This is a genomic window from Photobacterium sp. 270122K (assembly GCF_059941365.1).
In genome coordinates this window covers 1-115,343 of sequence record NZ_JBPOEN010000011.1, presented here as the reverse complement: position 1 = coordinate 115,343, position 115,343 = coordinate 1, and the positions used below count along the sequence as shown (strand labels likewise).

The 115,343-nt window shown below is 51.6% G+C and carries 89 protein-coding genes and 1 other annotated feature (1 of these 90 running past the window's edge); of the genes, 42 read left to right on the top strand and 47 right to left on the bottom strand.

Annotated features, from left to right (window positions below; all coding sequences use genetic code 11):
• Together ftsH and rlmE are read right to left on the bottom strand one after the other, a co-directional pair.
• Positions 1-329, bottom strand: the beginning of a protein-coding gene (ftsH, locus tag ACSF8W_RS18830; protein WP_500848700.1) for an ATP-dependent zinc metalloprotease FtsH. It extends 1,630 nt beyond the left edge of the window; 329 of the gene's 1,959 nt are visible here — the first part of the coding sequence; its start codon is at positions 327-329; its stop codon lies off the left edge, out of view.
• 49 nt (positions 330-378) lie between these two features.
• Positions 379-1,008 carry a 23S rRNA (uridine(2552)-2'-O)-methyltransferase RlmE gene (gene rlmE, locus ACSF8W_RS18825; protein WP_500848699.1) on the bottom strand — a complete coding sequence of 210 codons (630 nt, stop codon included), beginning with the start codon at positions 1,006-1,008 and terminating at the stop codon, positions 379-381.
• 138 nt (positions 1,009-1,146) lie between these two features.
• Here rlmE and yhbY point away from each other — a divergent pair, with 138 nt between their 5' ends.
• Complete coding sequence (gene yhbY, locus ACSF8W_RS18820) at positions 1,147-1,443, top strand: ribosome assembly RNA-binding protein YhbY (protein WP_500848698.1); 297 nt, start codon at positions 1,147-1,149, stop codon at positions 1,441-1,443.
• An 83-nt stretch (positions 1,444-1,526) separates the two neighbouring features.
• On the opposite strand, the gene greA is transcribed toward yhbY, so the two are convergent.
• Positions 1,527-2,000 carry a transcription elongation factor GreA gene (gene greA / locus ACSF8W_RS18815; RefSeq protein ID WP_500848697.1) on the bottom strand — a complete coding sequence of 158 codons (474 nt, stop codon included), beginning with the start codon at positions 1,998-2,000 and terminating at the stop codon, positions 1,527-1,529.
• A gap of 508 nt (positions 2,001-2,508) precedes the next feature.
• Between greA and ACSF8W_RS18810 the strand changes: the two genes are divergently transcribed.
• The gene (locus ACSF8W_RS18810) at positions 2,509-3,510 is read left to right on the top strand and encodes a porin (protein WP_500848696.1); all 1,002 of its coding nucleotides are present in this window, start codon (positions 2,509-2,511) and stop codon (positions 3,508-3,510) included.
• Positions 3,511-3,614: 104 nt separating this feature from the next.
• Positions 3,615-5,114 carry a serine-type D-Ala-D-Ala carboxypeptidase gene (dacB, locus tag ACSF8W_RS18805; protein WP_500848695.1) on the top strand — a complete coding sequence of 500 codons (1,500 nt, stop codon included), beginning with the start codon at positions 3,615-3,617 and terminating at the stop codon, positions 5,112-5,114.
• Positions 5,115-5,197: 83 nt separating this feature from the next.
• On the opposite strand, the gene ACSF8W_RS18800 is transcribed toward dacB, so the two are convergent.
• From ACSF8W_RS18800 to murJ, 10 genes are all read right to left on the bottom strand, one after another.
• A complete protein-coding gene (locus ACSF8W_RS18800; protein WP_500848694.1) occupies positions 5,198-6,076 on the bottom strand; it encodes a magnesium transporter in 879 nt (292 codons plus the stop codon).
• Positions 6,077-6,621: 545 nt separating this feature from the next.
• On the bottom strand, positions 6,622-9,849 hold the full coding sequence (gene carB / locus ACSF8W_RS18795) for a carbamoyl-phosphate synthase large subunit (RefSeq protein WP_500848693.1): 3,228 nt from the start codon (positions 9,847-9,849) through the stop codon (positions 6,622-6,624).
• A 16-nt stretch (positions 9,850-9,865) separates the two neighbouring features.
• Positions 9,866-11,005, bottom strand: a complete 1,140-nt coding sequence (carA, locus tag ACSF8W_RS18790; RefSeq protein ID WP_500848692.1) for a glutamine-hydrolyzing carbamoyl-phosphate synthase small subunit — start codon at positions 11,003-11,005, stop codon at positions 9,866-9,868.
• Positions 11,006-11,565: 560 nt separating this feature from the next.
• Entirely contained in the window at positions 11,566-12,375 is an 810-nt protein-coding gene (gene dapB, locus ACSF8W_RS18785; protein WP_500848691.1) for a 4-hydroxy-tetrahydrodipicolinate reductase, read from the bottom strand.
• A 193-nt stretch (positions 12,376-12,568) separates the two neighbouring features.
• Positions 12,569-13,510: a 4-hydroxy-3-methylbut-2-enyl diphosphate reductase gene (ispH, locus tag ACSF8W_RS18780; RefSeq protein WP_500848690.1), complete on the bottom strand. Its 942-nt coding sequence runs from the start codon at positions 13,508-13,510 to the stop codon at positions 12,569-12,571.
• Between the two features lie 3 nt (positions 13,511-13,513).
• Complete coding sequence (gene fkpB, locus ACSF8W_RS18775; RefSeq protein WP_500848689.1) at positions 13,514-13,957, bottom strand: FKBP-type peptidyl-prolyl cis-trans isomerase; 444 nt, start codon at positions 13,955-13,957, stop codon at positions 13,514-13,516.
• Between the two features lie 110 nt (positions 13,958-14,067).
• Positions 14,068-14,598, bottom strand: coding sequence for a signal peptidase II (lspA, locus tag ACSF8W_RS18770; protein ID WP_500848688.1), 531 nt, complete (start codon positions 14,596-14,598; stop codon positions 14,068-14,070).
• Positions 14,598-17,444, bottom strand: a complete 2,847-nt coding sequence (ileS, locus tag ACSF8W_RS18765; RefSeq protein ID WP_500848687.1) for an isoleucine--tRNA ligase — start codon at positions 17,442-17,444, stop codon at positions 14,598-14,600. The genes lspA and ileS overlap by 1 nt, the downstream gene beginning before the upstream one ends.
• Complete coding sequence (ribF, locus tag ACSF8W_RS18760; RefSeq protein WP_500848686.1) at positions 17,441-18,412, bottom strand: bifunctional riboflavin kinase/FAD synthetase; 972 nt, start codon at positions 18,410-18,412, stop codon at positions 17,441-17,443. The genes ileS and ribF overlap by 4 nt, the downstream gene beginning before the upstream one ends.
• A 169-nt stretch (positions 18,413-18,581) precedes the next feature.
• Positions 18,582-20,141: a murein biosynthesis integral membrane protein MurJ gene (murJ, locus tag ACSF8W_RS18755; RefSeq protein ID WP_500848685.1), complete on the bottom strand. Its 1,560-nt coding sequence runs from the start codon at positions 20,139-20,141 to the stop codon at positions 18,582-18,584.
• A gap of 207 nt (positions 20,142-20,348) precedes the next feature.
• On the opposite strand from murJ, the gene rpsT reads away from it, so the two are divergent.
• On the top strand, positions 20,349-20,609 hold the full coding sequence (gene rpsT, locus ACSF8W_RS18750; protein ID WP_500848684.1) for a 30S ribosomal protein S20: 261 nt from the start codon (positions 20,349-20,351) through the stop codon (positions 20,607-20,609).
• 98 nt (positions 20,610-20,707) lie between these two features.
• On the opposite strand, the gene ACSF8W_RS18745 is transcribed toward rpsT, so the two are convergent.
• From ACSF8W_RS18745 to nhaA, 4 genes are all read right to left on the bottom strand, one after another.
• Positions 20,708-21,013 (bottom strand): ArsR/SmtB family transcription factor, encoded by a 306-nt coding sequence (locus ACSF8W_RS18745; RefSeq protein ID WP_500848683.1) that lies wholly within the window; start codon positions 21,011-21,013, stop codon positions 20,708-20,710.
• 105 nt (positions 21,014-21,118) lie between these two features.
• Positions 21,119-22,006 carry a transcriptional activator NhaR gene (gene nhaR / locus ACSF8W_RS18740; protein WP_500848682.1) on the bottom strand — a complete coding sequence of 296 codons (888 nt, stop codon included), beginning with the start codon at positions 22,004-22,006 and terminating at the stop codon, positions 21,119-21,121.
• A gap of 121 nt (positions 22,007-22,127) precedes the next feature.
• On the bottom strand, positions 22,128-22,391 hold the full coding sequence (locus ACSF8W_RS18735) for a hypothetical protein (RefSeq protein WP_500848681.1): 264 nt from the start codon (positions 22,389-22,391) through the stop codon (positions 22,128-22,130).
• A gap of 1 nt (position 22,392) precedes the next feature.
• Positions 22,393-23,553, bottom strand: coding sequence for a Na+/H+ antiporter NhaA (gene nhaA, locus ACSF8W_RS18730; RefSeq protein ID WP_500848680.1), 1,161 nt, complete (start codon positions 23,551-23,553; stop codon positions 22,393-22,395).
• A gap of 480 nt (positions 23,554-24,033) precedes the next feature.
• Between nhaA and ACSF8W_RS18725 the strand changes: the two genes are divergently transcribed.
• Entirely contained in the window at positions 24,034-25,182 is a 1,149-nt protein-coding gene (locus ACSF8W_RS18725; protein WP_500848679.1) for a Na/Pi symporter, read from the top strand.
• 160 nt (positions 25,183-25,342) lie between these two features.
• On the opposite strand, the gene ACSF8W_RS18720 is transcribed toward ACSF8W_RS18725, so the two are convergent.
• From ACSF8W_RS18720 to rppH, 5 genes are all read right to left on the bottom strand, one after another.
• The gene (locus tag ACSF8W_RS18720; protein ID WP_500848678.1) at positions 25,343-26,194 is read right to left on the bottom strand and encodes a thymidylate synthase; all 852 of its coding nucleotides are present in this window, start codon (positions 26,192-26,194) and stop codon (positions 25,343-25,345) included.
• A gap of 146 nt (positions 26,195-26,340) precedes the next feature.
• Entirely contained in the window at positions 26,341-27,147 is an 807-nt protein-coding gene (lgt, locus tag ACSF8W_RS18715) for a prolipoprotein diacylglyceryl transferase (protein WP_500848677.1), read from the bottom strand.
• 46 nt (positions 27,148-27,193) lie between these two features.
• Positions 27,194-28,027, bottom strand: coding sequence for a sulfite exporter TauE/SafE family protein (locus ACSF8W_RS18710; RefSeq protein ID WP_500848760.1), 834 nt, complete (start codon positions 28,025-28,027; stop codon positions 27,194-27,196).
• Positions 28,028-28,042: 15 nt separating this feature from the next.
• The gene (ptsP, locus tag ACSF8W_RS18705) at positions 28,043-30,298 is read right to left on the bottom strand and encodes a phosphoenolpyruvate--protein phosphotransferase (protein ID WP_500848676.1); all 2,256 of its coding nucleotides are present in this window, start codon (positions 30,296-30,298) and stop codon (positions 28,043-28,045) included.
• Between the two features lie 28 nt (positions 30,299-30,326).
• Entirely contained in the window at positions 30,327-30,845 is a 519-nt protein-coding gene (rppH, locus tag ACSF8W_RS18700) for an RNA pyrophosphohydrolase (RefSeq protein WP_500848675.1), read from the bottom strand.
• A 778-nt stretch (positions 30,846-31,623) separates the two neighbouring features.
• On the opposite strand from rppH, the gene mutH reads away from it, so the two are divergent.
• Entirely contained in the window at positions 31,624-32,316 is a 693-nt protein-coding gene (mutH, locus tag ACSF8W_RS18695) for a DNA mismatch repair endonuclease MutH (protein ID WP_500848674.1), read from the top strand.
• A 34-nt stretch (positions 32,317-32,350) separates the two neighbouring features.
• Here the strand turns inward: mutH and ACSF8W_RS18690 are convergent, their stop codons facing one another.
• The gene (locus ACSF8W_RS18690; RefSeq protein ID WP_500848673.1) at positions 32,351-32,653 is read right to left on the bottom strand and encodes a DUF6482 family protein; all 303 of its coding nucleotides are present in this window, start codon (positions 32,651-32,653) and stop codon (positions 32,351-32,353) included.
• Positions 32,654-32,835: 182 nt separating this feature from the next.
• Between ACSF8W_RS18690 and ACSF8W_RS18685 the strand changes: the two genes are divergently transcribed.
• Complete coding sequence (locus ACSF8W_RS18685; protein WP_500848672.1) at positions 32,836-33,870, top strand: NADP(H)-dependent aldo-keto reductase; 1,035 nt, start codon at positions 32,836-32,838, stop codon at positions 33,868-33,870.
• Positions 33,871-33,967: 97 nt separating this feature from the next.
• Here the strand turns inward: ACSF8W_RS18685 and ACSF8W_RS18680 are convergent, their stop codons facing one another.
• The 5 genes from ACSF8W_RS18680 to recJ all read right to left on the bottom strand — a co-directional run bounded on the left by ACSF8W_RS18680 (position 33,968) and on the right by recJ (position 40,912).
• Positions 33,968-34,213, bottom strand: coding sequence for a hypothetical protein (locus ACSF8W_RS18680; RefSeq protein ID WP_500848671.1), 246 nt, complete (start codon positions 34,211-34,213; stop codon positions 33,968-33,970).
• Positions 34,214-34,648: 435 nt separating this feature from the next.
• Positions 34,649-35,983 carry a sigma-54-dependent transcriptional regulator gene (locus tag ACSF8W_RS18675; RefSeq protein WP_500848670.1) on the bottom strand — a complete coding sequence of 445 codons (1,335 nt, stop codon included), beginning with the start codon at positions 35,981-35,983 and terminating at the stop codon, positions 34,649-34,651.
• A 365-nt stretch (positions 35,984-36,348) separates the two neighbouring features.
• On the bottom strand, positions 36,349-37,857 hold the full coding sequence (gene lysS / locus ACSF8W_RS18670) for a lysine--tRNA ligase (RefSeq protein WP_500848669.1): 1,509 nt from the start codon (positions 37,855-37,857) through the stop codon (positions 36,349-36,351).
• 33 nt (positions 37,858-37,890) lie between these two features.
• Positions 37,891-38,989 (bottom strand): peptide chain release factor 2 gene (prfB, locus tag ACSF8W_RS18665; RefSeq protein WP_500848668.1). Its coding sequence is split into 2 segments (ribosomal slippage): positions 37,891-38,913 and positions 38,915-38,989, totalling 1,098 coding nucleotides; the frame shifts between segments, so codons are not numbered across the junction.
• A gap of 198 nt (positions 38,990-39,187) precedes the next feature.
• Positions 39,188-40,912, bottom strand: a complete 1,725-nt coding sequence (gene recJ / locus ACSF8W_RS18660; protein WP_500848667.1) for a single-stranded-DNA-specific exonuclease RecJ — start codon at positions 40,910-40,912, stop codon at positions 39,188-39,190.
• Between the two features lie 157 nt (positions 40,913-41,069).
• Between recJ and ACSF8W_RS18655 the strand changes: the two genes are divergently transcribed.
• Positions 41,070-41,213 (top strand): hypothetical protein, encoded by a 144-nt coding sequence (locus ACSF8W_RS18655; protein ID WP_500848666.1) that lies wholly within the window; start codon positions 41,070-41,072, stop codon positions 41,211-41,213.
• Here ACSF8W_RS18655 and dsbC read toward each other — a convergent pair.
• Positions 41,210-41,932: a bifunctional protein-disulfide isomerase/oxidoreductase DsbC gene (gene dsbC, locus ACSF8W_RS18650; protein WP_500848665.1), complete on the bottom strand. Its 723-nt coding sequence runs from the start codon at positions 41,930-41,932 to the stop codon at positions 41,210-41,212. The genes ACSF8W_RS18655 and dsbC overlap by 4 nt on opposite strands.
• Positions 41,933-42,146: 214 nt before the next feature.
• Positions 42,147-43,043 carry a site-specific tyrosine recombinase XerD gene (gene xerD / locus ACSF8W_RS18645; protein WP_500848759.1) on the bottom strand — a complete coding sequence of 299 codons (897 nt, stop codon included), beginning with the start codon at positions 43,041-43,043 and terminating at the stop codon, positions 42,147-42,149.
• 241 nt (positions 43,044-43,284) lie between these two features.
• Here xerD and fldB point away from each other — a divergent pair, with 241 nt between their 5' ends.
• A complete protein-coding gene (gene fldB / locus ACSF8W_RS18640) occupies positions 43,285-43,803 on the top strand; it encodes a flavodoxin FldB (protein ID WP_500848664.1) in 519 nt (172 codons plus the stop codon).
• 98 nt (positions 43,804-43,901) lie between these two features.
• Here the strand turns inward: fldB and brnQ are convergent, their stop codons facing one another.
• Complete coding sequence (gene brnQ, locus ACSF8W_RS18635; RefSeq protein WP_500848663.1) at positions 43,902-45,218, bottom strand: branched-chain amino acid transport system II carrier protein; 1,317 nt, start codon at positions 45,216-45,218, stop codon at positions 43,902-43,904.
• Between the two features lie 447 nt (positions 45,219-45,665).
• Here brnQ and ACSF8W_RS18630 point away from each other — a divergent pair, with 447 nt between their 5' ends.
• Positions 45,666-46,385: a tRNA1(Val) (adenine(37)-N6)-methyltransferase gene (locus ACSF8W_RS18630; protein WP_500848662.1), complete on the top strand. Its 720-nt coding sequence runs from the start codon at positions 45,666-45,668 to the stop codon at positions 46,383-46,385.
• A gap of 172 nt (positions 46,386-46,557) precedes the next feature.
• Positions 46,558-47,778 carry an ATP-dependent RNA helicase SrmB gene (gene srmB / locus ACSF8W_RS18625; RefSeq protein ID WP_500848661.1) on the top strand — a complete coding sequence of 407 codons (1,221 nt, stop codon included), beginning with the start codon at positions 46,558-46,560 and terminating at the stop codon, positions 47,776-47,778.
• Positions 47,779-47,900: 122 nt separating this feature from the next.
• Here the strand turns inward: srmB and yaaA are convergent, their stop codons facing one another.
• Together yaaA and ACSF8W_RS18615 are read right to left on the bottom strand one after the other, a co-directional pair.
• The gene (gene yaaA / locus ACSF8W_RS18620) at positions 47,901-48,677 is read right to left on the bottom strand and encodes a peroxide stress protein YaaA (protein WP_500848660.1); all 777 of its coding nucleotides are present in this window, start codon (positions 48,675-48,677) and stop codon (positions 47,901-47,903) included.
• Between the two features lie 108 nt (positions 48,678-48,785).
• Complete coding sequence (locus ACSF8W_RS18615) at positions 48,786-50,222, bottom strand: alanine/glycine:cation symporter family protein (protein ID WP_500848659.1); 1,437 nt, start codon at positions 50,220-50,222, stop codon at positions 48,786-48,788.
• A gap of 572 nt (positions 50,223-50,794) precedes the next feature.
• Here ACSF8W_RS18615 and ACSF8W_RS18610 point away from each other — a divergent pair.
• Complete coding sequence (locus ACSF8W_RS18610; protein ID WP_500848658.1) at positions 50,795-50,977, top strand: DUF3545 family protein; 183 nt, start codon at positions 50,795-50,797, stop codon at positions 50,975-50,977.
• A gap of 87 nt (positions 50,978-51,064) precedes the next feature.
• On the opposite strand, the gene ACSF8W_RS18605 is transcribed toward ACSF8W_RS18610, so the two are convergent.
• The 3 genes from ACSF8W_RS18605 to nfo form a co-directional block, all read right to left on the bottom strand.
• Entirely contained in the window at positions 51,065-51,658 is a 594-nt protein-coding gene (locus tag ACSF8W_RS18605; RefSeq protein ID WP_500848657.1) for a hemerythrin domain-containing protein, read from the bottom strand.
• A 79-nt stretch (positions 51,659-51,737) separates the two neighbouring features.
• A complete protein-coding gene (gene ung, locus ACSF8W_RS18600; protein ID WP_500848656.1) occupies positions 51,738-52,418 on the bottom strand; it encodes a uracil-DNA glycosylase in 681 nt (226 codons plus the stop codon).
• A gap of 20 nt (positions 52,419-52,438) precedes the next feature.
• Entirely contained in the window at positions 52,439-53,287 is an 849-nt protein-coding gene (gene nfo, locus ACSF8W_RS18595) for a deoxyribonuclease IV (protein WP_500848655.1), read from the bottom strand.
• A 359-nt stretch (positions 53,288-53,646) separates the two neighbouring features.
• Between nfo and grcA the strand changes: the two genes are divergently transcribed.
• Entirely contained in the window at positions 53,647-54,024 is a 378-nt protein-coding gene (gene grcA, locus ACSF8W_RS18590) for an autonomous glycyl radical cofactor GrcA (RefSeq protein ID WP_500848654.1), read from the top strand.
• Between the two features lie 234 nt (positions 54,025-54,258).
• A complete protein-coding gene (locus tag ACSF8W_RS18585) occupies positions 54,259-55,461 on the top strand; it encodes a dicarboxylate/amino acid:cation symporter (protein WP_500848653.1) in 1,203 nt (400 codons plus the stop codon).
• A gap of 133 nt (positions 55,462-55,594) precedes the next feature.
• Here ACSF8W_RS18585 and thrC read toward each other — a convergent pair whose 3' ends face one another.
• Genes thrC through thrA form a run of 3 tightly spaced genes read right to left on the bottom strand, consistent with a single transcriptional unit; the run spans position 55,595 to position 60,306 of the window.
• The gene (gene thrC, locus ACSF8W_RS18580) at positions 55,595-56,887 is read right to left on the bottom strand and encodes a threonine synthase (protein WP_500848652.1); all 1,293 of its coding nucleotides are present in this window, start codon (positions 56,885-56,887) and stop codon (positions 55,595-55,597) included.
• Position 56,888: 1 nt separating this feature from the next.
• Entirely contained in the window at positions 56,889-57,845 is a 957-nt protein-coding gene (gene thrB / locus ACSF8W_RS18575; protein WP_500848651.1) for a homoserine kinase, read from the bottom strand.
• Between the two features lies 1 nt (position 57,846).
• Positions 57,847-60,306, bottom strand: coding sequence for a bifunctional aspartate kinase/homoserine dehydrogenase I (gene thrA / locus ACSF8W_RS18570; RefSeq protein ID WP_500848650.1), 2,460 nt, complete (start codon positions 60,304-60,306; stop codon positions 57,847-57,849).
• Between the two features lie 66 nt (positions 60,307-60,372).
• Positions 60,373-60,489, bottom strand: a sequence feature (Thr leader region).
• Between the two features lie 242 nt (positions 60,490-60,731).
• On the opposite strand from thrA, the gene aceK reads away from it, so the two are divergent.
• Entirely contained in the window at positions 60,732-62,444 is a 1,713-nt protein-coding gene (gene aceK / locus ACSF8W_RS18565; protein ID WP_500848649.1) for a bifunctional isocitrate dehydrogenase kinase/phosphatase, read from the top strand.
• 193 nt (positions 62,445-62,637) lie between these two features.
• Complete coding sequence (locus tag ACSF8W_RS18560) at positions 62,638-63,096, top strand: hypothetical protein (protein WP_500848648.1); 459 nt, start codon at positions 62,638-62,640, stop codon at positions 63,094-63,096.
• A 12-nt stretch (positions 63,097-63,108) separates the two neighbouring features.
• On the opposite strand, the gene ACSF8W_RS18555 is transcribed toward ACSF8W_RS18560, so the two are convergent.
• A complete protein-coding gene (locus tag ACSF8W_RS18555; protein ID WP_500848758.1) occupies positions 63,109-63,600 on the bottom strand; it encodes a putative 4-hydroxy-4-methyl-2-oxoglutarate aldolase in 492 nt (163 codons plus the stop codon).
• 138 nt (positions 63,601-63,738) lie between these two features.
• On the opposite strand from ACSF8W_RS18555, the gene ACSF8W_RS18550 reads away from it, so the two are divergent.
• Together ACSF8W_RS18550 and arcA are read left to right on the top strand one after the other, a co-directional pair.
• On the top strand, positions 63,739-63,864 hold the full coding sequence (locus ACSF8W_RS18550) for a hypothetical protein (RefSeq protein ID WP_500848647.1): 126 nt from the start codon (positions 63,739-63,741) through the stop codon (positions 63,862-63,864).
• 479 nt (positions 63,865-64,343) lie between these two features.
• Complete coding sequence (arcA, locus tag ACSF8W_RS18545) at positions 64,344-65,063, top strand: two-component system response regulator ArcA (RefSeq protein ID WP_047874498.1); 720 nt, start codon at positions 64,344-64,346, stop codon at positions 65,061-65,063.
• A 120-nt stretch (positions 65,064-65,183) separates the two neighbouring features.
• On the opposite strand, the gene ACSF8W_RS18540 is transcribed toward arcA, so the two are convergent.
• The 4 genes from ACSF8W_RS18540 to mnmL all read right to left on the bottom strand — a co-directional run bounded on the left by ACSF8W_RS18540 (position 65,184) and on the right by mnmL (position 71,273).
• Complete coding sequence (locus ACSF8W_RS18540) at positions 65,184-65,768, bottom strand: hypothetical protein (protein WP_500848646.1); 585 nt, start codon at positions 65,766-65,768, stop codon at positions 65,184-65,186.
• Positions 65,768-68,137 carry an aerobic respiration two-component sensor histidine kinase ArcB gene (arcB, locus tag ACSF8W_RS18535; RefSeq protein ID WP_500848645.1) on the bottom strand — a complete coding sequence of 790 codons (2,370 nt, stop codon included), beginning with the start codon at positions 68,135-68,137 and terminating at the stop codon, positions 65,768-65,770. Before arcB ends, ACSF8W_RS18540 begins: the two co-directional genes overlap by 1 nt.
• A 154-nt stretch (positions 68,138-68,291) precedes the next feature.
• Complete coding sequence (locus ACSF8W_RS18530) at positions 68,292-70,226, bottom strand: diguanylate cyclase domain-containing protein (protein WP_500848644.1); 1,935 nt, start codon at positions 70,224-70,226, stop codon at positions 68,292-68,294.
• A 99-nt stretch (positions 70,227-70,325) separates the two neighbouring features.
• On the bottom strand, positions 70,326-71,273 hold the full coding sequence (gene mnmL / locus ACSF8W_RS18525; protein WP_500848643.1) for a tRNA modification radical SAM protein MnmL/YtqA: 948 nt from the start codon (positions 71,271-71,273) through the stop codon (positions 70,326-70,328).
• Between the two features lie 86 nt (positions 71,274-71,359).
• Here mnmL and ACSF8W_RS18520 point away from each other — a divergent pair, with 86 nt between their 5' ends.
• The 9 genes from ACSF8W_RS18520 (at position 71,360) to ACSF8W_RS18480 (ending at position 87,606) form a co-directional block, all read left to right on the top strand.
• The gene (locus tag ACSF8W_RS18520; protein ID WP_500848642.1) at positions 71,360-71,539 is read left to right on the top strand and encodes a hypothetical protein; all 180 of its coding nucleotides are present in this window, start codon (positions 71,360-71,362) and stop codon (positions 71,537-71,539) included.
• A gap of 377 nt (positions 71,540-71,916) precedes the next feature.
• Entirely contained in the window at positions 71,917-76,464 is a 4,548-nt protein-coding gene (gene gltB, locus ACSF8W_RS18515; RefSeq protein WP_500848641.1) for a glutamate synthase large subunit, read from the top strand.
• Positions 76,457-77,929, top strand: coding sequence for a glutamate synthase subunit beta (locus ACSF8W_RS18510; protein WP_500848640.1), 1,473 nt, complete (start codon positions 76,457-76,459; stop codon positions 77,927-77,929). Before gltB (ACSF8W_RS18515) ends, ACSF8W_RS18510 begins: the two co-directional genes overlap by 8 nt.
• A gap of 448 nt (positions 77,930-78,377) precedes the next feature.
• Entirely contained in the window at positions 78,378-82,841 is a 4,464-nt protein-coding gene (gltB, locus tag ACSF8W_RS18505) for a glutamate synthase large subunit (protein WP_500848639.1), read from the top strand.
• A gap of 12 nt (positions 82,842-82,853) precedes the next feature.
• The gene (locus ACSF8W_RS18500; protein WP_500848638.1) at positions 82,854-84,266 is read left to right on the top strand and encodes an FAD-dependent oxidoreductase; all 1,413 of its coding nucleotides are present in this window, start codon (positions 82,854-82,856) and stop codon (positions 84,264-84,266) included.
• Positions 84,267-84,374: 108 nt separating this feature from the next.
• Positions 84,375-85,073: a 5'-methylthioadenosine/S-adenosylhomocysteine nucleosidase gene (gene mtnN / locus ACSF8W_RS18495; RefSeq protein WP_500848637.1), complete on the top strand. Its 699-nt coding sequence runs from the start codon at positions 84,375-84,377 to the stop codon at positions 85,071-85,073.
• Positions 85,073-86,029: a cobalamin biosynthesis family protein gene (locus ACSF8W_RS18490; protein ID WP_500848636.1), complete on the top strand. Its 957-nt coding sequence runs from the start codon at positions 85,073-85,075 to the stop codon at positions 86,027-86,029. The genes mtnN and ACSF8W_RS18490 overlap by 1 nt, the downstream gene beginning before the upstream one ends.
• Positions 86,030-86,067: 38 nt before the next feature.
• Positions 86,068-86,874: a vitamin B12 ABC transporter substrate-binding protein BtuF gene (btuF, locus tag ACSF8W_RS18485; RefSeq protein ID WP_500848757.1), complete on the top strand. Its 807-nt coding sequence runs from the start codon at positions 86,068-86,070 to the stop codon at positions 86,872-86,874.
• 117 nt (positions 86,875-86,991) lie between these two features.
• Positions 86,992-87,606, top strand: a complete 615-nt coding sequence (locus ACSF8W_RS18480; protein WP_500848635.1) for a TRIC cation channel family protein — start codon at positions 86,992-86,994, stop codon at positions 87,604-87,606.
• 115 nt (positions 87,607-87,721) lie between these two features.
• Here ACSF8W_RS18480 and tyrS read toward each other — a convergent pair whose 3' ends face one another.
• On the bottom strand, positions 87,722-88,909 hold the full coding sequence (gene tyrS, locus ACSF8W_RS18475; RefSeq protein ID WP_500848634.1) for a tyrosine--tRNA ligase: 1,188 nt from the start codon (positions 88,907-88,909) through the stop codon (positions 87,722-87,724).
• Positions 88,910-89,036: 127 nt separating this feature from the next.
• On the opposite strand from tyrS, the gene shyC reads away from it, so the two are divergent.
• Complete coding sequence (shyC, locus tag ACSF8W_RS18470) at positions 89,037-90,371, top strand: peptidoglycan DD-endopeptidase ShyC (protein WP_500848633.1); 1,335 nt, start codon at positions 89,037-89,039, stop codon at positions 90,369-90,371.
• Positions 90,372-90,469: 98 nt separating this feature from the next.
• On the opposite strand, the gene erpA is transcribed toward shyC, so the two are convergent.
• Positions 90,470-90,811 carry an iron-sulfur cluster insertion protein ErpA gene (erpA, locus tag ACSF8W_RS18465; protein ID WP_500848632.1) on the bottom strand — a complete coding sequence of 114 codons (342 nt, stop codon included), beginning with the start codon at positions 90,809-90,811 and terminating at the stop codon, positions 90,470-90,472.
• Positions 90,812-90,869: 58 nt separating this feature from the next.
• Complete coding sequence (gene clcA, locus ACSF8W_RS18460; protein WP_500848631.1) at positions 90,870-92,273, bottom strand: H(+)/Cl(-) exchange transporter ClcA; 1,404 nt, start codon at positions 92,271-92,273, stop codon at positions 90,870-90,872.
• A 280-nt stretch (positions 92,274-92,553) separates the two neighbouring features.
• On the opposite strand from clcA, the gene hemL reads away from it, so the two are divergent.
• The 14 genes from hemL (at position 92,554) to ACSF8W_RS18390 (ending at position 115,187) form a co-directional block, all read left to right on the top strand.
• Positions 92,554-93,852 carry a glutamate-1-semialdehyde 2,1-aminomutase gene (gene hemL, locus ACSF8W_RS18455; RefSeq protein WP_500848630.1) on the top strand — a complete coding sequence of 433 codons (1,299 nt, stop codon included), beginning with the start codon at positions 92,554-92,556 and terminating at the stop codon, positions 93,850-93,852.
• Between the two features lie 360 nt (positions 93,853-94,212).
• Positions 94,213-95,298, top strand: a complete 1,086-nt coding sequence (locus tag ACSF8W_RS18450; RefSeq protein ID WP_500848629.1) for an AI-2E family transporter — start codon at positions 94,213-94,215, stop codon at positions 95,296-95,298.
• A gap of 196 nt (positions 95,299-95,494) precedes the next feature.
• Complete coding sequence (gene rsmC / locus ACSF8W_RS18445; RefSeq protein ID WP_500848628.1) at positions 95,495-96,514, top strand: 16S rRNA (guanine(1207)-N(2))-methyltransferase RsmC; 1,020 nt, start codon at positions 95,495-95,497, stop codon at positions 96,512-96,514.
• 355 nt (positions 96,515-96,869) lie between these two features.
• Positions 96,870-100,259 (top strand): response regulator, encoded by a 3,390-nt coding sequence (locus ACSF8W_RS18440; RefSeq protein WP_500848627.1) that lies wholly within the window; start codon positions 96,870-96,872, stop codon positions 100,257-100,259.
• 615 nt (positions 100,260-100,874) lie between these two features.
• On the top strand, positions 100,875-102,554 hold the full coding sequence (locus ACSF8W_RS18435; protein ID WP_500848626.1) for an ABC transporter substrate-binding protein: 1,680 nt from the start codon (positions 100,875-100,877) through the stop codon (positions 102,552-102,554).
• A gap of 139 nt (positions 102,555-102,693) precedes the next feature.
• Positions 102,694-103,680: an ABC transporter permease gene (locus ACSF8W_RS18430; RefSeq protein ID WP_500848625.1), complete on the top strand. Its 987-nt coding sequence runs from the start codon at positions 102,694-102,696 to the stop codon at positions 103,678-103,680.
• A gap of 2 nt (positions 103,681-103,682) precedes the next feature.
• Positions 103,683-104,711, top strand: a complete 1,029-nt coding sequence (locus ACSF8W_RS18425) for an ABC transporter permease (RefSeq protein ID WP_500848624.1) — start codon at positions 103,683-103,685, stop codon at positions 104,709-104,711.
• Positions 104,711-105,682, top strand: a complete 972-nt coding sequence (locus ACSF8W_RS18420; protein WP_500848623.1) for an ABC transporter ATP-binding protein — start codon at positions 104,711-104,713, stop codon at positions 105,680-105,682. The genes ACSF8W_RS18425 and ACSF8W_RS18420 overlap by 1 nt, the downstream gene beginning before the upstream one ends.
• 21 nt (positions 105,683-105,703) lie before the next feature.
• The gene (locus tag ACSF8W_RS18415) at positions 105,704-106,699 is read left to right on the top strand and encodes an ABC transporter ATP-binding protein (protein ID WP_500848622.1); all 996 of its coding nucleotides are present in this window, start codon (positions 105,704-105,706) and stop codon (positions 106,697-106,699) included.
• A gap of 11 nt (positions 106,700-106,710) precedes the next feature.
• Positions 106,711-108,444 carry a glycoside hydrolase family 9 protein gene (locus ACSF8W_RS18410; RefSeq protein ID WP_500848621.1) on the top strand — a complete coding sequence of 578 codons (1,734 nt, stop codon included), beginning with the start codon at positions 106,711-106,713 and terminating at the stop codon, positions 108,442-108,444.
• Positions 108,445-108,448: 4 nt separating this feature from the next.
• Positions 108,449-109,324, top strand: coding sequence for a glucosamine kinase nucleotide-binding domain-containing protein (locus tag ACSF8W_RS18405; RefSeq protein ID WP_500848756.1), 876 nt, complete (start codon positions 108,449-108,451; stop codon positions 109,322-109,324).
• Positions 109,325-109,332: 8 nt separating this feature from the next.
• The gene (locus tag ACSF8W_RS18400; RefSeq protein ID WP_500848620.1) at positions 109,333-111,264 is read left to right on the top strand and encodes a beta-N-acetylhexosaminidase; all 1,932 of its coding nucleotides are present in this window, start codon (positions 109,333-109,335) and stop codon (positions 111,262-111,264) included.
• A 38-nt stretch (positions 111,265-111,302) separates the two neighbouring features.
• Entirely contained in the window at positions 111,303-113,708 is a 2,406-nt protein-coding gene (locus ACSF8W_RS18395) for a glycoside hydrolase family 94 protein (protein ID WP_500848619.1), read from the top strand.
• 66 nt (positions 113,709-113,774) lie between these two features.
• Positions 113,775-115,187 carry a phosphoglucomutase/phosphomannomutase family protein gene (locus ACSF8W_RS18390; RefSeq protein WP_500848618.1) on the top strand — a complete coding sequence of 471 codons (1,413 nt, stop codon included), beginning with the start codon at positions 113,775-113,777 and terminating at the stop codon, positions 115,185-115,187.
• Positions 115,188-115,343 lie beyond the last annotated feature (156 nt).

The window sequence follows — 115,343 nt, the reverse complement described above, 5'->3', positions numbered from 1 at the left end:
ATCGGGAACCAAGAAATAAAGATAGAAGCAAGTAGGCTCTGTTCCTCAGGAGGCGTGCCCATTACTTTTACGTTAGCGTTAATCAGGTCGTCTAGCAGCTTTGGATCGTTATAGACGGGCAGATAAGTGACATAACGTGAGCCGTTGTCTTTAGTGACAGTCAGTTCACGATCATTAAATCGAACTTCCTTTACCTCGCCTGTTCCGATTTCACGGATGAATGCTGTGTAGTCGACTTGACGGCCAGCACTGTCACCGGGTCCGAAACTCTGGAATACAGACATCAGAACCACAGCGATAACCAGCCACAGAATCAAGTTTTTTGCCATGTCACTCAAGGTGTTAACCTCGCGATAACTAATAGATGAATTTAGGGTACTACAGTTTATAACCTGTAGCTACAATATAAACCTCACGAGAGCGATCTCGTGACGAATCAGGCTTACGAATTTTGACCACTTTGAACATACTACGCACGTCTGCCAGATATTGGTCAAAGCCTTCACCTTGGAAAACTTTTACCGCAAAGCTGCCATTCGGCGCAAGCACTTGTCGACACATATCTAATGCTAGTTCAACAAGATACATTGCTCTAGGTTGGTCAGATGCTAGATTACCACTCATATTGGGTGCCATGTCTGACAACACAACATCCACCATGTCAGGTTGAATACGCTCTAATAGCGCGTTCAACACTGCTTCTTCACGAAAGTCCCCTTGCAAAAAGCTTACGCCCGGCAAGGAATCCATCGGTAGAATATCACACGCGATGACTTGTCCATCATCACCTACAACCTCTGCCGCATACTGTGACCAACCGCCCGGTGCAGCACCGAGATCGACCACTGTCATACCCGACTTCAGCAGTTTGTCTTTCTGTTGAATTTCTTCAATTTTAAAAATAGCGCGAGAGCGGTAGCCCTTTTTTTGCGCTTCTAAAACGTATTTATCGTCAAAATGTTCTTTCAACCAACGGCCAGAACTGCCCGAATGCTTTTTTTTACTCATGATTTACCTAATGAGTTTGGGTACTTATCAAGTATACTCAGCAACACCACAAATGGCGTATACTAAACAAATTAGTCATCTAGACTATATGGCGTTAGAATACGCGGTTTTCAACCCTAAAGTTAATATAGAGTCGACATGAATCTAAGCACCAAGCAGAAGCAATTCCTAAAAGGTCTTGCCCACAACCTAAAACCTGTAGTTCTTATGGGTGCCAATGGCCTAACAGAAGCCGTACTTGCCGAGATTGAGCTGGCGCTTAATCACCATGAGCTTATCAAGGTTAAAGTGGCTGCTGAAGAGCGCGAGACCAAAGTTTTGATCGTTGACGCTATTGTCCGCGAAACTAAGGCTGAAAAAGTTCAGGTTATCGGTAAGACCCTAGTGCTATTCCGCCAAAGCGAAGATCGCAAGATCGAGCTACCGCGCAAATAAAAAAGGCCGCCGCTGCGGCCTTTTTTACTTTTCTTCATGGCACGGAACGCCATGAACGACTTTCTTTACCGCACAAAACGCGGTTAGATGTACGCAACTTCTGCGATTTCAAACTCACGCTTACCGCCCGGTGTAACGATCGTGACTTCGTCATCTTTCATTTTACCGATCAGGCCACGTGCGATTGGCGAGTTCACCGAAATACGGCCCGCTCGAATTTCTGCTTCGTCATCACCCACAATCTGATACGTCACTTCTTCTTCAGTATCGATATCAATCAGTGTAACGGTCGTACCGAAAATCACCTTGCCAGTATTCGTGATTTTTGTGACATCAATCACCTGTGAAACCGATAGCTTATATTCGATATCACGGATCTGCGCTTCACAAATACCCTGCTCTTCACGTGCTGCATGGTATTCCGCGTTTTCTTTCAAATCACCCAATTCACGCGCTTCGCCAATTGCTTGAGAAATAAGCGGACGACGCTTTGTTAGGACTTCCAGTTCTTCGCGTAGCAGCTTCTCGCCGCGTAACGTCATTGGAATCTTTTCCATAAATGTCTTACCTCAACGCCCTTATAGCGCTCGCTATAAAAGGCAAAAAAAAGCCAGTCCGGCATCATAACCGAACCAATAGATTAAATAAGGGATCTCTTCATTCTAAACAAAGATGCCCCAGAGATCATCCTTGTTGCGTGATCTAAGCCCCCAAGCGAATAAAACGAAATCAGTCATTAGGACGTTCATTTTCTCCCTTAGCGGATGTTGTTCTTTTTTTATGCGCCCCTGATCACAAATATACAGAATAGCTCATTTTTTTGCGCCTAAATGGACGACATGAAAAGTCTAAAAACAACTAAATCACACCTTCGCAATGAACTTTTCAATTTATTCGCAACCATCTGAATAAATTAGAAAATAAAAACAAAAAGCCGATCCCATTCATACCTTTACAGTATTTTTCAGTTTTTTTTACTAACAGTTTCGTCAGCACACCAGTAAAAAGAACGCCATGCATTTAGCACGGTTATGCATCCGACATAATTTCCAAAAGGATTCGACAATGAACAAAAAAATGATTGCTCTTGCTGTAGCAGCGGCCTCTATCTCTTCTCTAGCGAATGCAGCTGAAGTGTACTCTGACGAAACTTCTAGCCTAGCGGTTGGCGGTCGTTTTGAAGCACGTGGCGTTCTAGCGGACAATGATGCAGGTAACGGTAAAGTTACTGATGCAACACGTGTACGTATTAACGTAGCAGGTAAAACAGATATTTCTGAAGGCCTATACGGTGTCGGCTTCTTCGAAAAAGAATTCCAAAGTGCTGACAGCAGCGATGATGAAACCCGTTACGCTTACGCGGGTCTAGGTGGCACTTACGGCCAAGTGGTTTATGGTAAAGCAGACGGCTCACTGGGCATGCTGACTGACTTCACTGATATCATGGCTTACAACGGTAACGAAGCGGGTAACAAAATTGCAGCCGGCGACCGTACCAGCAACAACCTGTCTTACGTAGGTTCATTCGACCTTTCTGGCAACAACCTAACTGTTAAAGCGAACTACGTATTTGACGACGGTCAGAACACTGACGGTTACTCTGCAGCTGCAATGTACGCAATGGACATGGGTCTAGCGTTCGGTGCCGGTTACGGTGAACAAGACGGTCAGAGCACTCAAAACCTACACCAAGACAAGACGGCTAAACAGGCTTTCGGTGCGGTTTCTTACACCTTCGGTGACTTCTACGTAGCAGGTCTATTCCAAGACGCAGAAAACACTATCGTTAACGATGAAATCATCGATAACTCTCGCGGCTACGAACTAGCAGCAGCGTACTCTTGGAACCAGACAGTGTTCACATCTACGTACAACTACCTAGAAGACACTGATGCATCAGGCAAAGCGAAAGATCTACGTGACTCTCTAGCATTTGATGCAACTTACTACTTCAACAAGAACTTCCGCACTTACGCATCTTACAAGTTCAACTTGCTAGACAACGACTTCGTTGGCAAAGCAGCAGCATCTGACGAATTCGTACTGGGTGCACGTTACGACTTCTAATCCATTTGGGATTGATGTCAAAACGAATTCACGGCGCTGACCTTCGGGTTGGCGCCGTTTTGTTTTATGATGGCCCACCTTGGTGCACAAATGAAAGGTGATGCATGCTGCGTATTCTTATCGCTTCTTTGAGCCTCGCGCTCACGCTACCCGCCACTGCGGCAGAGACTGACCAACCAATTTCCCAACCGGCTGCCGCCACAAAAACGGTATCCGCCAAACACGCGGGCACATCGAGCACGGCCCATGCCCAGCGCTGGACACCGCCTTATCATTTACTGCCTGCCGGTCATGACAGCGCCCTGCTGATGGTCGATATGGCCAGTGGAAAAACGCTGTATCAGCACCGCTCCCATAAACTGCAGCCTCCCGCCAGTATTCAGAAGATGCTGACCGCTCTGGCAGCCAAGCTGTACTTACCGTCTGACTTCCGTTTCGAGACCACCTTGGCCCAGCACGGTAATGATCTGGTGATCCAATTCAGTGGCGATCCGACCTTGTCACGTAAACAATTAGCCGCCTTGCTCAAACAAGCTAAGCAAAAAGGGATCCGTACCATCAAAGGGGATATTTTGCTTAATGGCAGCGTCTTTAGCGGTCACGAGCATGCCACTGGATTACCGTGGGATATTCTGGGGGTCTGCTACAGCGCCCCCGCCAGCAGCCTGAGCTTAGAGCACAACTGTGTGCAGGGCGCGCTATACAGCAACCGCGCCCCAGGGCAACCAACACGGGTACACATTCCGAGCCACCAGCCTATTACCGCCACCAGCACCGCAACCGTTGGGCCAGAAAAGCCGAAAGACTCTGATTTTTGTGAATTACAGCTCAACGTCGCGCCTGATAATCACTACCAGCTAAGTGGTTGCTTACCGCAACGTAAGAACCCGCTGCCATTGAACTTTGCCGTGCAGGACACCGCCGCATACATTGGTGCGACCATCGAGCAGGAACTGAAACGTTTGGGTATGCGTTTTGAGGGTACGGTTCGCCGAGATGACAGCGCGACAGGTAAGATCATTGCCCGTCATCACTCAGCCTCTCTCAATGACTTGCTGACCACCATGGTGCAAGACTCAGATAATCTCATTGCCGATAACCTGGCAAAAACGCTGGGTGGTCGCTACTTCCAGCAAACAGGAAACTTCAGCAATGGCACCGCTGCCATCAAAGCCATTTTGCAGGAAAAAGCGCAGATTGATTTGGGCAATGCGGTATTGGCGGATGGCTCGGGCTTATCCCGCAATAACCGTCTCACGGCTGAGCAGATGCAGCAGATACTGACCTATATTTATCAGCACGATGAAACACTCGGCCTCATGAAGACCCTGCCAACCAGTGGCAAAACGGGCACCTTGCGCTATCGACAGAGCCTGCGTCAGGCACCGTTGGCCGGTCATATTAAGGCAAAGAGCGGCTCGCTGTATGGCACACATAACTTAGCGGGTTTTGTGCAGACGCAATCAGGTAAAAACATCTTAGTGGTACAGATGGTCACGGATTATCTGCCTGAACCTGCCGCGCCGGATGCACCGCGTGTAACCGCGCCAATCCAAGCGTTTGAAACCACGCTGTATGAAGATGTGTACTACGGCCGCTACTGAGCCAGTCACACGCTTTTGCATAAAAAAACGGCGAGTCTGCGGCATGCATGACTCGCCGTTTTTTCTCCCTATTATTCAGGCGTTCAGGCTAACCCCAGCACAGCATTCACGGTGTTGAAGTAAATAATCATCCCAGTAATATCCACCACCGAAGCCAGCACGGGGCTAACCAACACCGCGGGATCCAGTTTCAACGCACGGGCAATCATCGGCAGTACGCCGCCCACCGTGGTCGACAACACCACCTGCAACGCGATCGCCACACCAATCGCCAGCGCAATATCACTGAGCTGCATGCCAAACGGCAACAAGGTGCTGTCACTGAAGAGTAACACTCGGCCCATGATCACGGTGGCTAACACCGCCGCAAGTACTAAGGCGACGCGAAACTCTTTCCACATCACCCGCACCCAATCTCGACAATGGATCTCTTCCATTGCCAATGCCCTTACCACCAATGTCGCTGCCTGTGAGCCCGTATTACCGCCAGCAGCCGCGATCACAGGCATGTAGATCGCCAACAACACCAGCTGACTCAAGGTATCTTCATAGTGTGAGATGATCAAACCGGACACAATCCCCAGCAGTGCCAGGCCAACAATCCAGCCGATACGCTCACGCACATGGCTGAACACGCTGTTTTGCAAATAATGGCCAGCAGGCTCCGCTTCCGAGCAAATCAGCCCCAGCGCGTTTGCCAAGTGGCGCATGCACACTTCTTCCCCGCATTCATCCAGTCTGTCGAGCAGGCTTTGCACGTGACGCAACGGGATCTCATGCAGCATCGCAATGGCTTCGGCCAGTGGCATTTTCACTAACAACGCCGCCTGCTCATCCAAGCTGTATTTCAAAAACGCATTGCGCACCGCCAAAATATCGCGCTGAGCAAACGCCGTTTTATGTTGTGTATTACGTTCTGTTTTTTCTGCTGCAGCACTGGCTGCATAGTGCATTACCGCCATGGCGAATCTCCCGATTGGCTAACAGTAACGACCACCGGAGCACCGTGCGATACAAGCTGTAGGCACACCCCTGCCTTGCCACGACAGCACGCGAATACACATTCACGGCGCAGGCACACAAGGACACGACCACAGACACGTAACGTCAGTGGACACTCACTAATGAGAATAAGGCAAGAAAATCGAGGAAAGGTGTTTTAAAGGGGTATCAAACAATAATAAAAACAAACCATTCCGAACCTGTGGGGGCGGTTCGGACACAAGGAGACCGACGACGCCGTTAGCAGGGGTGATTTTCCAGCTTCATACTCGGGGGATGGTCGGTATCGTTCATGATGTCTCCAAAGAAAATATGTCGCTTATGCGACGGCGATTATTTTACGCTCTTTTGGCATACATACCAGCCTCTGGACAGAAAAAGACAGACAAAAACGTCACAGCATGTGTCATGCCAAACTGGAGACAGATAAAAACAAGAGGCAAAAAACAGGCAAAAAAAATCCCTCGCTGAGCGAGGGATTTTCCGTCATGTGCCTTAAGGGCAATTACGCGTTGTTGTTAATACGCGCGTGCAGCTCTTGTACTGATGTCACGGTATTACGGTCATCTGCCGTCCATGCCATGCAGGTCGCGAAAGCAGCGTTTAGCGTTGTGGTGTAGTTCACCTTCTCCGCCAACGCGCCACGGCGTAGCAACTTAGAATCTTCAATCGCCTGACGACCTTCCGCCGTATTCACAATGTAGGTGTACTCATTGTTTTTAATACGGTCAAGAATGTGCGGACGACCTTCGTGTACCTTGTTCACCAAGCGAGGGTTAATGCCGGCTTCACCCAGTACCACTGCAGTGCCGTGTGTCGCGTCCAGCTCGTAACCTTGTTTCACCAGCTTAGAGGCCAGGTCAACCACACGCTGCTTGTCGTTACCACGTACAGACAGTAGCGCACGGCCTTTCGCTTGCTTCACTTTGCCACAACCTAGCTCGGCCTTCGCAAACGCTTCAGCAAACGTATTGCCCACGCCCATTACCTCACCGGTTGAGCGCATTTCTGGACCAAGCAATGGGTCAACACCCGGGAACTTGTTGAATGGCAACACCACTTCTTTCACCGAGTAGTACGGTGGAATAATTTCTTTGGTGAAACCTTGCGATGCCAACGACTGACCTGCCATCACGCGTGCGGCGATTTTCGCTAGCGGCGCACCGGTGGCTTTTGACACGAACGGTACCGTACGTGCTGCGCGTGGGTTCACTTCAATCAAGTAAACTTCGTTGTCTTTCACGGCAAACTGCGTGTTCATCAAGCCACGTACACCCAGCTCAAACGCAAGGTTCTTCACTTGCTCACGCATCACATCCTGAATGTCGTTGCTCAGCGTGTACGCTGGCAGAGAACAGGCTGAGTCACCCGAGTGAACACCCGCTTGTTCGATATGCTCCATGATGCCGCCGATAACCACTTGCTCACCATCGCAAATCGCATCCACATCCACTTCAATCGCGTCATCCAAGAAGCGGTCAAGCAACACTGGCGATTCGTTTGATACGCTCACGGCTTCGTTAAAGTAACGGCGCAAGTCAGCTTCGTCATACACGATTTCCATCGCACGACCACCCAGTACGTAAGACGGGCGAACCACCAATGGGAAGCCGATGTCTTTCGACTTTTCAATCGCTTGCTCCATGGTCGTCACGGTCGCATTTTCTGGCTGTAGCAGGCCTAGACGGTCAACCGCTTGCTGGAAACGCTCACGGTCTTCCGCACGGTCAATTGCATCCGGGCTGGTACCGATGATAGGCACACCCGCCGCTTCCAGTGCACGCGCCAGTTTCAGTGGTGTTTGGCCACCGTACTGAACAATCACACCTTTTGGCTTTTCAACACGCACGATAGCCAGTACATCTTCCAGCGTAACGGGTTCGAAGTACAAACGATCTGATGTGTCGTAGTCCGTTGAAACCGTTTCAGGGTTACAGTTCACCATGATGGTTTCGTAACCGTCTTCACGCAGCGCTAGCGAGGCGTGTACACAGCAGTAATCGAATTCGATACCTTGGCCGATACGGTTTGGACCGCCGCCCAAGATCATGATCTTGTCTTTGTCGGTAGGCTGCGCTTCACACTCTTCATCGTAAGATGAGTACATGTACGCAGTGTCAGACGAGAATTCTGCCGCACAGGTATCCACACGCTTGTACACCGGGTGAATATCATATTGATCACGCAGCTTGCGAATTTCAGACTCAGCGATACCCAGCAATTTCGCCAGACGTGCATCGGCAAAACCTTTACGCTTCAACTTGCGCAGCATATCCGCGTTAAGGCCGGCGAAACCGCCCTCTTTCACGGCGTTTTCTAGTTTCACCAACTCTTCAATCTGAACCAGGAACCAACGGTCTACGTTAGTCAGGTTAAAGACGCCATCCACCGACATACCGGCACGGAACGCATCCGCGATGTACCAAATACGCTCAGCACCCGCATCTTTCAGCTCGTGACGAATTTTTGTTAGGGCATCCGGTGCATCCAGATCCACCATTTCGTCAAAGCCGCTCGCGCCAACTTCTAGGCCACGCAAGGCTTTCTGTAATGATTCCTGCTGGTTACGGCCAATCGCCATCACTTCGCCCACTGACTTCATCTGTGTAGTCAGACGGTCGTTTGCACCGGCAAATTTTTCGAAGTTAAAGCGAGGGATCTTGGTCACAACGTAGTCGATGGTTGGCTCAAACGATGCCGGTGTTGCACCACCGGTGATGTCATTCATCAACTCATCCAGGGTGTAACCAATCGCCAGTTTCGCCGCTACTTTTGCAATCGGGAAGCCCGTTGCTTTTGATGCCAACGCAGAAGAGCGCGATACACGTGGGTTCATTTCGATGATAACCATGCGGCCATCTTTCGGGTTGATACCAAACTGGACGTTTGAACCACCGGTTTCTACGCCGATTTCACGCAGTACCGCCAATGATGCGTTACGCATCAACTGGTATTCTTTATCCGTTAGCGTTTGTGCTGGTGCAACGGTGATGGAGTCACCCGTGTGGATACCCATCGCATCGAAGTTTTCAATCGCACAAACAATAATGCAGTTGTCGTTCTTATCGCGAACCACTTCCATCTCGTACTCTTTCCAGCCGATCAGGGATTCATCGATAAGCAGTTCGTTGGTCGGTGACAAATCTAGGCCACGACGACAGATTTCTTCGAACTCTTCTTTGTTATACGCGATACCGCCGCCAGTGCCACCCATGGTGAATGACGGACGGATGATACAAGGGAAACCCACCATATCGAGGACTTTATACGCCTCTTCCATACTTTGGGCAGTATCGGCACGCGGACACGCCAAACCGATAGATTTCATCGCCTTATCAAAGCGTGAACGGTTTTCTGCTTTATCAATCGCGTCAGCCGTTGCACCGATCATTTCGACACCGAACTCAGCCAGCACACCGTGCTTTTCAAGGTCTAGCGCACAGTTCAGTGCTGTCTGGCCACCCATGGTTGGCAGTACCGCATCTGGACGTTCTTTTTCAATGATCTTGCGTACCACTTCCCAGTGAATCGGCTCGATGTAGGTTGCGTCCGCCATGTCCGGATCGGTCATGATGGTTGCCGGGTTCGAGTTCACCAGAATAACGCGGTAGCCTTCTTCACGCAGAGCTTTACACGCTTGCGCACCAGAATAGTCAAACTCACAAGCCTGACCGATAACAATTGGGCCAGCACCCAGGATTAGAACACTTTTAATGTCAGTACGTTTTGGCATTGCTTACTACTCCGGCTTAGGCGCTGTGCTGCTTAATGAGGTCGATAAAATGGTCAAACAGTGGGGCTGCATCGTGCGGACCCGGGCTTGCTTCTGGGTGCCCTTGGAAACTAAATGCAGGCTTATCGGTACGGTGAATACCTTGTAGCGAACCATCAAACAATGACTTGTGCGTTGCACGCAGATTCTCAGGCAGGGTCGCTTCATCAGCAGCAAAACCGTGGTTCTGGCTGGTGATCATCACGACATTGCGCTCAAGATCTTTCACTGGGTGGTTTGCACCGTGGTGACCGAACTTCATTTTTACGGTTTCAGCACCACTGGCGAGTGCCAAAATTTGGTGACCCAGACAGATACCGAAAATCGGCAGGCCTTTTTCCAGGAACACTTTGGTCGCTTCAATGGCGTACGTACATGGCGCAGGGTCACCCGGGCCATTCGAAAGGAAGACACCGTTCGGGTTCAGTGCAAGCACCTCTTCCGCTGACGCTTGTGCCGGTACGACCGTCAGGCGACAACCACGGTCAACCAGCATGCGCAGGATATTGCGTTTCGCGCCAAAGTCATACGCGACAACGTGGTATGGCAACTCGCTGTCATCTTTCGCTTCTGGCAAACCACCTTCCAGTGTCCATGAGCCTTGTTTCCACGTGTACGTTTCCGCCGTGGTCACTTCTTTGGCCAAATCCATACCCTTCAAACCTGGGAAGGCTTGCGCTTGTGCCAGTGCCCATGCTTCATCCAGATTGTTACCTGCAATGATACAGCCGTTCTGTGCCCCTTTTTCGCGTAATAGACGGGTCAGTTTACGGGTATCGATGTCAGCGATGCCGACAATGTTTTGAGATTTAAGGTAATCAGAAAGGGACTGTTCACTGCGGAAATTAGAAGCAATGAGCGGGAGATCGCGGATAACCAAGCCTTGCGCATGGATAGAGGAGGATTCTTCGTCTTCGGCATTGGTGCCGGTGTTGCCAATATGGGGATAAGTAAGTGTCACAATCTGTTGAGAATAAGAGGGATCAGTGAGAATTTCCTGATACCCCGTCATAGAGGTATTAAAAACAACTTCACCAACGGCCGAACCATCTGCCCCAATGGACACGCCGCGGAACACTGTCCCATCTTCCAGGACTAACAGCGCTGATTTGCTCAAGACAACCTCCAAAATAAATAAAAATGCAACAGAAACAGATAAACTTGCAATTACCCATTCAATACCATGTCAAACATCACAACAAGAAGATTTTTGACAAATTGCGCGCATTTTAGAGGCGACCGTTTGCGCTGTCAATAATTCGGCTAAAAATAAATTTATTTATAAGCCGTTAGCCACCAAAACACCACTAAGTCCCAAAAACCACAAGAAAACCCAGCATTATAGTGCCGCAATTTTCACCATTCAAAATTTTATCGTTTGCGCAAAACACGCAAAAACAAAAAGCAATCAACACACATAAAAACACAAAATAAAAGCAAGTTAAGTGATTATTTTAATCGCTAAAGGCTAGATCGAAAACAAACAAGACAAAAACAAGGGTTTTTCGCGTGTTTTTCTCGCGCAGAAACACAGGTAAACACACGCTGCAGCACGGCAGTTATATTCACTGTTTATTCATGGAAGATTTGAGAGGGGAATAACAAGAAAAAAGGATACCCCTTGGCGATATTCGAGAAAGGGGTATCGATAATGCGGCGTTTTTGACCGGTTATGCGTTAGAGTTGATCTAAACTCAGCACATCTTGCATGGTATAGAAGCCGGCTGGCTTGTCATTGAGCCAAATGGCGGCGCGAACGGCTCCATTGGCAAAGGTCATACGATCAGTGGCTTTATGGGTAATTTCAACACGCTCACCAATATCGGCAAACATGGCGGTGTGTTCACCGACAATGTCACCCGCACGGATCGTGGCAAAGCCGATTTCATCACGGCTACGCTCACCGGTGATCCCTTCACGGGCATACACCGCGACATCACTGAGCTTATTTCCCATCGCGCCAGCAATGGCTTCACCCATCCCGATCGCGGTACCCGAAGGGGCATCCACTTTGTGGCGGTGGTGGGCTTCGATGATCTCGATATCGCAGTAATCCCCCATCACTTTGGCCGCTTTTTCTAACAGCTTAAAGACCAAATTCACGCCTACGCTGTAGTTAGGGGCCATTACCACGGGCATCACAGCAGCAGCAGCATCAATCTGCGCACGCTCTTCTTCCGAGAATCCGGTGGTACCAATCACGATTTTCTTACCGTGCTGCTGGCAAAACGCAATATTGGCTAATGTCGCCACGGGTGCGGTGAAGTCGATCAAGACATCAAAGTCATCTGCGGCTTTCGCCAGATCATCCACAATCGCTACCGATACGGCACCAATCCCAGCCAGTTCACCCGCATCCGCTCCCACCAACGTCGACTCTGAACGCTCTGTGGCTGCTCCTAATGCCGCGTGCTCTGACAAATGGGTGGCTTTGAGTAGCTGGCGACCCATGCGTCCCGCTGCACCAGCAATCGCAATTCTTACCATGGGGTAAGTTCTCCCTTAGTTGAGTATGTGTTTCACTTTGCCCCAATGTAGCTTGTTGACGGCAATAAAAAAAGCCCTGGCAAGGCCAGGGCTTTCAATGAGGCATAATTAACCGGTTGCACAATCACGTACAGGGTGCTGTTCTGCCCGCTGTGAGGGGCGTGCTTTACGGTTCGAGATGCTAGGCTCGATATTAGAGATTCTTCACCTGCAGCTCACGCGGCACTTCGAAGAACATATTTTCTTCACGACCACTAAGCTCTTCCACTGAAGCGCCAGTCAGAGTTTGAATACGTGCAATGATCTGGTTAACCAGCGCTTCCGGCGCAGACGCGCCAGCGGTGATACCAATGCGGGCTTTGCCAGTAAACCACTGCGCATCCACATCTTCCGGACAGTCCGTCAGATACCCAGGTGTACCGAGCTTTTCAGCCAGTTCACGCAAGCGGTTCGAGTTGGACGAGTTTTTCGACCCCACCACAATCATCACATCCACGCTTTCTGCCATTTCACGCACCGCATCTTGACGGTTTTGGGTCGCGTAACAGATATCGTCTTTGCGTGGCCCCTGGATCTCAGGGAATGTCTGGCGCAGTGCATCAATCACATCCGCCGTTTCATCCACCGATAAGGTGGTTTGGCTCACGTAATGCAGGTTGCTTGGATCGTTCACGGTCAGCGTGGCGACGTCTTCTGGTTTTTCAACCAAATACATGCCGCCGATATCACTGGCGTACTGCCCCATGGTGCCTTCCACCTCAGGATGACCCGCGTGGCCAATCAACACCACTTCCATATGACGACGACTGGCGCGCGCCACTTCCATATGCACTTTGGTTACCAGCGGACAAGTCGCATCAAACACCGTTAGCTGGCGGGCTTTGGCTTCATTGCGTACCGCTTGCGATACACCGTGTGCAGAGAAGATCACGATATTGTCATCGGGCACTTCATGCAGTTCTTCAACAAAAATCGCGCCGCGCTGTTTCAGCCCTTCCACGACAAAGCGGTTATGCACTACTTCATGACGGACATAAATCGGCGGCTGATACAGTTCCAGCGCACGCTCTACAATACTGATCGCTCGGTCAACACCGGCACAGAAACCCCGCGGGTTTGCGAGTAAGATTTTCATGACTTACAGCTCTTCATTTTCAATTGCGACAACTTCAACGTCGAACGTTACACGCTGTCCAGCGAGAGGATGATTAAAATCGACGGTCACCGACTCTCCCGTTACATCGGTGATGATCCCTGGAATGTCCTGCCCATCCGGGCCCGCGAACGCAATGATGTTACCCACTTCTGCCGGCGCTTCAGCCCCAAACTTCGCCCGATCCAGGTGATGAATATTGTCGGGATTAGACAGGCCAAATGCATCTTCCGGCGCCAACTCAAATTGGCTTTTTTGCCCGCTGGCAAGCCCTAACAAGCACTTCTCAAAGTTGACGGTCAAACTGCCATCACCCATCCGAAATTTTGCCGGCCGCCCGCTCGCTTGCGTCGAGTCGGCCACCGAGCCGTCGGCAAGTTTGATGGCAAAATGCATAAGTACTTCACTGCGTTCCGTAATGACTGACATGTGGGATCCCTTCATGATGGTGAGTCGAAAGACGGTTTTGTTACGTCCATTTAACAACAAAGCGCCGCCCGTATCAACGGACGGCGCTTTGGGTTTTCACGCGGTGTGGATCAGTGCTTCACGGTTTGCTTCTTTCTGTCAGACAAAAAGCCTTCCAGAATGATCAAGCCAGCGCCGATACAAATTGCCATGTCGGCAATATTGAAGGCGGGCCAGTGGTAATTCCCAACATAAAAGTCCAGAAAATCCACCACAAAACCGTGGTACATACGGTCAAACAAGTTGCCCAGTGCACCACCGATAATCAACGCATAAGAGACATTGGCCAGTTTGTGGGTCGCAGGCAGTTTACGCATCCAGTACGTCAACATGCCACATACCCCCAAGGCTATCGCCGTAAACAGCCAACGTTGCCAGCCACCCGCATCACTCAAAAAGCTAAATGCAGCACCGTAATTGTGCACATACAGCAAGTTGAAGAACGGCAACAGTTCAATACGGTTTGGCCAACCGTATTCCATGTTGTGCATGACAAGAAACTTACTGGCGATATCAATGATGAACACCAGCGCGGCTAGCCAAAGCCAGCGCACGCCAGAGCGTTTCAGCGGTATCCCGTTTTCAGGCGATAACTTGGTCATTAGGCAAACTTACGCTCTTCGCCGTCACCGTCTACGTTGCTCACGCAGCGGCCACACACTTCTTCATGACCGGCAATGGTGCCGACATCCGCAACGTGGTGCCAACAACGGTCACACTTCGCCGCTTCAGAGGCTTTAACGGTCACGAACAAACCTTCAACGTCAGTCGCTTGCGCGCCTTCAGGTTGGCTTTCAACCACAACCACATCGGCTTTCGAGGTCAGCAATACAAAGCGTAGCTCGTCTTCCAATAGGCGCAGTTTTTCTGCCAATGCTGGTGTCGCTGACAAGGTCAACTCTGCCTGCAATGCACCGCCGATCACTTTCTCGCTACGCGCTGCTTCTAGCAGTTTGTTCACTGAACCACGTACTTTCTGGATTTCAGCCCAGAATTCGTTGTTCAGTGCTTCGTCATCAGACAGTTCAAACAGACCTTCATACCACTCGCCAGTGAACACGAACTTGTCGCGCTGACCCGGCATATCGTTCCAGATTTCATCTGCAGTGAACGACATGATTGGTGCCATCCAGCGTACCAACGCTTCTACGATGTAGTATAGCGCGGTCTGACAGCTGCGCTGCGCGTGGCCACCACGTTTCGCGGTGTACTGACGGTCTTTGATCACATCGAGGTAGAATGAACCCATCTCAACAGAACAGAACTGCATCAAACGCTGTGTCACTGTGTGTAGGTTGTAATCACCGTACGCGGCAACGATAGCCTCTTGTGCGGCTTTCGCTTGGCCAACAGCCCAACGGTCCAGCGCTACCATCTCTTCTACTGGTACGATATCGGTTTCAGGGTTGAAGCCGTTTAGGTTTGCCAGCAAGAAACGTGCGGTGTTACGGATACGACGGTACGCATCAGCGCTGCGGTTTAGGATCTGATCAGATACAGCCACTTCGCCTGTTGAGTCCGTTGATGCCACCCATAGACGCAGGATGTCAGCACCCAGCTTGTTGGTTACATCTTTTGGTGCCACAACGTTACCGATAGATTTTGACATCTTACGGCCTTGGCCATCTACCACGAAACCGTGTGTCAGTACTTGCTTGTACGGTGCCACACCTTTCATCGCTACCGATGAAATTAGCGATGACTGGAACCAACCACGGTGCTGATCCGAACCTTCTAGGTACAGATCCGCGCTCGCGCCGTTGAATTCTTCACGGCTATCAACCACAGAGAAGTGTGTCACACCTGAGTCGAACCATACGTCTAGGGTGTCGAGTACTTTCTCGTAGTTCGCTGCATCGGCTTCGCCCATTAGCTCAGCAGGATCAAGATCCCACCATGCCTGAATGCCTTTCTGTTCAACCAGTTTCGCGACTTTTTCAATCAGCTCTGGTGAGTTCGGGTGCAGCTCTTGTGTTTCTTTGTGAACGAACAGTGCGATTGGCACGCCCCACGTACGCTGACGTGAGATACACCATTCTGGACGGCCTTCTACCATGCTTTCGATGCGGCTCTGGCCCCATTCAGGCATCCACTGTACGCCTTTGATCTCTTCCAATGCTTTCGCACGCAAGCCCGCTTGATCCATTGAGATGAACCACTGTGGTGTTGCACGGAAGATGATTGGCGTTTTGTGGCGCCAGCAGTGTGGGTAGCTGTGCTCATAAGCATGGTGGTGCATCAATGCGCCATGTTCTTTTAGCGTTTCAACCACCGCGTCGTTCGCTTTGAACACGTGCTGACCGGCAAACAACGGTGTATCAGACAAGTAAACACCGTTAGAACCCACTGGGTTTGCTACTTCTAGGTTGTACTTCTGACCCACCGCGAAGTCTTCCTGACCGTGGCCAGGTGCAGTGTGTACCACGCCCGTACCCGAATCAGTGGTCACGTGATCGCCAAGGATCGCAGGGACTGTGAAATCGTAGAATGGGTGGTTGAACTGAACCAATTCAAGATCGGCACCTTTGGTGAAGCCCAGATTGTGGAAGTGCTCGATACCGGCACGATCCATCAGGTCTTTCGCCAATTCAGCGGCAACGATGATACGCTCAGGCTGTTGTCCGTTTTCAGGAGACGCTTCAACTTGGATCAGAACATATTCCAGATCATCACGCAGACAGACCGCGCGGTTTGCAGGCAGTGTCCAAGGCGTCGTTGTCCAGATCACGATAGAGATATCACCATGACCTTCGTGGCCTTCCGTCAACGCGAATTTAGCCAGTACGGCTGCTTCGTCTGCCGCTTTAAAGCGTACATCGATAGACGGAGAGACTTTGTCTTTGTATTCCACTTCCGCTTCAGCCAGTGCAGAACCACAGTCTGTACACCAGTGAACCGGCTTAAAGCCTTTTAGTAGGTGGCCTTGATCGGCAATTTTGCCCAGAGAGCGAATGATGTTCGCTTCCGTACCAAAGTCCATCGTGCGGTAAGGTTTGTCCCACTCACCCAGTACACCCAGGCGCATGAAACTTTCTTTTTGACCTTCGACCTGACCGGCTGCATAAGCACGGCACTTTTCACGGAATTCAGCCGCGGTTACTTTCTGGCCTGGCTTGCCCACTTTCTTTTCTACCATCAATTCGATCGGTAGACCGTGGCAATCCCAACCCGGTACATACGGTGCATCAAAGCCAGACAGAGTCTTTGACTTAATAATAATGTCTTTAAGAATCTTGTTTAGCGCGTGACCAATATGAATATCACCGTTGGCATAGGGAGGGCCATCGTGTAGTACGAAGGATTTTTTACCCTTCTTGGCTTTACGAATTTCACCGTAAAGATCTTCATCATACCAACGCTTAAGCATTGCAGGCTCACGCTGAGCTAGGTTGCCTCGCATCGGAAACCCTGTTTCAGGCAGGTTCAGGGTATCTTTATAGTCACTCATTGATTCTCGATTCCGTTACTTGGGCGAAGTTGGACATTATTACGCTCAGTCAGCCACACCCGTGCTGACTGGGCATCACGTTCGATTTGTGCTTGTAGTGCACTAAATGATTCAAACTTTATTTCGTCGCGCAACTTATGACGTAGCACGACCTCAATCTGCATCCCGTAAAGATCAGATTGGAAATCAAACAGGTGTACCTCCAACTGGCGGCGGACACCGTTGACGGTTGGTCGACGACCAACATTAGCAACACCGGGTAGCGGGGTTGCTGCTACGCCATATACATCAACAGCATAGACGCCGGACACCGGAGATACCCGGCGCTTGAGCGGAACATTTGCGGTCGGAAAGCCGATCGTTCGCCCAAGTTTCCGCCCATGAGAGACGCGCCCACTGATTGCAAATGGACGCCCTAGCATGGACTCAGCCAGTGCCAATTCATCACCGGCTAATGCCTGACGAATCGCGGTACTGCTGACACGTTGCTGTGAGACACAAAAACTTTGTGTACTGACGACAGTAAAGCCATAGCGCTTACCGGCCGCTTCTAGCATGGCGAAATCCCCCTTGCGGCCTTGACCGAAGCGGAAATCATCACCAACTACCAGAAACTTAACACCCAATTGCTCAACCAACAAGCGGTGGACAAAATCTTCTGCCGTTTGGCGTGCAAAATGGTGATTAAAATTCACACACAGAAAACGATCGAGGCCGATCTGCTTAAGCTGTAAATATTTGTCACGAAAGCGGGTTAACCGTGCGGGGGCGTTATCACCTGCGAACAGCTCCTGAGGCTGGGGCTCAAAGCTCATGACTGTCGCGGGACAGCCTAATGCGTCCGCCTTTGCCATTACCTGACGTAAAACCGCCTGGTGGCCCAGGTGCACACCATCAAAATTACCAATCGTCAGCACGCAACCGCGATGCTGGGGTTGGATATTATGTATTCCTCGGATCAATTCCATGCGTCATGTTCATTATCGCAGAGTGAAAAACTGACGGATTATATACTACTCTCAACCCATCATACCAATCTGAATCACCTCACGGCGGCTTGCTGGCTTTTTCTTAGGCAGGCTTTTACTCAAAACCAACCTGAAAACTCACCGGCCACCGTGAAGTGATTACCGTGTCTTACACAGCAGCACGCAGATGTCGCGGACGAATGCCCAGAATCAACACTGCAAACAAGTATGCGCCAGCACCGATGCCGATCAGCCCGGCTAACCACGCTGCTCGATGCAACAATGACCATTCCAGCCATTGGCTCATCGCCGGCAAGGCTTGCAACAAGGTCACGACCATCACTACGCCCGCGACCACTAAACGCCCCACAAAGGCCAAGGTCGCTTTACTGATCTTGTAAACGCCAGCGATATGCAAACCACGGTAAAGCAGGCCAGCATTCACCAACGCCGACAGGGAAGTGGCCATCGCAAGGCCCACATAACCGTAGAAGTACGCGAAAATCGCGTTAAACACCATGTTGGTGCTCATGGCAATGATGCCGTACTTCACAGGCGTCTTGGTATCTTGGCGGGCGTAATAACCCGGCGCCAGCACTTTAATCAACATGAAGTTCAGCAAGCCGGAGGCGTAAGCCAATAACGACAACGAGGCATTTTCCACATCCATTGGCGTAAACTCACCGCGCATGAACAACACCATCAGCATCGGCTTGGCCAATACCATCAAGCCAAGCATCGCCGGTAAGCCCAGCAATAGCACCATGCGCACGCCCCAGTCCATGGTCTGAGCGAAATGCGCCGGATTTTGATCCACATGCTTGCGCGATAACGCCGGCAAAATCACAGTCGCGATGGCAATACCAAACAGGCCAAGCGGAAACTCCAACAAACGGTCAGAGTAGTACAACCAACTAATCGACCCCGTAGCCAGGAAACTGGCAATGAAGGTGTCCAATAACAGGTTGATTTGACTCACTGATACCCCAAACAGTGCCGGGATCATCAGGGTGCGAATTTTTACCACACCAGGATCACGCCAACCCCATTTCGGTTTTACCAGCATTCCCTCCTTATATAGGAAAGGGATCTGGAATAAAAACTGGATTAGGCCGCCGAGGAACACACCGATCGCCAAACCGATTTCGGGTTGCGGCAATTGCGGTGCTAAGAACCATGCACAGCCAATGATGGCGACGTTCAAAAACACAGGCGTAAAAGAAGAAACGGCAAATTTGCCTAACGTGTTCAGGATCGCGCCTGACAGTGCCACGAAGGTAATGAACCACAAATACGGGAAGGTGATTTTGAGCAATAAGCTCGCCAATTCAAATTTTGGCGCGGCTGGACCATCATTGAGCCAGTCAATAAACCACCCGGCGCCAAACAATGCGGTCACCACACCCGAACCAAGAATCCCCAATAACGTCACGATGGTGACAATCACACCCAATGTGCCCGATGCACGAGCAATCAGTTGGCGGGTACGATCCATGTCGCCAGCGGCATGGTATTCCGTTAAGACCGGAACAAAGGCTTGCGAGAACGCGCCTTCAGCAAATAACCGCCGCAAAAAGTTCGGGATCTTGTTTGCAAAGAAGAAAACATCGGCCGCAGCCCCCGCTCCCATGAGGTTCGCTACCACCACATCGCGTACCAAACCGAGCACTCGAGAGACCAATGTCATGGTGCTGACAATCAGCCCTGAACGCAAAAGACGCTTGCTCACAAAAAAAACCTCATAAAGATGGCCCCAAAAGGTGACTTCCGAGGCTAAATGCTGGTAAAATCTGTCGCCATATTAACCGTGTTATTCCGCAAGTGCCAATTCAATTGGTTAGGCGGTTATTTGCACAAATCATTTGACAATGATCGGTTTTAGAGGCATAGTCCTCGGCCTTAAATTGTCACCGCACCAAGTTTTGGAGTTATACCCTTGGCAAATATCAAATCTGCTAAGAAACGTGCGCTTACTTCAGAAAAACGTCGCCAGCACAATGCTAGCCGTCGTTCTATGATGCGTACTTTCTTCAAGAAAGTAGTTTCAGCTATTGAAGCTGGCAACAAAGAAGCTGCTACACAAGCTTTCGCTGATATGCAACCTGTTATGGATCGCATGGCTACTAAAGGCCTGATCCACGCTAACAAAGCTGCACGTCACAAAGCTCGTCTAGCTGCTAAAATCAAAGCTCTTTAATTAGAACTCTGATTTAGATAAAAAAACCGGCCTAGGCCGGTTTTTTTATGTCTGCTGTTTCTGTCTCTCGACTCAGCGTATTGTCGCTCCCTGCCGGCCTACGCCTCAGGCGCTCCACAGTACATACTGTGTAGCAATTGAATCATCGCTCTCACTTCATCGCTTTTCAGCCGATAGTAAACGGTCTGCGCCTCTTTACGGGTAGTAACCAGCCCATCACGCCGTAGCCACGCTAAATGCTGTGACAACGCCGACTGGCTCAACTGCAGCTTCTCGCTCATCATCCCGACCGACATTTCTTCTTCCAGCAAATAGCACAGAATGAATAAACGCCGCTCATTGGCCATGGCTTTGAGCAGGGCGACGGCCTTTGGGGCATTTTTCGCCATGCGTTCGAGTTCCATCCGGCGACCCTCTCTCAATTAAGTTAATGCTAATGTACTTAATTTACGCAGGGTTTTCTAGCCGAATGGTGGGATCTTTGAGGTAAACACGCAGATCACGCAACGTTATTTAAACATTTTCCTAAAGTCTGCCTCACAGATCCGTTTCACGGCAGGGTGCATGATCATTCGCTCAGCAAAAATCACGTAATATTCTTCGCGAATTTCACGGATGCGCTTCACTTCACGGATGTTACTCCCTTCTTCAAGCTCGGCGGCATAAATCGACGGTGCAACGAACATCGACTTCTGGTACAAGCCAAACGCTTTCATCAGCGCGGCATCATCAAACTCGCCCAAAATGTTCGGGGTGATCCCCATTTGATCGAACCAATGGTGCAATTTACGGCCCATCGCGGTACGACGGCCTGGGATCAGCAACTTATACTCTTCCAAGCAGGCTGGGAAATTAAACACTTTGTCCGGCTCGGTGCAGAAGAAGCTCATGGTCGATTCCCCCAACTTCTTGCTATACAACCCCGGGCTCTGGCTGGAGTCCACCGGGCAGTCGGATAAAATCATGTCCAACTTATGCTGGGACAACTGTTCAAGCAGCATCTCGTGCGTCGACTCGTAGCAACGTAGATGAATACGTTCATCTTCAGGTAAGGCTTCCATCAACACTTTGCTGACAAGGCGCTTAGACAACGCATCCGCCACGCCAACTTCCAACAGCACATTTTCACGCTGGGTGTAGTTGACGATATCGAGCATCTCGTAGCTCAAATCAAACATCTTGTCGGCGTACTTAAACACCAACTGGCCCAACTCCGTTGGCTCAATATTCCGCCCCACCCGCTTGGTCAGTTTGCCTTTGAGGCGCTCTTCCAGCGCGCGGATTTGCCCCGTCACGGTTTGAGGCGCAAGAAACAGAGCGTCCGCGGCCTTCGTGACCGAGCCCTGCTTGCAGACCATCCAGAAGTAATAAAGGTGGTTATAGTTTAGATGAGACATCGCCTTGCCATTTTACGCGCGACAGTAACCTGTCGCCCAAAAAGAAAAAACCCAGAAGTCAGCTTACGCTGAGCTTCTGGGTGCTTCAACTGTCTTCCCCGATTAATACGGGAAAAAACGATTACTTCGTCGATGAAACGGATTTTTGGTCAATCAGTTCCATCTTACGGGTACGCTCTCCCATTCGCTGTTCCAGTGCACGAGAACGGAAGGTGTCATTTTTTTTCATGGCGGCGGTTTCCAGTGCCGGCTTAGTCTGATTCAATCCGGCAAAATACGCCAAGCAAACTTCGCTGTTGCTGTCTTGTCCGCAGTTTTCGTAATTCGGTGCTGCCACAGCCAGCGACGACATCATCATGGACAGGATAAGAAGAGAGCGTTTCATGTTACACCTCCGTTTTTGGTAACGTACGGCTCAGCAACACATAACCGAGAACGGCTGAGACCGTTGACCCCAATAGGATCCCAAGACGAGAATACGTACTGAAGTCTTCTGGTGCGCCGACAAACGCCAGCGACGAGATAAAGATAGACATCGTAAAGCCGATACCACACAGCACCGATACTGCAAAGACGTGCTTGAAGTTAATACCTTCTGGCATTTTGGCGACACCGGCTTTCACCGCCACGTAACTGAATGTGAAAATACCCAGTGGCTTACCGATCAGCAGACCCAATGCAATACCCAGTGGCAACATCGCAGTCAGGCCTTCCATGGACACGCCGTCCAATGAAATACCGGCGTTGGCAAACGCGAAGACCGGCACAATAAAGAAGGCGACATACGGGTGCAGCACATGCTCCAAGTGCTTCAATGGGGACTCATCATCTGAGTGACCACCGTCTTTGCCCGATAGTGGAATAGCAAAGCCCAATACCACACCGGCCAAGGTCGCGTGAACGCCTGATTTCAATACACTCACCCACAAGATGGCGCCGACAATCAGATACCAAGACAGCTTGGTCACGTTTTTCGCATTCATAATAAAGAGGGCTGTCGTTGCCGCGAACGCCACAGCCAGAGCCCATGTGGACAAATCGCTGCTGTAGAACAAGGCAATAATGACAATCACACCCAAGTCATCAATGATAGCCAGTGCCAACAGGAACACTTTCAGTGTCACCGGTACACGGCTGCCTAATAGCGCCATGATCCCCAAGGCAAACGCGATATCCGTCGCCGCTGGGATCGCCCAGCCTTTAATAGCCATCGGGTCGGCAAAGTTAAAGGCCACATAGACGAGCGCGGGTGCCAGCATACCGCCTACGGCTGCAATGGCAGGGAAAATGGCTTTCTCTTTGGTATTCAATGCCCCTTCAATCAGCTCACGCTTTACTTCAAGGCCGATCAAGAGGAAGAACACCGCCATCAGACCATCGTTGATCCAATGAGACACTGACAAGCCTGCAACGTACGTATGCAGGGTCGTGTTGTACAAATCCGCCATTGGCGAGTTGGCAATAATCATTGCAATCAAAGCCGCGAAGATAAGGATAATCCCACCAGCAGACTCTAATTTCAGAAACTTACGAATAGCATCGGTCATCGACCGGAACTCCTTTGCGTGAAACAAATAGCACAAATAAAATGTAAAATTAGTTTAGCTGTCACAGCACCAAACTGTTAAATCGTTTGTTTAGAAGATAAAGATCGGAAAAACCGAAGTATTACCCCTAATCACAAGCTATAACCGCACCGTCTGTTTTTCACTGTCATATTTGAGGGATTTCACTGTCATATTGCGCCCTCCCTGCTAAATAAAACTAAATAACCCTCAAAAAGCAGCAAAAAATATCTACTAATTTCGCTTTTTATCACCCTTCTCTAAATCTATAAATATCATGCACTTATATTTATCGCAAACAAAACCATACGCACCAAAGTGCCGCAATAGCTCACAAAATAATCACAAAATGACTTTGTGACAGTCAGTGTCATATTTCTGAAATATTCGATCTCTACCATCGCCACCAGATTTCAAACAAATGAAACCCTAATGACATATTCCTGTCACGGAGAAATGATTATGACTACCCAAGCCACTACTGCTGAACAGCCTATGAGCAGCTCTATGCGTTGGGTCCGCTGGGCAAACCTAGCGTTCATGCTTTACCTTCTACTTGTTGCTGTTTCTGTTGTGAGCGGCGGCTTTAAACTTTCTGTTGGTGAACAAGCTAAAACGTTATTTGAGTTTGCTTCTCATCCTATTGCTGGTTTGATGATCGGTCTGGTAGCGACGTCGCTTATTCAGTCATCAAGCACAGTAACGTCTATCATTGTTGGTCTTGTTGCTGGTGGTCTGCCTGTTGAAACGGCAATCCCAATGGTAATGGGTGCTAACATCGGTACTACGCTAACCAATACATTGGTAAGCTTGGGCCATGCGCGTTGTAAAGAAGAGTTCCGTCGTGCGTTTGCAAGTGCAACCGTGCATGACTTCTTCAACCTATTGGCAGTATCGATTTTCCTACCGCTAGAAATGATGTTTGGCCTATTGGACAAACTATCAAGCTGGTTAGTATCACCACTAATGAAGACGGGTGATCTGAGCATGAACGGTATGGATTTCATGAAAGCGCTAACATCACCGGGTGTTGACCTTATCAAGATGCCACTGGGCGGCTTGAGCGACACAACAGCGGGTATTATCATGATCGCTGTGGGTATTGGTCTTATCTTCCTTGCTATCACGGCAATGGGTAAACTGATGCGTACGCTAATGGTTGGCCGTGCACGTGACATGCTACAGAACGCAATTGGTCGTGGTCCACTACACGGTATTGCTTCAGGTACTATCGTAACTATCTTGGTGCAGTCTTCTTCGACGACAACAAGCTTGATGGTTCCACTGGTTGGTACTGGCGTACTGAAAGTCCGTGACGTTTACCCGTTCACCCTTGGTGCTAACATCGGTACCTGTATCACAGCACTACTTGCAGCAACCGCAGTAACCGGTCCATACGCTGTGTTCGCACTACAGATTGCACTGGTTCACCTATGCTTCAACTTGCTGGCAACGATTTTAATCTTCGGTGTACCGTTCCTACGTGAACTTCCACTGAAGGGCGCTTTCTTCCTAGGTGACCTAGGTACAAAGAGCAAAGCAGCCGTCGCAGGTTACATTGGTATGGTATTCGTTTTCATCCCAAGTGCTATCCTTGCACTGACCGCTTAATCGCTGTCACACAGAGAATAAAAAGCCCCGCTTTATGCGGGGCTTTTTGCGTTTAGGGCTTAAGGCATCGACAGCTAAAGCCTGAACTTGGGACAAAAAAACGGGAGAGAACATCTGTTCTCTCCCGTTTTTTTCATTGCGAATCGCTGATACCTAACGCTTACACAGAAAACGGGTAAGCGATCGGGTCGTGATGCTGGTAGCCCACCACCTCGAAATCATCCATAGTCACCCACGTTTCCAAGTCTTCCAGCGACTTGATCTTCGGGTTGATGATCAGCTGTGGCGAGGCAAACGGCTCACGCGTGAGCTGTACATCACGCATCAGTTCAAGCTGATCTTCGTAGATGTGGGCGTTGATGATCTTGTGGTATGCCTGTCCCGGCTTCTTACCGGTGATTTGCGCCATCAGTGCCAACAAGGTGTACACTTGAATTTGGTTGAAATTCAGGCCTAGCGGGACATCACACGAACGCTGGTAGCTGGTCAGGTACAAAGTATCACCTAATAGCGAAAACGTGTGTGTGTGCATACAAGGGCGTAAACAGCCCATGTCGAACTCACCCGGGTTGTAGAACGTCAGGATTTCACCACGGTCATCGATACCTTGGCTCAGGTTATCGACAATCTTACGGAGCTGATCGATGGTTGACCCATCCGCTTTCTGCCAGCTGCGCCCCTGTACCCCGTACACACGGCCCATGTCGTCATGGCCTTTACGGTGTGGGTTGTTCAGCCATGCGGTGTTGTCGTTGGCGTTCATGTCCCAGGTTTTGGTGCCTAGCGCACGGAAATCTGCCGCGTTATCGTAGCCGCGGATATAGCCCAGTAGCTCAGCAATGGCCGATTTCCAATAACTTTTACGCGTGGTGATCAGCGGAAACTGATTGTTCGCCACATCATAGTTTAAATCGGCATTTACCACGGTCAGGCAACGTTTACCGGTGCGCTGGTTCTCAATCCATACGCCGTCATCAACAATGCGCTGACAAAGGGCTAAATACTGTTTCATGTCCTGCTGGCCTTCATTACTGCTTAAATATAATTGTGGTCGATTCTACCGAAAGAACCCCTTATAACCCACCGTCTACTCCAAAAATAAAAAAAGGCAGCCTAAATAGGCTGCCTTCATCAAACACATTAATGCGTTAGTTAAACTTACGCCGCTTTACTCTTTGGCTGGCACTTATACGCCCACAGCAGCATCAAGGCACCAGCGATCACCATCGGTAGCGACAGGATTTGGCCCATGCTGATCCAACCGCCAAACAAGCCCAACTGCGCATCCGGCTCACGGAAGTATTCCACGATAAAGCGGAAGCTGCCATAACCGAGCAAGAACAAGCCCGATACCGCCCCAGCAGGACGCGGCTTACGGATAAACACGTTCAGGATGATCAGCAGCACCACGCCTTCGAGGAAGAATTCATACAGCTGCGAAGGATGACGCGGCAGCGGCCCACCGGTTGGGAATACCATCGCCCACGGCACATCCGTGGTACGACCCCACAATTCGCCATTAATGAAGTTGCCCAAACGGCCAACGCCCAAACCAAACGGTACCAACGGGGCGATGAAATCGGCCACATTAAAGAAGGTACGGTTATGCTTATGCGCATACCAGAACATCGCGGTGATCACACCCAGCAGGCCACCGTGGAATGACATGCCGCCCGTCCACACTTTGAACAGGTACAATGGGTTATCAAGGAACATGTCGAAGTTATAGAACAGGACATAACCAATACGGCCACCCAAGACCACACCCAAGAAACCAGCAAACAACAGATCGCTGACCTGATCGCGAGTCCAACCACTGCCCGGCTTATCCGCGCGACGGTTTGCCAACCACATGGCAAACACAAACCCCAATAAATACATCATGCCATACCAGCGTATGGCCAACGGCCCGATCTCAATCAATACAGGATCAATCGTCGGGAACGTTAAAAAACCTTGGCTCATTCTACTTATCTCAATCTGTCACACAGAGGGGAGTCTCTGTGATGCATTATCCCATAAACATTTTCGCACTAATAAACAGCAGGAAAACCGCGAATATTTTTTTCAGCATCGGGGTCGGTAATCGACTCACCCACGCCGCACCAAACCGAGTGGTGGTGGTCGACGTCAATACAATCCCTAGCAAAGCAGGCACGTACACATACCCGATGCTCAGTGGAGGCAGCGCTTCATCCCCCACCCCAGCGGCAATAAAGCCAATCATACCAGCGACCGCAATCATGGCACCGGCAAACGATGCACAACCAATCGCACGACGCATTTCCACGCCGTGCCAATTAAGGAAAGGCACGGTTAACGAGCCGCCACCGATCCCCGCAAGGCTAGACAACATGCCAATGATGCCACCGGCACAAAACGTTTTACCGACCCCCGGCAACGGGCGATTGCTGCTAAAGCGCATAGACAGCAGCATTTGCACCGCCAGCAGTAACACAATTATGGCAAAAATTTGTGGCAAACTGTCACTGGGTACCAACTCAGCCACCACACTGCCGCCTAAGCCGCCCAAAATCACCCCGGGTGCGAGACTTTTCACCACCGCAAAATCGATGTTGCCCAACCGATAGTGATTACGTGCCGAAGAACCGGAGGTCATCACAATACTGGCCAACGATGTCGCTAACGCCATGTGCATCACCTGTTGGCTTTCAATCCCCGCTAAAGGTAACAACCAAACCAACGCCGGCACCACCAGCAAGCCGCCACCGATCCCCAATAGACCGGCTAACACACCGACCACGGCGCCGAGCCCCAAACAAAACGCAAACGCCCACAGCGCATTGCTGTACACAGCCTCACCGGCCATGACGCTGTTCCACATGTCTACCATGATGTTCTATTTACCCGCACGGATTAAGCCACCCAATCCATGGCTATCGACGAAGGCCGTTGTTTGGGTCCGAATTTCATCAGCAAACGTGGCTGACAGTGCATACTGCGCCAGTTCTTCCATCTCTGCCAGTGAAATATGGCGAAGGATGTATTTGATTTTGGCGACATTACGGGTGTTCATACTGAGCGAGCGATAGCCCATTCCGACCAAAAGCAATGCCCCGATCGGATCACCGGCCAACTCACCACACACACTGACGGGGATCTGCAATTGCTGACTCACCGTGATAATGTGCTTAAGCGCATGGATCACCGCAGGGTGCAGTGCATCATAGACACCGGCAACCCGTGCATTGTTCCGATCAACCGCCAGTAAATATTGGGTTAAGTCGTTGCTGCCAACAGAAATAAAGTCAACCCGTCCTTTCAGAACCGGTAACTGATACAAAATGGACGGGACTTCAATCATGATCCCAATCCGTGGCCGACGCAGAGTGTGGCCTTTCGCTTCAGCCACGTTGGCCACTTCCGCATAAGCCCGTTCAATGAGCAACATCGACTCATCAAGCTCAGCAATACCGGAGATCATCGGCAGCAAAATGTCCATGTTGTCATGCCCAATACTGGCTCGCAGCATGGCACGCACTTGGATCAGAAAAATTTCGGGGTGGTCGAGGGTGAAGCGGATCCCACGCCAACCAAGGAACGGGTTATCCTCTTCAATCGCCAGATACGGCAATGGTTTATCCCCCCCAATGTCCAGCGTACGCATCACCACCGGTTTATTGGGGTACGTCGATAAAATGGCTTGGTATTGCTGGGTTTGATCTTCTTCTGAGGGAAAACTGCGCTGCAGCAAAAAAGGCACTTCAGTACGGTAGAGCCCCACACCATCCACACCGCGGTTCACCGCAATACTGGTGTCGGCACTGAGGCCGGCATTGAGAAACACGTTGATGCGCTGTTGATCGCGGGTTGCAGCCGGCTTATCCAAGCCCACTTCCACCACTTTCGCCAACTCATTTTCTTCGCGTAATAAACGGGTGTATTCCGCCAGCACATGGCGATTCGGGTTAACCAGCAAATCACCACGATAGCCATCCACAATGACTTGGCAGGCATGAATTTTCTCTGGCACAAAATCCACCCCCATGATGGCGGGGATCCCCAACGCACGAGAAAGGATCGCCGCATGCGAGTTCGCGGCCCCTTCTTGCGATACCACCGCTGCGAGCTTATCGCGCGGCACGCTGGCCAGCATGGCGGCGGTCAATTCACGGGTCAGCAACACCACAGGTTCATCCCACTGGTGCTCAGTCGCGTCTTCGTTGTAGAGGAAATACAGCAGACGTTGCCCCAACTCGCGAATGTCTTGCGCGCGCTCTTTGAGGTATTCGTCTTTCATGTTGGTAAAGCGGGCTGAATACGTCTCCACCACTTGGCGGATCGCCCACTCGGCCAAATCGCCGCGTGCCACCTTGCCAAACAGATCTTTGCGGAGCATGGGATCATTCAACAAATGGCTGAACAGGTCGAAAATGGCGAGGGTGTCTTTTTGCAGTTCGCTATCAAAGCGTTTACGCAGACGGCGAAACTCGGCACTGGCCAGTTCAATGGCAATGCTCAAACGTTCTTGTTCCGCCTCTCGATCTAAACAGGAGGCAGGTGCAACCAACTCCAATCGCGGTTGGTTATCGTCCCACCATGCACGGGCAACCGCCACGCCTGTCGACGCCGCTGAGCCTTGCAAGTGTAAACCGTTGTGTTGATCTGGCCACATCCCCTGTGCTTTGGCATGGGCCAGCAGCACCGCGAGCTGAGCGGCCAAGGTCACCATAAAGGATTCTTCGCCCTCATTAAACTCACGCTGCTCACGCTGTTGGATCACCAAGACCCCCAGCACCTGACGCTGGTGGATGATCGGTGTACCAAAAAACGAGTGAAACGCGTTCTCTCCCGTGCCCGGGAGACGCTTAAAATTGGGATGATGACGCGCATCGGCGACATTGATCGGCTCTGCCCTGTCGGCCACGAGCCCAACCAGCCCTTCGCCGAACGCAAGGCCCGTGTAACGGGACGGCTTTTTTAAGCCTTTGGTTGCCATTAAGGTGTAGCGTCGACGCTTGTGATCGGCGATATACACAGAGCAACACTCTGTTTTCATCGCCTGACACGTACTCACCACTAACTGGTCAAGCGCATCAAGAAGGCTTGGGGCACTGGCCACCTTTTCAACAATTTCTCTCAGTTGCGTCAGCATACTTTGCCCTATTCCCTCTTTACCGCGTTTATCCTCGCTTAATCCGGCGCTTTTTGCGGTCTTTGCGCTCTTTAAACGGCATTGCCATTGCGGCAAATTCTTTTAGTGCACGCCGGTAAACGTCGCGCTTGAAGGACACAACTTGTCTCACCGGATACCAATAGCTGACCCAACGCCAACCATCAAACTCCGGTGTCGTGCCACGCTGCATGTTCACCTTGGACTCATCACATTCTAGACTGAGCAGAAACCATTTCTGCTTTTGGCCGATACAAACAGGCTTAGAATCCCAGCGAACTAACCGTTTAGGAAGTTTGTAACGAAGCCAATGGCGACTTGACGCCAAAATTCGCACATCTTTCTTGGTTAGCCCCACTTCCTCGTAGAGTTCCCGGTACATGGCTTGCTCAGGGGTCTCCCCCTCATCAATCCCGCCCTGCGGAAACTGCCAGGAATGTTGTCCATATCGTCGAGCCCAGAATACTTCGCCATGGCTATTACAGATCACAATACCCACATTCGGGCGGTATCCATCGCCATCAATCACTGGACGACCTCAATATAAATCTCTATTAATTGTGATTTTTTCATAGTCAGTGCAACGGGTAAACAAACATTCTAATTTATCACGTCTTTTTCCTACCAAAGCCGCATATTCTGGATAACTTCACCCAGGTGCTTTTTTTATAAACAATCAAATGAGACCTAGGCCACATTTATACACGTTTTCTGTGGATAGATTTGTGAAGAAGCCAGAAAACGGGGGAATCACATAGGATCCTCACGCCGCTAAATTGTTGAAATTATCCACGACCGCAAAAAACAAAACACATTAAAACAATAAGATAAAATCAAAACCAGACAAAAACAAATCGATCACACATTGGATCCATACTCAACACAATGCGATCGGTTAAAGATCGAACAATCACTTCCTTATCCACACCACAGAGCGTAAAACGCACAAAAATCACGCACTAATACGTTTAAAATACCGCCAAACCCCTGTGTATTTATCCATATTATTGATTATAAAGAAATTTGCCCGCTTCCCTTGTGGATAACTAAACGGCAACGATCATCCCCGCCTCGCCCACCGCAAACCTTACGTTTTGCGAAGATCGTACAGAACACTCAATAAAATAACGTATTTTCATGGTGATACGTAAAAAAACCCGTTGCTATTCTCTGTCACGCCTCGCAACAAACGCAGTGATCATGCTGCCTTGACGTACTGCCACACCGTTTTTTCCCCCACCCACTGTGTCTTTCGCTATGATAAAATCCTACGCGATGGCCACAGCCCCCAACGATACGATGAGCTTATGAAACCTGTAGATAAACTGCCCCCCAAGCCCACCCCCACCACTGAACAAGCGTTGCTTGAGCGGGCACACGCACTTGCAGGCATGACATTGGGTGAATTAGCGGCAGAAGCCGGGATCATTCCCCCTCCCGATCTCAAGCGCGATAAAGGCTGGGTCGGCCAGTTGCTGGAATGGCACTTAGGGGCCAGTGCTGGCAGCAAGCCAATCCCTGACTTTGCTGAGCTCGGGATTGAACTTAAAACCATCCCGATCGGTTATAACGGCAAGCCCCTTGAAACCACCTTTGTCTGTGTCGCCCCGCTGATCGGGCTACAGGGCCTGAACTGGGAAAACAGCCACATTCGCCATAAGCTCGCCCACGTGCTTTGGATCCCCGTCGAAGGCGAACGTGAAATCCCACTGGCTGAACGCCATGTCGGCTCGCCTTTGCTCTGGCGTCCATCCGCCGATGAAGAGCAACAACTGCGCCAAGACTGGGAGGAGTTGATGGACATGATCGTACTGGGTCGCGTCGAGCAGATCACCGCCCGTCATGGGGATGTCTTGCAGCTTCGCCCTAAAGCAGCCAACAGCCGAGCCTTAACTGAAGCCTATGGCGCGAATGGCCAGCCGATCAAAACCTTGCCGCGCGGCTTTTACCTCAAAACCACGTTCACTGCAGGCTTGCTTGAACGCTACTTTATTCTCTGATTCTTCCGACTTTCATCATCGGCCTCCCCCTCGACTACAAAGCGATCGTCATGTCTTCCCGACACGGCGAGAGCTGGCCATCAGGGGAAAACTCGTCATACGGATCGGTGACGCGCAACGTTACCGACGTGATCCCCAGCGGTCGCAATAATTCACCGACCTGATCTAACGTTTGAAACCGTACCATCTCCCCGGCGTCATTTTTCAATGGCTCAAGATGATGCTTGTATTCCACTTCCATCAAATAGTCAGCACACCCCGCATAACTGGTGACAATACAGCGCGGCAACACACCGGTGTCGGCCTGCGTCCAATGTTTTAACTGTGACAATTTCATAGCGAGCCCTAACGTGAGGGTGACGAACCGTTACCCTGATGAACAATAACTGATTTTAACTATTGGTCAGTTCCTCTCAGTCGGCAAGTTCCCCCAACGAAAACCCAGCTTCTCAGTAAGGCGGCATCACGTTATAGTCAAATCATGGCTTATCGGTTACGCACGCCGTCCAAGGAGGACTCATGCACTATCACACGATCCCGAATACCCATCTGGAAGTCAGCAAAATTTGTCTTGGCACCATGACGTTTGGTGAGCAAAACACCGAGAAAGACGCCCACAGCCAACTCGATTTGGCCCTTGAACGCGGCGTTAACTTCATTGATACCGCAGAAATGTACCCCGTACCGCCCAAGGCGGACACGCAAGGCCTCACCGAGCGCTATATTGGCAATTGGCTGAAAAAAACCGGCCGTCGTGACAAAGTCATTCTCGCTACCAAAGTCGCGGGACCACGCAGCTTGCCGTATATTCGGCCTGATATGGCGCTTGATCGCCGCAACATTCATGATGCGGTCGAAACCAGCCTTGAGCGCTTACAAACCGACTACATCGACCTGTATCAATTGCATTGGCCACAGCGGGAAACCAATTGCTTTGGTCAACTCAACTACACCGCAAAAGACGATCAGTCCGGCGTCACACTCAATGATTCCCTCGATGCTCTGGCAGAACTCGTGCGGGCGGGCAAAGTGCGCTATATCGGCCTGTCTAATGAAACCCCTTGGGGGGTAATGTCGTTTTTGAAATTGGCGGAAAAGCATGATTTACCGCGAGTCGTGACCATTCAGAATCCGTATAACTTGCTAAACCGCAGTTTTGAAGTGGGCCTGTCTGAGATCAGCCATCAGGAAGGGGTCGAGCTGTTGGCCTATTCACCGCTGGCGTTTGGTGCTCTCAGTGGCAAATACCTGCAAGGGGCACGTCCCGCCGGAGCGCGCTGTACCTTGTTTGAACGTTTCTCTCGCTACTTCAACCCGCAAGGTATCGCGGCGACACAAGCGTACGTCGATGTGGCGCATAAACACGGCCTCGATCCCGCGCAAATGGCGCTGGCGTTTGTTAACCAACGGCCGTTTGTTGCCAGCAACATTATTGGGGCGACCACCCTGGATCAACTGGAGGCCAATATTGCCAGTATCGATCTCCACCTGAGCGAAGAGGTAATGACCGATTTGCACGCGGTGGGCGTGCAATACTCCAATCCCTGCCCATAAGCCGTTACGGATCGAGTAAGACAAAAAAGCCCCCGTCACAGAACGGGGGCTTTTGATTTTCTCGCTACCCCCTGCCGTCATACAACAGGGGGACCGATTACGTCAGTAATCGTGGCCGGTGTAAGCGTCTAAGGTGACGTACCTTGCGGCTGGCCGGGGTAGACAATCGATCGCTGGCAATGCGTGAGTCTCGGTCAATACCAATATCATTCAGCAAGTGGGCTGAAAGATGCGGTAAATTAACCTGAACTCGGCGATACTGCTGACGCCAGTGGGTATCTTCACGCTGAAGATCCAGTTGAACAAAAAAAACGGCAAGTCGTAAATAGACTGATTGGCGCATGGTCATGCTCTCCTAATAAATTTAACTAAATTCAGGACGCAGGACTGCCGTATCAGGCTGACAACATAAGTAAGACTTAACTAGCCGCGACAGTACTCCGCGGCCTATTTACACAGCAATTAACGCATACGTTAATGGTGTGAATACGTTACCGTATCATCGGAAAAACAGGTCAATGTCAGGCGTTTATCTAGCATGATGTGTTCCTCCAATAACAGGGGGTTGATATGAGAATGAAGGTTCATTTTAATAGTCCGCAGTGAAAAAACAACCGCCTAACACATTGAAAATGAGGAAAACCATATTGTGCTGATGACAAAGAGAGCAAGCGGGAGACGATGACATAATTCTCTCCCTATCGCTAAATTTCAGTGTAAGTGCTGACTTCACGAAAAGAAAAGCCAGCGGCGGTGACCGTTGCCATCAGGCATGCCGCTAGCTTTGTCGAAAATGACGCGGCGGCGGTACCAAATCATGTTTATTGAGTAAGCGGTACATGGTCGCGCGCGATACCCCCAGCTCTCTGGCGGCCGCTGAGATCTGCCCTTTGTTATTTTCCAACACCGCCAATAATGCCCCCCGCTCTGATTCTTCACGGATGGTTTTCAAGCTCTGGCGATCATCGTTAATACGCGGCAAATCAAAATGCTCTACATCCAGCACTTTACTGTCAGCCAACAAAATAGCCCGTTTGATCTGACCCACCAATTCCCGCACATTGCCTGGCCATGAATACCCCATCAACAGCTGACTGGCTTTCGCGGACAACTGCTTGACCGGACTGTTGTACTGACGGGCAAATTTGAGCAAGAGATATTCCGCCAACAATTGAATGTCTCCGCCGCGCTCACGCAGTGCAGGCACGGTTAAATGGAACGTATTCAAGCGGTAATAAAGATCATCACGTAAGGTGCCCGCTTCCAGCAGATCATCCAGTGAATAGCGGGTGGAGACGATTAAACGTACGTTAGGGCGAATAGCGCGGCCACACGTGGTGGTGAAGGCGTCACTTTCAAGAAGGCGTAAAATATCTTGCTGGCAGGTATCGTCTAACAAGGCGATTTCATCTAAGAACAATACCCCGTTTTCTGCCGCCGAAAAACAACACTGCGCTTGGTTATCGGGTAACACCGGCACGCACCAATCGGACTCAACGTCGTCACAATTAACAGTGATAAAGGCGGACTTCGCACGAGTAGAAGCCTGATGGATCGCTTGCGCGACCAGCTCTTTTCCGGTGCCAATTTCCCCCAGCACCAACACAGGCATATCGGTCATGGCAAGCCGCTTCACCTGGTGCTGCAGCTTTTGCATCGCCGGTTGTTCACCCTGTAAACCATGCTGGCCAAACTGTCCCAACTCGGGCCACACCCGCCGTTCTAATTGCAGCATCCCCAGCTGATGACCGATGGTTTTCAGTAACTGAGACTCAGGCACCGGAATCGTAAAGTAGTCGACGCAAAAATTCACAATGAATTGGCAGATCGCATCATTACAGAGCTGATCTTCACGCACTAAGGCGAGCCAACGGGCCTGCTTATTACGATTCACCACGCCGGCGATCCCTTGCAGGCTGAAGTTATCCCGGGTGACATCCACCACCCCAATACATGGGCCGGTTTCCAACAACAAGCGATCGGCAGCACGTAGATCCAGACTGCGATGGCACTGCCACCCCGCTTTTTCTAAGGCAGGCAGCCACGTACACGCACCGTCACCTAACACCACCAGTGTTCCCAGTACTGGGCTATTTGTTTTCACCATATTCATCCAACTACTATCTCTTGCCAATACCCCTTGCAAGATTGGCAACGGGCCATAGCAACCAACTACGGTAAGGATTCCATATTCATGCCTTTGATCATATGTTGCATGATCATTTAAATGCAACTTGTTTACTATCAAAATTATAGCGAGTCATGCTATGTCAAAAAAAACATGCGACAGAGGTGAAAACAACACATTCTCATACTACGCTTGCCTTTTTGGTTGCGACCCATCGCACGAATACGTGTAACGCGCATTGCCTCGCTTCATGCGCGTTTATCCTCATGCCATGAGACACAGACAACAAACCGTGAACAACAGGCAAAAAAAAACCACTCCGAAGAGTGGTTTTTTCATCACAAAAGCCGTTAGCCGTTGTTCTGTGGGCGCATTGCCGGGAACAGAATGACGTCACGGATAGTGTGCGTATTGGTAAATAGCATCGCCAAACGGTCGATACCGATACCTTGACCCGCTGTTGGCGGTAGGCCGTGCTCAAGTGCCGTGATGTAGTCGCCGTCGTAGTACATGGCTTCATCATCACCCGCATCTTTCGCGTTCATCTGTGCTTTGAAACGCTGATCTTGATCTTGCGAGTCATTCAGCTCAGAGAAGCCGTTTGCCACTTCACGGCCGCCAATGAAGAACTCAAAGCGGTCTGTGATGAAGGCATTGTTGTCATTACGACGTGCCAATGGCGAGATATCGGCTGGGTATTCAGTGATGAACGTTGGCTGCATCAATTTCGGCTCAGCGGTTTCACCAAAGATTTCTTCCAGAAGCTGACCACAGGTCCAGAACTTCTCAACGTAGATGTCCAAGCTGCGTGCGATGTTCGCCATGTGCTCACGATCAGCAACAAGGTCGTACGTTAGCGCTTGAATGTCAGCGTGCTCAGGGTTGTAGTGTTTGATCGCATCTAGCATGCTCATACGCGCGTACTGACCGCCGAATTCAACGGTGTGCTCGCCGTAAGGCATTGAAGAGCTACCCAATACTTCAACGGCAACAGTGCGTAGCATGTCTTCCGTCAGATCCATCAGATCGTTGTAATCCGCGTACGCCATGTAGAATTCAATCATGGTGAATTCAGGGTTGTGACGCGGAGACAGGCCTTCGTTACGGAAGTTACGGTTGATTTCGAACACACGCTCAAAACCACCCACAACCAAACGCTTCAGGTATAGCTCAGGCGCGATACGCAGGAACATTTCCTGATCCAACGCGTTGTGATGCGTGATGAATGGACGTGCAGACGCACCACCCGGGATCACTTGCATCATTGGCGTTTCCACTTCCATGAAGTCTTTTGACTCCATGTAACGGCGGATCGCTGAAATCAGCTTTGAACGGATCTTAAAGGCATTACGTGAATCTTCATTCACGATCAAATCAACGTAACGCTGACGGTAACGCATTTCCTGATCGGTCAAACCGTGGAATTTTTCAGGTAGCGGACGCAATGCTTTGGTCAGTAGCTCGTACTGTTCCATGTTCACGTACAGGTCGCCTTTGCCTGATTTGTGCAACGCACCTTTAATACCGATGATGTCACCGATATCCAGACCTGAGTATTTTTCTTTCAGTTCGCCCTGAACCGCTTTGTCAGCGTAAGCCTGAATGCGACCAGACACGTCTTGGATAGCAAGGAATGGACCACGTTTAGCCATGATACGGCCCGCGATAGCCACTACGTGACCCGCTTCTTCCAGTTCTTCTTTGCTCAATTCACCGAATTTAGCCTGAAGATCGCCCGCTAAGCTGTCGCGACGGAAATCATTCGGATGGCCGTTTGCTTTACAGTTCTCGCGAATCATATCCAGTTTCGCGCGACGCTCAGCAATCAGCTTATTCTCATCTAGTAATTGATCAGTCATGGGTTAACCCTTACATGTTTAAACCAGTGTCGGTTACAGACCTGATTTCAGGCTGGCTTCAATAAAACGGTCTAAGTCGCCGTCCAGTACTGCTTGGGTGTTACGATTCTCCACCCCAGTACGTAAATCTTTAATGCGAGAGTCATCCAGTACGTAAGAACGGATCTGGCTACCCCAACCAATGTCAGACTTCGAGTCTTCGTTGGCTTGCTTCTCAGCATTTTGCTTTTGCATCTCAAGCTCGAACAGTTTTGCTTTCAACTGCTTCATCGCTTGGTCTTTGTTCTTGTGCTGAGAACGGTCGTTCTGACACTGTACTACCGTGTTGGTCGGGACGTGAGTAATACGTACCGCCGATTCGGTGGTGTTAACGTGCTGACCACCCGCGCCTGAGGCACGGTATACATCGATACGCAGATCAGAAGGATTGATCTCGATATTGATGTTGTCATCCACTTCAGGGTAGATAAAGACAGATGCAAATGAGGTATGACGACGACCGCCTGAGTCGAACGGTGATTTACGCACAAGACGGTGTACACCGGTCTCGGTACGTAGCCAGCCGTATGCGTACTCACCCGCAATACGTACTGTGACCGATTTCAGACCTGCTACATCACCTTCAGACACTTCAATCACTTCCGTTTTGAAGCCTTTGGCGTCAGCCCAACGCAAGTACATGCGCAGCATCATTGACGTCCAGTCTTGCGCTTCAGTACCACCTGAACCCGCTTGAAGGTCGATATAACAATCAGAAGCGTCGTGATCGCCAGAGAACATACGACGGAACTCAAGCTTCGCCAGCTTCGCTTCAAGCTCAGCCAGTTCAGGTTCGATCTCGTCAAACGTTTCTTGGTCTTCTTCTTCTACCGCTAGTTCAAGCAGGCCTTCAACGTCTTCAACGCCTTGGTCTAGCTGATCAATGGTATCGACAATCGCTTCCAGGGCAGAACGTTCTTTACCCAGCGCTTGGGCGCGCTCAGGTTCGTTCCACACATCAGGTTGCTCTAATTCTGCGTTTACCTCTTCTAGACGCTCTTTCTTAGCATCATAGTCAAAGGTACCCCCTAAGGATATCAGTACGCGCTGACACATCCTCAAGTCGGTTTTTAATAGGATTAATCTCGAACATTGCCACTCTTCATAGCCGAAATGGACATAACCGAAGGATTCTATCGAATTGTAGATAGAATATACAGGGGGGAAGAAAGGGAATCTGTGAATTTATTTTCTAAGCCCAGTCACAGAAACAGCGTGGTGGCGGGGTTGCAATGCACGGTTTGCTCTGCTTACGGCCGAACAAACCGTGCCACTGATGACAGTGTAGGGGTTACAGGGCGGCCATGTGTTCGACCATCAACTGCAAGCTACTGTTGCCTCTAAATTCATTGACATCAAGACGATAGACTAACTCGACCTGCTGCACGGAGGCATCCGGCCAGCGGCGTAAATCAATATTAAACGCAATGGCATCAATCACACTGCCGCCGTGAACGGGCTCCAGCATCATCTTCAGGTGCTTGCCCCCCACCAGCTTTTGATGCAACAGGCGGAACTGGCCATCAAACATCGGCTCAGGAAATTGTTGTCCCCACGGGCCACCCGCGCGCAACAACTCTGCGGTAGGCATGCTCAGCTCTTGTGGCTGCAATTCGCCATCGGTCAGCAGCACGCCTTTCAGCGCTGCTTCATCCAACTCGTTACGTACCGCCGCATCAAACGCTTTGCTAAACGCTTCAAGCTGAGCGTCCTGAATGGTTAAGCCGGCCGCCATGGCGTGGCCACCAAACTTTAGGATCATGCCCGGGTTTTGGGTGTCGATCAGATCCAACACATCCCGCATATGCAAACCGGGGATCGAGCGGCATGAGCCTTTTACTTCCCCACTGCCCGCATCGGCAAACGCAATCACCGGGCGGTGATAACGCTCTTTAATGCGTGACGCCAAAATACCGATCACCCCTTGGTGCCAGTCACGCTGGAACAACACCAAGCCATACGGCATGTCTTGCTGGTTAAATTTCAATCGTTCACAAATCGCCAAGGCTTCTTCTTTCATGCCTTGTTCGATTTCCTTGCGGGTCTGGTTAAGTGCATCCAGCTCGGTCGCCATACGGCGGGCGGCCTGAATGTTGTCACACAATAGCAACTCGACCCCGAACGACATGTCATCCAATCGCCCAGCGGCATTGATACGCGGGCCCAGAGCAAAGCCCAAATCACTCGCGACCAGCTTGGCCGGATCGCGGTTCGCCACTTCAATCAGCGCACGGATCCCCGGACGGCATTTACCGGCACGGATACGCTGCAAGCCTTGGTGCACCAAAATACGGTTGTTGCCATCTAAGGCCACCACATCCGCCACGGTACCCAATGCCACCAAGTCCAACAACTCGGCCAAGTTTGGCTCACTGATCCCCTGCTCACTGAACCAATTGCTCTGGCGCAACGTCGCACGCAAAGCCAGCATCAGATAAAACGCCACACCGACCCCACAGAGGGATTTGGATGGGAAGTCACAAGCATGCAGGTTCGGATTCACCATCGCATCCGCCTCCGGCAAGGTATCACCCGGCAAGTGGTGATCGGTCACCAACACTTGGATACCCTTGGCTTTCGCCGCCGCCACACCCGCAATCGACGACACGCCGTTATCCACCGTCATGATCATCTCTGCACCACGGGCAGCAGCTTGCTCCACCACCTCGGGGCTTAAACCATAACCGTCATCAAACCGGTTTGGCACCAAATAATCGACATTGCGGCACCCCAGCATACGCAGCGCCAACACCGACAAGGCAGAACTGGTGGCGCCATCGGCATCAAAATCCCCGACCACGATAATGCGGCGTTGTTCGGCTAGCGCTTGTACCAACAAATCCACCGCTGGCTGAATGCCAAACAGTTGATCATAGCCCAGCAGCCCACGGGCACCGCGCTCAAGCTCCGCCTCGCAGGTGATCCCGCGACTGGCATAAATCCGCTGTAATAACGGCGGGGTGGCATCAGTAAACTGGCTGGTGTCCGCCTCAGGGCGGCGTTTTATTTCAATCATGGGACACGTCTGCTGGCAGAGAGGAGAAAAGAAAAATCACTATATACCCACGTTATCACAAGATGACGGATTGAGCATGCCACAGATAGCGAACGCCACCGACATTCTGTCACAGGGATTAACGGTTCACGGGGATTAACGGTCGAAGAGCAACACGGTGGCGCAACAAGGGGCACTCAAGGAGGATAAAAATGGCGGCGCAGAAACGCAACAGCCCGAGCACGCACGGGCTAACGTGTGTGTCGGGCTGTTTAACGGTTATCGCATCACGGCTACACCGCCGTGGTGGTCAACGTCTTAACTGCGGCTGTCGAGCATCTTACGCAGCATGGCTGCAGGCTGGTAGCCCGGCAGCATCGTACCGTCTTCCAGTACCAACGCCGGTGTACCGGATACGCCCATGGCCACGCCCAAATCATACTGCTGCATGATCATGTCATCCTGCTTCGGACCGCTTTGATCAAACGTACCACTCTTCGCATCATGCATCGCTTTCACGCGATCTTTGGCTCCCCAAATCGCGCTCATTTCGCTGAAGTTACGCGAGTTTTTACCGCCACGAGGGAACGCCAAGTAACGGATGGTGATGCCGGCATCGTTGTATGCCTGCATTTCGTTATGCAGCTTACGGCAGTAACCACAGCTGGTGTCAGTAAACACCGTCACCACGTATTTTTCATCTTTGGCAGGATAGACGATCATCTCATCTTCCATCCCTTTCAGCTTATCTTTGTTCAGCTTCGCCATTTTTTGCTCAGTCAGGTTCACAGGCTGTGCCCCATCTTCGCTCTTGAACAGATTACCCGCCAAGAAATAGCTCGCGTCATCGTTCATGTACAAAATGCCACGGTCAGTCACGACTTCGTTTAAGCCAGATACCGGTGACGCGCTGATTTCGACAGACTTCAGACCCAGGCTGCTCAATTTGTTATTGATTGCCGCTTCATCCGGTTTTGCCGAAGCGGTAAAAGCTGTCATTGCCACAGCGGTTGCAAGTAACGTACGGCCCAAAAAGCGCATTAACTTTTCCTTTCACTAAATAGATAAACACAAATGTATCAGACAAGGCATGGCCGTCTTCGACGTACCGATCAGCGTCCACTTAGAAATATGACCCTGAGAGTACAAAATAATTTCAGCACGCCCTAAATATCTCATCACTGGAGTATAACCAATCTCACAATAACGGGACTAGTATCACGCTTTACAACATTTTATGCGTGCTTTGTGTGCGCTACGCGCGAGGGTGATGCGTCTGATGCAGTTGCTTCAATCGCTCGGTCGCCACATGGGTGTAAATTTGCGTGGTCGACAAATCGCTGTGGCCCAACAACATTTGCACCACGCGAAGATCTGCCCCGTAATTAAGTAAGTGGGTGGCAAAGGCATGGCGCATCACGTGCGGGGATAAGCTATCACTGTCGATACCCGCAATGACCGCATAATGTTTGATACGGTGCCAAAACGTCTGGCGTGTCATCTGCTGGGCACGCTTACTCGGGAACACCACGTCAGAGGTTTTTTCACCCAATAACGCGGGGCGGCCATGCTGAATAAATTGCTCAATCCAATCGATGGCATTTTCCCCCATCGGCACCAAGCGCTCTTTGTCCCCTTTACCCGTCACGCGTACCACGCCCTGACGCAAGCTGACATTCTCCATCGTCAGGCTCACCAACTCCGTCACACGCAAGCCCGTCGCGTATAACAGCTCCAGCATGGCTTTGTCGCGTAACTCTACCGGATCGTTCAAGTCCGGCGCATCCAACAGCGCCCATACCTGCTCTTCAGTGATATCTTTCGGCAAACGCTTGGGTAACTTCGGGCTGATCAACAACGCGCTGGGATCATCCAAACGCATTTTTTCCCGATACAGGTATTGAAACAGGCGGCGGATCGCCGACAACATGCGCGCACGCGACGTCTGCTTGTAATCGGCATCATGCAGCCATTGTTGATACCGCTGAAGATCATCCACACTGACCGTTTCCAGACGGGCTCCCTGCTCGCCCACCCACACTTGCAGCTTTTTAAGATCATTGCGGTAAGAGGTCAGGGTATTTTCCGATAACCCGCGCTCCATCCACATTGCATCGAGAAAACGCTCGATGATCACTTCATCATTTTCCACTACTACCTCAAGGAAATACGGCCCATTTTCGGCGCAGTCGCCATCAAACACATGGATATATAAACAGTACTGCAATGGTAGTCGATTTACCGCTAAATGTAACCGCTCAACCCCGCATAGACCGATAATTATCCTTATCAACAGCAAAACCCCCGCCCTGCACAGGGAAAGGTGGTGAAAGATAGCCGTGCGATAGGTAATATGCTCTCCATCATTCTCCGTAACATATTGGACACGCAGCATGAAGATTGGCTTATTTTATGGCTCAACCACCTGTTATACCGAAATGGCCGCGGAAAAAATCCGCGCCTGCATCGGTGGCGAGCTGGTCGAGATCCACAATATTAAAGAGGCAGAGCTCACTGCCATGAATCAGTACGATATGCTGATTTTAGGTATCTCCACATGGGATTTCGGTGAACTGCAAGAAGATTGGGAAAGCGTGTGGGAACAGCTGGACGGGCTGAGCCTGAACGGGAAAACCGTGGCGCTGTTTGGCCTGGGCGATCAAGAAGGCTATACCGAGTGGTTCTTGGATGCGATGGGTATGCTGCACGATAAGCTGTTGCCAACAGGTGCACAATTTGTCGGTTACTGGCCAAACGAAGGCTACGAGTTTGAAGCCTCTAAAGCCCTGACGGAAGACGGGGAGTTCTTTGTCGGCCTGGCGCTGGATGAAGACAGCCAGTACGAACTGAGTGACGATCGCATCACCGCGTGGTGTGAGCAGATCTTAACGGAATACAGTGAGTCGTTGTAAACACTGACTGACCCTGTCTTTTGGCTCTTTCGGCCAAAACAAAAGAGGGATGCCCATGGGCATCCCTCTTTTTTATTCTTCACTTGCTGATTGAACCATTACGCCGTTTGGCTTTTTTGTTCAACCGACTTTGCTGTTTTTGCACCCATGATACAGGTGATCACAAGCGCAATCGCCGTTGGCATCAACCATGCCATGCCGTAATCAAACAGTGGGATGATTTCAAACGCATGGACGTTAAATCCTGCCACCTTCGCCGCATCAATCATGCTGAATGACAATGCCACCAACAGTACCACACGGTAAGACAACGTTGGGTTTGGCAACCAGCGACGGATGAAGGTCAAGATAACCAATGCCATCGCAATCGGGTACAGCGCAAACAACGCAGGTAGTGACAGAGTGATCAACTGGTTCAAACCTACGTTGGCTACCACACAGCACGCCACTGACAAGGCAACGGCCCACTGCTCGTACGTAATACGCGTTAGGGTTGAGAAGTAATCCGCACACGCACTGATCAAACCAACCACCGTGGTCAAACACGCCAGTAGTACAATCAAAGACAGAATGATTTGACCAGCAGGGCCAAACAATGCCGCTACGTAAATCGCCAGAATGTCACCGCCGTTTGCCGCATTCGCTGCGATGTTCACACTGGTTGCGCCGAGGTAGAACAAAGAAACGTAGACGAATGTCAAACCGGCTGCTGCAATCAGACCTGCGTAAATCAGGTATTTACGGGTCGCAGTCTCGTCGGTCACGCCTTTGCTGCGTACCGCATCCACAATCACCATACCGAACAGTAGCGCAGCCACTGCATCTAGCGTGTTGTAACCTTCAACGAAACCTTTCAGGAAAGGCATGTCAATGTAATCACCCTTCGCCGCCGCAATCGCATCTTGCGGGTCCATAACTACCGCTACCGCCAGCACAATCAGTGCAAGGAACAAGATAGGTGTCAGGAACTTACCCACCATGTCGACAAGGTTGCCGCGTGAGCGAGACAGGAACATAGCAATAGCAAAAAAGACGATAGAGAAAAGCGTTAAGCTAAGCTGCCCTGCATTATCAATGAACGGTTTTACCCCCATTTCATACGCAACCAAACCGGCACGTGGCGCTGCAAATGCAGGACCGATCACGATGAAAATCATCACGGCGAGGAACGTGGCCACTTTCGATGGCAAATCACGCGTCATACCCTGCCAGCCACCGGCAACCGCTACCGCAATAATAGCAACCAACGGCAAGGTAACACCCGTAGACAGGAAACCCAGCATACCGGAAAGTAAATGATCACCAGCAAGCTGGCCTGCTTGTGGCGGGAAAATGATATTACCGGCCCCAAGGAAGAACGCGAAAGTCATGAAACCTAACGCAAGGATGTCTGTTACTTTGAGTGATTTTTTCAAACTTCACCTTCCACTCTGAATTGTTGATGTGTCTGCAACTGTTTTTTAATTATTCATTCCCTTGACCACAAAAAACGAAAAGCTGAATGTGACCTCGTTCACAGCATAATGACGAAAAAGCACTCAATAAGCAACCATTCAGCCAAAAACACCACGATCTTTGGATTGCCCATTAAAAAACCAGCATTTACAACCAAAATAAGCAAACCAATCAGAACTTAAACCCAAAAAACCAAAACTATCAAAAAGATAAAAAACAGCGTTAATCTCTTTTTAACAGTTATTTAACAACAAATACGTCTGAGGATTATTTTTGGCTGTGGCTTCCCTCTGGTTAACCGTCTCTGTTTCACTGCGTTTTTTGGCTTTTCTTGCTGATAATCTGCCCTGTGCGTAAACCGATTAGGTATAATTCACGGGCAAATTTGTATCGGTTTCGGAGTGACAATGGCAAAAGGTTTCACATTTAAGCAATTCCACGTCAACGATCATGGGTGTGGGATGCCGGTTAGCACCGACGGCGTGTTGCTAGGGGCGTGGGCCACGTTGGATCCCCGAGGGCCGATGTTAGACATTGGGTGTGGCAGTGGGTTATTGGCATTGATGATCGCCCAGCGCACGCACGTTGACGCGCCCGCCGCTATTACAGCAATCGATATTGATGCCGGTGCCGTGGCCGCCGCAACGTTGAATTTTGCCGCCTCACCGTGGGCTGAGCGCTTACAGGCGCAGCATGCGGATCTGGCGGCATGGACGGCACAACAACCGGCAGCGACCTTTCACAGCATTGTGTGTAATCCGCCTTACTTTAATAACGGTGAACAAGCGCACTGTCAGGCGCGCGCCACTGCCCGCCATACCGACAGTTTGTCTCATGCCACTTTATTAGCCAGCCTCTCTCGCTTGCTCAGTAAACACGGCACAGCCAGCCTGATTTTACCGGTGTATGAAGGCCAGCAGCTGATAGCGGCCGCAGCCGATCATCAGCTGTATTGCACTCAGCTGTGTGAGGTACGCAGCACGGCGACCAAGCCCGCAAGCCGCTTACTGATCGCCTTGTCGCGCTCCCCGCAAACCTGCGAACACAGCACACTCACGATCCATGAGTCTGGCAGCTACTCCGCCCACTTTACGGCGCTAACCCAAGATTTCTATCTTAAGATGTAAGCAAGGTGGCAAGCGCCGTTGCCGCCTTAGCAAAGTTTTTATACTTTTATCGGTGATAGTTGCGGCAATTATCTCTATAATGCCGCCCCTTATATATACAGCCTGAAACCGGCAACACCTATTTTGCCCGGCGTAACGGGTGATCAGCCTTATTCCCGAGGAGAATTGACTGGTGAGAGACTTTTCCGAATTAGAATTAGATAGCGAGCTACTTCAAGCCATTGAAGAAATCGGCTATGACCGTCCAACAGCTGTACAGGCAGAGGCGATCCCTCATGCCCTAGAAGGCCGTGACGTATTGGCATCCGCTCCTACCGGTACCGGAAAAACTGCCGCGTTTCTTTTGCCGATGCTTCAGCACCTGCAGGATTTCCCGCGCAAAAAACCGGGGCCTGCACGTGTACTTGTGCTAACCCCAACCCGTGAGTTAGCGATCCAGGTTGCCGATCACGCACGCGCACTGGCGAAATACACCCAGCAGAAGATTTTCACCATCACTGGCGGGATCTCTTATGATGAACACGCTGAGTTGCTAGGCAAAACCCAAGACATCGTCGTGGCAACGCCAGGTCGTTTGATGGAATACATCGAATCTGAGCGTTTTGATTGCCGTGCGATCGAATGTCTGATCCTTGATGAAGCCGACCGTATGCTGGATATGGGCTTCGCTAAGATTGTTGAACGAATCAACAAAGAATGTCGCTGGCGCCGTCAGAGCTTGCTGTTCTCAGCAACGCTGGAAGGTAAAGGGGTACGTGATTTCTCGACCACGATTTTGAATGAGCCGGTGGAAGTGAATGCCGAGCCTGCACGTCGTGAACGTAAGAAGATCCACCAGTACTACCACCGTTGTGACACCATGGATCACAAACTGGCGCTACTGGAAAGCATCCTTAAAACAGATGCTGAACGTACTATTATCTTTGTCAAAACCCGTGAGCGTCTGGCCACACTGCGTGACCAACTAGCAGCAATGCAAATTCCATGCTGCTGGATCCAAGGTGAAATGGCTCAAGTATCACGTAACAACACCATTCGTCGTTTCCGTGACGGTGAAATCAATATCATGATCGCGACCGATGTTGCGGCCCGTGGTATCGATTTGCCGGATGTGAGCCACGTGATCAACTTCGACATGCCACGTACGGCAGATGTGTACCTGCACCGTATCGGCCGTACCGCCCGTGCGGGTAAGAAAGGCACCGCTGTGGCGTTGATCGAAGCACATGACCAAAGCATGATTGAACGTGTCGGTCGCTACATGAAAGAAGAAGTGCCAGAGCGCTTCATCGAAGGGTTGCGTCCTGCTCACAAAAAATCGAGCGTTGTGAAGAAGAAAAAGAAAAAAGATCCAAAGAAAAAAAGCGCTGTGAAGAAAAAAGCGAAGAAGTAATCGCCAACGCTAACAACGCAAACGGGCTGGTATCACCAGCCCGTTTTTTTATCTGTCATTCCGCCTGTCTCAGCGTTTTCAGCTATTTCAGCAATCTTCAGCGACGTCACCGAGACAGAGACTTACGCTTGCTCTTCGCGTTTAAACACCAACTCGGTCGCGGTCGACTCTGCAGGCACAAAGTAGTAACCCGCCACATCAAATGCCTGAATGCCTTCGACGTTTTCAATCTGATTTTCAATCAAGTAACGCGCCATCATGCCTCGGGCTTTCTTGGCATAAAAACTGATCACTTTGTAGGTGCCGTTCTTCGCGTCTTTGAACACGGGCGTGATGATTTTCCCAGCTAACTTCTTCGGCTTCACCGCTTTGAAATACTCGTTCGAGGCCAGGTTCACTAACACGTCATCACCCTGCTCGGCCAACGCCACATTGAGCTTATCGGTAATGATATCGCCCCAGAACTGGTACAAATTCGCGCCACGCGGGTTGGCCAGCTTGGTGCCCATTTCCAACCGGTAAGGCTGCATCAAATCCAACGGACGCAACAGGCCATACAGCCCAGACAGCATGCGGAAATGCTGCTGTGCATACACAAAATCCGCCTCGCTCAGCGTTTCTGCCGCTAACCCGGTGTACACGTCACCTTTGAACGCCAGAATCGCCTGACGGGCATTGTCAGGGGTGAAATCTGGGTGCCACTCGGCAAAACGGGCCGCGTTCAAGCCAGCAATTTTGTCGCTGACTTTCATCAAACTGGCAATGTCGACCGGCGTCAGTTCGCGGCATACCTCAATCAGTGCCGCCGAATGGGCTGTCAGCTCTGGCTGGGTGTACGTGGACGTCGCTAACGGCGACTCATAATCCAAGGTTTTGGCGGGTGAAACCACGATCAACATACAATCTTCCTTCTAAAATACGTCAGCAAAAGGGTAACAGCATCGTAAAAAAAAACCACGCGATATTCGCGTGGTCTTAGCTATCAATGCTATCTGTTTAACCGATGATCAGGCTTTGTCTTTCGCAGAGCGATCCCAAATGCCTTCTTCCAGTTGCGCGTGCAACTCTGGATAATCATTACTATCAAACGTCGGCACTTTGCCCATTTTTAGCTGGGCGTTGTAATCTTTCGCCAGCTTCACCGCCGTGCCCGACAACAACACAATGGCCACCAAGTTGATCAGCGCCATCATGCCCATCGACACATCGGCCATCGCCCACACCGTCGGCAAGTCAGCCAGTGCGCCGAACATCACCATTCCCAGCACAATAAAGCGGAACACGTTCAGGCCTGCTTTGTGGTTATGTTCCAAGAACAACAGGTTAGTTTCAGCATACGAATAGTTCGCCACCAGCGAGGTAAAGGCAAAGAAGAAAATCGCCACCGCGATGAACACTTCCCCCCACCCGCCAACTTGTGCACTCAAGGCACGCTGTGTCAGTTCGATACCGGTAATTTCACTGTGCGGCACGTATTCGCCCGACATCAAAATGATCGCCACAGTGGCTGAACAGATCACGATGGTGTCCATGAACACGCCCAGCATCTGCACATAGCCTTGTGAGGCAGGGTGCGGCGGATACGGCGTAGCAGAAGCCGCCGCATTCGGCGCCGAGCCCATACCGGCTTCGTTTGAGAACAAACCGCGTTTTAGGCCGTTGATCATACCTTGCGCAATGGTGTAACCCAGAGCGCCCGAAGCCGCTTCTTCCAAACCAAAGGCACTGCGGAAAATCATGCCCAAGACATCGGGCAGTTTTTCTAGATTGGTGAACACGATGAACAGGGCTAACACCAAGTAACACAGCGCCATCGCGGGCACTAAAATTTCAGCGGTACGGGCCACGGCGCGTAGCCCACCAAAAATAATCGTACCGGTCATCAGCACCAACACGATACCCACGTACATCGGGTTCCAGCCGAACGCGACGTTCATGGCTTGCGTGATGGAGTTCGCTTGTACCGAGTTAAACACCAAGCCAAACGCGATGATCAAGAAGATGGAAAACACCACCCCCATCCAGCGCATACCCAGGCCTTTTTCCATGTAATACGCGGGACCACCACGGTAGTTCCCTTCATCATCACGGGTTTTATACAGCTGCGCGAGCGCACTTTCGGCAAACGCCGTCGCCATCCCCAGCATGGCAATCAGCCACATCCAGAAAATGGCACCAGGGCCACCGAGTGTCAGTGCAACGGCCACCCCGGCCATGTTGCCGGTACCCACGCGGGCAGCCAGGCTGGTACACAATGCCTGAAAGGAAGAGATCCCAGCACTGTCTGATTTTCGGCTATTCTTCATCACGCTAAACATGTGGCCAAAATGGCGAAACTGGATGAAGCCCAAGCGACAGGTAAAGAACACGCCGACACCGATCAATACGTAGATCAGGACCGATCCCCATAACAGATCGTTCAAAAAATTAATCTGGCTTGACACGTCTACCCCTTTAGAATCAATCAAAAGCTGAATGCCTGGTGGATTCAACCCAACGACAAACAAACAGGGAAATGCTGCAATGCCACCGGTCAATGGGCTATTACGGCCTGTGACACGCGCAACCGGTAAGTACTACAACCTTAGTTTTATTATGTGGTAAATGACAGCGGCAGAGAGATGCGAAATGCAGAACCGCCTACTACAGCTACGATGTTATCGAAGTGTCACTGAGTACGCCTCACGCTTAACGAGAAGGTCGTATCAGGCTGATCATCACTGTAGATGGCAGACGATCATGCAAACTTAGCCTGCAAAAATCAATATCCCACTTAAGAATAATGCGCCATTCCCCTTCACGCCCTCTTAGGTGCCTACAAAAGCAGCTTGATTGATGATTTATAAGCGCCCTTCACCGCCGCAAGCTGGTCATTCTTTAATCAGTCTCTCGTATTCCTCGCGCCATGACACATAAAATTTTCATCAATAAGCAACAAATGCGAAACACGTCAATTTTATGGTGGGGCAGACTGTGATATTTAAATACCGAGCGATGATTAATGATGAGGTGCTCTATGGACAGCTATGCATTCGATGATATTCTCGCAACAGACATGCCCAGCCGTGGCTCGCGCAGTAAGCCTGTAAAACGTAAATGGCGCGAGATTGAAGCGTTAAAAGACAGACAACGACTCCGTCGTGAACTGGCCGATATTGATATCTTCAGGGACGCACCCGATAACGATATTGACTTCTGACACTTTCGCTTTGGGCGGGTAAAGTAAAGAGCCGACATACTGCCGGCTCTTTCTCTTTTCGGTCAATGCATCACTCGCGCAACGGTATTACGAGTGCAAACGTGCAGCCAAATTGCGATAGCGTTCAGACACTTGCTGCCCAAACAGCGGGTCACCACCGCACTCTTCGTACAGATCGGAGACTGCCAGCCAATCGCGTTCCGTAAAACGCTCTCGAATTTGCGGGATAATCTGGCGCTCTTCAAACTCTAAATGTGCCCTTTGCCGTTCAACAAACGTGGTGAGTTTCTCCGCAAACAAATCCAATGGGATCACCGCATCCATCAAAATCATCTCTACGGTATCGGCAAATTCACGGGTTAACCCAGCCAACTCCTCATGTTCACGTTCAAGGCTCTCTAACTGGCCGTTCTGATCAGCATAATGCGCTTGGTAATAATGGTAGAGCACATCTTCCTTCGGATGATGACAGCGTTCCGCATGGTGCTGCAGATACTCCACCGTGTCTTTGATCAGGGTGTAATCCACTTCTTTCCCCTGCTCAATCGCGACCAGTTTCTGCTGTAGCAACCGAAGCAACCGACCGATGTAGCCATGCTCGGTATGAATGTCATCCAATATCATTGCCCTTACCTCCCAGTGATTATTGCTATCCTTATCACTGGAAGTATATGCCTGCATTGAATATCACGCCTTGATCTTGGTTATTAAAGCAACAACTAACGCACAAAAAACACACAGCGCGTATCATGCGATCACATTACGCGATATTGTCTAACATCCAATCCACAGGTGGTTTATTCATCTTCTCTAGCAAAGCATTCGCCTGTGAAAAGTGACCACAACCGAAGAACCCTCGGTAAGCAGACAGCGGCGACGGGTGCGCCGAATGCAATACATGGTGACGAGTAAGGTCTATTTGCTTGCCTTTCTTCTGAGCGTGCGCGCCCCACAATAAAAAGACCACGCCGTCACAGTATTGATTCACCGCCGCAATCAATCGATCGGTCAATGTCTCCCAACCGATTTTCGCGTGCGAGTGCGCCTTACCCTGCTCAACCGTTAAGACGGTGTTGAGCAGCAACACGCCTTGCTCAGCCCACGGCTGTAAATACCCGTGGTTCGGCACGATGAAGCCGGGAATGTCATTGACCAGCTCTTTATACATGTTGGCCAACGACGGCGGTACTTTCACACCTGGGCGAACCGAGAAACTCAGACCGTGGGCTTGATCCGGGCCGTGGTACGGGTCTTGCCCGAGGATCACCACTTTCACCTGCTCCAGCGGCGTACTGTCTAAGGCACTGAACACATCCGCTTGAGGCGGATAAATATTTTTGCCGGCCGCACGTTCACCTGCCACATAGGTTTCAATGTGTTGAAAATACGGTTCGGCGCGTTCTGTCTGTAAGATGGTGTGCCATGTAACGGAAGACGGCATGACTTGCTCCTTGTACTGGCTTATTTCGCCGGAATAAAACTGCGCAGTGTGGTGATTTCCTGCTGCCACAAATCCGGATCAATGGTTTCTAAGACCAACGGCATATTATCAAAACGCGTGTCTTGCATCAGGTAGCGGAAACAATCCAGACCAATCTCCCCCTGCCCCAAGCTGTGGTGACGGTCAAGGTGGCTACCCAACTTGCCTTTTGAGTCGTTCAGGTGCATCGCACGCAGGTACTGCATACCCACGATCTGATCAAATTCCGCAAAGGTCTTATCCGTCGCATCTTCAGTACGCAAGTCATAACCCGCCGCAAACGTGTGGCAGGTATCAATACAGATCCCGACACGCGATTTGTCTTCGACTTGTTCAATGATGCTGGCCAAGTGCTCAAAGCGCCACCCCATATTACTGCCCTGACCGGCGGTGTTTTCAATCACGGCCACCACATCCGGCACCGCGGCATGCGCCAAGTTGATGGATTCAGCAATCAACGACAAACACGCTTGTTCACTGATCTTCTTCAAATGGCTGCCAGGGTGGAAGTTCAGCAAGGTCAAACCCAGTTGCTGACAACGCTCCATCTCATCAATAAATGCCGCGCGGGATTTTTCCAGTTTGTCGGTTTCCGGCGCGCCGAGGTTAATCAAGTAAGAGTCGTGCGGCAAAATCGCTTCCGGCCCAAACCCGAACAACTGACAGCATGCTTTGAATTTGTTGATCACATCTTGCTCAAGGGGTTTGGCCACCCACTGACGCTGATTTTTGGTAAACAGGGCAAAGGCATTCGCCCCGATCTGTCGTGCGTTCTCTGGGGACTTGTGGACTCCGCCTGCGGCAGAAACGTGCGCGCCAATAAGTTTCATGATGACTTTTTTTCCTATGCAATGACGTCTTTTTAGCTGTTCTTTACCAACGTCTTTCACTACAAAATGGCATCGTACAATGCCCATAACATCAGCCTTTGCGGCTTTTTTACTCATCAATTTGATGTAATTTTACTACATTTGATCCATTCAACTATTTTTTAATTGATAAAATATTAGAATTAAACCCATAAAAGTGAGGCTTAGTTGACCTAGCTCAATAAAACAGCCCTAAACTTTTTAAGGTTTTTTGTTGTAATTTGATCTAAATCAATACACAATCAGCGCCAACGAGATATATAATACAAAGCTCGACAAAAAAATCGAAAAATTTACTACATCCTCTAAAGGAGAAAGTCATGATCACCGGTATTCAAATTACTAAAGCCGCTAACGACAACCTACTTAATTCTATCTGGCTACTAGATAGCGAAACTAACGAAGCGCGCTGTGTTGCAGCTTCTGCAGGTTTCGAAGCGGACCAAGTTATCCCAGCAGCAGACCTTGGCGAATACGAAAGCCGTGAAGTGGCAATCGAAGCTCCTGCTAAAATCGAAGGCGGTCAGCACCTAAACGTGAACGTGCTTAAGCGCGAAACGTTGGAAGATGCAGCTAAGCACCCAGAAAAGTACCCACAGCTGACTATCCGTGTATCTGGCTACGCAGTACGTTTCAACTCACTGACTGTTGAACAGCAGCGTGACGTTATCGCACGTACTTTCACTAACAGCCTGTAATTTTACCGACTGCTAGCATGAAAACGGCATCATTGATGCCGTTTTTTTATGCCTGAAACACCCCTAACGCCCCTGTCACAAAGCGCCCACCTTGCACATTAAACCACCAAACACTCACTTTTTTTAAGCCCTTTACCCTATAACCACCGCCTTTTTTGGCATACCTCGCCAAGAAATGATAAAACACCGCTCGCTTTGATACTGACTAATCAAACCTATCAATAGGAATTGGTGATGAAACTGATTTTAAAACTCATTGCAGGCATTCTGGCCGGTATTGTCTTTGGCCTCTTTGCTCCCGATGTGCTGGTGCAGATCCTCATAACCATGAAGGCGCTGATCAGCCAACTGATTGGCTTCACCATTCCGTTATTGATTCTGTTCTTTGTCACCAGCGGGATCGCCAACTTGCCAAAGAATTCGGGCAAGCTACTGGGTCGCACCGTTGGCCTCAGCTATTTGTCCACCATGGGCGCAGGCGCGATGGCTTACTTGGTTGCCAGCCATGTCTTACCCCCTTTGCTGCACGGCGGTGCCGAGATCAGCAATGTGGCGCGCGTATTGCCACCACTGGTGGATTTGAAAATCCCCCCAATCATGGACGTGATGAGCGCCTTGACCGTCGCCTTTATCTTCGGCTTGGGGATCAGCGCGACCAACAGCGAACAATTGCGTAAGATCAGCGATGAAGGTCGTAACATCATTGAGCTGTTCCTTGCCAAGATCATTGTACCGTCATTGCCGTTTTACATTTCGGGCGTCTTTGCCGATATGACGGTAAAAGGCACAGTCTTTGCGACCTTGCAAACCTTCACCTTGGTATTGGTATTGATCGTGGTTCTGCACTGGTTATGGCTCAGCCTGCAATTTATCAGTACGGGCGCATTAGTCGGACGCTCACCATGGGGCTTGCTGAAAACCATGATGCCTGCGTACGTAACGGCGTTGGGTACCATGTCCTCTGCGGCCAGCTTACCCGTGACGCTGCGTCAGACTCTGGACAATGGCGTGCGTAAACCCATTGCGAACTTTGTCGTGCCACTGTGTGCCAACATTCATATGTCAGGTTCGGCGATCAGTATTACCACCGTGTGTGTCGCTGTGTTACTGGTGTCAGGTAACGCAACCGTGCCGAATTTCATTGATGCCCTGCCGTTCATTGCGATGTTGGGTGTCACCATGGTCGCCGCGCCGGGTGCACCAGGCGGTGCCGTGATGGCTGCCGTTGGCCTATTGGGTTCCATGATGGGCTTTACCGAAGCGATGATCGGCCTGCAAATCGCGCTGCACCTGGCGCAAGACGGCTTTGGTACCGCGTGTAACATTACCGGTGATGGCGCGTTGGCGATGTGGGTCGACAAGTACGCCGGTGAAGAAGTGCATGATGACGAAGCCGATGACGCGGTACTGAATACCGCCGATAAGCAAACCGCCTAACGCACTTTTGCCGTTAAGCGAACCGGCGTCAAGACCGCACACAAAACAGAAAGACAAACAAAAGGGGGGAGCCAAATTGGCTCCCCCCTTTTTTATCTACGCACGCATTTTATCTACGCGCTAACAACTGCATTTATTGCGCGTCGCGCAGCACTTGCTTGATTTGCGCGAAATCATTGTCACGCTCAAGGGACAACAATGGCATCGCATTGTGCTTCGCCAAAGGGCCGGGTAGCGGAATATCTTTATTCAAGATGTCATCGACCACATCTTTGAACTTGGCCGGATGCGCCGTACACAGGAACAAGCCGGTTTCGCCCTCTGCCAATTGTTCATTCAGCACGCGATAAGCAATGGCACCGTGGGGTTCACACAGATAGCCCGCTGCATCCATCTCACGCAATGTCTCCGCTGTTTGCTCATCCGTCACGGCACCGTAGCCCAAGGTATCCAAGCCCCAGCCCTGCAAGCGGCACAGCTCTTCAATACGCGGCCAGTTGTTCGGCTGACTCACATCCATGGCATTAGAAATGGTCGGCACGGTCGGTGCAGGCGTCCACTCCCCGGTTTGCAAGTAACGTGGCACCGTATCGTTCACATTGGTCGCAGCAATAAAACGTTTCACCGGCAAGCCAATCGCTTTGGCCAGCAAACCCGCGGTTAAGTTACCAAAGTTACCGCTCGGTACCGCAATCACGAGATCGTTGCGTTTTGCTTTTGGCAGTTGGGCGACTGCCTCAAAGTAGTAACAGATCTGCGCCATCAAGCGGCTGATATTAATAGAGTTTGCCGAGTTCAGACCAATCTCTTCACGCAACGTGACATCATCAAAGGCATTTTTCACCAAGGCCTGACAGTCATCAAACGTGCCATTGACGGCCACGGTGGTGATGTTCCCGCCCAAGGTGCAGAACATTTTTTCCTGCAACGGGCTGATCTTACCTTTCGGGTACAAAATCACGACCTTAATGTTATCCATACCGTAAAACGCATGGGCCACCGCCGCACCGGTATCGCCGGATGTCGCGGTCAAAATGGTGATCTTGCCATCACGCTCAGACACCGCCATCAGCGACTGTGCCATGAAGCGGCCACCGAAATCTTTAAACGCCAGTGTCGGGCCATGGAACAATTCAAGGGCGTACACGCCGTCTTTCACTTGGGCGATAGGCGCCGGAAATTGGAAAGCGGTATCGACCATCTGGGCAACGGTTTCTGTGGTTAGCTCTTCGCCAATGAATGCGGATAAAATCTTGCTGCTGCGGGCGACAAAATCCATCTCCAGCAACGCATCGATATCCTCACCATGACCCAAAACAGGCAGAGTTTCAGGGAAAAACAGCCCTTGCTGGCGGCCTAAGCCCTGACGGACCGCTTGGCCAAACGACACCTGCTCTTGGTGATCTTTTAGGTTGTATAAATTCATGCTACAGCTCACTTCCTGTTACTTTTGATCCCTGACTGTCTAAACGACAGACATGGACGAATCCTTCATCATTCTGAACATAATGATCTTGCAACCATCGTGCAATACGTTTCGCCACATCCAGATCATCACACACACTGAACAGGGTCGGTCCTGATCCAGAGATCCCACTGGCTAATGCCCCAGCGTCCAGCGCATACTGCCGCGCATCGGCAAAGCCGGGCAACAAACGCTCACGGTACGGTTCAGCGACCACATCTTTGATCATTTTTGCTGCCAGCGCCGGTTGCTGCGAATGACAGGCATGAATGAAGCCGCCTAAATAGCGACCATGGGCGATCACATCCTGACGACGGTATTGCGAAGGCAAAATCGCGCGCGCTTCTGCGGTCGGCACTTTGATCCCCGGATACGCCATGACCCAGTACCAATTATCAAAACACGGCACAGGCTGACTGATGATCCCCAATTCTTCCACCATGAACTGCAAACCGCCCAAGTAACATGGGGCGACATTGTCATAATGCAAACTGCCGGAGATCTCCGCTTCCATCTCTCCCATCAGGGCCAACAGTTGCACCTCATCCAACGGGTGATCATGAAAACGGTTTAATGCATCCAACGCCGCCACAATCGAACATGCACTGGAGCCGAGTCCGGAGCCAATCGGCATGTTCTTTTCCAGCGTCATCGCAATTGGCTGAACGGCTTGCCCCTGCTTGTCCAGCTCTCGGGCAAACACCTGCCAACAGCGGTACACAATGTTCTCTTCCGCTTGGGCCGGCAGTTTATCGACAAAACGGCCCACACAGTTCAAGGTAAATGGCTGATCGCCGGCGGCCACGCGCACGCGATCACCCAGCAAGGTGCCATCAATCGGCGATACCGCCGCGCCCAGCACATCAAACCCAACACTGACGTTGCCAATCGACGCTGGCGCATACACTACAACACTCATCTTACACTCCTAATTTCCAGCCCAGCGTACGCATGAGGTCGGCAAAGACCCCAGCCGCTGTCACTTGTGTCCCGGCACCGTAACCACGCAGTACCAATGGGATCGGCTGGTAATAACGGCTGTAGAAGGCCAACGCATTCTCGCCGTCTTTGATTTTGAACATCGGATCATCGGGGTTAACGGCAGCGATTTTCACCGCACAGTGGCCGTGATCGATTTCACCGACATAACGCAGTACCTTGTTCTCTTTCGCCGCTTCCGCCGACCAATTCGCAAAATACGCATCCGCTTCTGGCAAGCGCGCCATGAAGCTGTCTACTGATCCTTCCGCGTCAAAGCCCGGTGGTAGTGCCGCTTCAACAACGACATCATCCAACTCCAGCGCCAATCCGGCTTCACGCGCCAAAATCAGCAACTTACGTGCCACGTCCATACCAGACAGATCGTCACGCGGATCGGGCTCCGTAAAGCCGTTGTTGCGCGCCACCGTGGTCGCTTCGCTAAAGCTCATGCCTTCGTCCAGTTTGCCGAAGATATAAGACATGGAGCCTGACAAAATGCCCGAGAAACGTTCCAGTTCATCCCCTGCCGCCATCAAGTTTTGCAGGTTTTCAATCACGGGCAAGCCGGCGCCAACCGTGGTGTCATACATGAACTTACGACGCGTCGATCGTGCTGCCTGACGTAACTGTTGGTAATACGCCATGCTCGCCGTATTGGCTTTCTTGTTGGGAGTAATAACGTGGAAACCGGCCGCCAGATAATCGGCATATTGCTCGGCCACGCCTTGATCTGAGGTACAGTCAATGATGACAGGGTTGATGATATGGTTACGTTTCACCAGTTGAAGCATGCTGGCCAAACTGACCGGCGCTTTCGCTTCACCCATCAGATCACGCCAGTTATCCAGCGCCACCCCTTTGCTGTCGAGCAGCATACCCTTGCTGTTGGCCAGGCCACACACGCGGATCACAATGCCATTTTCAGCCAGCTTTGGTTGCTGACGGCGGATTTGCTCCACCAGCTCAGCACCGACGCCACCGACACCAATCACAAAGACATCCAATGTGTGCTGGCTGTTAAACAGGTTCTCGTGACACGCTTTAACTGACTCCGAAACTTTCTCGTCCGGGATCACGGCAGAAATCGCACGCTCTGACGAGCCCTGTGCAATCGCCACCACGTTCACATCCACTTCTGCCAACGAGGTAAAGAAGCGTGACGCGACGCCGCGCGAAGTACGCATGCCGTCACCGACCAAGGTCACGATGGCCACGTTATCCATAAACTCAACCGGCTCAAGCAGGCCTTCTTTCAGTTCAAGTTCAAAATTGTTTTTCAGTGCTTGCTGCGCACGGAGTTTGTCGGCACTTTCGATACAGAAACTGATGCTGTATTCCGACGACGACTGCGTGATCAATACAATCGACACGCCCGCCGAGGACATCGCCCCAAACACACGGGCAGCCATGCCGACCATGCCTTTCATGCCCGGGCCGGACACGTTCACCATGGTCAAATCTTTTAAGGTCGTGATGCCTTTGATGTCGAGCTGATCTTCACCGGTATCCATACCGATCAGCGTGCCGGCCCCTTGTGGGCTAAAGCTGTTTTTGATCAGGCAAGGAATGTGGAATTGCGCAATCGGCGCGATAGTTTTCGGGTGAAGGACAGACGCACCAAAGTAAGACAGCTCCATCGCTTCTTGGTAGCTCAAGGATTTCAGTAAGCGAGCATCCGGCACTAGACGAGGATCACAACTGTATACACCATCCACATCGGTCCAAATCTCACAGCATTCCGCACGCAAACACGCGGCCAAGACGGCAGCCGAGTAATCCGAACCGTTACGACCCAGTGTCACCAACTCGCCTTTTTCGTTACCCGCAGTAAAGCCCGGCATGATGTGCACATGGCCTTCCGCTAATGGCTTGTCACGGAAATGTTGGGTAGAGGCTTCAATGTCGACATGGGCTTCCAAATAGTCGCCGCTGGCTGCCAAGTACGCCACCGGATCAATCAGGCTGGCCGCTTGGCCGCGCGCTTGAAGCAAGGATTGCATCGCCACAATTGACAGGCGCTCACCCTTACTGATGATCTTGGCGTACACATTGTCTGGGCACAGGCCCAACAGTTTGATCCCATGGACATACTGTTTAAGCTGACCCAGTGAACTGTCGAGCTTCGCCTCCATCGCCGCAAGATCAAAGTCTGGCTCTAGCGCTTTCAGTCCCAAAAACAGCGACTGAAACGCCACCTCTAAATCTTTCACCTGTAATTCTGCTTCGCCGTGTTGAATGCTATTTTCAATCACAGACACCAGCTTATTGGTGACTTTACCGGGGGCTGATAGCACCACCGATACCGCCCCTTGCTGGGCATTATTTGCAATGATGTCCGCCGCTCTTGCAAAACGGTCGGCATCCGCCAACGATGATCCGCCAAACTTTAATACTCGCATTCCCTACTACTCCCAACGTCCTAATTCCTGTCCCTGTGTCATGCACAGGGCTTTTCAATATTCAGGTAAAAAAAAGCCCACATCGGGGGATGTGGGCTTTTTTCTGCAATTCTTTTGCGTATCAGCCCACCCCAGCAACCATGGTGCCGGTAATAATAATGATGGTGGTGGTTGTGCTGATTACGTTGTACATAATTGTCCTGAAGCGTCGTAATAACCTGTCTGTCTCTACGTTTACCGGAATCCCATTGGCGAGTCAACCATCAATTTTTTCCGTATCGCACATTAAACCACCGCGCGCGGTAAGGTTTGTGTTCAAAAAAGCACCAAAGAACGGATAAATTTACGCAAGGGTGGGCATCCAATGCTATCACTATCCTTAGGATGATCGCGGCGGGACAATAAGGCAGAACAGGGGGTGCTGAATGGCTGCAGCAATGGAACAACTCGTTGCCCATACGATATTACAAGGTTTTGATGCCATGTATGGCCGCTTCTTGGATGTCACGGGAGGGGCACAGGAACGCTTTGAATCGCAAGACTGGCCCGCCGTTCAACAAGCGCTGAAAAACCGCATCTCTTTCTATGATCACCATGTCGGGTTAGTAACCCGGCAGATCACCATCATGCTCGGTCATCGCTATGCCAACCACTCGTTCCTGATGGCGGTAAAAAATGCGTACGAAGATCTACTGCTGGATTACCCGCGCTTTGAAATAGCGGAAAGTTTCTTTAACTCCGTCTATTGCCGCATCTTCGACCATCGCCATATTAATCGCGATAAGTTGTTTGTTCACAGCTCGCAAGCCGGCCGCATTCCGTCTTACCCCACCGCACTCACGCGGCTCTACAATACCGGTGCTGGCCTGCCCACCTTGATTGAACGGGTACTGGATGACACACCGTTCAGTTTACCGTGGGAAGATAAAGCACGAGACATTCATGCCATCAGCCAACATTTGGCATCTGACTGGCAGGAAGCCTCCTCGCCCCCTGTCATTGAAATGATCCGCGAGCCCTTTTTCCGTAACAAGGCCGCGTATCTGATCGGCCGTATTCGCTTTAATGATCACGCCAGTATTCCCCTCGTATTACCGGTGCTGACGACACCGGCGCGCACCTTGTATATCGATGCCTGCCTGTGTAATGTCGATGATGTCAGCATTCTGTTTGGCTTTGCTCGCTCCTATTTCATGGTATATGCCCCAGCACCTGCGGCCTTGGTGCGCTTTCTGGGAGAGCTAATCCCCAACAAAACCAAAGCCGAACTCTACACCGCGATCGGTTGCCAAAAACACGGTAAAACCGAGCTGTACCGCGAATTTCTCCATCATCTTGAGCACTCCGAAGATAAGTTTGTGCTGGCCCCCGGCATCAAAGGCATGGTGATGTCCGTGTTCACCCTGCCCTCTTACGATTTCGTGTTTAAGATCATCAAAGACAAGTTTGCACCACAAAAAGACATCAGCCATGCCGTGGTCAGAGAAAAATACCGTCTCGTCAAAGAGCACGACCGCGTCGGGCGCATGGCCGATACACAGGAATACCGTCAGTTCAGTTTTGATCGCCACCGCTTCAGCGATGAATTACTCGACGAGCTGCTGCTGGTCGCGCCCTCCGCGCTGACCGTGACGGACGAACACGTGATCATCAAACATTTGTACACCGAGCGCCGCATGACGCCCTTCAATATGTATATTGAACACGCCAATGACGACGATCTGCGCCATGCCGTCGACGAGTACGGTAACGCCATCAAACAACTGGCCGCTGCCAATATTTTCCCCGGAGATATGCTGTTTAAAAACTTTGGCGTCACCCGTCACAAACGGGTGGTGTTCTACGATTACGATGAGATCAGCTACATGACGGAAATGCACTTTCGCCATATTCCGCCACCGCGTTATCCGGAAGATGAAATGGCGGCTGAGCCCTGGTACAGCGTGGGGGTGAATGATGTGTTTCCCGAAGAGTTTCGCACTTTTTTGTTGATCAACCCGAAAGTGCGCGCCCTGTTCAATGAACTGCACAGTGATTTGTTTGATCCGGCTTACTGGCAACAGTTGCAGCAAAACATCCAAGACGGCCAATTCGAGGATGTGTTCCCGTATGGCCAGCGCCACCGGTTTGTGCGCTAGGTTTGTACGATAGCTTTACGGGCTAGATTTATACGCTAGCTTTTGCGTCCATGTTTCGCATTATTGCGTGAAGAAAATGGCGTAAGGATCTCATCATGCATATGTGTGCATGTCTTTTTGCGGCAAGTTATCCTAGTATTGTTTTGCTAACTAGAAAGACAAATAAATCATAATCGAACAGGGAAGGTGATCCATGCGCTTGGAGCTAATCACAGCAACCCTGCTAGTAGTGGCATTTCCGACAACTGCAGCAGAACACAGCCTTTTACTCAAAGCTGATGATCCCGCATCATCCGGCTGGTTTCTGTCGTCTCAATCACGTGGCGCCGAGCAATTCGATCTGTGGCAGATAGACAGCGGCTATGCCTATGCCCTTACCGACAATACTGCCCTGTACCTCAGTACGCGCCTCAAAAGTGGCAACGATAAAGAATCAGCCAGCCGAGGGTTACTGTCAGGGGTGAAGTATCACTTTACATCCCGCCTGAGTCTGCAAAGTGCGGTCACCTCTGAAACGCAAGATCGAGACACCACACTCGGGGTGGAAGTGTCGAGCCAATACGAATTTTCTGAGCGTATCAACCTGCATGCCACCATGGACTACGAGGCCATTGAACAAGTCTACCAATTGGGCATCGGCTTTAAGTTTTAAGTTTTAAGCGGCTTATAACACGGACAAATCTAACGGCTGCTGACTAAACACCACCCCATTACGATCGGCGTACAGCATATCGCCCGGGTAGATCAACGTCTCGGCCACCGTTAAGGTCACATTCTCTTCCCCCATTTGCCGTTTCACCGTTTTAATGGGGCACGTACTGAGGGCTTTCACGCCCAGATCCAGTGTGGCAATCGTCCCTACATCACGCACTGCGCCATTCACCACAATGCCTTCCCAACCGTTTTGCTGCGCGAGCAACGCCAATTGATCCCCCAACAAGGCTTTCGTGCTACTGCCATGACCGTCAATGAATAACACCTTGCCTTTACCCGGCCGTGACACAATGTCTCTGACCAAGCTGTTATCTTCAAAACAGCGTAATGTCACCGTTTCGCCAAAAAACACATCGCGTCCCCCGTAACTCTGCAACGACAACGGTAACCACCGGACCTCGTTCTCATAGTGATCGCACAAGTCTGGGGTTAAATCTTTCATCTCCTTGCTCTTATCCATCTCACACCCTTCCTATTGCCAGTCGGCGCATTGCTTCATTAAGTGTAGAAAAACTCCGCTCAATCACCCAATCTTTGTCCCCCCACGCGGCAGGCTCGTCTCCTCAATGACTCAAACGCAATGAAGACAGAATGTTACACCGCGCCAGAACAAACCGCTGAATATTCCGGCTTCATCGCATTTTATCGCTACCAAACAGTCGATATTGTTGCGAAGAACCATGCAGGTCGGCACAAATACTGTTAGAATTGAAAGGCAAGGGTAAACAGGGTGTTACTCATGCTTAATAAGCATCGACGAGGGGCTACACGACAGCGAAAGTTGTTCACAGTTCTGCCGTCACACCTTGGATGCGATGCGTTTTTTTGTAGCGAATGTTACACAAAGTGTGGAATCGTAATACACTTCATCCTGTTTGATATAAATCAACAAAACGCATAATAGCTGCTCCGAAACAATCGCCGAATATTGTTAGAGAGCTGTTAAGTGAATACAATTGCCGCCATCCCATGGAGATTGTAGCCAATGCCCTAGAATAGGGGCTTTTTCAGGATTATACCTTCACGCAATGAAGGTCTGAATAAATGGATGGCGTACCAAACAGGAGAGTTCAATGCGATTTAACCTGCATTTTGATCAAGACTTTTCCTGTATGTGAATTTTTTTATAGAATTTAACGATTCTGCTTTTGATCAGAGTCCGTTTTTTGAACTTAGGTACTGCCAATGCAAACCCCTCACATTCTAATTGTAGAAGACGAGCACGTAACACGTAACACCCTGAAGAGCATCTTTGAAGCTGAAGGTTACACGGTATTTGAAGCCAATGACGGCGCTGAAATGCACCAGATGCTGTCTGAGCATCCTGTGCACTTGGTGATCATGGATATCAACCTACCAGGTAAAAATGGCCTATTGCTAGCCCGCGAACTGCGCGAGCAAGGCGACATGGCACTGATGTTCCTAACAGGTCGTGATAACGAAGTAGATAAGATCCTAGGTCTTGAAATCGGTGCGGATGACTACATCACAAAACCGTTCAACCCTCGTGAACTGACAATCCGTGCACGTAACCTACTGACCCGTGCGATGAACCAAGGCCTACCAACGGAAGACAAGCGTCTGGTTGAGCGTTACGAGTTCAATGGCTGGTCACTCGAAATCAACAGCCGTTCACTGGTTAGCCCAAGCGGTGATCAGTTCAAACTGCCACGCTCTGAGTTCCGTGCCCTGCTTCACTTCTGTGAAAACCCAGGCAAGATCCAGACCCGTGCTGAACTGCTGAAGAAAATGACAGGTCGTGAGCTGAAGCCGCATGACCGTACTGTGGATGTGACCATTCGTCGTATCCGTAAGCACTTTGAATCGGTTGCTGATACCCCAGAGATCATCGCAACGATCCACGGTGAAGGTTACCGCTTTTGTGGTGATCTAGAAGAAGAATAAGCCACTCGCTTATCTGTGAATCGAATAAAGAAGGCGCCCATTGGGCGCCTTCTTTTTTTGTTGTGTTTGTTGTGTTTGTTGTGTCGATTAGCGGCTGTCGTCATTCAGCATTGCAACACGTTAAAACACTTGGCTAATCACGACCTGCTTTTGAATCACGACATGCTCTTGCCCTTGGTACAGCACAGTCACCGCCACATTCACCTGACTGTCAGGTTGCCATTCTGGCCCCCCGCGCAAGGCCACTTCCACGCTTTTGTTTCCGTCATGGCGAATATCCAATTGCTGTTGCACCAACCATTGCTGCTCCCCTTGCTCAAGCAACACCTGCGTGATCGCCACGCCTTTCGGTAGCGCTTGATGATCGGCCGCGAGCAGACGAATCGACGCAAACAATTTACGGGCTGGGTTCGCCCCGTCATCCCCAATCACCGGCATACTGTTCAGCCATAGCTCGGTGCCCAAATGCAGCGGCACCTTTCCGAGCACTATCTGCTCTGGAGATTGCCACATATCGACCGCATGCGGTAACTGCACAGGGGTGGTATCAGCCTCACTGGCAGGCGTTGCAGCCTGCTCAGCCGTTGGCTCTACGACGGGAGACGTCGGCTTTTTCGCCGCGTCACACCCCACCAGCGTCACCAATGCCACGCCACTGATGGCGTAAGCGAATCGCGTCCATCGTTGCTGTCTTCTCTGGCTCATCACGTCCTCTCTTGCTGGGCTAACCATTCTTTGAGTACCCGTAAATCATCTTGGTAGCCATGTTTGATTTCATCGACCCAATCGTTGATGTTTTCCCACCAGGCCGGTAATTCCGGTGATTGCGCTTTCTGCGCGACTTGCTGAATGTGTTTCAAACCTATAGAGCCCGCAGCCCCTTTGATTTTATGCGCTTCAAACTTGATGCCATCCTGATCTTTGGCTGTCATGTTCGAGTCCAAAATGGCGATGTACTCCGGCATCTTTTCTTCAAACATCTTGATGCTGTCATACACCGGTTGTGGCCCGACAATCTCTACGTACGACGTGAGCATCTCGAGATCCAATAAGGTATTGACGATCTCATCGCTAAACGTCACGTCAGCCTCTTGCGGTGCCTCGCTGGTTGGGGTGGATGGCGCATCCTCTAATGAGCACGTCAGCACCAATTCTTGAATCACATTGGTAATGGCTTTCACGCTCAAAGGCTTGCTTAGCGCATCATCCATGCCTTTCGCGAGGTACTCATTCTTATCATTGATCACATTTGCGGTTAACGCGACCAACGGGGGCAGCGTGGCATAGCGTTCACGCAAGGTTTGCGCGATATCAAACCCGGTCATATCCGGCAACTGAATGTCGAGTAACACCAAGTTATAGGCCTCTGGCGTGAACATGGCCAATGCCTCTTCACCGCGCATCGCAACGGTCACCGTGTGACCCAAACTCTCCAGCAAGGCCTTCGCCACCGTGATGTTCAGATCTATGTCTTCCACCATGAAGATGTTCAGCCCCACTTGTGGCGTGACGGGCATTTCATCTTCTTCCTCAGCCTGCGCCACCAAGGGGGCAGTGAAGGTCACGGTAAAGGTACTGCCTTCGCCGACATCAGAACAGGCAGTAATATCCCCGCCCATCATCTGCATTAACTGACGAGAAACCGCCAGGCCGATGCCGGTACCCACAGCATGCAGATTGTCGTTCTCATCTTTCACCTGATAATACATGGCGAAAATCTTGTCGATTTCACTTTGTGGGATCCCCACGCCGCTGTCTTCAACCTCAAACGTAATGTGGGCGTGCGTCTCGTCGTGTTCACACATCACCGACATCACCACACCGCCTTCTTTAGTAAACTTGGTGGCATTGCTGATCAAATTCCACAACACTTGGCGCAAGCGCGTCCCGTCGACCTCAATATGACTCGGCAACGCGGTTAAGCGCTCCAAATCAAACCGCAGTCCCTTTTGCTCCGCCATCAAATGGCAGATATTGCCGACTTCATCGACAAACTCATTGAAGTCGATGGGCTTAGGCATTAATTCCAAACGGCGGCGATCCGACTTATCCATGTCGATAATGTCATTGAAAATATTGCCCAAAGTGATCGCACTGACCAAAATGGTACGCATGTAGCCACGCTGTTCATCGTCTAATGGGCTGTCGAGCAACATGCGGCTCAGGCCAACAATGCCGTTCAGCGGTGTACGCAATTCATGGCTGATCGTCGAGATAAACGCCGTTTTATCTTGGCTGGCTTTCTCTTGCGCATCTTGATATTGCTTGCGCTCGGTAATATCACGGCCAAAGCCCATCAAGCCTAAACGACGGCCATCGCGACCATAAAACGGGACTTTACGCAGTTCAAAAATGGCTTTACGTCCGTCCGGGTACTCCAACCACTGCTCGTAAGTCAGCGGCTCACTGTCTCCAAACACCTGTTGATCGGTTTCGGCAATTTTGCGCGCCACATCTTCACTGTAGACATCCCACGGGGTCAGGCCGACCAACTCTTTTTCCGTCCGGCTGGTCAACTCTTCCATCGCACGGTTACAGCCAGAGAACACGCCTTTTTCATTGCGGTAGTAAATCAAATCCGGTGATGCATCCAAGAAAGATTTGAGCAAGGCACTTTGTGACGCCAGCGCCATCTGGGCTTTTTCACGCTCATACACTTCATTCTCGAGATCCTGCATCGCTTCCTGACGCGCTTCCTCGGCTTTTTCCCGCTCTTCAATTTCCGAATTCAACTGGGTGATATTTTTTTTCAGTTGCTTATTCAGCTGCATATCGCGCGAGCGCATCTCTTCCAGCTTGGTCACTAGTTTGGATAATCGCTGACGCGACTCCTCCAGTTGATCAACCACCACCGATAAAAAGTAGACCGCCCACGGGGTGAACAACAAACCAAAAAACGCTGAGCGAACAATGTCGATGGTATGCACCTCGCCTTGCAAGATCCAGGTGGCGAACACTTGCACCACCACGGCCAAGACAACCAAGGCTAAGGCCAGTAATAAACTAAAGCGAACGATGCCCAACTTGACCAAAAAGTCCACATAATACTGTGCCAGCACTTTGATTTGTTTCATTATTTATTCCTAATCATTATGGCTATATCCATCATAAATGACACACCGTTCAAGCCCAAGCGGCTCACCCGTAATTCCCTGTTAACGGTCACAATTATTATCGCTAACCGCGCGATAACATAAAAAAAGCCTGCATTGCAGGCTTTCCACTCACTCAGCATTCATCGCTGGCTGTCATCGACATACTTCTATTACGCCCGGCGGCTTTTGCACGGTACAGCGCCATATCGGCTCGCTTCACCAGCATGCCGTAATCTTGATGCGGTTGCGGGATTAATGTGGCAATACCCAAGCTGACCGTCAGCTTGTCATCCACATCCGAATACCGGTGTATGATCCCCTTCTCGGCCAACGCGTGATGCAATTTATCGGCAATCAACTCGCCGCCCTCTAGTGGGGTATTCGGCAGCAAAAAGGCAAATTCCTCCCCCCCGTAACGGGCAACTTCATCGGTTTCACGACGGATCACACTGCGCAGCACTTGGGCCACCTCCCGCAGCGCCAGATCACCGTGTTGGTGACCGTAGTTATCATTGAAGGCTTTGAAATAATCGATATCACACAAAATCAAGGTAAGTGGCTGCTGCTCGCGAATATGACCAAACCACATTTTACGCAATTGCTCATCAAAACTGCGGCGGTTGGCCACTTTGGTCAGGCTATCTATGAAGCTTAGCTCTTGCAGCTCCATGATGGCATCCGCTAATTGCTGCTCGGCCATCTTTCGTTCTGTCACGTCACGAGCCATCATAAGCACCCCTTTGGTACCATCAGTGGGATCTTGATACGGGGATTTCAGCACTTCATACCAAATCGGCGTACCGTCTTCGAGGATCACATAGTCATCAGCTTTCACGCTGATCCCATCCTGAATCACCGTTTTGTCGGCCTGACGGGAAAACGCCAACAACTCTGGGTTCAGCACCTCCTGAGCGGTCTTCCCTAATAAGCTCTGTGGTGTGTGGCCCAGTGATTTCGCAAACGCCTCATTACAGCCCACATACACTTCATGTTCGTTATACAGCACAATAGGATCGCGGCTGGCACTCAAAATGGTATCCAACAAGGTATTGCGCTGTGCCAATTCCTGCTCGGTGATCTCGCGCTTTTCAATTTCACTTTTGAGCACTTCTTGCATGTCGTGCCACTCGGTCACATCATGCGACAAACTCAAGGTGCCAATCACTTCCCCGTGATCATCCACCAATAAATTGCGCTTGGTTTCTAACAACCGGCTCGATCCATCCGGTGCGGTTGTCCACGTATGCGAAGGGGCATAACGGCTCTGATCCTGATTACCATCATGATCAATCCCCTCGTCAAAGCGACCGCGCCAAAAACGGTCAAACGCTTTATTCGTGCCCATCAAGGCACCCGATTTATCTTGGTAATACACCAATTCAGACAACGAGTTCAGCACCTGCTGGAAAACCCGTTGATCTTGCTCGAGCTTATCCTGCTCTACATGAATAGGCTTCTCTTTTTCAATGAACAATAACCAACAGCGTTGCCAATGACTGCTCAGCGATTGTCCTGAGATAGACAGCGGCAAACGCTTACCTTGGGCGAGAAAAATTTCATCACTCACATGATGAAATCCATCGGGTTGGGCGGCATAAGGCCGCAAGAAGTCGTACACCGTCGCGGCACTGAGGTGTTCAGGATAGAGGTAACGGCCATTGAGTTTTCGCGCCCCCAATAATTCACGGCACAACGGGTTGCAGTAAATCAATTGGCCGTCTTTCTGGCGAATGATCACCGCGGCGATCGGCATGCGCCGTAATAATCCCTGTAATTGACGAAAGGAACGCACATCAATGTGGTGCAATAGCACCGCCATCAACGCGCCACACATTGCCATCAACACCAGTAAAAAGGCACTCACGAAAACAGGGTTATCGACATAGCCTGCCACATCGGCGGCGCGAGTAACGGGGGATGCAAAACCCAAAAAGCACGCCAACCATCCCCATATAGAGGACGGCACAGAAACGACGGTCATCAGGCGGCGAGACCGTCGCCGCCATGACGTCAACAATGAGCGAAATACGGAACGCAATGGGGCGTGTTCGAGGAGAGAAAAAGGCATAACATGTCATTGAAGCGTAAAATTAGGCGTAATCTACCACATTTTATAAAACAATCACTATGCCGCATCACACGCTGGCATATGGCCTGTCACCCAGCCCTATTTAACGGTTGGCGGACACACCGGTTGATACACAAACGGCGTATTCAATGCGTGACCCTGACCACCTTGTGCATCCAAATTACGGCCAATTTCTGTCATCGCTAACCAGCGATTTTCACACCACATCGGCGCCAATAAGGTCGGACGACGTGCCGTTGCCGATACGCGATGGAAGACGACGTCGGGGGGCGTTAATCGGATCATCTCAGACGCAATCTCGGTGTACGTTTCCAAGCTTAACTCGCTCAAGCGCCCCGCTTTCCATGACAAGCCCATGATACTGCCTTCCACAATGTGCAACGGGTGCAGTTTAATGCCATCCACACCGACAGCCACCGTCCGGCGAATAGTGTCCAAGTTATCCTCTTGCGTTTCTCCTGGCAGCCCGACAATCAGATGGGCACACACTTTCAGTCCCATCGCACGGGCACGTTGGGTAATACGCGCATAACAGTCAAAATCATGCCCACGATTGATACGCTTCAACGTTTTGTCGTTGGCGGTCTGCAAACCTAACTCCAACCAAATCTCATAGCCTTGTTGCTGGTAACCGGCCAAAAGCTCAAGTACCGCATCCGGTACGCAGTCAGGGCGCGTACCGACACACAACCCCACAATGTCAGCCGCCGCCAACGCTTCTTCATACATGGCTTTAAGCGTCTGCACTTCTGCATACGTGCTGGTGTAGGCCTGAAAATACGCCAAATAGCGCTTCGCTCGATTTACTTCCCCTGCGCGTTGCGCCAATTGCTCCGTCACTGGCTTAAACTGCGCCTGCTCATCCGAAAACGACGCCACGTTACAAAAGGTGCAGCCTCCACGGCCAATCGTGCCATCGCGGTTCGGGCAGGTAAATCCACCGTGCAGTGTCAACTTATGCACTTTCTCGCCATAACGACGCTGTAAGTCCTGACCAAAGGTATTTACGAGTTCATGCAATTGCATCTTGTCACCTAGTGAAGTAGAGGGGGGTTCGAAAAGGGTGTCGAAAAAAGCGGCAAAGGTTAGCACCCTTCAAGGGGGCTTTTGTTGTGCAAAAGCAAAAAAAAGGGCACGAAGTGGTAAAAAGTCAGGGGGGAAGACACGAAAGATGGAATGAAAATAAGCAACATACTTCATCTGCCCGTGTTTTGTTCTGCAATCCGCCAAAACCCTGCATTCAGCAAGGCTTTTGCGCCGGATTATTCAAAATGAAAACCGTTATCGAATAATTACCCACCGCACCCGGTGTTTAATTCACCCGCCTGTCCAATTACTGCACGGCAATGGGTATATTTTGTTGGTAATTAATAAATCAAAAATGTAGGATAGTTACAGCTGTGTGCAATTTATGAACAACAATTGTGACTAAATTCCTTATTTATAAAGTGAAATATGTCGCAACCCCTCAAAACTGTAGTGCTTTTGCATACCAGAGCATGAGTGCTACAGAGTTTAGTTTGCTATTGATAGTCAACATCATCCCACAGCAAACCCATCGTTCACTGCCGGACAGGAGTCCGTTGTAGGTCGCTGAACGATGTCATACAGAATTAGGGATAACTCAGGCGCGTGGATTGTTGCCTGTTGAAACTGGAAGGAAGTATCTATGACAGATCAAGAGCTGAATGCTCAGGGACTTTATGTGCCTGAACTGGAGCACGATGCCTGTGGCATCGGCTTTGTGGCCCATTTAAAGAACCGTAAATCCCACGACATAGTCACCCAAGCCCTTGATATGCTTGCGCGAATGGAACACCGCGGTGGTCAAGGCTGCGATCCATGCAGTGGTGATGGTGCCGGTATTCTCCTACAGAAACCGCATGAATTCCTGCTAGAGGAAACCGTTAAACTGGGTATTCGCTTGCCGGCCTTCAGCCAATACGGTGTCGGTGTCGTACTGTTCCCTAAAGACGAATACAAACGTCAGCAGTGCCGCGATATCCTTGAACGCAATGCCAAACGCCTCGATCTCGACGTCATTGGCTACCGTGTACTCCCGGTCGACAACTCCATGATTGGGGAAGATCCGCTCAGCACCGAACCACAGTTCGAACATGTCTTCATCAGCGGCGGTCCTAACCTTGATCCCGCGGTATTAGAACGCAAACTGTACGTCTTGCGTAACTACACCGTGCGCGTATGCCTTGAGAGCGTGTCGAACATCGGTGATGACTTCTACATCAACTCACTGTCATACAAAACCTTGGTCTACAAAGGCCAGCTCACTACCGAGCAGGTACCGCAATACTTCCTCGATTTGCAAAATCCGAGCATGGTCACGGCGCTGGCACTTGTCCACTCCCGTTTTTCGACCAACACCTTCCCACGTTGGCGCTTGGCCCAGCCTTTCCGTTACATCGCGCACAACGGTGAAATTAATACCGTTCGTGGCAACCTGAACTGGATGAAAGCGCGTGAAGCGATTTTAGAATCCGATCTGTTCAGCCAGCAAGAAATCGACATGCTGTTGCCGATCTGTCAGGAAGGCAGCTCCGACTCCTCCAACTTCGACATGGCACTTGAGCTATTAGTGCTGTCAGGCCGTAGCCTGCCGCATGCGCTGATGATGCTGATCCCCGAAGCATGGCAAGAAAACACCAGCATGGATCCGAAACGCCGTGCCTTCTACCAGTACCATGCTAACGTGATGGAACCGTGGGATGGCCCAGCCTCCGTCTGTTTCACCGATGGCGTACAAGTGGGGGCAACCCTTGACCGTAACGGTCTGCGCCCTTCCCGCTATACCGTAACCAAAGATGATTTCTTGATCATGGCATCGGAATCTGGCGTGGTCGAAATTGCCCCTGAAAACGTCCAGTTCCGTGGCCGTTTGCAACCAGGCCGAATCTTTGTTGCCGATCTGGAGCAAGGTCGCATCATCTCTGACGAAGAAGTCAAAGACAGCATCGCAACCGCGCAGCCGTATGAGCAGTGGGTAAAAGACAACCTGCTGACACTCAAGTCGCTACCAGATGCTGACAACATGCACCACCAGCCAACACCAGAACGTTTGTTGCATCATCAACAAGCCTTCGGTGTCAGCTCGGAAGAAGTGAACGAAATTATCGTCCCGCTAGCCAAAACCGGTTATGAACCGTTAAGTGCCATGGGGGCCGACTGGCCATTGGCCGTGCTGTCTCACCAGTCACAGCACCTGTCTAACTACTTCAAGCAGCTGTTTGCGCAGGTCACCAACCCACCGATCGACCCGATCCGTGAGCGCATGGTGATGTCACTCAACACCTACTTGGGTAAAGATCAGAACCTGCTGACCGAAACCCCTGAGCACTGCCAAAAGGTTGAGCTGGAATCGCCGGTTCTGTCAAATGCCGAGCTGGAAAAACTGCGCGCCATCGACAACGAGCACCTGCAAGCCAAGACACTGGATATCGTGTTCCGTGCCAGCGGTGAAGCCGGCAAGCTCGAGCGTGCGCTCAAGCGTATCTGTCAGTACTCCGAAGATGCCGTGAACGACGGCTACTCAATCATTATCCTGACAGACCGTGCGGTAAACTCTAACCATGCGGCCATTCCCGCGATGCTGGCAGTCGGCGCGGTACACCACCACCTGATCCGCAAAGGCCTACGTGCCAAGTGTGACATCGTGGTTGAAACCGGTGATGCCCGCGAAACGCACCACTTTGCCACCTTGGTGGGCTACGGTGCCAACGCGGTTAACCCATACTTGGTGACCGAAACACTGGTCGACTTGCAGAAGAAACGCAAGCTTGACCCAGAGTTGTCGACTGATGCGCTGTTCAATAACTACCGTAAAGGCGTGAACGGCGGCCTGCTGAAAATCTTCTCGAAGATGGGCATTTCCACCCTGCAGTCATACCATGGCGCGCAAATTTTTGAAGCCTTGGGGATCAGCAAAGCCGTGGTCGACAAGTACTTCACCGGTACCGTCTCGCGTATTCAGGGCCTGACCATCGATGACATCGCCAAAGAAGTGTTGATCCGTCACCGTACCGGTTACCCGACCCGTGAAATTCCGGTTCAAATGCTCGATGTCGGCGGCGTATATCAGTGGAAACAGCGTGGTGAAAAGCACCTGTTCAACCCTGAAACGATCTCGTTATTGCAACAATCGACCCGCGAAAAAGATTACGACCAATTCAAGCAATACTGCCATGCCGTGGATTCGCAAGGTGACGATGCGGCCACACTGCGTAGCCAGCTTGAGTTCATTAAAAACCCAGCCGGCTCAATTCCACTGGACGAGGTGGAGCCGATTGAAAGTATTCTCAAGCGTTTTGCAACCGGTGCCATGAGCTTTGGTTCGATCTCGTACGAAGCGCACTCCACGCTTGCCGTGGCCATGAACCGCATTGGCGCGAAATCGAACTCCGGTGAAGGCGGTGAAGACCCAATCCGCTTTGAGAAAAAAGACAACGGTGACTGGGAGCGTTCTGCCATCAAACAGGTGGCCTCAGGCCGCTTCGGTGTGACCTCTTACTACCTCACCAACGCCGATGAGATCCAAATCAAAATGGCGCAAGGCGCGAAGCCGGGTGAAGGCGGTCAGCTACCGGGTGACAAAGTCGATGACTGGATCGGGGCAACCCGTCACTCCACCCCGGGGGTCGGGCTGATTTCACCACCGCCGCACCACGACATTTACTCGATCGAAGATTTGGCCCAGCTGATCTACGATCTGAAAAATGCGAACCGTGCTGGCCGCGTTAACGTGAAGCTGGTATCCGAAGCCGGTGTCGGCACCATCGCCTCCGGTGTGGCCAAAGCCAAAGCGGATGTTGTTTTGATCGCCGGTTTCGATGGCGGTACCGGTGCCTCGCCAATGTCCTCTATCCGTCACACGGGTCTACCGTGGGAGCTGGGCTTGGCCGAAACGCACCAGACATTGCTGAAAAACGGCCTGCGTAACCGTATCGTTGTGCAGTCTGATGGCCAGATGAAAACCCCGCGTGACCTTGCGGTTGCGACCCTGTTGGGTGCTGAGGAATGGGGTGTCGCCACCGCCGCCTTGGTCGTGGAAGGCTGTATCATGATGCGTAAGTGTCACAAGAATACCTGTCCTGTCGGCATCGCGACCCAGAACAAGACCCTGCGTGAGCGTTTCGACGGCCGCGTGGATGACGTCGTCACCTTCTTCCAATACATGGCTGAAGGTCTGCGTGAAATCATGGCAGAGTTGGGCTTTAGCACCATTGATGAGATGGTCGGCCAATCGAAGAAACTGAAAATCCGTGATGATATCGGCCACTGGAAGTACAAGAACCTGGATCTCAGCCCAGTACTCTTTGTTGAGCCTGCGCGTGACGAAGATGGCGTATACAACCAGCGCGAGCAAGATCATAACTTGGAAAACGTGCTTGACCGTCAGTTGATCAAAGCCGCGGCCCCTGCTCTGTATGAAGGCAAAGCCGTGAATGCCGAATTCAACATTATCAACACTGACCGCAGCGCCGGCACCATGCTGTCTAACGAGATCTCGAAGATCTACAAAGACAATGGCCTGCCACAGCCAATGACCGTGAAGTTCAAAGGCTCAGCAGGACAAAGCTTCGGTGCCTTCCTGAGTAAAGGCGTACACTTTGAAGTCGAAGGCGATGCCAACGACTATTGGGGTAAAGGCCTGTCGGGCGGTACCTTAGTACTCTACCCGGATGCCCAGTCTGACATCGTACCGGAAGACAACATCGTGGTGGGTAACGTCTGTTTCTACGGCGCGACCTCCGGTGAGTCTTACATTCGTGGCCTCGCCGGTGAGCGCTTCTGTGTGCGTAACTCGGGTGCCAAAGTGGTCGTCGAAGGGATCGGTGATCACGGGTGTGAATATATGACCGGTGGCGTGGCGATCATTCTCGGTCAAACCGGCCGTAACTTTGCCGCGGGCATGAGTGGCGGTGTCGCGTATGTCTGGGATCAGTTCCAAGACTTTGAAACCAAACTCAACCCAGAGCTGGTGGACTTGGACCCGATCGAACAAGAAGATCGCGAGCTCGTACACGCGATGCTCAACAAGCACGCAGCCCTTACCGGCAGTACGGTGGCGCAAACTTTCCTCGACAACTTTGAAGCAAACCTTCAGAGCCTCGTGAAAGTGATGCCAAGGGATTACAAGGCCGTACTACAGAAGCGTAAAGCGGAAGCAGAAAACAAGGAAGAGTTGGAGGCCGTCAATGGGTAAGCCTACAGGATTTTTAGAATTTGGCCGTGAACTGCCAAAGAAGCTGGATCCCAGCGTACGTATTCAGGATAACAAAGAGTTTGTTCTGAACACCGAGTTCGGTGACAAGATCAACACACAGGCATCACGCTGCATGGATTGTGGTGTCCCGTTCTGTCACAACGCCTGTCCGATCGGCAACATCATTCCTGAGTTTAATGATGCGGTCTACCGTGACAGCTGGGAAGAAGCGTGGAACATTTTGAGTTCCACTAATAACTTCCCGGAATTTACCGGCCGCGTATGCCCTGCGCCGTGTGAAAGTGGCTGTGTGCTCGGGATCAATCAAGACCCGATCACCATCTGTAACATTGAAAAAACCATCGTGGAAACGGCGTACCGTGAAGGCTACGCCAAGCCGAAATCGCCACGTTCTCGCACCGGTAAAACCGTGGCGATCATCGGTTCAGGCCCCGCCGGGCTGGCGGCGGCAGAGCAGCTCAACAGCGCCGGTCACACCGTGACCGTGTTTGAGCGTGACGAGAAAGTCGGGGGATTGCTGCGTTTTGGTATCCCGGATTTCAAACTCGGCATGGACATCATTGATCGTAAAATCGACCTCATGGCAGCGGCTGGCGTACAGTTTGAAGTGAATGCCCACGTGGGTGTGAACATCAATGCCCGTCAACTTCGTCAGGACTTTGATGTGGTACTGCTAACGGGCGGCTCAACGGTGCCGCGTAACCTGCCGATCCCGGGCCGTGAGCTCAAGGGCGTGCATTTTGCGATGGAATTCCTCGCACAGAACAACCGCCGCGCCAACGACATGGATCTGAAAACAGACGAAATCCATGCCAACGGCAAGCACGTGGTGGTGATTGGGGGCGGTGATACCGGCTCTGACTGTGTCGGTACCTCGAACCGTCACGGTGCCACCAGCATCACACAAGTCGAAATCATGCCGATCCCACCGGAAAAGCGTCCAGTGAATCAGCCTTGGCCGTCATACCCGATGATCATGAAAACCTCGACCTCGCACGAGGAAGGGTGTGAGCGTCACTGGAATATTCTGACCAAGGAATTCATCGGCGATGAAGACGGTAACGTGAAAGCGTTGCGTATTGCCGATATTCAGTGGAATGAGGCTGCACCGGGCGAGCGTCCAGGGTTTACCGAAGTGGCGGGCTCTGAGCGTATCATTCCGTGTGATTTGGCCTTCTTGGCCATGGGCTTCCTGCACCCAGAGCCAACGGGCGTCTTGGCGCAGTTGGATATCGCGCTGGATGACCGCGGTAATGTCGCGACCACCGGCTTTGCCACCAACCAGAAAGGCGTGTTTGCCGCCGGTGATATGCGTACTGGCCAGTCATTGGTCGTACGTTGTATCAACGAAGGCCGTGAATGTGCCCGTGATATCGATGCCTTCTTGATGGGGAATACCCACCTTGAAGCCAAAGCCGATTCACTGATGCTGTCTAATGCCTAATCGCTGCCATTAGCATCGCTCGCGCACAAGCCGTCGAGCATGACATTCTCAAAACCGACTCACTGAGTCGGTTTTTTTTCGCTTCCACCTCCCATCCCGCCGCATTTCACCGCCATACTTAGCGGTACTGTCTGTTATCCGCGGGGAAAAAATCACCTTTTTCGTCCTCTGCGTTCAACGTATTGAGTCACACCTTTACGACACAAACATCAATACTGCATCAATTCCGCATTAGTGGACTGATGATTATTTGACCTTTTTGTAAATAGTGTTTAACGTAAAAAACGCTAAATGCCGCGGTATGCCCGTACGCCGCTGACCTTTTCCCGCCTGCGCCACTGGCAGGCCACTCGGGTTCAGCGAGGGAGTATGACCGACGCGCGCACTGCGAGGATGGCTGCAACAACAGCCACACTGCTTGAGTGAAGCAGACGCCAGGGAGAGTTTCATGACACTGTATGATCCCACTCGGGAAAAAGATAATTGTGGTTTCGGCTTAATTGCCCACATTGAAGGCGAAACCAGCCACAAGCTTGTTCGCACCGCCATTTCCGCCCTTGATCGCATGACCCACCGCGGCGGGATCGCCGCCGACGGCAAAACCGGTGATGGCTGTGGCTTATTGATGAAAAAGCCGGATCGCTTCTACCGCATCGTCGCCGAAGAAAAAGGCTGGAAACTGTCACGCGAGTTTGCGGTCGGGATGATCTTTCTGAGTCAAGATCCCGTGCTCGCCGAACAAGCCCGCACGGTCATTCAAGAGGAATTGGCGAAAGAAACCCTGTCGCTGGTGGGCTGGCGAGAAGTGCCCATCACGCCCAGCGTGCTGGGTCCGATTGCAGCGGATACGCTCCCCAATATCGAACACGTGTTCATCAATGCGCCCGCTGGCTGGAAGCCTCGAGATATCGACCGTCGACTGTATATCGCCCGCCGCCGGATCGAAAAACGTATCTCACGCGACCCCGACTTCTATATCTGTAGCCTCTCCACCCAAGTGACGGTCTACAAAGGGCTGTGCATGCCCGCTGACTTACCGCGTTTTTACTGTGATTTAGGCGACATTCGCCTCGAGTCGTCCATTTGTTTGTTCCACCAGCGTTTTTCCACCAACACCCAACCCCGCTGGCCACTCGCCCAACCGTTCCGCTATCTCGCCCACAACGGGGAGATCAATACCATTGCCGGTAACCGCCAATGGGCACGAGGCCGCGCGTACAAGTTTGCCTCGCCACTGCTGCCGGATCTGCAAACCGCCGCCCCATTCGTCAATGAAACCGGCTCTGATTCCTCCAGCCTCGATAACATGCTGGAACTGTTTTTAGCTGGCGGCATGGATTTATTCCGTGCCATGCGCATGCTGGTGCCGCCCGCATGGCAGAACCACCCCGACATGGATCCAAGCCTGCGTGCCTTTTATGATTTCAATTCCATGCACATGGAACCGTGGGATGGCCCCGCCGGGATTGTAATGTCAGATGGCCGCTATGCCGCCTGTAACCTCGACCGCAATGGCCTGCGGCCGGCCCGTTATGTGATCACCAAAGATAAGCTGATCACCCTCGCCTCCGAGATCGGTATTTGGGACTACGGCCCGGATGAAGTGGCCGAAAAAGGCCGTGTCGGCCCCGGTGAATTACTGGTGATCGACACCAAGTTCGGCAAAATCTGGCACTCTGCCGACATTGATCACGAACTCATGGGTCGCCATCCGTATAAAGAATGGCTCGACAGCCACGTGAAACGTCTGATCCCGTTTGAAGACTTGGGCAGTGATCAGGTAGGCAGCCGCTCGTTCACCGATACCGAGCTCAGCACCTACCAAAAACTGTTCGCGATGAACCGCGAAGAAGTCGAACAGGTGCTGCAAGTGATGGGCGAGAATGGCCAAGAAGCCACGGGATCCATGGGGGATGATGCACCGATGGCGGTACTGTCTTCCAAAGAACGCGCTGTCACTGATTACTTCCGTCAAATGTTCGCACAAGTCACCAACCCGCCGATTGATCCGTTGCGGGAAAAACACGTGATGTCACTGGCCACCTGTATCGGTCGGGAAATGAATGTGTTCTGCGAAACCGACGGCCATGCCTACCGCGTGGCGTTTGCCTCGCCGGTACTGCTGTACTCGGATTTGGTGCAGCTGCTCGAGCTGGACGATCAGTACTACCGTAACAGCATTCTGGATATCAACTATTCGCCAGCCGACAAAGGGCTAGAACAAGCCATTGTTGACCTGTGCGACCAAGCCGAACGACTGGTGCGCGGCGGTACCGTGTTATTGGTCCTGTCCGATCGCGGCATCGATCCCGACAAACTGCCCATACCTGCCGCCATGGCGGTCGGCGCCGTACAGCAGCGACTGGTCAACACCAACCTGCGTTGCGATGCCAACATCGTGATCGAAACCGGCACGGCACGGGATCCGCACCACTTTGCGGTATTACTCGGCTTCGGCGCCACCGCGGTCTATCCGTACCTCGCGTATGAGTCACTCGGCAAGTTGGTCGACAGCGGTGCCATCACCCAGCCCTACCGGGATGTGATGGTGAATTTCCGCAACGGCATTAACAAAGGCTTGTTTAAAATCATGTCTAAGATGGGGATTTCCACCATCGCCTCCTACCGTTGCGCCATGCTGTTTGAAGCAGTCGGTTTACATGATGACGTGGTAGACCTCTGCTTTAACGGGGTCGCCAGCCGCATCCAAGGGGCGGACTTTGCCGACTTCCAGCAAGACTTAATTAACCTGTCGCGCAAAGCGTGGCTCAAACGCAAACCGATCGATCACGGCGGCCTGCTCAAGTATGTGCACGGCGGTGAGTTCCATGCCTATAACCCCGACGTGGTCACCACCTTGCAACGGGCGGTGAAATCCGGTGAGTATCAGGATTACTTACGCTTTGCCGACCAGGTCAATACGCGTCCGGTCGCCGCCATCCGGGATTTGATGCGACTAAAAAGCGACACGTCACCGATTGCCATTGAGCAAGTGGAAGCCGCTACCGAGCTGTACAAACGCTTTGACTCTGCCGCCATGTCCATTGGCGCGTTAAGCCCCGAAGCCCATGAAGCCCTCGCCATTGCCATGAACCGCTTAGGCGGCTTTTCCAACTCTGGCGAAGGCGGGGAAGATCCGCGACGCTTCAACAGCGAGCGTAATTCGCGCATCAAGCAGGTGGCATCCGGCCGATTTGGCGTGACACCGCATTACTTGGTCAATGCCGATGTCATTCAAATCAAAGTCGCCCAAGGCGCCAAGCCCGGTGAAGGCGGTCAGCTGCCCGGCCACAAAGTCACCACAGAAATCGCCAAACTGCGCTATGCCGTGCCGGGCGTCACCTTGATCTCGCCGCCACCGCACCATGACATTTACTCGATTGAAGACTTGGCCCAGCTGATCTTCGATCTCAAACAAATCAACCCGGACGCCATGGTGTCGGTCAAACTGGTGTCCGAGCCCGGTGTCGGCACGATTGCAACCGGCGTGGCCAAAGCCTATGCCGATCTGATCACCATCTCCGGTTATGACGGCGGCACCGGCGCCAGCCCGCTGACCTCAGTGAAATACGCCGGCAGCCCGTGGGAATTAGGCCTGGCCGAAACCCAACAAGCACTGGTCGCCAACGGCCTGCGCCACAAGATCCGCCTGCAAGTGGATGGCGGACTCAAAACCGGTTTGGACGTGGTCAAAGCCGCGATCCTCGGCGCGGAAAGCTTCGGCTTTGGCACCGCCCCCATGGTCGCACTGGGCTGTAAGTACCTGCGTATTTGTCATTTAAACAACTGTGCAACCGGGGTCGCGACCCAAGATGACACCTTGCGCCGCGAGTTCTTCAAAGGCTTGCCGGAACAAGTGATGAATTACTTCATCGGGTTAGGGCAAGAAGTCCGGGCGCTGTTAGCCCAACTCGGGGTGGAAAAACTCACCGATCTGATCGGGCGCACCGATTTACTGGACGTGATTGACGGCTACACTGCCAAGCAAAGCAAACTGGATCTGTCACCGATACTCGCCACCGTCGCCTCACCCGGCGGCCACACCTTGTATTGCAGTGAAGCCAATACCCCGTTCGATCCGGCCATGCTCAACGCTGAACTGTTGGATGCCGCGCTGCCTGCCATCGCCTCGCGCCGCGGCGCGAGGGTGCACAAGACGATTCGCAACACCGACCGCTCGGTGGGGGCTCGCTTGTCCGGTGAAATAGCCAAGCGTTACGGCAACCAAGGCATGGCGGCCTCCCCGATTGAGCTGCACCTGACCGGCACCGCCGGCCAGTCGTTTGGCGTCTGGAACGCGGGCGGCTTGCATTTGCACTTAACCGGCGATGCCAATGACTACGTCGGCAAAGGCATGACGGGCGGGAAAATCGTGATCCGTCCGCCACAAGGTTCTGCCTTTGCCTCCAGCGAGGCCACCATCATGGGCAACACCTGCCTGTATGGGGCGACTGGCGGCAAATTGTTCGCGGCCGGTAAAGCCGGTGAACGTTTTGCGGTACGTAACTCGGGCACCATTGCCGTGATTGAAGGCGCAGGGGATAACGCCTGTGAATACATGACCGGCGGCATTGTCGCGATTTTGGGGAAAACCGGCGTGAACTTTGGCGCCGGCATGACAGGCGGCTTTGCCTATATTCTGGATGAGGATGGCGACTTTATCGGCCGTGTGAATCCGGAGTTAGTGGAAGCGGTGCCATTGACCGATCTGCCGATCCATCAGGAACACCTGCGGGGCCTGATTGATCAGCATTTGGCCCTGACCGGTTCCGATCGGGCGCAGGCGATTTTGGCGGACTTCGACCGTTGGATCCCGCAGTTCTATTTGGCCAAACCCCAATCAGCCGATGTGAATACCCTGCTCGGCCACCAAAGTCGCTCAGCCGCCGAGCTGCGCGTGCAAGCACAATAGGAAGGGACACCGATGAGCCAAAACATATACCAATTTATTGATGTGGCACGGATTGACCCACCGAAGAAGCCACTGAACGTCCGTAAAATTGAGTTCGTGGAAATCTACGAACCGTTCACCAAGCAGCAAGCCCGCGCCCAAGCGGATCGCTGTTTAGACTGTGGTAATCCCTATTGTGAGTGGAAATGTCCGGTACACAACTACATTCCACAATGGCTGAAACTGGCCAATGAAGGGCGGATATTGGAAGCAGTCGAGCTGTCGCACCAAACCAATACCCTGCCGGAAGTGTGTGGTCGCGTGTGCCCGCAAGATCGCTTGTGTGAAGGGGCGTGCACCCTGAATGACGACTTCGGGGCTGTCACCATCGGTAACGTAGAAAAATACATCACCGATCAGGCGCTCAAAATGGGTTGGAAGCCCGACATGTCACACGTGGAGTGGACCGATAAGAAAGTGGCGATCATCGGGGCGGGGCCTGCGGGCCTGTCTTGCGCCGATGTTCTGGTGCGCAACGGGGTCAAACCCGTGGTATTTGATCGTTATCCGGAAATCGGCGGCCTGCTGACCTTCGGCATTCCGTCATTCAAATTGGAAAAAGACGTGATGGTCCACCGTCGTCATCTCTTCACTGAAATGGGCGTCGAGTTTCGCCTCAACACCGATGTCGGCAAAGACATTCCCATGGAAACGTTACTCGCTGAGTATGATGCCGTCTTCTTGGGGGTTGGCACCTACCAAAACATGCGCGCCGGACTGACCAATGAAGATGCGCCCGGCGTCTACGATGCCCTACCGTATTTGATTTCCAATACTTATCAGGTGATGGATCTCAGCGGCGATCAGCCTTTCATTGATATGCAGGGCAAACGGGTAGTGGTACTCGGTGGCGGGGACACGGCAATGGACTGTGTCCGCACCGCCGTGCGTCAAGGCGCGCAGCACGTGACCTGTGCGTATCGCCGCGATGAAGCCAACATGCCGGGTTCGAAACGGGAAGTAAAAAACGCCCGCGAGGAAGGCGTGCATTTCCAGTTCAACCTGCAGCCGATTGATTTAACGGTGGATGAGCATGGTCACATCAATGGCGTCACCGTGGTCAAGACTGCCCTCGGCGAACCGGATGATGCCGGCCGTCGACGCCCTGAACCCGTCGCGGGCAGTGAGCATGTGCTCGCCGCCGATGCGGTGATCATGGCCTTTGGTTTCCAGCCTCACCCTATGCCGTGGCTACAGGCCTTTGATGTTGAATTGGATAACTGGGGCCGGATCAAAGCGCCAGCAGACAGCACGTTCGCCTTCCAGACCACCCACCCGCAGATCTTTGCTGGCGGGGATGCCGTGCGCGGCTCGGATCTGGTTGTTACCGCCATCGACGAAGGCCGCCGTGCTGCTGAGGGGATATTGGATTACCTCCATGTCTGATCGCATACCGCGGACTTGGTAATATTCGCCTCCCTCATGCTACAATCGCCCCATCAATAAGGCGTCCTTCTCGGACGCCTTCATTCACCCAATAAAGAGATCCTACTGATGAAAATCGGCATTATCGGCGCGATGGAACAAGAAGTTGCCATCCTAAAAGATCAACTGGCTAACTGTGAAATGCACGCAAAAGCAGGTTGTACGTTCTACACCGGTACCCTAAACGGTGCTGACGTGGTGTTGCTACAATCAGGCATTGGTAAAGTGGCGGCCGCGGTGGGCACCGCGGTATTGCTCGAAATCTTCCAGCCAGACGTTGTCCTAAACACCGGCTCTGCGGGCGGTTTTGACAGCAGCCTGAACGTGGGTGATGTGGTGATTTCGACTGAAGTTCGCTACCACGATGCAGACGTAACCGCATTTGGTTACGAAATGGGTCAGATGGCACAACAGCCAGCCGCCTTCATTTCTGATGCAAACCTGATGGACGTGGCAGAAAAAGCACTGGCAACCATGGGCGAGATGCACGCGGTACGCGGCCTGATCTGCACCGGCGATGCGTTCGTTTGTTCAGCAGAGAAGCAAAACTTCATCCGTGAACACTTCCCAACCGTGATCGCGGTAGAAATGGAAGCCGCTGCCATTGCGCAAGCGTGTCACCAGTTCAACGTACCGTTTGTGGTTGTTCGTGCGATTTCTGACGTGGCAGACAAAGAGTCACCAATGAGCTTTGACGAATTCCTACCATTGGCGGCAAAGAGCTCGTCAGTGATGGTCGCGAAAATGGTTGAGCTACTAAACGCCTAATGAACGACGCCATTGCACTGCTCACCGGCAACACCGCTTTATTTGCGATGGCAGGTGCACTTGCCTTGCAATGGCTGTTACCGATCCCTGCCGCTCTGCATCCCTTAGGGATCTGGCGGCAGTTATCCCTCCTGCTGGCCGATAAGGTCAATAACCCGCAGGACACCCCACGCCAACAAATGCAATCCGGCCTGCTTGCCGGCAGCCTGATGATCTTCACCGTCTTGATCATTTTGCTCTGCTTATACCAACTCGCGTGGTTTGATCTCCCCTTTCACCTGATTTTACTCTGGCTTGCTCTCGACTGGCGTACCACGGCCCAGTTTAGCAAGCAGTTCATTACGGCCTACCAGCACGAAGATAAACCGCGCTGCCGCCACTTACTGGCGGAACGGCTCAATCGCCACACCGATAACCTGTCCCTGCTGGGATTGGGCAAGGCTGGTGCGGAAACCCAGTTACTGGCCTACGGTCGCTTAGTCGCGGGCGTGCTGTTTTGGTACGGCTTAACCGGTGGCATTGGCGCCCTGGTCTATCGTTTATTGATCAGCTTGGCGCGTACCTGGTCCCCCAGCCGCCAACGTTATCAGCACTTTGGTCGCCCGTTGGTGATCCTGCTCGCCATCATGGACATCGTGCCATTGCGCCTGTTTGCCGTATTCATCAGTCTCGGGCGCAACGGCAAAGCCGCCCTGAAAGGGTTGGCACAATGCGGTGAGCAATGGCAACTGCCCGGCCCCGGCTGGCTGTTAACGGCCACAGGCCACAAATATTCCCTGTCGCTGGGTGGACCGGCGATCTACGACAACATCAAAATGGACCGGCCCCGGATAGGCGGCAAGATTGCCCCTGCCGCGTTGCACTTGGCACAAATTGACAGGCTGGTGCAACACCGTCTGTGGATTTGGGTTGGCGTGCAGGGCCTTTTACTCGTTTTATTTCAAGGAACTGTGTAGTGCGCGTTGTGATCTTCCTCGTGAGTGTTTTCTCTTTCATGGCTCAGGCGTTTGCTGCAACAGCGCAAGCAACCGACTTACCGCAGCGGATCATCAGCTTATCACCGCACACCACCGAGTTGGCGTACGCCGCGGGCTTGGGCGATAAACTGATCGCCGCCAGCGATTACAGTGACTACCCTGAACAAGCCAAACAGCTTGAGCGTGTCGCCAACTACCGTGGGATAAAACTCGAGCGTATCGTCGCCCTGAAGCCCGATCTGATCTTGGCGTGGAAAGGCGGCAATCCGGTACGTGAAATGGAGCGCCTCGAACAGCTGGGCTTTACCCTGTTCTACTCCAATCCCAAAACACTGGACGACATTCCGCGTACCGTCGAACAACTCGGCCAATATGCGGCATCACCGGATCACGCCCATCAGGTCGCAACGGATTTCCGCACCCGACTGGCCGCACTCCAACAAGATCGACAGGGCGAACGTCCGGTGAAGTACTTCTACCAATTGAGTGACAGTCCAATCATTACTGTGGCCAGCACCAGTTGGCCCAGCCAAGTCTTTACCCTGTGTGGCGGCGAAAACATTTTTGCCAACAGCCCAGCCGCCTACCCGCAAGTGTCGGTAGAACAAGTAATTGTGCGCCAGCCTGATGTGATTTTCGGCACCCCACACAGTGGCACCAATGTCGGTGTGTGGCAGCAATGGCAACAGCAGATCCCCGCTGTGGCCAACGGGCACCTGTATACCCTGACCGCCGACTGGCTCAATCGCCCGACGCCCCGTACGATCAACGCGGTCGAACAGGTGTGCGACTATCTTGATCAAGTCCGTCAGACCAGCCATTAACAGCCCCACAACATACACTGTGAGTCGTAGCACAATTCCGTTGCACCAAGTTGTAAGGCCGCCATTTACTCGTACAATCGGCGGCGATTTCTCAACTCTCTCGCTCAGGCAGGTATCATGACTCTCATCTATCTTCTCGATATGTTCGGCACGGCAGTGTTTGCCGCGTCCGGCGTATTATTGGCAGGCCGACTCCGCATGGATCCCTTCGGTGTCGTGGTACTGGCCAGCGTGACGGCCATTGGTGGCGGTACCATTCGTGATATGGCACTGGGTGCTACGCCCGTTTTTTGGATCACCGATACCACGTATCTGTGGGTGATCTTCGTGACGTGTTTGATCAGCATGATTGCCATTCGTCGTCCTCGCCAAATGCCGTGGTACATTTTGCCCGTGGCGGATGCCATCGGTTTGGCGGTGTTTGTCGCTATCGGGGTGGAAAAAGCCTTACGCTTTGGCGCGACGCCAATGGTCGCGGTGATCATGGGTGTGCTGACTGGCTGTGGTGGCGGGGTGATCCGCGATGTGCTGGCCCGTGAGATCCCGATGGTGTTACGTACCGAAGTGTACGCTACCGCCTGTATTCTTGGTGGTATCGTGCATACCACGGCATTGACGATGGATGTCGCAGCCTCGGTCGCAACCTTAGCAGGCATCATCACCACGTTGACAATTCGCTTGGCGGCGATCCGCTGGCACCTGTCACTACCGACATTTGCGCTGCGGAACTAGGTCAGCGCTTCGCTTAACGGCGCTGACAACACGCCAAACGCTACATAGCAAACGCTAAACGACAGGCACAAAAAAAGGCGCATCATGCGCCTTTTTTCTGTCTGACAGTCAGTGATTAGCTGATTGTCACGCGAGCAAACTTACGCTTACCTACTTGGTAGACGATCGTACCCGCCGCAGGCACCAACTTGGTGTCTTCCACTTTCTCGCCATCTTGCTTCACAGCGCCCTGACGGATCATACGCATCGCGTCAGAGGTTGAGTTCACAAGACCCGCTTCTTTTAGCAAGTTCGTGATCGCAATGCCGGCTTCAAACGTGAACTCTGGCATTTCATCAGGCATTGCGCCTTTCTGGAAACGGTTAATGAACTCTTGCTCAGCCGCATCCGCGTCCGCTTCTGTGTGGAAACGTGCGATGATTTCTTTCGCCAGTAGGATCTTAATGTCGCGCGGGTTCGTGCCGTTCGCCATGTCAGTCTTGAACTGCTCGATTTCTTCCAATGGACGGAAAGATAGCAGCTCGTAGTAGCTCCACATCAGATCATCAGAGATCGACATGATTTTACCGAACATATCGTTTGGCGCGTCAGAAATACCGATGTAGTTAAACGCCGACTTCGACATTTTCTTCACACCGTCCAAGCCCACGAGCAGTGGCATGGTCAGTACAACCTGTGGCTTCTGTCCGTGGGCTTTTTGCATTTCACGGCCCATCAGCAAGTTGAACTTCTGATCCGTACCGCCTAGCTCGACGTCCGTTTCCATCGCCACAGAGTCATAACCCTGAAGCAGTGGGTACATGAATTCGTGAATCGCGATTGGACGGCCTTCGCTGTAACGCTTTTTAAAGTCATCACGCTCAAGCATACGCGCCACAGTCTGGTTCGCCGCAAGACGGATCATGCCTTCTGCGCCCAGCTCAGAAAGCCACGTTGAGTTGAATGCAATCGTGGTTTTCGCGGGATCCAAGATCTTGAACACCTGTTCGGTGTACGTCTTGGCATTTTCAAGCACTTGTTCACGAGTCAACGGTGGACGCGTGGTGTTTTTACCGGTTGGATCACCCACCATCGCGGTGAAGTCACCGATCAGGAACGTCACTTCGTGACCCAGCTCTTGGAACGTACGCAGTTTGTTCATGATCACAGTGTGACCAAGATGGATATCAGGTGCTGTTGGATCGGCACCCAATTTAATACGTAGAGGACGGTTCTCTTTCAGTTTGGCAATAAGCTCATCTTCCGGAATCAGCTCATCCACACCGCGCTTAATTTCAGCTAATGCTTGTTCAATGCTGGCCATTCTTGTTCGCTCCCGCAGAATTGGCAAAAAAGTAATAATCGACAATCTTACTTGAATAGCGCTGTGTTTTGAAACCAGTTAAACTATGGCTCGTCTTATTTTTTCCGATTACGCAAAAAAATCACCCATGCCACTGACTATACTCCGCCAACTGCCAAGGATGCACCAGGTTCTCATTGGCGCCATAAGCACCCTTGTCGTATTACTGCTGTTTTGGCCTGGCGCGGAGCGCTCCAGTCACCCTGACCGTAAATTTGAAATCGGTAAACTCTATCCGCTCGATCTCGACTTACGTCCCGAGAGGGCAGAGACCAACCAATTACGCCCGATGGCCGGTGATGAAACCCCAGTTTTTCCCGCACTCACGTGGAAAGAACACACGGTTAAATCCGGTGAAAGCCTGGCTATCGTGTTTACCCGTGTAGGCCTGAGCCCCAATACCTTGTATCGCTTGGTGAATGCTGACGATGGCACCCGCAGCCTGACCAATTTACAGCCGGGTGATACGTTGCGTTTCGGTTTTGATGAAAACCACCAGCTCGTTCAGCTGACCCAACCACAAAGTGCGACCGAAACATTAGTCATCACCCGCACCGCTGACACCTTCTATTCCAAGCAAGAAAAAAAGAACGTCGACATTCAATTGAATGTGGCGCAGGCCGTGATCACATCCAGCTTTTGGAATGCAGCAGACAAAGCCGGGCTGACCGCCAATCAAATCATGAAGATTGCTGAGATCTTTGGTTGGGATATCGACTTTGCCTTGGATATTCGTGCCGGCGATCAGTTTTCGGTGCTGTATGAAGAGCAGTTAGTGGAAGGCGAGTCGATCGGTAGCGGAAACATTCTGGCCGCCACCTTCACCAACCTTGGCCAGACATTTACCGCCATCCGCAGTGACGACGGCAAATATTATGACGAAAACGGCAATGCGATGCGTAAAGCCTTCCTGCGCTCGCCGATCAACTTCCGTTACGTCAGCTCTAACTTCAACCCGCGCCGTTTGCATCCGGTCACAGGCCGTGTGCGCGCACACCGGGGGACCGATTACGTGGCGCCTGTGGGCACACCGATTTGGGCTGCAGGTGATGGTATCGTCGCGCAATCGGGTTACAACAAATTCAACGGTAACTACGTCTTTATTCGTCACACCGCGACCTACCTAACCAAGTACTTGCACATGACCAAGCGCATGGTGAAAACCGGACAACGCGTGAAACAAGGCCAAACCATCGGTACCTTAGGCGGTACTGGCCGCGTGACGGGACCGCATTTGCACTACGAATTCTTGGTTAACGGCACGCACCAGAACCCGCGTACCGTGAAATTGCCACAAGCCCAGTCACTTTCTGGCAAAGAGAAAGCGACCTTTAAGCGCATGGCAAAAGAGCGTTTATTGCAACTGCAGCAGTTCACGCAGTTCTTGGCGGACAACAGCCCGCTGCTGAATAACCGCAGTTAAGTTTTTCAGCAGGCAAACGCCAGACATAAAAAAGCCGCAATCTCGATTGCGGCTTTTCTTTATTCACCGTCCGTCCGGACATCGGTCGACGCTCAGGCTTAGACGCTGAACGACGCACCACACCCACAGGTGGTTGTCGCGTTAGGGTTATTCACGAAGAATCGCGACCCTTCCAGGCCTTCGGTGTAATCGACGGTGCCACCAATCAAGTACTGCAGACTCATTGGATCCACCACCAAGGTCACGCCACTGTTCTCAATGGTCGTGTCGCCCTCATTCACTTTTTCATCAAAGGTAAAGCCGTACTGGAAACCACTACAGCCGCCACCGGTGATGTAGACACGCAACTTCAGCTCTGGGTTTTCTTCCTCGGCGATCAGCGTTTTGACTTTATTCGCTGCCACATCAGAAAAACTTAGCGGCACATTGACATCGCTCATTAGAAACCTCTCACATTCTCGGTTATGGCCGTGATTATCTAATACCTGACTATCTCGTTCAAGTATTGACCACCGAAGAGGCCGCTTGTTGGGCCTTTTTTTCGCGTTCTATCGTCCGATGTAACAATTGTGAGTAAATCGGTTGCCCGCCCAACACTTGCGCCAACATGGTCGCCCCCAGCGTCGTTATCACCAACGGCACGATCAAGTGGTAGTTGTTGGTCATCTCAATCACCAATAACACGCCGGTGATTGGCGCACGTACCGTGGCGGCAAAGAGCGCGCCCATGCCCGCAATGGCAAATATACCCGGATCCAAGCCCAACTCCGGCATCCACCACTGCACCAAGGTACCGAAAAACGTGCCGAACAAAGTGCCCATCGCCAACATCGGAGCAAAAATCCCGCCGGGTGCGCCCGAGCCGAAACACAACAAGGTGGTGGCAACACGGGCCAAGAATAAAATCAGCAACAGGCTGATGCCGTACTCCCCATTGGTCGCCGTTGGGATCAAGGTGATCCCGCCGCCGGTTAATTCCGGTAAATACAGCAATAACAGCCCGAAGATACCGCCTAACACCGCTCCGACCATCAGGTAGCGGCGACGTTCGTTGCGGTGAATGCGCACAAACATATCTTGGGTCAGGGTCACAAGGCGATTAAACATCACCCCAAACACCCCGAAGATCATCCCCAACACCAAAAACAGCCACAATGACTCCAGCATCGGCGCATCGTATTGCGGCATGGTGATCACAGCTTCTTGCCCAGCAATGCTGCGGTAAACGATGTTAGCCATAATCGCCGAGATCATCACACATTTAATCGAGATCAGGCTGTAACGAAACTGCGGGCGCATTTCTTCGACCACAAACATGATCCCCGCCAGCGGCGCATTAAACGCCGCGGCTAAACCGCCCGCCGCACCAGACGCCAACAAGGCATGGCGACCTTCTTTGTCTTTCAGGCGAAAAATATCGGCGATCATGCAGCCAATGTTACCGCCCATCTGCACCGACGGTCCTTCACGGCCCAGTACCATGCCGGAGCCCAGTGCGCCCAGCCCGCCGATGAATTTCACCGGCAGCACACGCCACCAGCGCACGGGACGCATGCCGTCCATCGCCCCTTCAATTTCCGGGATCCCAGAGCCGCCCGCTTCCGGCGCAAAACGGTGAACAAGGTAATAGCCCAGTACCGCTAACAAGGCGCTGATCAAAAACGCGGATAACCACAACGGCAAGGCACTAGTGAATTCATTGCGCAGCCACACGGTGCGCTGATCCGCCACCCAATGCACGCCAATCTCAAACAAGGTCGACAGCAACCCCGCCCCCAGCCCAACCAGTGCTGACAGCAGCAACACTGACAGTGGGGTTTTATCGCGAGAAAGAAAACGCCGAACTAAGCCACTGGGCTGATGCCGCTCAGGCGCGGGTGTACCTTGATTGTTATCCGTCATGCACGTGCCGTCATTGTGTATATGTGAACAGACCCCGTTGCGGGGCGTAAGTGAGGGTGCGCATCGCAAGAAGCGCTAATGCCAAGGATAGCGGACAGACGGCGAATTTTACATCGACAGAGATGAAAACTAGCATTGCATCCCTGCAAGCCCTTGCCACATTTCGGGACGTACGGAAGCCACAGCGCCCCCGTACACATGCCACTAATTGAAAGCCCCTGAGAGCCTAGGTACAATGCCGACAGTTCAAATCGGACAGTTATCAATACAGGACATCATAATGAGCAAGTCAGCTGATTTATTTGCCAAAGCACAACAAACGATCCCAGGGGGTGTTAACTCACCGGTTCGTGCCTTCGCCGGTGTTGGCGGCAGCCCGCTTTTCATCGAACGCGCCGACGGTGCTTACATCTTTGATGCCGATGGCAAAGCCTATATTGACTATGTTGGCTCATGGGGTCCGATGATCCTGGGTCACAACCACGTGGCGATCCGCGATGCTGTGATCAAAGCTGCCCAGCAAGGCCTCAGCTTTGGCGCACCAACCGAAATGGAAATCACCATGGCGGAATTGGTGAGCAAGCTGGTACCGTCAATGGAAATGGTGCGCATGGTAAGCTCTGGTACAGAAGCGACCATGAGTGCGATCCGTCTTGCACGTGGTTACACTGGCCGTGACAAAATCATCAAGTTTGAAGGCTGTTACCACGGCCACGCTGACTGCTTGCTGGTAAAAGCAGGCTCTGGCGCGCTAACACTGGGCCAGCCAAGCTCGCCGGGTGTCCCTGAAGATTTCGCCAAGCACACCCTAACGTGTACGTTCAACAGCGTTGACTCTGTCCGCGAAGCGTTCGAAGCACACCCAGAACAAATCGCGTGTATCATCGTGGAGCCTGTCGCGGGCAACATGAACTGCATCCCACCGGTACCGGGCTTCTTGGAAGGTCTGCGTGCACTGTGTGACGAATTCGGCGCCCTGCTGATTTTGGATGAAGTGATGACGGGCTTCCGTGTTTCGCACGGCGGCGCACAAGGTTACTACAACATCAAACCTGACCTGACCACACTGGGTAAAGTGATCGGCGGCGGCATGCCTGTCGGCGCATTCGGTGGCCGTCGTGACGTGATGCAATACATTGCGCCAACCGGTCCGGTTTACCAAGCGGGTACCCTGTCAGGTAACCCTGTTGCCATGGCTGCCGGTTTTGCCTGTCTGAACGTGTTGACCAAAGACGGTCACGAAGCGCAGCTAAACACAACAACCCGTCGTTTAGCAGAAGGCTTCCAGGCATTGGCTGACAAATACAGCGTGCCATTAGTGACCAATCAAGTGGGCGCGATGTTCGGTTTCTTCTTTACCGATCAAGCGGCTGTGACTTGCTACGACGAAGTGGCATTGTGTAACGTGGAGCGCTTCAAGCGTTTCTTCAACCTGATGCTAGAAAAAGGCGTGTACCTGGCACCATCCGCCTTCGAAGCGTGCTTCACCTCTCTGGCGCACAGCGACAAAGAAATCGAAGCGACACTGGACGCAGCAGAGTACGCGTTTGCAACGATTGCAGCGGAAGCCAACGCGTAATCCGTCTTTTTTCACAAGACATACACAAACGTGATACGCAAAAGCCGCTCTCAAGAGCGGCTTTTTTATGTGTGTCGGTGTACCCGTGCTATCTGAAACAGTTTACGGCTGCCAGAAAAACAACGCCAAGCCCACGAATCCCATCAATATCCACACCGCCAACGGCACACGCTTTAGCAGATGTTTTTTCTTGTCGTTACCGCAATCACAGCATCCCATTTCATTCTCCGTCGAGTTTCTCGCGCACATTCAACAGCTAATCATTGCCTCTGGCGTATTGCAGTGCAATCATTAGCCCAAGCAACAATAAGATCAGGCTATTCTCAGCCATTATCTGCGCTTTTTTGGAAGGACGCTACCGTGCCAAAAACCTTTAAAATTGAGTCACGCCACTGGATGTTGATTGCCGCCTTGGCACTCGCTTCCTTTGCCAGCTATCAACTCATACAGCCGTACATCGGCCCGATCGTGATGGCATTTATCATCTCGCTGCTCTATTACCCGCTGCATTGCCGCATGGCGAACTGGATGCCACGATCGCCAAACTTGTCTGCCGTGCTGTCATGCACCCTGCTGACCTTTATGATCATGATCCCCTTATTGGTCGTGTTCAGCTCCATCATTCATCAAGGCACCACCTTCTCAAAAGAGAGCTACACCTGGCTCACCCAAGGCGGGGTGGAAACGGTGTTATCTCACCCGTATGTGGTCAAACTGTTTGCCTTGATCGAGAAATACTCCCCGTTTGAGCCACTCAATACCCAAGCGGTGATCCAGAAAGTCGCGACCATGGCCTCGAAGTTCGGCGCGCAACTACTCAACGTCAGCGCCAAAATTTTAGGGGATGCCACCAGCTTCCTGATCAACTTCATGCTGATGCTGTTTGTACTCTTCTTCTTATTGCGTGATCACGACACCATCGTGTCAGCCATTCGCCATGTGCTACCGCTGTCTCGCAGCCAAGAAGACGCCGTGCTAAATGAAGTGGAAGAAGTGGCGAAGTCTGCGGTACTGGGCTCACTCTTGACGGCGCTCGCACAAGGTTTTGCCGGTGGTTTTGCCATGTGGCTCTCCGGGTTCCCCGGCTTATTCTGGGGCTCGATGATGGCGTTTGCCTCGCTGATCCCCGTGGTCGGCACCGCGCTGATCTGGCTCCCGGCCAGTATCTACCTGCTGCTGACCGGCCAATGGGAATGGGCACTGTTCTTGGCTGCGTGGGGGGCGATTGTGGTCGGCTCCATCGATAACTTCTTGCGTCCATTGCTGATGCAAGGCAGTTCGGGCATGAGCACCTTGCTGATTTTCTTCTCTATCATCGGCGGCTTGCATGTCTTCGGCTTGATTGGCCTGATCTACGGCCCGATCATCTTTGCTGTCACCTTGGTGCTGTTCAAGCTGTATGAAGTCGAATTCCAAGACTTCCTCAGCCACCAAGATCAACGCTAAGTCATCCATCACTGGCGACAGGGCATTGCCCTGTCGCCAGTGATCCGTTTCTCTGGTGTCAGCCTCCCTAACATCAACACTGACGCCTGCGCTAACAATGACACGCCCCCCCTCGGTACTGCCACTTTTCTTATCCCCCGATTTGTGGAACAATCGCGCCCCAACTCACTTACCACACACCCTTTTCGAGGCCGTTATGTCTTATTGTGCAGCAAGCGAAGTCGCCGTCCGCCAACTGGAATTTTTTGAGAACCGCCATGTCTTGGTTGCCGGCGAACTGTCCGACACATTCCCTGTTGAGCTTGCGCAAACCGCCGCCTCTGTCACGGTGTTCACCACCAACTTCGGTTACCACCGCAGCCTGAGTAAACACAGCGCTGTGACGACCGTTTTCGGTGCGGAATTCACCGCCGACGCAACCGTGGACATGATCCTGCTGTACTGGCCAAAAGCCAAAGCAGAAGCCGAATACTTATTGGCGATGCTACTGGCCAAATTTGGCCCAGGTACGGAAATCTGTGTGGTCGGTGAAAACCGCAGTGGCGTACGCAGCGCCGAAAAACTGTTTGCCGCCTTTGGCCCGCTGACAAAATACGATTCCGCCCGTCGTTGCAGTTTTTACTGGGGCCGCTGTGAGCACGCCGCGCCCGCGTTTAACATCAACGACTGGTTCCGCAGCTACCCGCTGAACGTGGCCAACACCAACATAACGATCCGCTCACTACCGGGCGTATTCAGCCACGGTGAGTTTGATAAAGGATCAGAGTTGTTACTAGAGACCTTACCGACGCTGTCCGGCAAGGTGCTGGACTTTGGCTGTGGTGCTGGTGTGATCGGCGCCGTCATGAAAACCAACAACCCAGCGATTGATCTAGAACTGTGTGACATCAGCGCGCTGGCCATTGCCTCGGCACAAGAAACATTCCGTGTGAACCAGTTGGAAGCCCGCTTCACCGCCACCGATGTGTACGCGAGCTTGCCAGACAGCTATGACTACTTGATCAGTAACCCACCGTTTCATGCTGGCCTGAAAACCTTCTATGCGGCGACAGAAAGCTTCATCGCACAAGCGCCAGCACACCTTAACAGCGAAGGCCAACTGATCATCGTCGCCAACAGCTTCTTGCGTTACCCGCCATTGATTGAAGAAAGCCTGGGCAACTGCACCATCAGCGCGAAAAATAACAAATTCAACATCTACACCGCGCAAAAATAAACGGATTGGCCGAGCCTTGCTGCTCGGCCTTTTTATACGTACGATTTCCCTCTTACCGCCTTTTCTGAACCGTCACGCTTCCCTGTCTCTCCTCGTGTGTTTTGAGTCATTCTGGGCAAATCCTTCGCCGTTCACTCCGTAAATACCGTCAAAATTGTGTGACGCTACACGGTTCCCCGATCCCTTCCTTGCCTCAGCAAAAAAACAACGTATAAAAAGGGACATGGTGATTTACCGGTTTTCACTCTCGTTAATTTCGTCAATTTTTTCGGTAAAAAACGCCAAATAACAATGGGTAAAGCCGCGGCTTATCCGTTTTTTTGTTTTTATCCCACAGGTAATTTCAGGCACCGGAATGCAGAAGACTACCCGTTTCAAGCGCCTTCAACACACGTTAATGTTGGCGTTTTTAGTATTGAGTATCACCCCATTAACCCTCTCCGCCCTTTTCTTTCTGAATTCTCACAGCACCGATCTGGAAGAGCAAAGCACCAACCATTTGGCATCGCTGCTCGACAACAAACGCACCCAGCTCAACAGCTTTTTTGCCGCACGAGAATCGGAAGTGCAGAGCTTTGCCCGCTCCGAATTGGCCAATGCCAGTGGCGGCCGCTTCTATGGGTTAGTCGGCGCCTATCATCAACTTGGGGATCTGTCAGTGGCGCTGGAAACCACCAGCCGCAGTCGCTATTACACCGAAACCCTGACGACTAAATCTCTCAATACCCAGCACAATGGTAACTATGTCGGCCATGAACGCTATCGTCTGATGTACAAGCGCTACAACTGGGCCTATGACGAATACCTTAAACGCTCCCCGTTTACGGATATTTTGCTGGTCGATATTAAGGGCAACATTGTCTATTCCGCCCATAATCCCGATACGTTCAGCATCAATCTGCAGCAAACAACCCACGCTTACCCCGCACTAAGCCAGACCTTTGCCGCCATTCAGCAGCAAACCGACAACGCCAAAGACGAGCAAGACCGCGTCCCGGTGGTGTTTACCGATTTCAGTCGTGAGCCGGGCCAGCAAGATCTCTCAGCCTGGTTCGCCGCCCCGATCATTCAGCAAGGTTACTTGCACAGTTACGTCTTCTTTAAGCTCAGTAACGCGTCGCTGCAGCAGATTTTGAACGAATCCGACATGGGTAATCACTCGGTGCAAACCCTGCTGATCGGCCACGATCACCGCTCTCGCCTGCCGATGGTGACAGACAAGCCGCTGACCTATTCCAGCCCGAGCATTGATCAGGCACTGGTCGGTGACAGCGGTGTCGGCCGTTTTGCCAATTTTAACGGCGTGCCGGTACTGAGTGCCTTTACCCCTTTCCCTATCATGGACGGGACCCCGTGGGCGCTGATCGTCGAATTACCGGAGGAAGAGGCCTTTGCCCGCATTCGCCAGCTGGAAATCATCTTCTGGGTGGCCATGCTCACCGCCATCGTACTGGTGATCATTGCCTCACACTGGCTGTCCAATTCCATCACTGCCCCGCTCTTGCGCTTAACCTGGGCGGCCGAACGCGCATCGGCAGGGGATTTGGAGCAGAAGATTGAAAGTACTGAACGCAGCGATGAAATCGGTCGCCTTGCGGTCAGCTTTGCCCGCATGCAGTCTTCCATCCGTGAAAAAATGAGCCTGATCCGCAAGCAAAATACCGAGCTGGAACAGAACCTCACGGTGATCCAACAGAAAAACAAAGAGCTACAAACCGCCGATAAACTGAAAGATGAATTCTTGGCGACCACCTCGCACGAACTGCGCACGCCGCTCCATGGCATGGTCGGGATCGCCGAATCCTTGCTCGCGGGAGCCAACGGGCCAGTACAGCGTTCACAGCGTCGCCAGTTGGAAATCATGATCAGCAGCGGCCAGCGCCTGACCAACTTGGTCGATGATCTGCTCGATTACCACAAAATGCGCTACGGTGACATGGACATTCAGCGCCACGCAGTGGATGTCTCTTCGGCGGTGCGTCTGGTACTGGAACTGTCGAGCCACCTACTGGGCACCAAACCGGTACGCATCATCAACCAAATTCCTGACGATTTACCGCCGGTGCTGGCCGATGAGCAGCGCCTTGAGCAGGTGTTGTATAACTTGGTCGGCAATGCCATAAAGTACACCTCTGAAGGGAAAATCATCCTCTCCGCGACCATGCTGGAGAATCAAATTCGGATTCAGGTAGTGGATACCGGCCAAGGGATCCCTGCCGAACAGCTGGAGCACATCTTTGAACCCCTGATCCAAGCCAACACCCATTCGGCCAACTACCGTCAGGGCTCGGGGCTTGGGCTGTCCATCAGCCGCCAGTTGATTGAACTGATGGGCGGACGCTTGTATGTCAGCAGTCAGCCAATGATCGGCACCACCTTCAGTTTCACGCTGAACCTGGCTTCAGAAGATGACATCGCCAGCAGCCAGCTGTCTCACCGAGGCCTGCATTTCCAAGCACCCGCAGCAGAAACCGCGTTCTGTGAGACAGAATCGATTGCCGAAAACCCAGACGGTGAGCTGCTACTGATCGTCGATGATGAACCGGTGAACCTGCAAGTGCTGAATAATTTCTTACGCTTGGAAGGCTACCGCGTGATCACGGCAGAAAACGGCGCGCAAGCGATGAAATTGGTGGAAAGCCACGAGCCTGCGTTGATGCTGCTAGATATCATGATGCCGGAAATGTCAGGCTATGAAGTGTGTGAGCAGCTCCGCCAGCAATACGATGTATTAGCGTTACCGATTATCATGCTGTCGGCATTGGGACAAGTACAAGACCGGATCCGCGGCTTTGAATGCGGCGCCAATGATTACCTGACCAAGCCGTTTAATAAAGAAGAGCTCATTGCGCGTATCGGGGCACACTTAAAAGCCGGTCAAACCGAGCGCCAGCGCCACGAAAATGCACGGCTAGCCGAAGAAATTCAACGCCGTGAACAAGTGGAAGCGGGGCTCATCGAAACCCAAGGCCGCTTGCTGGGGCTACTCGAGTCAACCAATGAAGCCATCATCTGTGTGCAAAGCGGCGGGCGTATTCGCTACGCGAACGGCGCGGCGGGCGCCTTATTTGGCCGCGCCCCTGAGCAGATAGAACGCCACCAAATCGACGATATCCTCGCGACCCATCTGCCGGACGACATCAGTAACAGCCACCATTTCCACGGCAGCCTGATGTTCCGCATCGGCGATGGATTAACCGCACTCGATACCGATGTGATCAATTTACCGGAGGAATCGGGCCTGCTGCGCATGTTCATTTTTGACAACCATGGGCCAACAGAAGAACACCGCATCCAAGTGCTAGAAAAAGCCGTTGAGGTGCTGTCCGGCTTTGCCTTTAACCGTGACCGTCACCAACTCGATACCCTGCGTCATCTGGGCGATGAGTTCAGTGATTTGGCTGACAAACTCGATACCGATGGCAAAAGCCGCGGCGATACGTTACGCGAGTTGCTGGTTGAAATCATGAAACACACCCTCAAAGTGTGGGAGAGCAGCAACCACAAGAGCAAATTTGAATTGGCTGAAGAAAGTGGCCTGTGGCGAGTCTACCTTGACCGCAGTACGCTGCAAACGCGCACGCTGGATAAATACTTGCATGTCGAAACCTTACCCAAAACCCCACGTTGGCGCACGGTCCTCAGTACCATCGACTTTGTGTTAGAACGCAGTCACAGCCACCCTGAAGGCCGCAAGCAACTGGTCAAAATGAAAGAACAGCTACAGCAGCTTATTCATCAATAGCGGCCACAGACGCCCGTATCCAACCGCCCTAGCCTGCTCACCGAGCAGGCTTTTTTCTGCCTCAAAATATCACTTTAAAACCGCAAAAAAACGGTTTTTACCGAACCGAAATAACGGTCAAAAACCCTCCAATAAGGGGCTACCCGCCATGAAAAACGCCAGATCAAGGAAAATGTTTCAGTTTATGAGAAGCCAATCACAACAAATCCAGACCAAAAATTTTCCGGAAGGAATTAACCCTAAGAAATAACGCCGTTACATTCACAGAGAAAAATAAATACCGTAAGTTACTGTTTTTTTATTGAAAATAGCAACAGACACCAAAATGTAACGAGGAGCGCCGAATGTGATATTGAGCACAAGCACATCCCAACCCAGCGTAAGATCACACTCGATAATTAACGTTTTTTACGGATGAATGACGGGATTTGACGTTTTTAACGGGAAGTTAGATTGACCGAATTGTTATTCCGGAGTTTCCTAAGGGCACTAAGAGCCTACAAGGCCATTCGAATTGGGTCGCGTTACTCACCCCAGACGAAGTAGGCTCTGCAGCTCCCCGTAGTTACGGGGCTTTCAATAAGTGAAACAAAAAGCAAAGAGTAAGGAACAGCTATGCTTGCCAATATAAAGAAAACTCAGTTAGCCATGGCAGTGATTGCCGCAGCCGCATCTGCATTAACCGCTCCAGTAGTTTCTGCAGCTGAACGTAGTGAGCTAACAATCGTACCTCAGTTCTACCCTACAATGGTGCGTAACTTTAACCCATTCCTAGATACAAGCCTGCATACAACAACTGAGTTCATGTACGAACCTCTTGTTATCTTCAACCAAATGCACGGTAACGAGCCGGTTATGCGCTTGGCGAAAGACTACTACATGTCTGACGACCTAATGCAAGTAACCTTCGAAATGCGTGACGGCCTAAAATGGTCTGATGGCAAACCGCTAACTGCACACGACGTGGCTTACACCATCGAGTTGCTACAGCAGAAGCCTGAGCTAGACCGCACCGGTATCAACGCATGGGTGAAAGGCGCTAAAGTTCAAGGCAACAAGGTTATTTTTGACCTAACTGAAGCAACGTCAAACGCACCGTTTGAAATCGCTAAAGTATCGTTTGTTCCTAAGCACATCTGGAGCAAAGTGAAGAACCCTGAGTCATTCGCGAACGAAAACCCAGTAGGTTCTGGTGCATTCACCACGATTGACACCTTCACCCCTCAGCTATACATCCAGTGTCAGAACCCGAACTACTGGGATAAAGCAAACCTAGACGTTGACTGTCTACGTATGCCTCAGATCGCAGGTAACGACCAGCTTCTTGCTAAAGTGATCAACTCTGAGCTTGACTGGACTTCATCGTTCATTCCTGACATCGACAGCACTTACGCAGCAGCGAACCCGAACCACAAGTACTGGTACCCAGCAGCAGGTACTCAGTCATTCCTTGTGAACTTCAAGTCGCCAAACAAGGGCAACCACGAAGCGATCAACAACGTTGATTTCCGTCGCGCGTTCTCTATGGCGATTGACCGTCAAACCATCATTGACATCGCTTTCTACGGTAACGGTTCACCAAACGATTATGCGTCTGGCCTAGGCGACGCGCATAAGAGCTGGTCTGATGCTTCTGTGTACAACAAGTACAAAGGCTTCAACACCTATGACGCGAAAAACGCGAAAGCATTGTTGAAGAAAGCAGGCTTTAAAGACGTAAACGGTGACGGCTTCGTTGAAACCCCAACCGGTAAAGAAATCGTATTTGAAATCATCTCGCCAAACGGTTGGACTGACTTCAACAACACCGTTCAGCTAGGTGTTGAGCAGCTACAAGAAGTGGGCATCAATGCGAAAGCACGTACGCCTGACTTCGCTGTATACAACAAAGCAATGCAAGACGGTACGTACGATGTTGCTTACACCAACTACTTCCTAGGTGCGGATCCACACACTTACTGGAACGATGGTTACAACTCTGCGCTACAAGAAGGTGAAGGTAAGCCACGTTTCGCGATGCACCACTTCAAGAATGCTGAGCTAGATAAGCTACTAAACAGCTTCTACAAAACGGCAGACCGTAAAGAGCAGCTAGAAATTGCTCACGGTATCCAGAAGATCATCGCTGAAAACCAAATCACTGTTCCTGTTATGACAGGTGCGTTTAACTTCCAGTACAACACCACTCGTTTTGACGGTTGGTGGAACGAAAACAATCCTAAAGGCCGTCCAATGATTTGGGCTGGTGTTCAGGAGCGTATCCTTCAAGTGCTAGACCTTAAGCCAAAAGCGTAATTTCTGCTTAAATTGCGGTGCGCGCCTTGCGCACCGCCTCTTCCCCCTCTTTAACTGTCAAGCATGGCGCTAGTCGTCAGGGGGTTTTTCGTCCTGAATCCAGCCTCGGGAGTGTGGTTGGTATGGAAAGGTGTGAGTTATGGGATTTTTTCTACGACGTTTATCATTTTACTTCATAGCGTTCCTCGTGGCCGCTACGATTAACTTCATTATACCGCGTGCGATGCCTGGTGACCCCGTTACCATGATGTTTGCTAACGCCACGGTACAGGTAACCCCTGAGCGTATTGCGGCAATGACCAAACTATTAGGTTTCGTCGATGGCCCGCTGTACGAGCAATACTTTACGTACCTAAAAAGTATCTTGAGCTGGAACCTGGGTATTTCTATCCAGACCTACCCACAAACCGTTAACGACATGTTGGGTAACGCCGTAGGTTGGTCACTGTTCCTTGCAGGTACTGCGGTTGTTTTGTCTTTCTGTATCGGTTCTATCCTCGGCATTTTCGCCGCTTGGAAGCGCGGCAGTAAGTACGATGCCTTTATTTCTCCAGCCATGTTGGTTGTGCAGGCGGTGCCTGCTGTTGTAACCGCCATGCTGGCACTTTACACCTTTGCCATCGGCTTAAAATGGTTCCCTTCCGGTTATGCCTACACCCCAGGTGTGGTTGCCGACTGGACAAGCTGGGCGTTCTACAAAGATATTCTTCACCATGCTGTGCTACCGCTTATCTGTGCCACCATCATTCAGATTGGCGGCTTCTTGATCAGCATGCGTAACAACATGATCAACCTGCTTAACGAAGACTACATCACCATGGCGAAGGGTAAAGGCCTGAGTGAGAACCGCGTTGTCTTCAACTACGCAGCACGTAACGCCATGCTACCAAGTGTCACTGCCTTGTCTATGGCATTGGGTATGGCTATCGGTGGCCAGTTGATCATCGAAATCATCTTTAACTACCCAGGTCTGGGTACGGTACTGCTAAACGCCATCAATGGCCGTGACTACCAGGTACTGCAAGGCCAGCTACTGATCATGACCCTGTTTATGCTGTTCTTTAACTTCTTAGCGGACTTGCTGATTGTAGCCCTTGACCCACGTCTACGTAAGGGAGGCAAATAATCATGAAAGCCTTAATCAAATTACTGTCAAACAACGGCAAGGCCCTGTGTGGCCTGATCATTATCGCTATCTTTATCTTTGGTGCGGCGTTTGCGCCATTTATCACCGAACACGCACCAGACCGTAAAAGTGGTAACCCACATGAATACCCTGCGTTTGTGGTAAAAGCCGCGCAGAGCAACCCTGAAGGTTGGATTGCTGAGAACCTGGCTGATAACAAGCGTACGCTGCTGATGTCGAAAAAAGCAGAACACGTACTGGGCACCTCACGCATGGGCCGTGATATTTGGTCTCAGGTGGTGTACGGCACACGTACGTCACTGGCGGTCGGCTTCAGTGCCGGTATCGTGGTGTGTTTCTTAGCAACCGTTATCGGTGTCTCTGCGGGCTACTTCGGGGGACGTATTGATGACGTACTTACCGCCGCAATGAACATCATGCTGGTTATTCCACAGTTCCCACTGCTGTTTGTTATTGCAGCCTTTATCGGGCAGGCAGGGCCACTCACGATTGCCATTGTCATAGGGATGACCTCCTGGGCCTGGGGTGCACGTGTGGTCCGAGCGCAAACCTTGTCTTTGCGTGAGAAAGAGTTTGTTAAAGCAGCAGAAGTACTGGGTGAATCTTCATGGCGCATCATCTTCGTTGAGATTCTACCGAACCTTGTTTCTATCGTCGGCGCAAGCTTCATCGGCTCTGTAATGCTGGCCATTATGACCGAAGCCACCTTGTCATTCCTTGGCCTTGGTGACCCAAGCTCTATCAGCTGGGGTGTGATGCTGAACAACGTACGTACGTCATCGTCTATGTTGGTTGGCGCATGGTGGGAACTATGGGCTCCGTGTATTGCCTTGATTTTCATCGCGATTGGTCTAGCGCTTCTGAACTTCGCAGTCGATGAAATTGCTAACCCACAGCTACGCTCGCACAAAGGCATGCGTCGCTGGAAAAACCTTGCTGAACAGAAAAATGCAAAAGCCGCTGACGCTGTCGTAACAGCTAAGCCAGCCCTTGAAGGGGGAGAGAAATAATGACGAACCCACAAATCTCCATTCGCAACCTGTGTGTTGATTACATCACAGAGTCCGGCGATGTGCGTGCCGTAAACAATGTCAGCTTTGACATTGGTAAAGGCGAAATCTTTGGCCTGGCCGGTGAGTCAGGCTGTGGGAAGTCCACCGTTGCCTTCTCGCTCATGCGCCTGCATAAGCCGCCTGCATTCATTACCGGTGGTGAAGTGATTTTTGATGGCCACGGCGACATTCTAAAACTCAGTGATAACGACATGACGGCCTTCCGTTGGAGCCAGATGTCGATGGTGTTCCAGAGTGCGATGAACGCCCTGAACCCAGTATTGACGATGGAAGAGCAGTTCTGTGACGTGATCATGCGTCACACCACGCTTAACCGTCAGCAGGCTATCCGCCGTGCGGAAGGCTTACTGGAAATCGTTGATATTCACCCGAACCGTTTGCGTGACTACCCGCACCAGTTCTCAGGTGGCATGCGTCAGCGTTTGGTTATCGCCATTGCGCTGGCCCTGAACCCGAAAATGATCATCATGGATGAGCCGACAACGGCCCTTGACGTAGTGGTACAGCGTGAGATTTTGCAAAAGATCTACGCCCTGAAAGAAGAGTTTGGTTTCTCTATCTTGTTTATCACCCATGACCTGTCGTTGATGGTCGAGTTCTCTGACCGCATCGGCATCATGTATTCCGGTGAGTTGATTGAAGTTGCGCCGTCTAAGCAGATTTTGGAAGCCCCTTTCCACCCTTACACTGAAGGGTTGGGCAGTTCATTCCCACCGTTAACCGGGCCGAAAACCCGTTTAACCGGGATCCCGGGTAACCCGCTTAACCTGTTGGAAGTCCCGACAGGCTGCCGTTTCCAAGCACGTTGCAGCAAAACGCATGACGCTTGTTTCACACAAGCCACGCAGCTTTGCCAAATTGAACCAGGCCGTTTAAGCAACTGCCACCTATTCACGAAGCGCAGTTAATAAGAAGAATAAGGAGGCATGATGAGCAAGCCAACTGGACAACCGATTATTGAAGGGAAGAACCTGATCAAGGACTTCCAAATCAGCAGTAACTCGCTGAAAAAACCGTTCATGCGAGCGATTAACGACGTGTCGTTCAAGATGTACAAAAGCCGTGGTCTGTCTGTGGTCGGTGAATCCGGCTCAGGTAAATCCACCACAGCCAAAATGATCGCCAAGATGTATGCGCCAACACAAGGCCACATTGAATACTTCGGCCGTGACATTGCAGACATCAAGAAAAAAGACGATTTGATGCAATACCGTCAAGGTGTGCAGATGGTATGGCAGGACCCGTTTGGGTCGCTGAACCCTACTCATACTATCTTCCACCACATTGCACGCCCTTTGCTTATTCATAACAAAGTCAGCAAAGGCAACAAGAAAGAATTGGAAGAAACGGTATACAACCTGCTAGAGCAAGTGGGTCTGATCCCACCGAAAGCCACGGCGGAAAAATACCCGCACCAGCTTTCTGGTGGTCAGCGTCAGCGTGTCAACCTCGCGCGTAACATTGCCGTGGGTGCTGAAGTGGTACTGGCTGATGAGCCAACCTCTATGCTTGACGTCTCTATCCGTGCGGGTGTTTTGAACCTGATGGAAGAGATGAAGTTCGAGCGTGAAATGGCTCTGCTTTACATCACGCACGATATCGCAACGGCGCGTTACATCGCTGAAGATTTGGCGGTGATGTATGTCGGTCACATGGTGGAATGGGGTGACACGGATGAAATCATCCATGATCCACAACACCCGTACACCCAGCTACTGGTGTCAGCCGTACCGGATCCGAAGAAATCGATCCATGAAAAGCTAAAAGGCAACAAGGGTGAAATTCCACTTTGGACACCTGACAGTGTGGGCTGCCCATTTGCGGGCCGTTGTACACATGCCACCGCAAAATGTAACCACGCCCTACCGGGTGTGACACAGCTGTCAGAGAACCACTTTGTCCGCTGTTACCTATACGAAAAATAATTGGAGCAACAATGCAGCTGTTAACGAACCACTTGGGCTATGAACGTTTTGGTGCCAAACAAGCCATACTGCAGGCAGAGACCGAGCTAACCCTCACCACTGCCGATGTATTATGCAGCCAACGTGCAACGCCCATTATGCAGCTGCCTCTCAAGGCCTGTGGTCCGGTAGACCAATGGCACACCGGCTACACCTACTCCATGGACTTCACCGCACTGGATCAGTGCGGTGAATTCCGCCTTCGCGTTGGAGAGGTGGTATCTGCGCCATTTGTGATTGCCGAGGGGCTTTTAATGCATCGCACATTCAGCGATGTGCTTCACTACTTTAAATCCCAGCGCAGCGGCGGCAAGTTTGACCAAGCCGATCGCAACGCCCCGATACTCGGCAGTGATCTCACTGTGGATGCCCATGGCGGCTGGTACGATGCCTCCGGTGATGTGAGCAAATACTTTAGTCACCTCTCCTATGGCAACTATTTTAACCCTCAGCAGACCCCGATGATCGTCTGGAACATGCTGATGGCCTTTGAACAATTGGCAGACGACGATGGCGTGGCGAATTTCACCCGCGTTCGCCTATTGGAAGAAGCATTGCACGGGGCGGATTTCCTGCAGCGTATGCAAAGCCCGGATAGCTTCTTCTATATGACGGTATTTGATAAGTGGAGCAAAGACACGCAGCAGCGTGATATTTGCTCTTACGCCACCCAAGCGGGCGTCAAGTCAGAGGATTATCACGCCGGTTTCCGTCAAGGTGGCGGCGTCGCCATTGCAGCATTAGCCTTTGCTGCCCGCACGCTGACCCAACCAACCGCGCACGCCTTAGGCTTTGACGCGGACGCCGCGTCAACGTATCTCGCCAGTGCCGAACGCGGTTACTGGCACTTGGTGGAAATGAACACCCAGTACCTGAACGACGGCACGGAAAACATCATTGATGAGTACTGTGCCTTGTTGGCCGCGACGGATCTGTTCCGCGCCAGTGAAGATGCTCGCTACCTAAGCGAAGCACGCCGCTGGGCCAACCGCTTGGCAGCCCGCCAAATGAGCGATGACAACATCGCCCATTTCTGGTCAGCCAATGCCGACGGCAGTCGCCCGTATTTCCATGCAGCAGAAGCCGGCCTTCCGGTGATCAGCTTGTTGCGTTACCTCAACATCGAAACCGATGACGCACAGCAGCAAGCGATCACAACCGTGGTCGAGCAAGCCTTGCAATTTGAACTGACCCTGACCGCCGAAGTGGCGAACCCGTTTGGTTACCCACGCCAGTACGTGAAAGCGGTGGATGGCGACAAACACAGCGCCTTCTTTGTGCCGCATAACAATGAAACCGGATACTGGTGGCAAGGGGAAAATGCCCGTTTGGCCTCATTGGCCAGCATGGCTTACCTTGCCTGTCAGTACGCAACCGTCACCACCTGTCACGCCGCCTTGCGCACTTACGCACAGCGCTTGACAGATTGGCTGTTGGGACTGAACCCGTTTGATATTTCTATGCTCGACGGTCATGGGCGCAACAACCCAGATTATTTGCCCGAGTTAGGCTTCTTCAACGCCCGTGGCGGTGTCTGTAATGGCATCACCAGTGGCTTTGAAAACGAGCACGATATCGCCTTTAACCCACAGCCTCAGGCGGAAGATATCCTGCAAAACTGGCGCTGGGGGGAACAATGGATCCCACACGCGGGTTGGTATCTGCTTGCCATCACGCTGCAATTTAAGGAGCGCCATTGTGACTAAATCTATTCGCTACTACGTCGGTGTTGACGGCGGCGGCACCTCTTGCCGCGCCCGCATTACCGATCTTAACGGCACCCTGTTAGGCGAAGCGAAAACCGGCAGTGCCAATATCATGCTCGGCGGTACCGTCGCCATGCAATCGATCCAAGATGCGATCGCGACAGCGGCGGAATTAGCCGGCCTCGGTAACGAAAGTTTTGCAGAGATGGCGGTGGGATTAGCGTTGGCGGGCGCCGAACAACAAGCGTCATGGCGTGAATTTATGTCGCTGCCCCACCCTTATGCCCACGTGACCCTCAATACGGATGCGTACGGGGCATGCCTAGGTGCATGGGCGGGCAATGACGGTGCGATTTTAATTGCAGGCACCGGCTCTTGCGGGATCTTTTTGTCACAAGGTCAGCAACACATTGTCGGTGGCCGTGAGTTCCCGATTTCAGACCAAGGCGGCGGTGCCGTCATGGGATTACGTTTGATCCAACAGGTGTTATTGGCGGTGGATGATATCCGCCCGATGACCCCGTTGGCTTCGCAAGTACTGGCACACTTCCAACATGACATTGACGCCATCGTCAGTTGGTCTAAAACCGCCCGTCCTTGTGATTACGGTCAGTTCTCACCGGCTATCTTTGCCCATGCACAGCAAGGCGATGCACTCGCCATTGAACTACTCAGCCAGACCGCGCGCGATGTAGAAATGTGGATGCAAGCATTGGTCGCCCGTGGCGCAGAACACATTTGCTTAATGGGCAGCATTGCGGAGCGGATCATTCCTTGGCTCACACCGCCGATGCAGCAACGCGTTGCCAAACCGCTTGGTGATGCCATGGACGGGGCTCTTGCGATGGCAAAGGGTCACCACGATCTGTATCAATTATGAGTGCAACTATGAGCTATCGTCTTGATCTCACAGTGATTGAACAACAAGAGCGTCAATCACGCTTTGCCTTAACGTTACACAACCTCACGGATCGCCCCGTCGAGGGTTGGTCGCTGCATTTTGCGATTGGTCGCTGGATCAGCGCTGATACGCTCACGACAGGCAGCCTTGAACAGGTCGGCAGTTACTGCATTCTGACCCCTGAAACGGGTGATGCATTGGCGCCAAACAGCCACTTTTATACCGAGTTTAGCGTCGGTACCGCCCCATTCACGCTATTCGATGACGGGATCCCTGATGCGTTTCTCAGCACCGCCAGCAAAGGCAGCTTTATTACACCGATGCCGGTTGAAGTGACCACCATTAACTTGCAGGGCGCAAACTCGGATCGTTTCAATACGCCGTTACCGGCAGCCAAAGCGATCTCGCTGATCCCTGAGCCGCAATCCATGCAGCTGTTAGACGGCCATTTTCGTCTAACACAGCATACGGCCATCACGCCGGCACATGAAAAAGCGGCAGGCAGTTGTCGCTGGCTACAAGACGAATTACAGACTCTGTTGCACGAGCCGATGCCGGTGCGTGACAACGGCCATATCAGCTTCCAATACTGCGCCCAGCTCCAAGAAGGCGCTTATCATTTGCTGATTGAACAAGAGCACATTTGGCTGCAAGCCGGTTCAGAAGCCGGCTTTGCCCATGCCGTGGCGTCACTGCTCCAACTGATCCCGGTACAACCGAGCCATCAAGCACAAGCGGCCTACATGCTACCCATGGTCGAAGTGCAGGATGCACCGCACTACGGTTACCGCGGGTTCATGCTTGATTGTGCCCGCCATTTCCACAGTATCGACCGGATCAAGTTCCTGCTCGATAACTTGGCGCGTTACAAATACAACACCTTCCATTGGCACCTGACCGATGACGAAGGCTGGCGCATTGAGATTGACGCTTACCCTGAACTGACACGCATTGGCGCATGGCGCGGGCCGAACGAAGCGATTGTCCCGCAGTTTACGACCATCAGCCAACGCTACGGTGGCTACTATACCAAACAAGAGATCCGCGATGTGATTGCTTATGCCGCCGACCGCGGGATCAGTGTCATTCCGGAAATTGATATCCCTGGCCACTGCCGCGCCGCGATCCGTTCACTGCCAGATTTGCTGGTGGACCCACAAGATCGATCAAAATATCGCAGCATTCAGGGCTACCCTGATAATATCTTGTCGCCCGCACTGAAAGGCACATATACCTTCTTAACCAATGTGTTAGATGAGGTTTGTGATCTCTTCCCTGCCCCTTATGTGCACATTGGGGCCGATGAAGTACCGGTCGGCGTATGGACAGACAGCCCGGCTTGTCATGCCCTCATGGCGGAGCACGGCTACACCGATCCAAAAGAGCTCCAAGGCCATCTTTTGCGTTTTGTTGAAGAGCATTTAGCCAGTAAAGGCAAAACCATGATGGGTTGGGAAGAAGCCACTGATGGCGACAAGGTCAGCAAAGACACCGTGATTTTCTCATGGCGCAGCGAAGAAGCAGGCCAAAAGTGCGCGCAAGCCGGCTTCAACGTGGTTATGCAACCGGCACAGTACACCTATCTCGATTTGGCGCAGGGTTTTTCTGCCGACGAACCGGGCGTGGACTGGGCCGGTAAGTTGCCCTTGGATCATGTGTACAGCTACCGCCCATTGGCGGATCTGCCGCACGATGATCCGGCACATCAGAACATCAAAGGGGTACAAGGTGCCCTGTGGTGTGAATTGGTCAACAACCAAAGTCGTTTTGAATACATGCTTTATCCCCGCTTACTGGCCGTGGCTGAAATCGGTTGGACAGCACCAGAAAAACGTAGTTGGCCCGACTTTAAGGCTCGCTTAAAGGGTCAGCTGCCATACCTAGACAAGGTAGGCATTAATTACCGTCGCTGCGAGTAAGACGCAGAACAAAGATTACACTTAAAGGATTGAAAAAAATGAAATACGGTTATTTTGATAATGACAACAGAGAGTATGTGATCACGCGTCCCGATGTGCCTGCGCCTTGGACCAACTATCTAGGTACGGAAAAGTTCTGCACCGTCATTTCTCATAATGCGGGCGGCTACTCGTTCTACAATTCACCTGAGCACAACCGCGTGACGAAGTTCCGTCCAAACGCTACCTTCGATCGCCCAGGACACTACGTCTACCTGCGTGATGATGAAACGGGTGATTACTGGTCAATCTCATGGCAGCCAGTAGCAAAGAGCCTCGACGAAGCGAGCTACGAAGTGCGTCACGGCCTGTCTTACTCGAAATTCAAGTGTGACTACAACGGCATTGAAGCGACCAAGACACTGTTTGTACCAAAAGGTGAAGATGCCGAAGTTTGGGATGTTGTAATCAAAAACACATCTGATAAACCACGTACCATCAGTGCGTTCTCTTTTGTTGAATTCTCGTTCAGCCATATCCAATCAGATAACCAAAACCACCAGATGTCTTTGTACTCTGCGGGTACGTCTTACAACGATGGCGTGATCGAATACGATCTTTACTACAACACCAACGATTTCGAAGGTTTCTACTACCTAGCATCAACGTTTGACCCAGATTCATACGACGGTCAACGTGATAGCTTCCTTGGCGCATACCGCGACGAAGCCAACCCGCTAGCTGTAGAACAAGGTAAGTGTTTCAACACGGCACAAACGTGTTACAACCACTGTGGTTCTCTACATAAGCAATTTGTTATTCAGCCAGGCCAAGAAGTGCGCTTTGCTTACATCCTAGGTATCGGTAAAGGCAACGGTGAGCGTCTACGTGCGAAATACCAAAACTTGGCTGAAGTTGATAACGCATTCGCGGGCATCAAAGCACACTGGGAAGAGCGTTGCGCGAAGTTCCAAGTGAAATCGCCAAACGAAGGCCTTGATACCATGATCAACACATGGACGCTGTATCAAGCAGAAACGTGTGTTGTATGGTCGCGCTTCGCGTCGTTCATTGAAGTGGGTGGCCGTACCGGTCTGGGCTACCGTGATACCGCACAGGATGCGATCTCTGTGCCTCATGCTAACCCAGCCATGACCCGTAAGCGTCTGGTTGACCTACTTCGTGGTCAGGTGAAAGCCGGTTACGGTCTGCACCTGTTCGATCCAGATTGGTTCGATCCTGAAAAAGCCGATGTTAAACCGTCTAAATCACCAACGGTAGTGCCTACCCCATCGGATGAAGACAAGATCCACGGCATCGACGACACCTGTTCAGATGACCACCTATGGATCGTACCTACCATCTGTAAATACGTGATGGAAACGGGCGAGCACAGCTTCTTCAACGAAATGATCCCTTACGCTGACGGTGGCCTAGCGACAGTATACGACCATATGAAAGCCGCATTGGATTTCTCGGCGGAATACGTTGGCCAAACCGGTATCTGTAAAGGTCTTCGTGCAGACTGGAACGACTGTCTAAACTTGGGTGGCGGTGAGTCTTCCATGGTGTCATTCCTCCACTTCTGGGCACTGCAAGAATTCATCGACCTAGCGAAATTCCTAGGCAAAACTGAAGATGTTGATAAGTACACCGTGATGGCTGCCAACGTGCGCGAAGCGTGTGAAACGCACCTGTGGGATGACGAGGGTGGCTGGTACATCCGTGGTCTAACCAAAGACGGTGACAAGATCGGTACTGCGCAGCAAAAAGAAGGCCGCGTACACCTTGAGTCAAACACGCTAGCAGTACTGTCTGGTGCCGTTGCACAAGACCGTGGCGAGAAAGCGATGGATGCTGTCGATGAGAACCTGTTCTCTGAGTACGGCCTACACCTGAACTCACCGTCATTCGCGACACCGAACGATGACATCGGTTTCGTGACACGCGTATACCAAGGCGTAAAAGAAAACGGCGCAATCTTCTCACATCCAAACCCATGGGCGTGGGTAGCAGAAGCGAAGCTAGGCCGTGGTGACCGTGCAATGAAGTTCTACGATGCACTGAACCCGTACAACCAAAACGACATCATTGAGAAGCGTATCGCTGAACCGTACTCTTACGTACAGTTCATCATGGGTCGTGACCACCAAGATCATGGTCGTGCAAACCACCCATGGCTAACAGGTACATCAGGTTGGGCTTACTTTGCGGTAACGAACTTCATTCTGGGTGTACGTACTGGCTTTGATGGTCTGACTATCGATCCATGTATCCCAACCAACTGGCCGGGCTTTGAAGTATCACGTCAGTGGTTAGGGGCGACCTACCAAATTAAGGTAGAAAACCCAGATAACGTCAGCAAAGGCGTGAAAACTATCCTTCTCAACGGTGAGCAAGTGAACGGCGTGGTTGCACCACAGCCAGAAGGCTCTGTGAACACCGTTACAGTGATCATGGGCTAAGACTTTTCGGGGCGCCTTTTGCGCCCCACTTTCCAGTTTATCTACGAGAGAAATAGGAGTTCCATCATGATTCAGTTTGGAACCGGTGGCTGGCGCGCCTTTATTGGTGAAGAGTTCACTAAAGATAACGTTCGCCTTGTGGCCCAAGCACTATCTAACATCATTAACGATGAAAACGTCGCCGATCGTGGCTTCATCATCGGTTATGATCGTCGCTTTCTGTCTGACAAAGCGGCCTGTTGGTTTTCAGAAGTTCTAGCGGCAAATAACATTAACGTCAGCTTCATCGACAAGTTTGTTCCAACCCCTATCGTCATGTTTGAAGCCAAAGAACGTAACTGTGCCTACTCCGCCTGTATTACGGCATCGCACAACCCGGCTGACTACAACGGCATTAAGATTTTCATCGAAGGTGGCCGTGATGCTGATGAAATCATCACGCAAAAAGTGGAACAGCAAATCGCGACACTGACCGCGGATCAAATCAAAAGTGTCGACTTTGAACAAGCGATTGATGAAAAGCTGATTGAAATCATCAACCCAATGAATGCGTTTGTTGATTCAATCATTAACTTCATCGACATTGAAGCGATCAAAAAAGCTAATCTACGCGTACTGATCGACCCAATGTTTGGTGTGGCGAAAAATGCCCTACAAACCGTATTGATCAATGGTCGCTGTGAAGTGGACGTGATCAACGATGGTAAAAACCCCGACTTTGGTGGCCTTATGCCATCACCTAGTGCGGCAACCCTTTACCGCCTGATGCATATCGTCGCTCACGAAGGTTACGACATCGGTATCGGTACGGATGGGGATGCTGACCGTCTGGGTATCATCGATGAAAAAGGTCACTTTATTCATCCGAACGAAGTCCTGATCCTGCTTTACTACTACTTGTTGGAATACAAAGGCTGGAAAGGCTCTGTGGTGCGTAACATCGCAACCACGCACATTCTTGACAAGATCGCCGCAGATCACGGCGAGAAGAGTTTTGAAGTGCCTGTCGGCTTTAAGCACATCAGCTCACAAATGGAAGCCGATGACTCGCTGATCGGTGGTGAAAGCTCCGGTGGCTTGACCATTCGTGGTCACATCAAAGGTAAAGATGGCGTGTTCGCCTCAAGCCTATTGGTTGAGATGATTTCAGTGACGGGCAAGAAATTGTCTGAGCTGCTTGATGAAATCTACGGCAAATATGGCTACGCCTATACTGCCGAAGGCGACTGCAAGTTCAAGCCGGCACACAAAGACGCACTTTACAGCAAGATCTATGTCGATAAGCTCCTGCCTGAATTCGATTTTGAGATTGAAAAAGTCAGCTACGAAGACGGTGCCAAAGTGTACTTTAAGAACGGCGGTTGGGTGATCGCGCGCTTCTCGGGTACAGAACCGTTACTACGTATCTTTGCTGAAATGGCAGACAAAGAAACTGCAGAGCGCGTCGTCGAGCAAGTGAAGCTATTTTTGAACGTGTAACCTGAACACATACTTTGCTACACCACTGCCGTAGCAAAGTAGAGGTTATATGTTGAACCAACAGTAACATGCGGCATAGCTGTTACATTACGTTAGCCAATCTATTGGCATGAACGACAAGGGTAGCCCAGCTACCCTTTTTTCTTTTCTGCAGAC

What these genes read in the sequence shown, in the direction of transcription:
- rlmE (WP_500848699.1), bottom strand. Translation starts at nt 1,008, where the DNA reads ATGAGTAAAAAAAAGCATTCGGGCAGTTCTGGCCGTTGGTTGAAAGAA.
- yhbY (WP_500848698.1), top strand. Translation starts at nt 1,147, where the DNA reads ATGAATCTAAGCACCAAGCAGAAGCAATTCCTAAAAGGTCTTGCCCAC.
- greA (WP_500848697.1), bottom strand. Translation starts at nt 2,000, where the DNA reads ATGGAAAAGATTCCAATGACGTTACGCGGCGAGAAGCTGCTACGCGAA.
- ACSF8W_RS18810 (WP_500848696.1), top strand. Translation starts at nt 2,509, where the DNA reads ATGAACAAAAAAATGATTGCTCTTGCTGTAGCAGCGGCCTCTATCTCT.
- dacB (WP_500848695.1), top strand. Translation starts at nt 3,615, where the DNA reads ATGCTGCGTATTCTTATCGCTTCTTTGAGCCTCGCGCTCACGCTACCC.
- ACSF8W_RS18800 (WP_500848694.1), bottom strand. Translation starts at nt 6,076, where the DNA reads ATGGCGGTAATGCACTATGCAGCCAGTGCTGCAGCAGAAAAAACAGAA.
- carB (WP_500848693.1), bottom strand. Translation starts at nt 9,849, where the DNA reads ATGCCAAAACGTACTGACATTAAAAGTGTTCTAATCCTGGGTGCTGGC.
- dapB (WP_500848691.1), bottom strand. Translation starts at nt 12,375, where the DNA reads ATGGTAAGAATTGCGATTGCTGGTGCAGCGGGACGCATGGGTCGCCAG.
- ispH (WP_500848690.1), bottom strand. Translation starts at nt 13,510, where the DNA reads ATGAAAATCTTACTCGCAAACCCGCGGGGTTTCTGTGCCGGTGTTGAC.
- fkpB (WP_500848689.1), bottom strand. Translation starts at nt 13,957, where the DNA reads ATGTCAGTCATTACGGAACGCAGTGAAGTACTTATGCATTTTGCCATC.
- lspA (WP_500848688.1), bottom strand. Translation starts at nt 14,598, where the DNA reads ATGACCAAGTTATCGCCTGAAAACGGGATACCGCTGAAACGCTCTGGC.
- ileS (WP_500848687.1), bottom strand. Translation starts at nt 17,444, where the DNA reads ATGAGTGACTATAAAGATACCCTGAACCTGCCTGAAACAGGGTTTCCG.
- ribF (WP_500848686.1), bottom strand. Translation starts at nt 18,412, where the DNA reads ATGGAATTGATCCGAGGAATACATAATATCCAACCCCAGCATCGCGGT.
- ACSF8W_RS18745 (WP_500848683.1), bottom strand. Translation starts at nt 21,013, where the DNA reads ATGGAACTCGAACGCATGGCGAAAAATGCCCCAAAGGCCGTCGCCCTG.
- nhaR (WP_500848682.1), bottom strand. Translation starts at nt 22,006, where the DNA reads ATGTCTCATCTAAACTATAACCACCTTTATTACTTCTGGATGGTCTGC.
- ACSF8W_RS18735 (WP_500848681.1), bottom strand. Translation starts at nt 22,391, where the DNA reads ATGAAACGCTCTCTTCTTATCCTGTCCATGATGATGTCGTCGCTGGCT.
- nhaA (WP_500848680.1), bottom strand. Translation starts at nt 23,553, where the DNA reads ATGACCGATGCTATTCGTAAGTTTCTGAAATTAGAGTCTGCTGGTGGG.
- ACSF8W_RS18725 (WP_500848679.1), top strand. Translation starts at nt 24,034, where the DNA reads ATGACTACCCAAGCCACTACTGCTGAACAGCCTATGAGCAGCTCTATG.
- ACSF8W_RS18720 (WP_500848678.1), bottom strand. Translation starts at nt 26,194, where the DNA reads ATGAAACAGTATTTAGCCCTTTGTCAGCGCATTGTTGATGACGGCGTA.
- lgt (WP_500848677.1), bottom strand. Translation starts at nt 27,147, where the DNA reads ATGAGCCAAGGTTTTTTAACGTTCCCGACGATTGATCCTGTATTGATT.
- ACSF8W_RS18710 (WP_500848760.1), bottom strand. Translation starts at nt 28,027, where the DNA reads ATGTGGAACAGCGTCATGGCCGGTGAGGCTGTGTACAGCAATGCGCTG.
- ptsP (WP_500848676.1), bottom strand. Translation starts at nt 30,298, where the DNA reads ATGCTGACGCAACTGAGAGAAATTGTTGAAAAGGTGGCCAGTGCCCCA.
- mutH (WP_500848674.1), top strand. Translation starts at nt 31,624, where the DNA reads ATGAAACCTGTAGATAAACTGCCCCCCAAGCCCACCCCCACCACTGAA.
- ACSF8W_RS18690 (WP_500848673.1), bottom strand. Translation starts at nt 32,653, where the DNA reads ATGAAATTGTCACAGTTAAAACATTGGACGCAGGCCGACACCGGTGTG.
- ACSF8W_RS18685 (WP_500848672.1), top strand. Translation starts at nt 32,836, where the DNA reads ATGCACTATCACACGATCCCGAATACCCATCTGGAAGTCAGCAAAATT.
- ACSF8W_RS18680 (WP_500848671.1), bottom strand. Translation starts at nt 34,213, where the DNA reads ATGCGCCAATCAGTCTATTTACGACTTGCCGTTTTTTTTGTTCAACTG.
- ACSF8W_RS18675 (WP_500848670.1), bottom strand. Translation starts at nt 35,983, where the DNA reads ATGAATATGGTGAAAACAAATAGCCCAGTACTGGGAACACTGGTGGTG.
- lysS (WP_500848669.1), bottom strand. Translation starts at nt 37,857, where the DNA reads ATGACTGATCAATTACTAGATGAGAATAAGCTGATTGCTGAGCGTCGC.
- recJ (WP_500848667.1), bottom strand. Translation starts at nt 40,912, where the DNA reads ATGATTGAAATAAAACGCCGCCCTGAGGCGGACACCAGCCAGTTTACT.
- dsbC (WP_500848665.1), bottom strand. Translation starts at nt 41,932, where the DNA reads ATGCGCTTTTTGGGCCGTACGTTACTTGCAACCGCTGTGGCAATGACA.
- fldB (WP_500848664.1), top strand. Translation starts at nt 43,285, where the DNA reads ATGAAGATTGGCTTATTTTATGGCTCAACCACCTGTTATACCGAAATG.
- ACSF8W_RS18630 (WP_500848662.1), top strand. Translation starts at nt 45,666, where the DNA reads ATGGCAAAAGGTTTCACATTTAAGCAATTCCACGTCAACGATCATGGG.
- yaaA (WP_500848660.1), bottom strand. Translation starts at nt 48,677, where the DNA reads ATGTTGATCGTGGTTTCACCCGCCAAAACCTTGGATTATGAGTCGCCG.
- ACSF8W_RS18610 (WP_500848658.1), top strand. Translation starts at nt 50,795, where the DNA reads ATGGACAGCTATGCATTCGATGATATTCTCGCAACAGACATGCCCAGC.
- ACSF8W_RS18605 (WP_500848657.1), bottom strand. Translation starts at nt 51,658, where the DNA reads ATGCAGGCATATACTTCCAGTGATAAGGATAGCAATAATCACTGGGAG.
- ung (WP_500848656.1), bottom strand. Translation starts at nt 52,418, where the DNA reads ATGCCGTCTTCCGTTACATGGCACACCATCTTACAGACAGAACGCGCC.
- nfo (WP_500848655.1), bottom strand. Translation starts at nt 53,287, where the DNA reads ATGAAACTTATTGGCGCGCACGTTTCTGCCGCAGGCGGAGTCCACAAG.
- grcA (WP_500848654.1), top strand. Translation starts at nt 53,647, where the DNA reads ATGATCACCGGTATTCAAATTACTAAAGCCGCTAACGACAACCTACTT.
- ACSF8W_RS18585 (WP_500848653.1), top strand. Translation starts at nt 54,259, where the DNA reads ATGAAACTGATTTTAAAACTCATTGCAGGCATTCTGGCCGGTATTGTC.
- thrC (WP_500848652.1), bottom strand. Translation starts at nt 56,887, where the DNA reads ATGAATTTATACAACCTAAAAGATCACCAAGAGCAGGTGTCGTTTGGC.
- thrB (WP_500848651.1), bottom strand. Translation starts at nt 57,845, where the DNA reads ATGAGTGTTGTAGTGTATGCGCCAGCGTCGATTGGCAACGTCAGTGTT.
- thrA (WP_500848650.1), bottom strand. Translation starts at nt 60,306, where the DNA reads ATGCGAGTATTAAAGTTTGGCGGATCATCGTTGGCGGATGCCGACCGT.
- aceK (WP_500848649.1), top strand. Translation starts at nt 60,732, where the DNA reads ATGGCTGCAGCAATGGAACAACTCGTTGCCCATACGATATTACAAGGT.
- ACSF8W_RS18560 (WP_500848648.1), top strand. Translation starts at nt 62,638, where the DNA reads ATGCGCTTGGAGCTAATCACAGCAACCCTGCTAGTAGTGGCATTTCCG.
- ACSF8W_RS18555 (WP_500848758.1), bottom strand. Translation starts at nt 63,600, where the DNA reads ATGAAAGATTTAACCCCAGACTTGTGCGATCACTATGAGAACGAGGTC.
- ACSF8W_RS18550 (WP_500848647.1), top strand. Translation starts at nt 63,739, where the DNA reads ATGAAGACAGAATGTTACACCGCGCCAGAACAAACCGCTGAATATTCC.
- arcA (WP_047874498.1), top strand. Translation starts at nt 64,344, where the DNA reads ATGCAAACCCCTCACATTCTAATTGTAGAAGACGAGCACGTAACACGT.
- ACSF8W_RS18540 (WP_500848646.1), bottom strand. Translation starts at nt 65,768, where the DNA reads ATGAGCCAGAGAAGACAGCAACGATGGACGCGATTCGCTTACGCCATC.
- arcB (WP_500848645.1), bottom strand. Translation starts at nt 68,137, where the DNA reads ATGAAACAAATCAAAGTGCTGGCACAGTATTATGTGGACTTTTTGGTC.
- ACSF8W_RS18530 (WP_500848644.1), bottom strand. Translation starts at nt 70,226, where the DNA reads ATGCCTTTTTCTCTCCTCGAACACGCCCCATTGCGTTCCGTATTTCGC.
- mnmL (WP_500848643.1), bottom strand. Translation starts at nt 71,273, where the DNA reads ATGCAATTGCATGAACTCGTAAATACCTTTGGTCAGGACTTACAGCGT.
- gltB (WP_500848641.1), top strand. Translation starts at nt 71,917, where the DNA reads ATGACAGATCAAGAGCTGAATGCTCAGGGACTTTATGTGCCTGAACTG.
- ACSF8W_RS18510 (WP_500848640.1), top strand. Translation starts at nt 76,457, where the DNA reads ATGGGTAAGCCTACAGGATTTTTAGAATTTGGCCGTGAACTGCCAAAG.
- gltB (WP_500848639.1), top strand. Translation starts at nt 78,378, where the DNA reads ATGACACTGTATGATCCCACTCGGGAAAAAGATAATTGTGGTTTCGGC.
- ACSF8W_RS18500 (WP_500848638.1), top strand. Translation starts at nt 82,854, where the DNA reads ATGAGCCAAAACATATACCAATTTATTGATGTGGCACGGATTGACCCA.
- mtnN (WP_500848637.1), top strand. Translation starts at nt 84,375, where the DNA reads ATGAAAATCGGCATTATCGGCGCGATGGAACAAGAAGTTGCCATCCTA.
- ACSF8W_RS18490 (WP_500848636.1), top strand. Translation starts at nt 85,073, where the DNA reads ATGAACGACGCCATTGCACTGCTCACCGGCAACACCGCTTTATTTGCG.
- btuF (WP_500848757.1), top strand. Translation starts at nt 86,068, where the DNA reads ATGGCTCAGGCGTTTGCTGCAACAGCGCAAGCAACCGACTTACCGCAG.
- ACSF8W_RS18480 (WP_500848635.1), top strand. Translation starts at nt 86,992, where the DNA reads ATGACTCTCATCTATCTTCTCGATATGTTCGGCACGGCAGTGTTTGCC.
- tyrS (WP_500848634.1), bottom strand. Translation starts at nt 88,909, where the DNA reads ATGGCCAGCATTGAACAAGCATTAGCTGAAATTAAGCGCGGTGTGGAT.
- shyC (WP_500848633.1), top strand. Translation starts at nt 89,037, where the DNA reads ATGCCACTGACTATACTCCGCCAACTGCCAAGGATGCACCAGGTTCTC.
- erpA (WP_500848632.1), bottom strand. Translation starts at nt 90,811, where the DNA reads ATGAGCGATGTCAATGTGCCGCTAAGTTTTTCTGATGTGGCAGCGAAT.
- clcA (WP_500848631.1), bottom strand. Translation starts at nt 92,273, where the DNA reads ATGACGGATAACAATCAAGGTACACCCGCGCCTGAGCGGCATCAGCCC.
- hemL (WP_500848630.1), top strand. Translation starts at nt 92,554, where the DNA reads ATGAGCAAGTCAGCTGATTTATTTGCCAAAGCACAACAAACGATCCCA.
- rsmC (WP_500848628.1), top strand. Translation starts at nt 95,495, where the DNA reads ATGTCTTATTGTGCAGCAAGCGAAGTCGCCGTCCGCCAACTGGAATTT.
- ACSF8W_RS18440 (WP_500848627.1), top strand. Translation starts at nt 96,870, where the DNA reads ATGCAGAAGACTACCCGTTTCAAGCGCCTTCAACACACGTTAATGTTG.
- ACSF8W_RS18435 (WP_500848626.1), top strand. Translation starts at nt 100,875, where the DNA reads ATGCTTGCCAATATAAAGAAAACTCAGTTAGCCATGGCAGTGATTGCC.
- ACSF8W_RS18430 (WP_500848625.1), top strand. Translation starts at nt 102,694, where the DNA reads ATGGGATTTTTTCTACGACGTTTATCATTTTACTTCATAGCGTTCCTC.
- ACSF8W_RS18425 (WP_500848624.1), top strand. Translation starts at nt 103,683, where the DNA reads ATGAAAGCCTTAATCAAATTACTGTCAAACAACGGCAAGGCCCTGTGT.
- ACSF8W_RS18420 (WP_500848623.1), top strand. Translation starts at nt 104,711, where the DNA reads ATGACGAACCCACAAATCTCCATTCGCAACCTGTGTGTTGATTACATC.
- ACSF8W_RS18415 (WP_500848622.1), top strand. Translation starts at nt 105,704, where the DNA reads ATGAGCAAGCCAACTGGACAACCGATTATTGAAGGGAAGAACCTGATC.
- ACSF8W_RS18410 (WP_500848621.1), top strand. Translation starts at nt 106,711, where the DNA reads ATGCAGCTGTTAACGAACCACTTGGGCTATGAACGTTTTGGTGCCAAA.
- ACSF8W_RS18400 (WP_500848620.1), top strand. Translation starts at nt 109,333, where the DNA reads ATGAGCTATCGTCTTGATCTCACAGTGATTGAACAACAAGAGCGTCAA.
- ACSF8W_RS18395 (WP_500848619.1), top strand. Translation starts at nt 111,303, where the DNA reads ATGAAATACGGTTATTTTGATAATGACAACAGAGAGTATGTGATCACG.
- ACSF8W_RS18390 (WP_500848618.1), top strand. Translation starts at nt 113,775, where the DNA reads ATGATTCAGTTTGGAACCGGTGGCTGGCGCGCCTTTATTGGTGAAGAG.